Source organism: Brucella thiophenivorans (assembly GCF_002252445.1).
Classification (GTDB): Bacteria; Pseudomonadota; Alphaproteobacteria; order Rhizobiales; family Rhizobiaceae; genus Brucella; species Brucella thiophenivorans.
This window is the reverse complement of record NZ_NNRJ01000012.1, coordinates 110,732-220,407: the sequence shown is the minus strand read 5'-3', so window position 1 is coordinate 220,407 and position 109,676 is coordinate 110,732. Positions and strand designations below refer to the sequence as shown.

Sequence of the window (109,676 nt, the reverse complement as noted above, 5' to 3'; positions counted from 1 at the left end):
GGCGCTGTGATCTTCGCTCGAACGAAAACATCGTAGCGTGTGCTTTTACCCAAAATCTGATGCGAGGGTTTGCGTAGCCCTCCCATCGGTTCCGCCCGGAGCGGCCATTTGAGCACCACGCGATTTTCTGCACATTCCAGTGCAACTTGCATCAGCGTTTCTGAGTCAGCATCTATGCCGACAATCTCGCGGATCTGCCGCATCTCTTTTTTTACTAATGCTGAATTTCCTCGAGGCGGATGCATGGGATCGACGAGTACGACTTTGGGCTTCAATGCTGGCAAGAGTTGGCAGGAATCGCCATGCAGCAAGGTTATGCGTGCTACAGTTTCGGAATATTTGCCACCCTCCGCATCCGCCCGGGCAAGTCCTTCGCTGAGCAAGTCGTACATTTGTTTTGACCGCTCAATCATTGTGACCTTTGCACCTAACGAGGCGAGCAGAAAGGCATCACGCCCCAAGCCTGCTGTTGCATCAACAATGTCGGGCGTTACACCGCGGGAAAACCCTACAGCCTTGGGCAACGCTTGATCTCGCCCTTCGCCAGAACGGAATCGGTGACCCACCGCACCACCTACAAAATCAACGACAAGCTTTGATGTTTGCGATTTTTGCGACATGAGTGCTCTCAGAACGGGGACCGAACCGTGAATTGTACATTGCGCCCGTCTGGGTGCTGGAAGGCAATTTCTTCAGCATGTAATAGCAAGCGATCAGCGGCGGCAAGAGCTGCGCCATCGGCATAGAACTCATCGCCAAGGATTACATGTCCTAATGCTTTCATATGAACACGCAATTGGTGCGTTCGTCCGGTTAGCGGAAACAAGTTCATCCGCGTGGTCTTTTCACTACGCTCTAAAACTTGCCAGCGTGTTTGCGCTGGCTTGCCGTTTTGATAGTCCACGCGGTGACGTGGCTTTTTTTCCGGGTTTATCGCCAGCGGAAGATCAATCATACCCTCATCGTTTTCGACGTGTCCCCATACCTCTGCGACGTAGGATTTGCGGGTGGTGCGGGATTCAAACTGTGCCGCAATTGCTGCATGTGCTTTGCGATTGAGCGACATCAACACCAGACCAGATGTGTCCTTATCCAGACGGTTGATCATCAAAGCTTTTGGGAACTGTTCTTGTACGCGCGTGGCGAGGCTGTCTGACAAAGCAGGATGACGCCCTGGAACGGACAAAAGTCCGCTTGGCTTATCAAGCACAAGAATGTCCGCATCACGATGAATGATGGAAACATAGGGCTCCAGAGGCGGATTATAAATCGGAAAATCGACAGACAGCACACTCATAAGGGCCTTCTAGCATGGTTTAACGCGTCCAGAGAAGAGACAAGACATTGTAAACGACAATGCTTTTAAGGTGCAGTCGGATCGAAATAATTCGTTCGTTACGGACAAGTTCTCATAGCGTTAAAGCATAAATGGCTGAGAGAGTATTTTTAACCCACAGAAGAGCTCGCCTCGCTCCGCGTATCTAATTCTTGGCTCAAATAAATAGGGTGTCATGAAATTTTGTAGCGCTGCCAAGAATTCGACAGCGCTACTGATATCAGAGTGCGTTTCGATCTGATTGGATCAGATCGGCGCTCTAATCATTGGTTTTAGCGCGCATCATTTCCGAAAGCCGTTTCATACCTTTCAGGATGCGCTTTCATTATTATTTGAGTTGATCTTGAACTTTGCTGATCGCTGTAATAGCGCAGGCTTCATCGAATTGTCCGCCTGGAGCCCCACCTACACCGATTGCACCAATGGTTACATCGCCAACCTTAACTGGCACGCCACCGGCCAGAACGAGGAAACCATCGATAGATGCCAATTCAGCGGCTGCCGGGTTTTTCGTGATGTTTTCAGCCATGGCACTTGTTGGCATACGCGAAGAAGATGATGTGTAAGCTTTTTGGCGGGCGGCTTCCGGTGTGTGCGATCCTGCATTGTCCGCACGTAAAAGAGCACGAAGCACGCCGGCACGATCAACAACTGCTGCAGCAACATTGTAGCCATCAGCCGCACATGCAGCGACTGCTTCGCGAGCGATTGTGTTGGCCAACTCCATTGGCATGTTTTTTTCTTCAAGGATCTGTGCGGATGCGGCAGTCGTCATGAGGGCAGCGGCAGTAGCGGCTAGAAAAATGCGCTTCATAGTCATATCTCCTTTTGAACTATTCATTGAAAGTCTTCACTTTCTGATCACAGTTCTAAAGGTCGATGATCCTGTACGGAATCCGCGACGGCACGGGGCTGGCTAGGTAGTTTTACTGAGAGGCTGCGACGGTAAGGCGAACAAATTCGGCTACAGAGCTGGTTTTGAGTTTCTCAGCAATATTGGCGCGATGTGCATCGATGGTCCGCGCAGAAATATCGAGCGCACCAGCGATGTCTTTGCTGGCGAAGCCTTGGCAAACAAGATCAAACACTTGCCGCTCCCGACTTGTCAGGCGGGCAAGGAGATCGACGGCCTCCTGCTTTTCCATGCGCGTCTGCAATAATTTCTGTGCTGCATGAATCGCATCGAGCAGCACATCTTCGTCAATCGGTTTACCGAGAAAATCGGATATACCTGCCTTGAATGCACGGCGGCATGCGTTCACATCGCCGTGTCCGGTGATCATCACGATTGGCCAATTGATACCTCGTTCGGTCAGTTTTTGCTGTACTTGCAATCCGCTTATCAATGGCATGCGTAAATCGAGCAATAATATTCCGGGGCGTTTCTCGTCGATATGAGCGAGAAAATTGGTGGGATCCGCGAAAGTTTCGACCATCATGCCATAGGTGGAAAGCAACATTGAAAGCCCATCACGCACGGCTTCGTCGTCGTCAACCAGATAGATGCTTGTCCCGGTCACGTGCTGCGTTCCTTACCTTGAATGGGTAATGTGACTATAAAATAAGCGCCGCCATCTTTATGATTACCGGCATCAATATGCCCGCCGACGCGTTCAACCAAAGTCGAGCAAAGGGCTAATCCCAATCCCATGCCGTCTTTTTTCGTCGTGAAAAATGGCTCAAACAGACGCGGTCGCAAATTCGCAGCAATACCCGGCCCATTATCGGAAATCTCGATTTTGATATGATCGCTTTCTCTCAACGTTGAGACTGTGATCTGTCCTTTTGCAATACTTGCCTCTTGCAGGCTGTCGGCGGCATTGCGGATCAAATTATTGAAAACCTGTTCCAGCTCAACCGGATCGGCCATCAGCACCGGCAGGTCTGGTGCGAGCGCCAGATTGATCGCGACACCACGCTGCTCAAGGTCGTTATTGAGAAGTTCTACAGTGTCATGAATGATGCTGTTGATCGCAATAGCAACAGGCTTTGGCGGGCGATTGCTTATATAGTCACGCATACGTTTGAGCATGTCACCGGCACGTCTTGCCTCGCGAACGTTGGCAGCCATTGCTTTTTTCAAAAGAGCGTTGTCGATGCCTGACTGTTCGATAAGACGTTCAGCAGCGCGGCTCTGGCTCATCAGTGCCGTCAAGGGCTGTGCCAGTTCATGTGCAATTCCGGACGCCAGTTCACCCATTGAATTAACTCTTTCCGCATGTGCCAAGCGCGTTTCACGCGCGAGCGTTATGCTGCGTTGTTCGGCCATATCTGCTGAGCTTCTTAAGCGCCGGACCTCGCGTCTGTGTTGCAAGCTATATCCGAGCAGCAAAAGAACAACGAGACTGACGACTGATACAATGACAAGCAAAATACTATCGATAAGTTCTGCAAGTGAGACAGGCCGCTCCATGATGAGTTGAAGCGGTTGTGACTGGCTGTCGATCATGCGGCTAAACTGCGGTGACGAGAGCCAGTCTGATGTCTGCTGCACTGCTTTTTGTTCCATGATGACTGAACCGTCAAGCAGCAGTTTGAGGCTTGCCCAGTCAGGCAGTTCGTCCATATCCATCAGCCGATTTGGATTAATCTGCATAACGAGCGCCAAAGCGGGATTGGTATCCTTGAGTTTCTTGGCAAGCAGGTATTCCAGCTTTGAAAATGAATTCAAATAGCTTTTGACTTCGCCCGCTCTCTGCACAAAAATGTCTCTACCAAGGGATTGGTAATTCGGCGTTGGTGCATCGGGCGGCGTTGACAAAATCTGCCGGACATCTGTTGTGGCGGAAGGTTCACGCCATGTTATCTCGATTTCCTGAATGGCTTTTATGCGCGGGTAGAAAAGCATGATGCTATCGCTGACTTGTGAGAGTAGCTCTGGCTGCATGCGTTCATCCGCGAGAATGAGCGAGGCCAACGTCGTCATATGTGCATCATGTTGTGCGACGTGTTGCGAAATTGTACGGTGAAGAAGAAAGCCAGCTTCGTTCAGTTCGCTGGCCGCATGTCTTAAAGACGCATGAATTGACAGCGCCAGATAAATTACGATGCATGTAAGCCAGATAGCGAGAACACCAGCCACCCATTTTATTCGGGAGTGCGTGTCCCCTGCCAATCTTACGTCCCCTTACTTGCCTCAATGTTGCCAGTATAGGGCATAAAGCCAGTCGTTCATCAAGTGCTTGCTGCTTTGCGGATATTCGGAAGTTTCATGGTAGAAAGCGCGGCTTTTCAGGAATTTAATAAATTAGCAGCTATGATTATATATAGTTTCAATTGAAACAAGCAGTGGGACTTTTTTATGCCGGAACAGCTTCAAGAAGAAATTGAGCGTTTACGACGAAAATTGGCTGAAAAAGAGCAGATCATCGAAGAACAGGCTCAAACGCTCTCACACTTCAAAAAAATATACGGCCAGTCCTCTATTGTCGCACAAATAGGTATCTGGGAGTGCGCTCTACCATCTGAGGAGCTAACTTGGTCCGACTATATTTATGATATTTTTGAGTTGCCGCGCGGAGTTCCACTTGATCGGGCTCAAACACTGACGTGTTACACTGAGGCCTCCCGGCTTGAGCTTCAGAAGCGGCGTTCAGATGCGATTGCTGCTCGTAGCGGGTTCACATTGGAAGCCGAAATAACAACTTTTGGAGGCAAGAAGCGTTGGATACGTATTACGGCTTCAATTGAATGTCAGGATGATAACCCTGTTCGGATTTTTGGTATGAAACAGGATATTACCGATCAGAAATTGTCATTTGATCGTGTGATGCATCTTGCTGAATATGATCAGATGACCGGATTGGCGAACAAAAGCCAGTTCCTTTTGAAACTATCATCCGCTCTCCAAAGGGAGCAGTCCAGCAACGCATATGGTTGTCTTTTGGTGATTGATTTGGACGGCTTTAAAGCTATCAATGATGAGTACGGCCACATTGCTGGTGATGAATGCCTGAAAAAAATCAGCAATCGACTAAGATCAGTTAATCACCCCGATAACGGTATCTTTAGAATTGGCGGAGATGAGTTTGCCATTATAACCACTGATCATCACGATGTTGAAGCTGCTCAGAACCTTGCACATCTGATTATTGATTGTTTGTGCGAGCCAATTCTTTTTGGCAAGAGCCAACTGAAATTGGGAGCTTCTATCGGTATTGCGACAATTGTTGGCGATTCTATATCGGATGTGTTTGTGAACGCTGATACCGCATTGTATGCAGCTAAAGCTTCTGGAAAAGCCACCTTTCGTTGTTACAATCCGCATATGGCTCGGTGCGCATTGAGAATAGCAGTGTGACCTTGTTTCTCAAACGCTGTTACATTTGCTTGCGCCTGCTGGTTTGATCGATAAAGTTCGATCAAATGGACCGAGAAAATTATGGCATCGAAGACAACACTGAATTCGAAGAACCTTGAAGCCTTGGGTGCTGAGCGACTTGCTGAGCTATTGATTGAGATCAGCACTGGCAATGCCAATCACAAGCGGTTGCTTCGGATGGAACTCGTGGGTAACTCGAGTGGAGTTGAGCTGGCGAGAGAAGTCCGCAAGCGTTTGGGCAGTATCGCTCGCTCTAGAAGCTGGATTAACTGGCAGAAGGTCAAGTCCGTGAAGGCTGACCTGGAGGCGCAACGCAAATCTATTATCGAGAAAATTGCGCCGAATGATCCGCATGATGCCTTTGAGCTGATCTGGCAGTTTCTCTCGCTAGCAGATTCAGTTTTCGAGCGTTCTCACGACGGTAGTGGCGTATTGATTGAGAGCTTCCATACAGCATGCGAAGACGCTGGGCGGATCGCGACTTTGGCAAAACTTCCAGCTGAAAGCGTGGTCGAGAAAATCTTCTCTGTCTTGCAGGACAATGGATATGGCCAATATGATGAGCTTATAGGGGCAATGGCACCATCTCTTCGTGAAGATGGGTTGCGGATGCTTCAGAAGAAATTTGAAGAATGGGCGGAAGAGACCAGACCGAAAGTTTCAAAGAAGAACAAAGATGTGGTTGGCTGGGGTAGCAATGGAGCTGTTTATCGTGATGAGCTTTATAGCAGCGGGAAAGCAATCAAAGTCAAAGTCGTACTTCAGCAAATCGCTGATGCGTTAGGCGACGTTGAACTTTATATTGATCAGCAATCCGGAAAATCACGGGTTTTTGCAACAGTCTCGATTGATATTGCACGGAGGCTTTTTGCGGCCGGTCGAACCGAGGAAGCACTGAATGCACTCGATAAGACCGAATTCGACAGCCGTCGAGAAATCCCTTTAGAGTGGCAGGCTTTGCGGGCGGAGCTTCTCGAAGCCCTTGGGCGCTCGGAAGAGGCGCAACAGTTTCGATGGAAGAGCTTTGAGCAGACGCTCAATCATGAGCTACTGCGCGAATATGTGAAACGGCTTGCTGATTTTGATGACATTGAAGCTGAAGAAAAAGCGTTCGCTTATGCTCAGACATTTCCCGATGCAAACCTGGCGCTGCAATTTCTCCTTCAGTATCCATCACTCTCAGAAGCTTTTAAACTGATAATCAGTCGAGCCCGTGAAATGAACGGTGATCGTTATGAACTGATGTCGGTGGCCGCAGAGAAACTGTCTGCAAAATTTCCTCTGGCGGCATCCATTGTTTTGCGTTCGATGATTGACTTCACCCTTAAGAGTGGCCGGTCGAGCCGCTATAAGCACGCTGCACATCATCTGCTTGAGTGCGGTGCTTTGGCTCGTAATATCCCAGACTACCGCATATTTGCGCCGCACGAAGCTTATCTGGTTGATCTGCGAAAGGTTCACGGCAGAAAGCATGGCTTCTGGTCGCTTGTTGATAGTTAAAGAGTGCGTGTTCATAAAGTTCGAACACTCGAACTCATTGGAGGTTGTCGCATCTATTTTTTGACTTAGTTTGTTTCTGAGAAAATTATAGTTTTTTGCCGGGTTAGAGCACGTTTCTATCTGATATTATCAGATCTGCGCTTCAACCATTTATTTTAACGCGCATCATTTCCGACGACCGTTTTACACTTTTCGGGATGCGCTCTGAATGAGGAAACTGTAATGACGAAAGTGAATGTCGCTGTTCTTGTCGGTAGCCTGAGAAAAGATTCATTCAACCGTAAGGTGGCGGTTGGTTTGAACGCGATAACGCCGGATGATATGGCCCTGACGCTTGTTGAGGTTGGTGATTTGCCACTTTATAATCCAGATCTCGATACGGATACACCACCCGCAGCATGGACGCGGTTTCGTTCAGAGCTGGCAAAAGCCAACGCGGTTTTGTTTGTGACGCCCGAATATAACCGGTCTGTTCCTGCTGCTCTCAAAAACGCGCTGGATGTCGGTTCACGTCCATATGGCGAGAGCGTCTGGAGTGGGAAGCCTGCTGCGATCATCAGCGGTTCACCGGGCAATATTTCGGCCTTCGGCGCTAATCATCACCTGCGTCAATCGCTTGTTTTTCTTGATATGCCAACTCTGCAACAGCCTGAGGCTTATCTTGCACATGTTGACAAGCTGGTGGATGAAAGCGGCAAGCTGGTGCCCGACACTGCCAAGTTCCTTAGCGATTTCCTGAAGGCATTCGATCAGTTTGCTAAGAAGAACCTTTGATGTTTGGATACCCTGATGAAGGTAGCTTGATCGCGCTGCAAATGTGGCCATCTGTTAAAAAATGCGAGGGCTCTATAGGCGCTAAGACAAGGATAGGAAATCTTCTACTCAAATTACAGGTTCAGTTAATGAAAATGGCGGAGAGGGTGGGATTCGAACCCACGGTGGAGTTACCCCCACGCCGCATTTCGAGTGCGGGGTCTTGGATCAGTTAGTTGCCTCCACTCAGGCGTATGACGGGTTAGCTAGCACTATAATTTAGTGATAATGCACCATTAACATCTGCGCACCAGACAACTATTATGTGACGGCACGTGGAATGTGGCTTACACGTGCCGTTGGTGATCTCACTTACGTGCATCAACTAGATTAAATAATCTGCCGCAATCGCGCTGGTATAGAGGGATTCGGCACTGGTCGCGGCCTCAATTGCGAGGCGCACCTTCTCGTCTGTCATGTCAAGAACGCGGTAGCTCCCAGCTCTAGTCTTGTTAACCGCTTCAATCCTACGATAGATAGATAGGTTTTCTGCAGCATACCGCGCCAGTCCTTTCAACTTGGGCAAGGAGTCAGCCAGGTAGTCACCATGCGGATCAATAAGGTCTGCTCCGACACTTCCATCTTCCAGCCGCACAAAGAAGATGAAGTCAGGACGTAATATCCTGGTCTCATTAGCATATTCATATGTAATACCAAGTGAATCCTGGCCGGAGCGAGCAGGGTTTCTATACCAACCGATCGCGTCATCGCGCGTCAGTTCCGCTTTCAAAACGATGGGCTCCCAGCTCGAAGTGAATTCCTGCGGGAAGAGCAGATTTTCATCACAAAGTAGGTGGCGCGTATAGCGATTTAGATCAACATCCTTGCCATTTTCGCGAGCAGTCGTCATCTGCAACCACATATGTGGGCGGATCATTTCGACAGGCATCGGTTCCGCGCTCATTTCTTTTATCTGACCGTATACGTCCTGTCTCTCGTCTTTAAGTTTATAGATCTGATGTTGATACTGAGCTAGCCAAACCTGTGCCAGTTCTTCAGCGTAAGCTTCAAGATCAGTCTTGATCGCCGGAATAAGCCCCAGCGCGGCAATGACCGTGTGTGCATCTATAAGTGCTTCTTCTTCATCCTCGATATCATCCCTATAAGTTGCTATATGCTCAGCATACGTCAGCGCAAGATCAGGACTAATCGCTCGTGCGGCCCGCTTATATGCGTCCTCAATCACGGCATAGTCAGCAATCTCAACGAAATCGTTGAACGTCATCGTTTGCGTCTTGACGTCTGCAAGCACGCTCTTGCCCTCGACAGTTAAGATCGCTGCCTTCGCAACTTCGATTCCCTCCTTATGGATTTCCGCTAACGTGTCGAGATATTCGTGCATCTTTCGGTGCGCGATTTTACCCGCATCCTTTAACAGATCATCCGCCGCCAATTCATGTGCCAGCGCTGTCAACCGCTTGATCGGTCGTGCCTGCTTCTTAGGCAACGTGTTCGATGGCAAAGAGACTAGCTTCTCCCATACCTCCTCCGGAATATCTGGATTAGGCATCATTTCGCGCGGATTGATAAGGATGCGCCGCCCTGGTAATTCGCCTCCACCGTCGCCGCCTGTCATAAGTTCCGTGACAACCGCCTCTACCGTATCCTTGTTGAAATATGGCAGAAGGCAATCTACGGAATTGAGTCGGTCATTACCCGCGATTCTTCGGGCTAGAGGCGTGCGCACCATTCGCCCCAATAGCTGCGTGATATGGGTTTTGTCGGTGGCAGCGCGGAAGGAAACCATTACCTCCGCGCGAGGGCAATCCCAACCTGTGCTGATGGCGTCCTTTGCGATCAGTATGCGAACAGATATATCCTGCTGCACCCGTTGCGGCTCGATATAAGCCACTTCGTGTTTTCCAAATCTCTCAGTCCTATGTTCGCCAAAGACATTCGCGACGCTGTTGGCGGGCAGATTCGGCCAGCGCGCAAAGATTGTATCGAGCCATTCGCCGATCTCATTGTGATCCGGCGAATTCGGCACTTGTAGCACCATTAGTGGCATTACCTTGCTGCCATCGCCTTGATCTTCAGCGTAACCAGCCCAAGCATCAGTTATTTCCCGCAGCTTGTCGGTCCCTCGGCGAAGAAGAACCGTAGCAAAGTCTCCAGTCTCATCGGGAACGTCAAGCGCAATAGTATCCTTTAGCAAGCCTGATGCCTGCACCAACGCAGGACTAACTTCCACATGCGGCATGATCGTGCGATTCTGCATTCCGGCCATCGCGTCATTGAACCGCTGCACGGTCGCCGAGATACCCAATACGATGGGAATGCCGGGCGTGCTACCTGATCCGTTAATAAGCTGCTTGACGATAGTGGGCCTTCCGGTAGCACTGGTGATGCCGCCGTCCTTCATACCACGATGCGCTTCATCCAGCACAAGATAGAGTGTCAGATCAGGATCTTCGATTGTGTTTCGGATAATGTCCCAGATCGTATAGGCACGCATGTCAGGCATAATCTTCTGCCCGTCTGTCGTTTCGATTGCTGGGTCATCCGCATCATGCCCGCGTGTCAGAAGACTTGTTTTAGATAGCTTCTGCGTGTTGAGAAAATAGACTTTGCCTGCCTCTAGCCGTTCCGAGCTGAATGTGTTGCCGACAGTCACAAGGTCGGATACGGTCAGTTTGTCGGATGCTTCATTCAAGCGCCATTTCGACTGTTCGTTCAGAGATGGATCATCGCTGAACCAGATTACGACCGCGCCGGGATCCGGCTCAAATTCGTATTCGTCGTTACCAAAAATCAGCGCCTCGAAGACTGCCCCTGCCATAACGGTCTTACCGGCACCGGTAGTGGCCGATAGTGAGAAGGCATTTTTGTCACTGTCCTCGTGCCAACGTTTACGAGCTTTGCGTAAGTTCTCCAAAACCTTCGCAACGGCATCACTTTGATAATCCTTGAGCGTGAATTTCATGTCTCATCGCCCCATCGAAAAGCGGAAGTTGGTCAAATAAGATTCGTAAAGCCGCACTGCTTCTATTCCGTCTGGCAATTGTTGAGCGACGGCTTGAAAGCGGCGCTCGTCATCGGTGACTATATAAGCCATGCGGATACAGGTGCCCCTTTCGATGATCGCAGCACAGAAGGGCGATGCTTGGTCCAGATCTGTCAATAGCCCATAACTGTCAGCGACGTCCCATCCGGTATCGGGTAAACCCTCAATTCGTCGTCCTCGGCTCCCCGCTCGCATCCAAAGCAGCGGTGCGATCCGCGTGAAAGCGCGGTTATGGCTTACGGCAACCGGGGTTTCGTAGGTTAGCGTAAAAAACTCAGTATTGGCCGCAAAGCCCTGTGCCATTGGAAACTCGTCGGTAAATTTGTAGTCGCCCACGATAGGTTGGCCCTCGGGCGTCGTGCCGGTGATTGCGGCCGCAATGCGCGGCTTAGTAACGAAGTCACAAATGCCCCACTTTTCCCAATTTGGATCTCCAGGTCGCAACTTTTCCTTGCGAAGGCTGACATGTTCATCCGCAGCGACTTCGTTATTTGTGACGGAGATGCATTGACGTTGGCCATCATCTTGTCGATTAAGGCGCATAGTGGCGTGAGCAGTAGTTCCTGATCCGGCAAAAAAATCGAGGATTATTGCATTGGGATTGTCGGCAACCACGAAGCGCAGCGCATCTTCTACTGCATATAGAGACTTAGGGAATGGAAATCGGCGACCTGGGATCAGTGCCGTCAGTAGGTTTGTTCCGCCTGTTTCCGCGTTGTGAGACCTCATATTCCAGACGCGTTTAGGTGAGGTTCCAAGATTGGCACCTTCCGCAACATGTCCTTGCACAGAGCCGTCAGTAGCGTGGCCAGTAATTACTATCTCACCACACTTAATTCGTTTAATTACTCCTGTTTGTAAATACTGTATTGAGCCAGTAAGTTTTTGCGGCTTCCAATTGTTCACCCGCACATAGCCCTCGGCCCAATTCCTTCTCAGAACATCCGGTGTCAGTCCCCAAAGCATCTCGGTTCCATCAGGTTTGATCGGCCACATTGCGAATGTTCCATTGGGAGTCTCGACAGTTTTTCTGTCGATCCCAGGAGGGATTGGGTCACCGATAGAATGAATATGGCCGTCCGAAATGCGGATAAAAATCGGATAAAATTGATTAGGGCGTGCATTTCGAACGCTTGTCGGCTCACGACGTCTCAAAAGTAACCACTCAATAGGAGCAAGTTCGCTGTTCGATCGTCTCTTATCTTCGTCGCCCGCTGATGGCAGCATGTTGCTTGTCCACCACTTAACTTTTGCTTGCCCTATGAAGACAAAGAAAATGTGTTCTTCTACCCTTGAAAATCGGCCCGGACGAACGGCACCCTTGGCGCTAATTACACTGGTTATCATAACAACTTCAGCTTCAGGGAAAACTTGCTCTAATAACAAGCCCAATCTTAAGAATTCTTTTTCGTCAATCGAAACGATAAGACAACTTGCTTCAGAGTTGAGCAGCTCCTTTGCAACTTTTAGACGCCTTTCTATCATTGCCAGCCATTTAGAATGACGGTAGATGTCTTCCGCTTCAACATAGTCGTTGTTGTATTTCCAGTCCCGAGCACCAGTATTATATGGTGGATCTATATAAATAGCATCGATCCGGCCACGATGTGTATAGGTTAGTGCTTCTAGCGCATGAAAATTCTCACTATTGATGACGGTGTGAAACGGCTTGTCGCCACCACGAGTAATTTTGCTTGTGCTGACAAGGCCAGGGTAAATGTAATCCTTGAATTCTGCGACAACGATCAGATCATCCACCGTGACAGTTTGTGCCTCTTCCTCGGCCCCGTTGATCGTCACCAGATCGGCTAGCCGCTTGCTTCCATCGCGCTGAATTGCCTGAACTATCCAAAGCTGCTGATTGCCCTTTTTCATTTCTCCTCGCGGAGGCAGGACGCGCACCTTATCGCCTTTGCGAATTGGACGACCCGGCAAGTCGACACTTTCAGGGCGGTGCCGTTCAAAGTTCAGCCCGAATGAACGGCGGTTCGCTAGCACGCGAAACTCACGTTCTAGTTCCGTCCCGAGATTGGCGTCCTTAGCCTTAGCCTGAGCAATCAAATCGGTAAGTCGCGACACATTCCATTCCTTCTGTCTGACCTGCTGTCGTCCGCGCGACAAGTGATGCTGTGGGCCAAACAAGCCACCTGACGCGCGGTGCAATAGATGATTCGGGCTATGCCAGAGATCGTTGGCAAATTGTCAGATGGGCCGCGGCAATTAAAGCCCCGATTACATGTCAGATGCCAAAGAATGCTTTCGTGAGGATAAATTGGAGAATCTTGCTATTGGGTAATCCGCTTTTGAGAGCCGGACTTTGATCCCTGAACTATGGCTCCGCAAGCTTACCCACCTCGTCCGAGGAGAAGTCATCCGACTTGGACAGTTGTTTCTGATCCAGACCGAACACCCAAGGTCTCAATAGTGCTTATCGCTAAATGGTAATAATTATGGTCGACTCACAGATGGTCACAGGACGGCTTTTCGCATTCTCACATTGCACAACAGCATCGGGCATGCCAAACGCACCAGCGAGTCTTATCGAGCTTTCACTAAACACCAGAGCCCAAATATCAGAATGTCAAAGAAGACGGTGCGTGACAATGAGTATTACGAAGACCGCTTGAAGCGGGATCATCCAACGATCTTCGCTGATCTCAAGGCCGGTAAATACTCAACGGTCACTGATGCATTGTTGGCCGCTGGACTAAAGACCAAACGCACACGACTGCATGAAATGAAGAACGCTTGGGGTAAAGCTAGTCGAGATGAACAGCGCGAGTTTCTGAGATGGCTGCATGCCGATATTAAGGCCAAGCGTCCAGTAACTCCTTCATCAATGCCTATTGCACATGATCGCAAGCTTCTGCCCGATGCGATTGCTCGCGTTAAAGACATAATGTCAAAGCGACGTCTCAGACTTGGAAGCGTCATGGATGAGATGGGCTTTATCCGGTTGGATGCATCTCTGGGGATGGCGCTTAGGCAAAAGACGCGACTCCGACCGGAAATGATCGCAGCACTGGAAAAGTGGCTGGTAGCTAATTCTTCTATTTAAAGGCGCGTGCTTTTGATGAGGTTTGGCGGGCAGTACGTATACACACAACAACGATTAGAGGCTGTTTGGATTTGGGTCGATCAATACCGCTCTCGTTAACGGGATCATATTGAGGGGGACGTGGCCGCCACAGTAATTTATAGTTCTGCCTTCTGTCTCTCAATAATGGCACGCAATCTGCCATACCATTGATCCATGTCTCGAATTAAGTGATTAGCCGTTTGCATATCCGCGCCCGGTGCCGGTATGTCCATGAAGAATATCTCGCAAACCGGGTCGATTATATTCGTAGTGTAGATTTTGAGAGAGAGGCGGCACACTTTGGTTTTTTCCCGCCGTGAACCGGATAACCCGCCAAGTAACATGCCAGCCGGCCCTAATAGTATGCCGCCGACAGCTGCGCCTTTTAACTGACTACCGCGGTTAAATTTGGTAAGTGACGCGTTATCGCGGACAACTTCGACAGCAATTATTTCATGAAATTCGATAATCGCTGGCTGTGTAGTGAATTTTTTAACACGAACTATATCCTCAATGATCGCAACTTTTTGCCGCTGAACATCAATGGCGATCGCGTTTTTGCACATGGATGTGACATGAGACACATTCGGTTCAAAATCCGGGATTGCTGCCAGTCGTTTTCCCAATTCTTCAGCCACAGCATTACCGCGCATTACTACGAAAATGAGCACGAGCACTGTGCCTACGATGGTAAATGTTGTTATGAAAGCAAAGGCGTTCATATCATCTCTTGCGAAGCTGGACTGCACGAAAGGGAACCTTTCTGACATGAAATATCCAGCAATTTCGCCATCACTGTAAGCTGCTGATATCCTTCAGTCGGCTCTCCGTGGTCAACAGAAAACCCGCTCTGCATAAAAAGGTTCCTTTAAATCAATCCCTTACCGGGTATATTCGCTGCAAGATCCCGGAAGAGTAAGGCTTGGCGCACGATGCGAAACTTTGGATATGCTCGCGTAAGCACAACGGAACAGAATCTTGATTTGCAGCTGTGTGCACTCCGAGTTGCCGGTTGTCATGATGTGCTGACAGACGAGGGTATATCTGGATCCGAGTTTACTCGCCCAGGACTTTCGAAATTGCTCAAGCGATTGCGGGCCGGTGATACGTTGACCGTTTGGCGGTTGGATCGGTTGGGAAGGTCTTTATTCAATCTGATTAAGCTCGTCAGGGAGCTAGAGGAGCGCGGTATTCAATTCCGCTCATTGAGCGAAAGCATTGATACTGGATCGTCAGGTGGACGCTTGCTCTTTCATCTGCTTGCCGCAATGGCTGAATTTGAACGGTCATTGGTGAGCGAGCGCACGCGTGCTGGTATGGCGGCTGCCAAAGCGCGTGGTAGCCGTATAGGACGTAAACGAGCTATGACACCAGACCAGCTGGATGTTGCACGGTCTGCCATATCAGTTGGCGGAGCAACTATGGCTGAAATTGCGGTTAGCCATCATATACACCCTCGAACGCTCACTCGGTTGCTTAAGAACGGCTATGCTTGAACGCTAAACATCCGTTGGAGCCACCCCAGAAGTGGCCGTGGAATTTTTTCCGATCCTCTTCCTAATGGTTGCAATTTCTTCCTTCTTCGACATGCTTTTCTTCGCGGCGCGTTTACTCTCTTTATAAGTCTTCACATCCATTTTGAGCCTCGCCGCCTCAAGTGCTTCCTTCAAAGAATATTTTTCGTCGCGCACGCGTTTCTTAGAACGCGCAATAGCTGTGGCGGCAAACATCCTGATAAGTGATAATCGTCGTGCTCTGCTGTGGCGGCGATTGAAAGCTTCTGGAGCCTCTTGGTCGGAAACATAGCCTGCAAAAGATGCTTCTTTTAAGCCAGGAATCTCAATCCCATACTCTTTTTTGTAGCTACGCTGTAGTTTGGCAAGAAAGAGAGACGCCTCACTCAAAGGCATGGAAAGCAAAGTCTGTATAAGTTCTTCGATCTCCGTATCGCTGAGATGACCTTTTGCTGCTTTTTCTTCTGCTTGTTTCCGACGTTGCTTTTTCTTTCTTAGGTTGGCGCCGTTGGTGATGTGATTCGCATATTCGTCCGGCGTCATATTTAGTTTTGGTCTACCCATGAGGTTGCTCTTCAAATTTATTGCTATACCTTTATTATAGCGAAGTGCTGACGAGAATGCACAACAAGACAAATTTTATTTAGCGTGACCGGAAAAGCGTCGCGTATACTAATATAATATATATAAGAATAATAATAATAGCCGAGACGTTTATTCTGTCACGTTTTATCAGTGACACTCCTACCTCGCCGCTTACGCGGCTCGCCTGCGCGCCCCAAGGGGCTTGCGGCCGCCTTCGGCGTCCACGCTGTATTTTCTCTGGACCGGAAGTGTGAGAAGGGTGGGTAAGCAGTAAATACCTTCCGGTTAAGCCAGTAGATGTTCCGGCTGCACTCTCTTTGACTCGAGGATCGCCACAGGCGCGCTCCGTGATGTCGATTGCTGACGTTTGTGCTCCCCGGTCGCAAACACTCGCCAGTGAGTCGCTGTGGCGGTTTTTCTGATAAGGGAGGCTCCAGTCTTGGGAGCTCGGTGGCGCCATAAGGCATCCCCATCGGCACCCTTGCTTCCTTCTAGGACTTCGACATGTGCGTCGCAGCTGGTTGGATCTGCGGCAGCTTCAATGAGGAGGTTCTATTCCACCGACGTGGAAGAAAGATCAACGCGTCGCGTCTCCAGCAATCGTCCAGGCACGATGGCAGAATTTGCTGATCGTCCGCCGCGCATCATCCGGTAGTGTGATTTTGATCTGTCGTATTCGTTCGGCTCGAAGATCTTCGACAGCATTCCGATCACGTCATGTCGTTGAGCGAATATGTTTTCGGCACTGCACCACAAGGGATATATGCGGGCAGTGCTTGGGATGTGTGAGATGTAAAAGTGTAGATTTATCTACATTCGCTTCCGATCGGTCACGGCGCGAGCTTTTGGCGTAGTAACGCGATGCGCCGTCAGCATTTCAATGTTGTCAGATTCCCAAAATCATCGAAATCGGCTCATTGTGACAACATAGCGTAAACGTTTGACAACATTGCGCAACGAAAATGGACGTTTTCAACGGTTTCAAAGTCGACTATGTTGCATCGAACTGGCTGTTTTGATCGATTTTGGACGGCAATGTTGTCACATAGTAATGCTTTCCGGGTTGAATGTAAACGTCATGGATCAATCTTAGGTTGTATTAACCAAGGCGACTAACAAGATTTTCGGCGTTCAAGTGCGTGTAGCGCTTCAGCATCGACAACTCCTTGTGACCGGAGATTGTGCTGACTTCCATGATATTCAAACCCAGCTCAAAGAAACGGCTGACGGCTTCGTGGCGTAGGTCGTGGAACTTCAGGTCCACAATGCCTGTGCGCTTAATCACGCGCTTCCACGTCTGATCAAATGCCGAGATAGTCATACCAAACGGGGTAGATTGATCTACGCTATCGCACTGCTTCAATGTCATCAGAGTTTCATAGGCTCGTTTTGACAGCGGAACCTCTCGGCTGGTTCCGTTCTTGGTCATCGCCAATGAGATCACCCGGCGATTGTGCGAGATGTCGCTCCATTTGAGTCCCAGAAGCTCACCACGGCGCATTCCGGTCTCAATGGCTACAATGACCAGCGCACGGAAGCATTCGACTCTACCGTCGTCACAGGCGGTTAGTAAGCGCTGCTCTTCGGAAGTAGTGAGACGGCGTGAGCGTGCATTGTTAATGGTCGGTCGCCGGATCATCTTCACGACGTTCTGGGCGAGGGGATAGCCCCAATCACGCATGGCGACGTCCAGCACGTGGCTGAGGATAGCAAGCTCACGAACGGCGGTGGCTGGCTTGACCGTCTTCAGGCGCTCGTCCCTGAACGATGCAATGTCTTGCTGAGACAGCCCGACCAGCGTTCGGTAAGCAAGTTCATTACGCTGAAGCACGCCGAGGCGCTGTATCTCTTGCGTAGCGCCGCGCTTGGCTGGTGATACTTCTTCGGCGTATCGTTTCATCAGTGCGCCGAGTGTTGTGCTTTCAAGAATGCGCGTGTCTGGTGCAGCGCCGAACTTGTCGACCTGGCTTTCCAACTCACGCGCCCACTTCTCGGCTTCGGTCTTGCTGTCGAATGATTTGCAGCGTGGTTTCATTCCACGTCTGCGGACCTGCGCTTGCCAGCGTCCTCTGAGCTTCCGTATCGTTGCCATGTAATCTCCAATAGATATTGAAGATTACGCGTAGGACGCCCCGGAGGGGGAGCCAAGGATCCAAATTCATTTATTCATATTATTGTAAATATAAGTATGGTCTAAGTCCCTCTTGTCAAAAAGGGAGAAAACATATGATTCGTAAATTGTTGTTCACATCAGTATTTCTTTTGCCAGTGAGTGCTATAGCTCAAGAATTACCGACATCGCCTTATTTGCCAATCGAATTAGCCGTGAAGTCAGCACAGGCTGCGCTTGAGGCGTGTGGTGCGAAAGGCAGCAATGTTAGTGTTGCTATCGTAGGGCGTGACGGCAGCACTAAGACACTACTAAAAGCTGACAACTCTGGCCCTCACACCGGCTCAAGTGCTGAAGGTAAGGCGTTTACTTCTGCTGCACTAGGACGCGATACAGCTGGACTAGCAGGGTTTATCGCAGCAGAGCAGGCAAATGCTGGAATGCGCGATATGGATCCGCGTATGGTCATTCAGGCTGGCGGACTCCCGATCAAGATCGGTGATGCTCTGGTTGGTGGTATTGGCGTGGGTGGTGCTCCTACAGGCGCAATTGACGCCGAATGCGCGGTTTCTGGGCTTAAAGCCATTGGTGCAACTGTTCCCGAGTGATCTTAAAGATGCTTACTTAGCAATCCGCTATCCAGCGGGTTGCTTTCATAGCGGCATGTGAATTTTCAAAACGATAAGGCACCATGCTGTTCTTGCATACCATAGCAAGTGCTCGCATCGCTGGCTGGTGCGCTTGCCGCGATGTAGATCGATCGGCCAATTTGCGGTCTCGGCGCTGATTTCGGAGTGCTCTCAGTGGCTTTCATGCGTCGTCTGCAAACCTGGCGTTGCTCTTAGCTTTCGTATCGTAGCCATATTGATCTCCGGTAATGTTTGAAGATCACGCGTAGGACGCCCCGGGCGGGGAGCCGAGTATTATCCCGACCGCCGACAACGGAAGTCCAATTGGAAGGTGATTTTGCTTGATCCAGATGTGGACCTAAATTCCCAACACGGGGCTATCGTTCCATAGCGTTGATCAGCTCGATATCATTTCGCGCATCTACCACCTTGATATCGCTCTCGCGAAACAGTTCTATCGCTTCCAAGAAGGCCTGTTTACGTTTTGAGGAATCTTTTGGCCCTTCGACTGCAACGACCACGTCCGGTGGGAGCTTGTCCTTCAATCGATTAATGGTGAACAGCCATTTATTACCGTGGTCAAGAATACGTGTTGGTTCATCCTGGCCGAGATAAATAGGCTTCAAAACCCTAAGAGGCGTATTTTGGACAATTTCCACAAACGGGAATTTCGCTGAGTAAACTCCATCTGAGAACGCCATAGGCTTGAAATGGCGACCAATGTCTTGCAGTTTCAGAATTCCTCGGACGTGCTTTTCCAATAAACCTTCACGATAAATAGAGCCAGCAAAAGTCCTTCTGACATAATAGTTGAATAGCTCGTCGAGCTTAGCTGTAGGATTTTCAGTTATCGCAAAACGGACGTCGCTGAATCGGATCACCCCTTCGCGATCCTTTGTCAGCGCATGAAAAAGATGCTCGGCGTTGTCGCTTGGCTCGAACTCAAAGCGACCTTGCCCGCTCCCTGTATGACCGGCGAGATCTCTTATCCGCTTAAGTTCTACATAGTAGCTCTTTAGGACGCCGCGAATAGTCGCTGCCTCAACGCTATCGAAGAAGCTTGTCAGCCTGCTAAGGCGTCTAGTCTCTATTCTAAAGTCCAGATAGCCCATTCTCGGCGCGACGAGCACTATACCGATGTTAGCGAATTCTTCCGTTTCGATGTGTGGCTGGAAACGGATTATCGCATAGCTTACAGCATGCTTTCTCATGTTCGTTCCCAAAACGCTGGCTTCCGATGTCGCTTCAGTGTGCTCTCAATACGGTCTAGCGACAAGTTAATATCGACCGTGCATGCGTCGTCTACATAGTGCCACCGCTCTGGGATGTCACCAAGGATCTGGGGTAAATCTATCAAAGCTTCTTCAAACCTTGCATTATGACGGTCCTGCAGATCCTTGTGGTCGCAAATTTCAAACAGTGAACTACGAAATATATGGCTTTGAAGTTGTGAATGAAGCGTTACTTCTTCGTCGAAGGCCAAATTATGATCGATTACAACAAGTCGGTGTGTTGTCTCCGACCAAAGGAGATTAGGATTTCCGCCTGAGTCGGTCAGCGTGCGGTCTCCGTTTTGAATCCACCAATCGAACGCAGCGATCTCGAGTTTCAACTCTGCCGGAGCCTGATGGATGTTGACGAAAGACATTTCATTAGCGCTCTCGACATTCTCGGAGCCGAAAAGTAAACCGAATCCAAGGTCCCGCAAGGCTCCAATACGGCCAGCTTCATACAGCTCCTGCGGAACTGTGACGATACAAAAACGCGGAACAGGCAAACCGAGGCGTAAAGCAAGTTGGCCCGCAACCCACTCTTTAACTAGTGAGTCGTAACCGGCCCCTTTTCCCTTAACAAAATAGAGTTTTCCATCCGAGCCACGGCAGATGTAAGGCTCGGTTGCCCCCTGCTCAGAACGCCTCAGCACTTCATTGATCTCGATCGGCATTGGTCCCCACGCACGCCATACAATAGCAAGCGTTTAGATCACATAGTAACGAGAAGTCCAAGAGGAAGAGTGTGCCTTGAGCGTGGCCCTTGATTGGAGACAAACGCTGATCCGCGCAGGGATATCCCAACGAGTAAGTCGAATTTCTTGTAAGTATTTGATTTAACAGATTAAAATGGCGGAGAGGGTGGGATTCGAACCCACGGTGGAGTTACCCCCACGCCGCATTTCGAGTGCGGTACTTTCGACCACTCAGCCACCTCTCCGCATGGTGCACTACGGTAAAAACGATCAAAAAATCGTACCGTTTGTAAGCATCTAAAGCGAATGCTAAGTGTGTAGCGGCTCAATAACGGGCTAAGCAGAATTAGACAAGAGCTAATTTGCATTCCGGCACGAAAATTCTTGACTTTTCCGCTGCCTCATACCTATAAGCACCTGACTTTATGCGTGGACCATTCCGCGTCTATTGTTTTGATTGGAGATTTTCGGTTTTCCGGGCTCTGATCAGGAGGCCAGGCGGCCTCCAAATCAACCGACTGATAAAAAGACGGCCCGTGCCCAGGGCGCTTGCGTTAAAGGGTATGAGAGCTGGACCGAACGACCCGAAAGGAAAACAAATGTTCGCAGTCATTAAGACTGGTGGCAAGCAGTACCGCGTTGCCGCAAATGACCTGATCAAGGTCGAAAAAGTTGCTGGTGAAGCCGGTGACATCGTAGAATTTGCAGAAGTTCTGATGGTTGGTTCGACCATTGGTGCGCCAGTTGTTGCAGGCGCTCTGGTAACGGCAGAAGTCGTTGAACAGGGTCGTGCTCGCAAGGTTATCGCGTTCAAGAAGCGTCGTCGTCAGAACTCCAAGCGTACCCGCGGTCATCGTCAGGAACTGACGACCATCCGTATCTCGGAGATCCTCACCGATGGTGCGAAGCCTTCCAAGAAGGCAGAAGCCAAGAAGTCCGCTCCGAAGGCAGACGCCGCTCAAGGCGAAGCCGCAAAGCCAAAGAAGGCAGCGCCTAAGAAGGCTGCAGCCAAGGCCGAGTCGGCTGAGTAAGTAGAAGAGATAAAGGAGAAATCCAATGGCACACAAAAAAGCTGGTGGTTCGTCGCGTAACGGTCGCGATTCAGAGTCGAAGCGCCTTGGCGTGAAGAAGTTTGGTGGCGAAGCTGTTGTTTCTGGCAACATCATCGTGCGTCAGCGCGGCACCAAGTGGCATCCGGGCGCCAATGTTGGCCTCGGAAAAGACCATACTATTTTTGCAACCGTAGAAGGTTCTGTTGCTTTCCGTAAGAAAGCCAACGGCCGTACCTACGTGTCGGTTAACCCGATCGCGGAAGCAGCAGAGTAAGCCGGACCTCTATAAAGTACCGGCGTCCCATGGACCCGGTACATATGGCGACCTGCCAGAAGATCGAAGGGAAGATGGGACAACCATCTTCCCTTTTTTCATCTGGAGGACAGACCAATGGTCATAGACGTTTTAGAAGAAGATTCTTACGAGAGCTGTAGTGAGCGGGAGGCCAGTTATGCTGATCTCTCGCCCGGTTTAGATTGCCCCGTTCTCGTCACCGAACGGCTGGTGCTTCGCCCGCCGCATACCGAAGACGTGGATGCAATTTCCTATCTTGCCAATAACACTCGCGTCTCCGCTATGCTCGCCCGTATGCCACACCCATACACCCGCGAAAATGCCGTGGAGTTTGTCGAGCGCGTGCGAAAAGGCGAGATGGGCAATTGCATATACGCCATCACCCAAGCCGAAACCGGCATATTTATGGGCTGTTGCGGCATTCATGCGCATAAACACGGTGACGGACTGGAGATCGGCTACTGGCTGGGCGAACCCTATTGGGGGCACGGCTTTGCCACCGAAGGCGCGCATGCGCTGATTGATCTGGCTTTTCGTGCAACACCTATTGAGAGGCTGCATGTCTCGTGCCGCGTCAGCAATGACGGCTCGCGCCGTGTCATCCATAAATGCGGTTTCCAGTTCAGCAGCATGGGCATGGCGGATTCGCTTGCGGTCGGCAATGTTCCGGTTGAACGCTATGTCCTGGATCGCCGGACATGGATCGGCCTGAGAAGCTGGCAGTCGTAAATATAATAAGAGGCCCTGTGGTTATAGCCACAGGGCTAATCATGGGGAATAAAATGACTGACACTGATACGCTCAACCGTGACCGGATCACGTTGCGCGCGCTCGACAAGGGTGATCTGCATCGTTTTCGCGCAATCAGGCTTTCGGCTCTGCAGCTTGCGCCGCAGGCGTTCGGATCAAGTTTTGAGGAAGAAAATGCATATTCCGACAGTGTTTTTGCGCGACGTCTGGAACAGGTAAACGGCAATGTGATTTTTGGTGCCTTTGATGGCGAGAACCTGCTGGGTATTGCAGGCCATCACCGGCATGAACGCAAATCCGAACGGCACCGGGGCACCTTGGTCAGTGTTTATGTAACACCGGAAGCGCGCGGCTTTAACCTCGGCAAGGCGCTCGTTCAGGAAGTGATTGAACATGCGGCGGCGCATGTTGTGATACTGGATGCGAAAGTCGTTGCTTCCAATGATCCTGCCAAGCGGATTTATCATGCGCTTGGTTTCAAGACTTATGGCGTGGAAGTGAAGTCGCTTTTCGTTCAAGGGCAGTATCTTGATCAGGAACTTCTCTATATCGATTTCAGCGATCCGGCATGGAATCTCGTTTTAGGCTGAAAACCTTATGTTTCTGCTGTTTGCAGGACAACGGTTTTGCTGTAATTGCAATGCGAATTGCGCTGGATTTGGCGCGGTTCCAAAGTTTAAGGCGCAAGTTGCGTCACAAGAGGTAAGTTCAATGAAATTTCTCGATCAGGCCAAGATCTATATCTGCTCCGGCAATGGCGGAGCGGGGGCTGTATCGTTTCGCCGCGAGAAGTTTCTTGAATTCGGCGGTCCTGATGGTGGCGATGGCGGCCGAGGCGGCGATGTCTGGGTAGAAGCCGTTAATGGTCTCAACACCCTGATTGATTATCGCTATCAGCAGCATTTCCGCGCCAAAACCGGTATGCATGGCATGGGCCGCAATATGACCGGCGGCAAGGGTGATGACGTCATTCTTAAAGTGCCGGTCGGCACGCAGATTTTTGAAGATGATGATGAGACGCTGATCTGCGACATCACTGAAGTCGGCCAGCGCTATCGTTTGGCCAAGGGTGGCAATGGTGGTTTTGGCAATCTGCATTTCACCACGTCCAGAAACCGTGCCCCCCGTCGTGCCAATCCTGGACAAGAAGGTATCGAACGCATCATTCGGCTGCGACTGAAACTGATTGCTGATGCGGGTCTGGTTGGATTGCCAAATGCTGGCAAGTCCACATTTCTTGCCAGCGTGACAGCTGCTAAGCCAAAGATTGCCGATTATCCCTTCACCACGCTGCATCCGAACCTTGGTGTGGCGCGCGTCGATGCGCGTGAATTTGTAATCGCCGATATTCCGGGTTTGATCGAGGGTGCCAGCGAAGGAATCGGACTTGGTGACCGTTTCCTTGGGCATGTTGAGCGTACGCGTGTGCTGCTGCATCTGGTGTCGGCGCAGGAAGAAGATGTGGCGAAGGCTTACACCGTCATTCGTGGAGAGCTTGAAGCCTATGAGCATGGCCTAGCTGAAAAGACGGAAATCGTAGCGCTCTCGCAGATCGATACGCTTGATCCCGAGGCACGCAAAGCCAAGATAAAAGCGCTGAAAAAGGCTTGCGGACGTGATCCTCTGCTGCTGTCTGCTGTCAGTCATGAAGGTCTGAACGACACGTTGCGTCAGCTTGCAGCCGTTATTGATCAAAGCCGTGCAGCGGAAGCAGGCGCTGTCGAAGAAGAATAACAGGTGAAGATGCGGCGCAGGAACTCAATACATGCTGAAACAACTCAAAGACTATCGCCGCATCGTTATTAAAATTGGGTCTGCGCTTCTCGTGGATCGTGCAACTGGCCTCAAACAGAGCTGGCTTGAAAGCCTTGGGCAGGACATCGCCAACCTTTCGCGTGCGGGTGTTGAAGTGCTGGTTGTTTCCTCCGGTGCTATTGCGTTGGGACGCACGGTTTTAGGTCTGCCGAAAAAATCTTTGAAGCTTGAGGAAAGTCAGGCTGCTGCGGCGGCTGGTCAGATCGCATTGGCCAAAGCATATGCCGATGTGCTTGGCGGCCATGGCGTGAAGTCGGGCCAGATTCTACTGACCCTGTCGGACACAGAAGAGCGCCGCCGTTATCTCAATGCGCGTGCGACCATCGAAACGCTGTTGAAGCTTGGCGCAGTGCCGATCATCAACGAGAATGATACGGTCGCAACAACCGAAATCCGCTATGGCGATAATGATCGTCTGGCAGCGCGTGTTGCCACCATGATGGGCGCTGATCTTCTCATTCTTTTGTCGGACATTGACGGGCTTTATACGGCGCCGCCACATAAAGACCCGAACGCGCAGTTCATCCCGCTTGTTGCATCCATTACTCCGCAGATAGAAGCCATGGCGGGTGCTGCTGCATCAGAGCTGTCGCGCGGTGGCATGAAGACCAAGCTTGATGCAGGCAAGATTGCCAATGCAGCCGGTACGGCGATGATCATTACCTCTGGCACGCGTATGGCACCGCTTTCCGCGATCGATCGCGGCGAACGTGCGACTTTGTTCGAGCCTTCTAACGCGCCGGTCAACGCCTGGAAAACATGGATTTCCGGCAATCTAGAACCCGCTGGCCGTTTGACAGTTGACGCGGGAGCTGCCAAGGCACTGAAATCTGGCAAGTCGCTGTTGCCTGCCGGTTTGAAGGAAATCGAAGGTCAGTTCGAGCGCGGTGACACGGTTGCTGTCTTGAATGAGGATGGTCGTGAAATCGCACGCGGTCTGATTGCTTATGATGCGGATGATGCGCGCAAGATTGCCGGGCATAAAAGCGATGAGATCAGTGCCATTCTTGGTTATGATGCGCGCAGCGCCATGATCCATCGCAATGATCTTGTGGTGCGCGGCGTGAATGCGCTGAAGACTGAAGAAGTTTAAGGGGGGAGAGGATGCTGACATACGTGGATGCCGGGAAAGACATTGCAACCATCATGGCAGAGGTAGGTCGCAAGGCCAAAGCTGCAGCAACCCCTCTTTCCATAGCAAGCGAAGATCAGAAGAACAAAGCGCTTCTCGCCAGCGCCGATGCTGTACTTGCAAGTCGCGATGACATTCTTGCAGCCAACAAGCTCGATCTTGCCAATGCCGCCCAAAGCGGAATGGCTGCTTCTTTCGTCGACCGTCTAAAGCTTGATGACAGCCGTATTCAGGCAATTGCCGATGGTATCCGTGCCATCGCGGCTTTGCCTGATCCTGTGGGCGAAGTCATTGCCGAATGGGATCGTCCTAATGGTTTGCATATTGAGCGTGTTCGCACGCCGCTTGGCGTGATTGGCGTGATTTATGAAAGCCGCCCCAATGTGACGGCAGATGCGGGTGCCTTGTGCCTTAAGGCTGGCAATGCAGTGATCCTGCGTGGCGGTTCGGATTCTGCGCATTCATCGGCGGCAATCCACAAGGCGCTTGTGAGCGGGCTTGAAGCGGGCGGACTGCCTGCGGATGCCATCCAGATTGTACCGGTGACAGATCGTGCAGCGGTTGGCGAAATGCTCAAAGGTCTGAATGGTGCGATTGATGTGATCGTACCACGCGGCGGCAAAAGCCTTGTTGCGCGGGTGCAGTCGGAAGCACGTGTACCGGTCTTCGCGCATTTGGAAGGCATCTGCCATCTCTATATCGATAAGTCTGCTGATCTTGATATGGCGCGGGCGATTGCGCTCAACTCCAAAATGCGTCGCACTGGAATTTGCGGTTCTGCTGAAACGCTGCTGGTAGACCGTGGAGTGGCCAGCACTCATCTAGTGCCGATTTTGCAAGATCTAGCTGCTAAGGGCTGTGAAATTCGCGCTAGCGATGAGGTGCTCGAACTTTATGCAGATGGAAAACCAGCGACAGAACAAGATTGGTCGACCGAATACCTTGATGCGATTATTTCCGTGAAACTGGTTGATGGCGTCTCAGATGCAATTGCGCATATCGGGCAATATTCATCGCATCACACCGAAGCGGTTATCACTGAGGATGCAGAGGTTGTCGCCCGTTTCTTCAACGAGATCGACTCGGCCATTCTTTTGCACAATGCGTCGACGCAATTTGCGGATGGTGGCGAGTTTGGCATGGGCGCGGAAATCGGCATTGCTACCGGAAAAATGCACGCGCGTGGTCCGGTCGGTGTCGAACAGCTAACCTCATTTAAATATCGTGTTCATGGCAATGGTCAGGTTCGGGGCGGATGAAATTCGGCTTTGGCCTGCACGCTTTAAAAGCCAGATACCCAGACGTTGATGCGCATTATCTGCGCATGCCACATGTCGAAAAGGGTATGACGGTTGGCCTGTTCGGTGGCTCGTTCAATCCGCCGCATGGTGGACATGAACTGGTCGCAGAAATTGCGATAAGGCGGCTGAAACTGGATCAGCTATGGTGGATGGTCTCACCCGGCAATCCGTTGAAAGACAGTCGGGAACTGGCAGCGCTTTCCGAACGGCTTAAGCTTAGCGACGACGTGGCAAGTGATCCGCGCATTAAGGTGAGCGCGCTGGAGGCGGCATTCAATGTGCGCTATACAGCCGATACTTTGGCACTGATCCAGAAAGCCAATCCCGGCGTGCATTTTATCTGGGTGATGGGCGCGGATAATCTCGCATCGTTTCATCGCTGGCAGCGTTGGCGTGAAATTGCGCAAAATTTCCCTATCGCTGTGATTGACCGTCCGGGCTCAACGCTTGCCTATTTGTCGTCACGGATGGCGCAGACCTTTTCGTCCAGTCGCGTCGATGAGCACTATGCGCCATTGCTTGCGCGTCGCGCGCCGCCAGCATGGACCTTTATCCATGGGCCGCGCTCGACATTGTCTTCAAGCGCGCTGCGTAAACAAAAATCGAAAAAGTGAACAGGTTCATCAAGCCAAAACTCTTGAAAGAATGCAGGGACTCTGCCTATCTTACGTATGTACGGTGCTTATCACTGCCGTACTTCGTTGTTCTTGTTGAAAGGAAATACACTGAGAACAGCACTTGAGAAGAAGGCTCACCACGCGCCTTCACCGGTCGGGATGAACGAAACAGCTTTCGTGTCCCAGACCTTCGACGCGGCTTTGGCCAGTCTCGAAAACTCCAAAGCAGAATCCATCATCCCCATCGACATTCGCGGAAGATCTTCGATCGGCGATTTTATGATCGTCGCCTCTGGTCGTTCGCATCGCCATGTGGCGGCTGTCGCTGATCATCTTTTACAGGCTCTTCGTGAAATGGGCTGCAAAGATATTCATGTCGAAGGACTTGAGGGCGGTGATTGGGTTCTCATCGATACAGGCGATATTGTCGTCCACATCTTCCGTCCGGAAATCCGTGATTTCTACAATCTGGAAAAGATCTGGATCAACGACGATATTGAAGATCAGCGCGCATCGGGAACGGTGCACTGATCAAGTCGTAAAGAGGACGTGATGCGTGTGAGTGTATTTGCCGTGGGCCGGATGAAAGCCGGCCCCGAGCGGGAGTTGGTCGAGCGTTATTTTGACCGCTTTTCCAAGGCCGGGCCACCATTGGGGCTCGAATTTGCGGGTGTGAATGAGATACCCGAAAGCCGTGGACAGACGGTGGAATTGCGTAAGGCTGAGGAAGCGCAGCGCATTCACGAGGCTCTCGATCATGGAGCAGCGCTTATTCTTATGGATGAGCGCGGCAAGGCGCTTGGCTCAGAAAAATTTGCCGAGCGCATTGGCCGTATGCGCGATGACGGCAAGCGGCAGTTGATTGTCGCGATTGGCGGACCAGACGGGCACGATCCAGCTTTGCGCTCGCGTGCCGATCTGGTTCTGGCGCTGGGTGAACTCACATGGCCGCATCAGATCGCACGTATTTTGATTGCTGAGCAATTATATCGGGCCGCAACAATTCTTGCAGGCCACCCGTATCATCGGTCCTAGTCTTATCATGTTTTTTCAATAGGTGGTGCATCAGGCCGCGCTTTGGCCTGATCTCGTAACTGCCTCGTTTGTCGCCTTTAGAAATTCATGACGGACATAAATCCTACTGAGAATCCACCCCAAATCGCTTTCGTGACAGATCGCGGTTTTTTGAAACCAACCCTTGTCGCGATGTGGGGCGTGTTACGTCACCTGTCGGTGCCGGGGATTATTCATTTCTGGGGCGATGGGCTGAGTGATCAGGATTGGGAAGCCGTCAAGCGCGTTGCGATGACAAACCCTTCCGTAAGTTTACGTTGTCTCATGCTCAGCGCTGATGATCTCGATGGTGCAAAAGGCCCGACCGAACATATTTCAGCGGCGTCCATGGGGCGGCTGCATATTCCTACCCACATTTCGGGGCGTGTTCTTTATATCGATGGCGATACGCAGGTGGTCGGCGACGTCGCACCGCTTTTCTCACTTGATCTCAATAGTTGTCCGATTGGTGCGGTGCGAGATTGTGTGGTGGCAAAGTGGTCGGTACGTAGTCTGAAAGTCCGCGAGAAATCCATGTCCCGTGTCCGTGAGCTGCAAGGGCTGATGGCGCAAAGCGATATATCTCGCTATTTTAATTCCGGTGTTCTGCTGCTCGATACGGATGCTATACGGGCAGAGCCGGAACTGCATCAGGCCATGCATGATCTTGTTCGTGCATCTGCTTGCCCGTTGGGTGATCAGGACCATCTCAACAATGTGTTTCGCGGTCGAGTTCATTTGCTTAACCCGGCTTATAATTCGTCATGGAGACAGTCCGGCAGGCAGCGCCGACATATAGCCCGGCTTGGCGGTGAGGTTGAGGAACGAAAGCCTGTCCCTGATATTATCATTCACTTCCACGGCGCAGAAAAGCCATGGAAAAACCCGCGTCGCGATCTTTGGAAGCGGCGTGCGCGTGCAGTCTGGCACTATCGCCGCGAGATGCAGGAATATGTGAGGGCCTATCCTGATTTAGCGCCCTAACGATTTTGGCTAATAAGTCCAGTTCCGCTGGTAGATCGCGCCCTTGAGCGTAAAGCGATTACCGGTCTGCGGATTGAGAACGCTCACACCATTTGCAACTTGCGCCACGACTTCAAGCCCAAGCTCTTCGAGTGCAGACAGAATAGCTTTTTGATCAGGCACTGCGGAGGCTGCGATTTTTTCGCATATATAAGTGTGAACGTAGCTGCGTCCCTGACGCCAGTCGGAAGCAATTGCGCAAAGTTCTGGTGTCATTAATTTAGCCCCCGTTGCCTTGTTTTCCTTACAGAGAGATTTGTCACATATCCAGCCTTGGCCGAAAATTCCTGACAGTGTCACTATGGCTAACAATTCCTTAATGCTCTGCGGCTAGTTTTGGCCTTGTTTCTTCCTGATATAGCGCACCATGAATTCTGTTCGCCCTTTCACAACGCCCAATCTCCCTGCTTTTTTGCGGGTTGGCTTTGTTGCGGCCAGTTTTCTGGTTTCAGGTCAGCAGGCTTTTGCGCAGGAAGTGCTTCAGCAGCAGCGCGAACAGGCTGCAAGTGAATATGAGCAGCTAACCACCGAGTTGTCGGTTACCGGCGACAAGCTCAAACAGCTTGAAGGTGAGGTGGCAAACCTCAAGAAAGATCAAACGACGATTACGGCTGCATTGATACAGTCCGCCAAGACGGACAAGAAATTGCAGCAGGATATTGCCGAGAGTGCCGACAAGCTTGAATCCCTTCGGGAACAGGAAGACGGCATTCGGAGTTCGCTGCGCGCGCGTCGCGGTGTTCTGGCCGAAGTTCTGGCAGCGCTCCAGCGCATGGGGTTGAACCCGCCGCCTGCGATCCTCGTACGGCCTGATGATGCGCTGGCATCTGTGCGCAGTGCAGTGCTTCTGGGGGCGGTCGTGCCGGAAATGCGCGAGCAGGTGGAAGAGCTGACCAGCGATCTTCACGACATGCAGCGCGTTACTGCCTCCATCACGCAGGAGCAGGAAAAGCTGAAAGAGACGCGCACAGCACAGGCCGAAGAACAAAAGCGTCAATCACTTCTTCTTGAAGAAAAGAAGAAACTGCAATCTCAATCCGAGCAGGAAATCGAAGCGCAACGCATGCGTTCACAAGAACTGGCAGCGAAAGCCGGCAGTCTCAAAGAGCTGATCGACGGGCTTGATAAGCAGATGGCAGGCGTGCGCGATGCAGCCGATGCTGCACGTCACGCAGAGGCTGAACGGCTTGCAAAAGCACAGGAAAAGGCTGGAGAAGCAACGCCAGACGTGAACCGTTTGCAGTCGCAGCTTGATTTTGCGTCGCTGCAAGGACGGCTTGCATTGCCTGCTGCGGGCAAGACAATCCGCCATTTTGCTGAAAAAGACGGCGTTGGTGGCAACATGATGGGGCAGGTGATCGAAACCTTGCCCGCTGCCACGATTACGTCACCTTCCGATGGCGTTGTACTCTACGCAGGTATATTCAGATCTTATGGACAACTCTTGATCCTTGATGCTGGCAATGGCTATCATATCGTGATGGCAGGCATGGGTCGAATCGACGTAGCACAAGGTCAGTTTGTGCTTGGCGGAGAGCCGGTGGGTGCAATGGGCGAAAAACTTCTCGCAAGTCTTGCGCCTATAGAGGTGGGCAATGGTGCGCCATTGCTTTACATTGAGTTTCGAAAAGATGGAAAACCCGTTGATCCGGCCCCATGGTGGTCCGAGCGGCTTTCTGGAAGGACACAAAATGATACGTAAACTGTCGCTGCTGTTCGCCGGAGCCCTTATGGGGGCGTCAGCCATGGTGATGGTTCAGGGCGCACCTGCTTCCACGGCCTTTGCGGCAGCGGGTAAAGACAGCGATGTCTATAAGGACCTGGCTCTCTTCGGTGATATTTTCGAGCGTGTGCGTCAGCAATATGTGACGCCGCCTGATGACAAGAAGCTGACCGAAAGCGCGATCAACGGCATGTTGACGTCGCTTGATCCGCATTCCTCCTATCTCAACCCGGAAGCCGCGCAAGATATGCGCGTGCAGACCAAGGGCGAGTTTGGCGGTCTTGGCATTGAAGTAACGATGGACAACGATCTTGTGAAGGTCATTGCGCCAATTGATGATACGCCAGCCTCGAAGGCCGGTGTTCTTGCAGGCGATTTGATCAGCAAGATCGACGGTCAGGAAGTTCGCGGCCTTAGTCTCGCCGATGCCGTTGAAAAGATGCGCGGTGAAGTCGGCTCGCCGATCGAACTCACCCTTATTCGTCAGGGCGCTGACAAGCCAATCGTGCTTAAGATTGATCGCGCTGTCATCAAGGTTAAGGCGGTTCGTTCGCGCGTCGAGAATGATGTCGGCTATCTGCGTGTGATCTCCTTCACTGAACAGACTTCGGAAGATCTTAAGAAGGCGATCAAGGACATTCAGGAAAAGCTTCCGGGCGATAAGCTTAAGGGCTATGTGCTTGACCTTCGCCTCAATCCGGGTGGTCTGCTTGACCAGGCGGTCGCTGTTTCAGATACGTTCCTTGACAAGGGCGAAATCGTCTCGACCCGTGGCCGTGACCCGCAGGATGTAACCCGCTTTGACGCACGCAAGGGTGACCTTGTCGATGGCAAGCCGGTGATCGTGCTGATCAATGGCGGTTCGGCCAGTGCGTCGGAAATCGTTGCCGGTGCATTGCAGGATCATCGCCGTGCAACCGTGCTTGGCACGCAGTCTTTCGGTAAGGGTTCTGTGCAGACGATCATTCCGCTTGGTGAAAATGGATCGCTGCGTTTGACGACAGCGCTCTATTACACGCCGTCCGGCAAGTCTATTCAGGGCAAGGGCATTACGCCTGACATCAAGGTCGAACAGCCATTGCCGCCAGAAATGCTGGGCGAAGATGTGGTGCGCGGTGAGTCTGAGCTTAAGGGCCATATCAAGGGCAATGCCGAAGACGATCAGGGCTCGGGTTCCGCAGCCTATGTTCCGCTTGAAGCCAAGGATGACGTTCAGCTGAATGAAGCACTGAAGCTTCTGCGCGGTGAAGTGGCCAATGCTGCGTTCCCGCCAGACCCGAAAAAAGCTGTTCTGAACTGATCAGCAAGCAAGCTTGAATAAGACAATTAACGCGGGAGTTACGACTTCCGCGTTTTGTTTTTGTCGCATATCTATGGTTTGAAATAGAGCGTTTCCGATATTGATTGAATTGGGAGAAGTGCTCTATCCATTTTTAGCATTATCCCACGCAAAACCGTTTTGCACTTTTGCTGGAAATGCTCAGATTATACGGAGAATAGGATGTCAAAGCGTAAAGGTCTGGTCGATCCTGAAAGCCTGCCTTACCGACGCTGTGTCGGCTTGATGGTGCTTAACAAGGCCGGTCTGGTATGGGCCGGGCGGCGTATTGTCATTCCGGGTGACGAGATGGATGGGGCGACGCAGCTCTGGCAGATGCCGCAGGGCGGTATCGACAAGGGCGAAGACCCCGCAGTCGCATCCTTGCGTGAGCTCTACGAGGAAACCGGCATGAAGTCGGTGTCGCTGCTTGAAGAAGCCCCCAACTGGATCAATTACGATCTGCCGCCACATCTGGTCGGTCAGGCGCTTAAGGGCAAATATCGCGGTCAGACGCAAAAATGGTTTGCCTATCGCTTTGAAGGAGACGAGGACGAAATCGCAATCAACCCGCCGCCCGGAGGTCATACGGCGGAATTTGAAGAATGGGCGTGGAAGCCGATGCAGGAACTTCCCGATCTGATCGTGCCTTTTAAGCGTAAGGTTTACGAAGAAGTCGTGAGCGCTTTCCGGCATCTGGCACCGTAAAAACCAAGGCCACTTGCCTCCTAGGCCGACTCATTGTCAACTGATCTCAGATGCGTCGGGGACGCGTTGTGAGAGGGAGAGTTGCTTATGGACGGTATGAGTCTTCTCGTATTTCTTTTCGTTGGTCTTGTTGCCGGTTGGCTTGCAGGCAAGATCGTGCAGGGTGGCGGTTTCGGCCTTATCGGTAATATCATCGTCGGTGTGATCGGCGCTTTTTTTGCAGGTTGGCTGTTGCCGCGTCTCGGCTTTTCGGTTGGTGGTGGTATTATCGCTGCAATCGTGAACGCATTTATTGGTGCGGCCATACTTTTGATTATTCTGCGCATCGTTAAACGTGTTTGATGAAGCGCTTTAGAGCGCGTATCAATCTGATTGGATCAGATCGGCGCTCTAATCATTTGTTTGTACGCGCATCTTTGTCCGAAAGCCGTTTCACACTTTTCGGGATGCGCTTTCATCAATATGCTGGCCCGGTCATCCCAGACCGGGCTACCTCTTTTCAGTGCTTGGAAAAATGACACCGAAATCACAACTTTCTCTGGGGCTGGCGCTGACGGCTTGCGCAGGGTTTATTGATGCAATCGCCTTCCTCGAATTGGGTGGCTTCTTTGCGTCCTTCATGAGCGGCAACACCACACAGCTTGGTATTGCAATAGCCGGGCAGCCAGACGTGATGGGCAACGTCATCATATGGCTACCGGCTGCATTGATTGCGCTGTTTTTTGGCGGCGGATTTTTTGGAACACTGGCTGTTCGTGCCTATGGCAAAGCGGGCAGTGTGGCCGTGATGGCCACTGTTGCGGCGGTGCTTATCGTGATCTGTATCTTGCGGCACGAAGGACTGACGCTGATCTATCCGGTGCTGATGCTGGCTGCTGCAATGGGTGCGCAAAATGCCGCCGTGCAGCCGATTGGTTCAGCGCGCCTTGGTGTCACTTACGTAACAGGGACACTGTTTAACTCTTCAGCCGATCTTGCAGGCGCACTGCGGGGCGAGGTTCCACGCTGGCGCTGGTTGCAGCATTTTGCTGTCTGGTTTTCACTGATGATCGGCGCTATCTGCGGAGGCATGGGCCACTATTTCGTGGGCCTAGATGCGTTGTTGATGCCAACAGTTTTGATTGTTGTTGTGATGACGATTTACTGGCGCTCGAACTAAATAAAGAGCGATTTCTCATTTTCCACCAGCTCGGAAATAAGCGCTGACACCGCCGTAACGCGCCGCAGTGTTCGGGCGGATTCATGATAGGTCAGCCAATATGACCGGCGAATAAAGCGATCTTCGAGGACTGGCACAAGATCTGGATCGGCGCGCGCAATAAACGAATGCAATATGCCTATACCAGCACCGGCGCGGACGGCTTCCACCTGTCCAAGAGCGCTGGAAACTTCAAAGCCCGGCTTCCAGTCGCGGCTGATTTCCGGCGCATAGGCCAATGATGGGTTGATGACCAGATCTTCCACATAACCGATAAGCCGATGCTGGTTGAGGTCTTCGATGCTTTGTGGTGTGCCGTTTTCTTCCAGATAGGTGCGATGGGCAAAAAGGCCGAGCGTATAATCCACCAGCCTGCGCGCAATCAGCCTCCCCTGTTCAGGTCGTTCGACAGTGATGGCAATATCTGCTTCGCGGCGCGATAACGAAAATGAGCGCGGGACCGGCACAAGCTGAATGGTCAGATCGGGATATTGCTGTGTCAGCCGGGCAAGACGTGGTGCGAGAAACGTCACGCCAAAACCATCGGGCGCGCCAATGCGCACCGTGCCCGACACGGCAACATCGGCATTGCCAACCTGTGAGCGTGCCGACAACATTTCCGCTTCCATACGTTCTGCGGCAAGCAGGAATTCCTCACCCGCATGGGTCAGAGTTGAACCATTGGTGCGGCGGGTGAGCAGTGTCGTGGATAGGGCCGTTTCAAGCGCTGTCAGGCGGCGAGCAACCGTCGTGTGGTTGAGGCCAAGCCGTTTTGCGGCACCCAGAATCTGACCTGAACGCGCAACAGCCAGAAAAATGCGAATGTCATCCCAATTCATGGTGCTTTTGTCTCCGTATGATCCCGAAAACTGCTTCACAGTTTTCGGGATCATACGCGCTTGTACTATAAAAAATGCACAACGGATACGCTTTTCAGCGCCTTGCAATTGTGAATTTGCAGAGTCAGGATGGTGGCAACAACAGCAGATAAGAATCTGCTCAAGGAAACGGAACTCAGGGAGGTCTTTCCAATGCGCACTGTAGGACATTTTATCGGCGGCAAGCACGTTGCCGGAAAAAGCGGACGCACCACAGATATTTATCAGCCGCTTGACGGTTCGGTGCAGGGCACCGTTGCGCTTGCGACCAAGGATGAAGTCCGTGCAGCTGTTGAAAATGCCAAGGCTGCACAGCCAGCCTGGGCTGCAACCAATCCGCAGCGTCGCGTGCGTATTTTGCGCAAGTTCCTTGAACTGGTTGAAGCAGAATATGACAGCCTCGCTGAATTGCTGGCTCGCGAGCATGGGAAAACCATTGCTGACGCCAAGGGCGACATTCAGCGCGGTCTTGAAGTGGTAGAAGTGTGCCTCGGTTCTGCACATATGCTCAAAGGCGAGTTCACCGACAATGCCGGAACGGGTATCGATACCTATTCCATGCGTCAGGCGCTGGGCGTTGTTGCCGGTATCACGCCGTTCAACTTCCCGGCCATGATCCCGCTTTGGAAGGCTGGTCCAGCCATTGCTTGCGGTAATGCTTTCATTCTCAAGCCTTCGGAACGTGATCCAGGCGTACCAATGCGCTTGGCTGAATTGTTCATGGAAGCAGGTCTTCCAGCAGGCATTTTCAACGTCGTCAATGGTGACAAGGATGCAGTTGACGCACTTCTTGATGATCCAGACGTACAAGCTATCGGCTTTGTCGGCTCTACGCCAATTGCACAATATATTTATGGTCGCGGCTGCTCGAACGGCAAGCGCGTCCAGTGCTTTGGTGGTGCGAAGAACCACATGCTGATTATGCCGGATGCCGACATGGATCAGACGGTCGATGCGCTGATCGGTGCAGGTTACGGTTCGGCTGGCGAACGCTGCATGGCGATTTCGGTTGCAGTTCCTGTTGGTGAAGACACTGCAAATCGCCTGATGGAAAAGCTTATCCCACGCGTTGAAGCGCTGAAGATCGGTACTTCGACTGATAATTCTGCTGATTACGGCCCGCTGGTCTCCAAAGCAGCCCTTGATCGCGTGCGTGGTTATGTTGATCTCGGTGTTGAAGAAGGCGCAAAGCTCGTCGTCGATGGCCGTGGCTTCAAGATGCAGGGCTATGAAGACGGCTTCTATATGGGCGGCTGTCTGTTCGATAACGTAACGTCAGACATGCGTATCTATAAGGAAGAAATTTTCGGCCCGGTTCTCTCGGTGGTTCGCGCCAAGACCTATGAGGAAGCGCTCGCGCTGCCAAATGAACATGAATATGGCAATGGCGTTGCGATCTTCACCCGCGATGGCGATGCAGCACGTGATTTTGCAAGCCGCGTTCAGGTTGGCATGGTCGGCATCAATGTGCCAATCCCGGTTCCAATCGCTTACTACACCTTTGGCGGCTGGAAGGCTTCGGGTTTTGGCGATCTCAACCAGCACGGCCCGGATGCATTCCGCTTCTATACCAAAACCAAGACCGTCACCTCGCGCTGGCCGTCTGGTGTTAAGGATGGCGCGGAGTTCGTTATCCCAACCATGGCATAAGCCAAACAATTGTTATGTTGCGCGTCTTCGCTCTGCTGTGGACGCGCGCATCAATATCCTCCTCCAAGTAAGAAACCCTGCCGATGGTGCCCCCGCCATGTGGCGGGGTTTTCTTTTTATTGAGCGCTCGTTTGTGAAAAGACATCTACTTTTCGCTTTTGCGCGCTATGTAGAGGGTAGTCTTATAGCGATTATCAGGAGTGAGATTTATGAGCGGAAAAACCAACCATCGTATCGTTCTTGCATCGCGTCCCGAAGGTCGGCCAACGGCGGAAAACTTTCGGCTCGAAACAGGAACGATTCCTGAGTTGGGCGAAGGTCAGGTTCTGCTTAAAATCCGCTATCTCTCGCTTGATCCCTATATGCGCGGACGGATGAGTGCTGCAAAATCCTACGCCGCACCTGTCGAAATTGGCGATGTGATGGAAGGTGGCACGGTCGGCGAAGTTGTTGAAAGCAAAAGCGCTGGCTTTCTGCCTGGCGATTTTGTGCTCTCTTATTCTGGCTGGCAGAGCTATGCGGTTGCCGATGCGTCATCGTTGCGTAAGCTTGATCCAAAGCAGGTCTCCGTCACAACGGCGCTCGGCGTGATGGGCATGCCGGGCTTTACGGCGTATGCTGGCTTGTTGACCATCGGTCAGCCCAAGGAAGGCGAAACCGTTGCTGTGGCTGCGGCAACGGGTCCGGTTGGTTCTGCCGTGGGACAGATTGCGAAGCTTAAAGGTGCGCGGGCCGTAGGTATTGCCGGTGGGCCTGACAAGTGCAAAGCGCTCATTGACGAGTTCGGCTTTGATGAAGCACTTGATCATCGCAGTGAAAATTTTGCGCAGGAATTGGCGCTGGCCTGTCCGAAAGGCATTGATGTCTATTTTGAAAATGTTGGCGGCAAGGTTTTCGATGCGGTTTTGCCTTTGCTTAATCCGTTTGCACGTGTGCCGATCTGCGGCCTGATTGCGCAATATAACCAGAAGGGTGCTTTCGACGGGCCAGATCGCATGCCGCTTCTGATGCGTGATATTCTGACCAAGAGCCTGACCATTCGCGGGTTCATTCAGCGTGATTTTGCAGATCAGGCTCCGGCCTTTTATCATGACATGGCAAAATGGATTGCCGATGGTCATGTACGCTATCGTGAAGACATCGTTGAGGGCTTGAAGAATGCGCCGAAAGCTTTCATTTCGATGCTTGAAGGTGGCAATTTCGGCAAGCTCATTGTGAAGGTTGCGTGACTGAACGATGATTCCGCTTGCAGAATGGCGCTCCGGGCGTGATGCTGTGTCAGGGTTAGCAAACATTGGCAGGTAGGCAGATCATGGGTGAGCGCCAGCAGGCGGGGATAGGTGGCGGCAGTGAAGGTCCGGGGCAGGAGCGACAGCAGGAAGCGCGCCGTATTCTGGATAGGCTCGAACGCGAGCAGACCGGAGCCCAGGGCATTGTCAAGCGAAGCTTGTCGCGCACCGCCGATCATCTTTCCGCACGCGATGCCGATGAAAACGATTCTATCGAGATATGGGCCACGCGCGTGGGCCGGGGGCTTGGCCTTCTCATAACACTCGCAATCATTGTCTGGCTTATCACTTACCTTATGAATATCTAGGACTACCATGACATCTCAAGCGCCTTCGGATGCGACGACCGTTATTGTGATCTCCAGCCATGTCGTGCGTGGTTCCGTCGGAAACCGAGCTGCGGTTTTTGCACTGGAAACGCTCGGCTTTCCGGTTTGGGCTGTGCCGACAGTGGTGCTTCCGTGGCATCCGGGCCATGGTCCTGCGGGACGCATCGTGCCACCGCCGAACGAATTTGCAACGCTGATGCAGGATCTCGAACGCGCACCATGGCTTGGCGAAGTTGGTGCGATTCTCACAGGCTATCTTGGTCATCCAGAACAGGCAGAAGCCGTGGCGGGCCTTGTTAAAGCTGTGAAAGAACGCAATCCCAATGCGCTCTATCTCTGTGATCCGGTGATCGGCGACCTCAAGGGGCTTTATGTGCCGGAAGCGACCGCTATCGGCATTCGCGATCATCTGCTGCCGCTTGCCGATATTTCCACACCGAACCGTTTTGAACTCTCATGGCTGACGGGTGTTGAGCTTGAGGACAACAAGGCATTGATGGAAGCAGCGCTTGATACCGGACCTGCGACGATGCTTGTTACGTCTGCATTTCCGCTGATGACGGGAAGCATCGGTAATATTCTGCTCACACCGACGTCTGCATTGATGGCCGAGCATCGCTGCGTTGATGGGCCGACCAATGGTCTTGGTGATTTGACATCTGCGGTTTTTCTGGCGCGCAGGCTGGCCGGTTTCTCCGAGGAAAAATCATTGCAAAGCACCACGGCTGCGGTATTTGAAATTATGGCGCGTTCAGCGAAGCGCGGAGCCGATGAGCTGATGCTGGAAGCGGATGCATCAAGTTTGGCCACGCCAATGGCGATGGTGCAGACGAGGCGGTTGGTTCATCCGACCAAAGGCTTGCGTGCATAGGACTCTTGTGAGCGGCAACGGGTCGCAAGGATTGCGGCCTGATGTTTTTTGATTGCTCTCGTTTTTCGATAGGGATAATGGAAAGTCATGGCTGATATTCCAGATTCACTTCTCGCCGGTTACCAAACCTTTATGAGCGAGCATTTCGCCGGTGAAACCGCGCGTTACAAGGAACTTGCAGAAAAAGGTCAGACACCAGAAACTCTGGTGATTGCCTGCTGCGATTCCCGCGCTGCTCCCGAAACAATCTTCAACGTGGCTCCGGGCGAAATCTTCGTCCTGCGCAATGTTGCCAACCTTATTCCACCTTATGAGCCGGACGGTGAATATCACGCAGCATCTGCTGCGCTTGAGTTTGCAGTCCAGAGCCTCAAGGTAAAGAATATTGTTGTCATGGGCCATGGTCGATGCGGCGGCATCAAAGCGGCACTTGACACGCAATTTGCGCCGCTCTCACCCAGCGATTTCATCGGTAAATGGATGAGCCTCATTGCGCCTGCGGCAGAAACTGTCAACGGCAATGAACTGATGACGCCGACCGAGCGCCAGACAGCGCTTGAACGTATTTCGATCCGCTATTCGCTCAACAATCTGCGCACGTTCCCATGTGTCGATATTCTTGAGAAGAAGGGCAAACTCACTCTTTATGGCGCATGGTTCGATATTTCGACCGGCGAATTGTGGGTGATGGATCAGCAGACCGGCGACTTCAAACGACCGGATTCCCGTGAGCCAGCTTCAACGTCCGAAACTGCTGCATGAAATGAAAAAAAGCCCGGGAAACCGGGCTTTTTTATTGGTTTTTATGATTTACTTACCGTCGATTGCTTTGCCCATTTCAGCAATGGCACGCTGGTAAACGGTTGCAGCATTCCAGCCCTGGATCGCGCCATAATTCGGCTCTCCCGGCTGATAACCCGCACCACGACGCCAGCCATGACCGACGAGGAAATTGGCGGTCGAGTAAAGTGCGTCAGCCTTCGAGCGCGCCATGTCAATATGACCGCTGCCATCACCATCAACGCCATATTTCAGAACGTTAGCTGGCAGGAACTGGGTCTGGCCAATTTCGCCGTGCATTGCGCCGACAGCATTTGGATCGAGATCTTCGTTGTCGATCAGCTTAAGCGCTGAATAAAGCTGATTGGTGAAGAAATCACTGCGGCGGCAGTCGTAAGCAAGCGTTGCTACAGCGGAAAGCGTGTGCTGTTTGCCAAGATAAGCGCCGAAGCCTGTTTCCATGCCCCAGATAGCGACCAATGGACCAGCAGGAACACCATAACGCTTTTCGATTGCTGCGAAGAGTGCTGCATTCTGCTTCTTGATCGACTTGCCACGCTGAATGATGGTGTTGGCACCGCGCTTCTGCATGAACTGCTCAAAAGTAAGCTTGAAGCTTTTCTGATTGCGGTCGGCATTGATTGTAGCCTGCGCATATTTGGTGTTTTTCAGAGCGTTGATGGCGCGATTGCCAATGCCGCGCGATTGCGCTTCCTTGACTGTCTGCTGGAGCCAGGCATTATAGCCAGCTCCATTGTTGCCACATTGGGCTGCTTCGACGATGCTTGTACCAGCCATCATGCTCACTGCAAGAACTGCTGCTGCCGTCCATGTCCGGCCCTTGGCAAACAATGCCATTCGTTTCTCCTTTGGAGTTGATTCTACCTCGGCGCGAATTTGCCATTCTTTACACCGAATGTCATGTCGCAATGAGGCTGAAAGCCTTCAAAGCGGCGCTGCGCTTATAGTCCTTGTCTCATGCATTGTTCAAGTTTTGGTAAATCCAATCGCCGTCACTGTGTTTTATAGGCAAAGATGACGCATTCTGGACTTCCGTTTCCGGGCTTTTGCTTGACATTACGGACTCTCCACCTTAAAGACTCAACCAATCTATCCGCGATCTTCAGAACGCGAGCCACCGACCGGGACCCATTTGGTATAAAACGATCCCGGAGGTCCACATCCGACAGCGCGATGCGCCCTCGGGTGATGTATCGCTTTGGTTGGTTCTTGAACTGGTTTGGTCAAAGAACGATCTATCCCGGTGAAGCACTGAGCCTCCTCGCGGATTAAAAGGAAATTAGATGTTTGAATCACTTCAGGAGCGTCTTGGCTCTATTCTGAACGGCCTGACCGGACGCGGCGCTCTCTCTGAAAGCGACGTGGCGGCTGCGCTGCGCGAAGTGCGTCGTGCGCTGATCGAAGCCGACGTTTCGCTGGAAGTGGTTCGTTCTTTCACCGACCGTGTTCGTGAGAAGGCTGTCGGCGCTGAAATTCTCAAAAGCATCAAGCCCGGCCAGATGGTCGTCAAGATCGTCCATGACGAACTTATCGAAATGCTTGGCACCGAAGGTGTCTCGGTTGATCTGAACGCGCCAGCACCTGTCGTTATTATGATGGTTGGTTTGCAGGGTTCGGGTAAGACCACCACCACCGGTAAGCTTTCCAAGCGTTTGACGGAACGTCAGCGTAAAAAAGTGCTGATGGCGTCGCTTGATACGCGTCGCCCGGCAGCACAGGAACAGCTTCGTCAGCTCGGCATCCAGACTTCTGTCGATACATTGCCGATCATCGCTGGACAGACGCCAGTTGAAATCGCCAAGCGCGCCGTTCAGGCTGCAAAGCTCGGCGGTCATGATGTGGTGATCCTTGATACCGCTGGTCGTACGCATATCGACGAGCCGTTGATGGTGGAAATGGCGGATATCCGCAAAGCCGCCAATCCGCATGAAATTCTGCTCGTTGCCGACAGTCTGACTGGTCAGGACGCCGTTAACCTCGCGCGCAACTTTGATGAGCGCGTTGGCATTACTGGTATCGTTCTCACCCGTATGGATGGCGATGGCCGTGGTGGTGCAGCACTTTCGATGCGTGCCATTACCGGCAAGCCGATCAAGCTAATCGCGACCGGCGAAAAGATGGATGCGCTTGAGGAGTTTTATCCCAAGCGTATTGCCGACCGTATTCTCGGCATGGGCGACATTGTTTCGCTGGTCGAAAAAGCTGCTGAAAACATCGATGCGGAAAAAGCCGCAGCGATGGCCAAGAAGATGCAGTCGGGCAAGTTTGATCTCAATGATCTTGCTGATCAGCTTGGCCAGATGAAGAAGCTCGGCGGTATGGGCAGCATCATGGGTATGATGCCCGGCATGGGTGGAATGAAGGACAAGGCTGCAGCAGCGGGTCTTGATGACAAGGTTTTTGATCGTCAGATCGCTATAATCGGTTCGATGACCAAAGCCGAGCGTGCCAATCCTGATCTTCTCAAGCATAGTCGCAAGCAGCGTATTGCCAAAGGCTCCGGCACCAATGCTGCCGACATCAATAAGCTTCTCAAGATGCACCGCCAGATGGCTGACATGATGAAAGTCATGGGCAAGGGCAAGGGCGGAATGATGAAGCAGATGATGGGTGGTCTTGCTGGCAAGATGGGCCTTGGGGGTCTTGGTGGTGGCATGAGTGGAATGGGCGGTATGCCTGATCTCTCCAAGATGGACCCCAAGCAGCTTGAAGCCCTTGCCAAGCAGGCAGAAGCGGCTGGTCTGACCAAGGGTGGCGGAATGCCAGGCCTTCCCGGTGGTGGCCTTCCGGGATTGGGCGGACCAAAGCTTCCCGGTTTGGGTGGCGGCTTTCCCGGCCTGCCTAAAAAGAAGTGAGTAAGATGGCTGACGAAAACAACACCGTACCCGCTGAACTTCTCTCCTTGCGTGCATCCATCGATAATATTGATACTGCACTTATCCATATGCTTGCGGAGCGCTTTCGCTGCACCAAGGCTGTGGGCGTTTTGAAAGCCGAGCGCGGTCTTGCGGCTGCTGATCCAACCCGTGAGAAGCGTCAGGTTGAGCGTCTTCGTGGTCTCGCCATTGACGCGCATCTCGATCCAGATTTTGCCGAAAAATTCCTGAACTTCATCGTGAAGGAAGTCATTCGGCACCATGAGCATGCCGCTGCAAACCACAGCGGAAACTGAACAACCGAACTGTTTTAACAAATTGCCCGACAGGGCAGGATAATTGACTAAGGAAAGAAAAAATGGCTCTTAAGATCCGTCTCGCCCGCGCTGGCTCCAAGAAGCGTCCTTACTACCACGTTGTTGTTGCTGACGCTCGCAGCCCACGCGATGGCCGTTTCATCGAAACCGTTGGTGCATGGAACCCAATGCTTGCTAAAGACGCAGAACGCGTAAAGCTCGACGCTGACCGCATTCAGCATTGGATTGCACAGGGCGCGCAGCCAACCGACCGCGTTCTTCGCTTCCTCGACCAGGCTGGTATTGCTAAGCGTGAAGAACGCAGCAACCTGACCAAGGGTCTGCCGGGCAAGAAGGCTCAGGAACGTATCGCTCTTGCAAAGCAGGCAGAAGAAGATGCAGCTGCAAAGGTTGCTGCTGAAGCAGAAGCCGCTGCTGCCGCAGCTGCTGCTCCAGCTGAAGAAGCTGCAAGCGAATAATCTTTCGCACATTGCGATCAGAAAAGCGGCAGAGCAATCTGTCGCTTTTTTTGTTTCAATTTTGCACTTAAATTAAACGACTGGAAAACGTTCAGATTTCGTCTATCCTATTGATTTGACGGCTCGCATTTTCGCAGATGTGCATATGCGAGCATAGAGTTTTACAGCGCTGAAAAAGCGCCCTGTTCAGGAGAATACCATGTCGGCTGTAACGGCTATTGGTGCGTTTTCATTCCGTCGCATTTTCGTCATTTTGGGTCTGGCTGTTCTTGTGCCGCTGCTCTCAGCCTGTGGTTTCAACACCATTCCGACCAATGATGAGAAGGCCAAGGCAGCTTGGAGTGAAGTGCAGAACCAGTATCAGCGCCGCGCCGATCTTGTTCCCAATCTGGTGGAAACTGTTAAGGGCTATGCTGCGCACGAACGTGAAACGCTGGAAGCCGTGATCGAAGCGCGTGCCAAGGCAACGCAGGTGCAGATCACGCCTGAAACGCTCAACAATCCTGAACTCTTCAAGCAGTTTCAGGACAATCAGGCAAACCTCACCAGCGCGCTTTCGCGCCTGATGGTGGTAGTGGAGCGTTATCCGGATCTCAAAGCCAATCAGAATTTCCTTGCGCTGCAATCGCAGCTTGAAGGTACGGAAAACCGTATTGCCGTGGCGCGTCGTGATTATATTGAGGCAGTGCGCGTTTATAATACGTCGATCCGCACGATGCCGACGATGATCTGGACATGGATCTGGTATCGTGATGCCGCACCCATGCAGACATTCAGTGCCGATGCATCGAGCCAGAGCGCGCCTCAGGTCAACTTCAACAATTGATCGGGCTTTTTGTGGTGGCTTTGCTTACCCTTCGTAACGTTTTTCGTGGTCTGAATGGGCCACGATTGCTTGCAGCAATTTTCCTGTTTCTATTTGCAAGCCTTGTTGCGGTGAGTGCGCAAGGGACGGCAGCACCCGCGCAGGCGCTAACGGGGCGGGTGGTAGATGCAGCAGGGATTATCGATCAGGCTGCACGACAACAACTCACGCAAAAGCTTGCGGATTTTGAAGCGAAATCCTCCGATCAGGTGGTGGTGGTGACAGTTCCGAGCCTGAATGGTGAGGATATTGAAAGCTATTCCAATCGTTTGTTCCGTGCCTGGGCACTGGGCCAGAAGCAGGAAGACAACGGCATCCTGCTGGTGGTCGCACCCAATGACCGCAAGGTGCGCATCGAAGTCGGTTACGGTCTTGAAGGTACGATGACCGATGCGCTTTCAAGCGTCATCGTCAATGGCACGATCATACCGGCTTTTCGCACTGGTGATTATTCGGGCGGGGTGGTGCAGGGTGTCGACGGCATCTTGTCGGTTCTTTCAGGTGATGCAGCCGAGCTTGAAGCGCGTGCTAAACGCAATGCAGAAACAAGCGCGGGTTCTGATGATATTGACTGGGTTTTCGTCGTTTTCATCACCTTCTGGGCGCTGATTTTCTTCGGTGGTTTCGGTATGGCGATCCTGACGCCAATTTTTGGGCAAAAGATCGGCCCCGGAAAATATCGCTGGCTTGGTATGGTTATCGACATGAATTCGCGTGGCGGCTCAGGCGGTGGCGGATTTTCAGGTCGTGGCGGCGGTTGGTCATCAGGCAGCAGTGGTGGTGGCGGCTTTTCCGGCGGCGGTGGATCGTCGGGTGGCGGCGGCGCGTCCGGTAGCTGGTAAGGGAGAAGTCTGTGCGAGATAAAAACCTTATTGGCGAGCAGGATCATAAGCGTATTGCGACTGCGATCCGGGATGCAGAAGCCAATACAAGCGGCGAAATCTATGCGGTGCTTGCACGCTCAAGCGATGATTATTTCTTTGCGGCGGGCTTTGTTGCCACCTGTGGTGTTTTGATTGCTTCGGTGATCGCTGCGTTTCTGGCGCATTGGTACTGGTTCGATATTCGCCTGCCGATGTTTGGTCTGGCTGTCCTTGCGGCTTTCATTACCGCCATGCTGGTGTTGCGGTTTCTGCCCTCAATTCGCTTGTTGCTGGTGCCGCGCCGTATTCGCTATAAGCGTGCGCACTTGAATGCCTTGCAACAGTTTCTGGCACGCAATGTGCACATCACAGAAAATCGTACCGGCATTCTTCTGTTTGTTTCCATGGCTGAGCATTATGCCGAGGTGATTGCCGATGCGGGCATTCATGCGCGTGTCGAGCAGGAAGAATGGAACGGGATTGTTGCAACGCTTACCCATCATGCATCGCGTGCGGAAGTCGCCGAAGGCTTCGTGTTGGCGATTGACCAAGCCGGCTTATTACTGGAAAAGCACTTTCCGGCAGGTGCGCATGACATCAATGAACTTGATGATCATCTGATCGAGCTTTGAGCAGATTCGCTACTGATTTGTGGCGAAATCTGGCTTTTATGACGCTTACGTAAACCTCGTGTGTCATTTCCGTACAGGACAAACAGCATATTTAGAAATTTCGTGGAGTATTTTCGAAGTTTTGTTCCAAATTAAATGGATTAGATGCAAATTTTCTGGCGTTCACGGATTTTTTTGGTTGTTTTCAACGATTTGTCATCGAAACGCATGCCCGATCTGCTAGTTTGGCGCGCATTGCCATCATGACAGGAGTATCCGACGTGACTGCAAAGCAGGATCGGTCGAGCAAGGTTAAGAGTTTCAAGGCAGGCAAGGAGGAAAAGAAGGGAGGAAAGTCGAAGGCGCTGACCGCCTTTTCGCAGCTTCTCTTCGAATGGGCACCGCCCGAAGATCTTGCGGCCTATGATGCAGCAGCGCTCGATAAATCGGCCCAATTTGGCTTTGAAGCGCTCGAAACTTCCCGCAAGGGCAAGAGCACGATCAGCATCGATAATGGCATCGAACGTCATGGTCGTCCCGTCAGTGTCATAACTATTGTTAATGACAATATGCCGTTTCTGCTCGACTCGATCATGGGTGAGTTGAACGATCACGTCAGCCAGATTTTTATGGTCGTGCACCCGGTTCTCGATATTGAGCGGGAAAAAGATGGTGTCACAATTTTAGGCGAAGCATCGCAGCTTGCACCCGCCAAGGGCGTTGAGCGCGTCAGCCTTGTGCAGATTCATCTCCCGCTTCTCGATAAGCAAGCCAAAGCTGGTCTGACCGATGCCATCAAGCGTGTGCTTGGGCAGGTTCGTGCAGCGGTCAGCGACTGGAAGCCGATGATGAAGCGTCTTGACGACGCAATTGCTGATTATAAGCGCGTTCAGGAACTGACCCTTGATCCGGCTATGCCGGAGGCAATCGCCTTCCTCGAATGGCTGCGTGATAATCGCTTTATTTTCCTTGGTATGCGCGAGCTGATCTTCAAGGGGAAGGGCGACAAGCGCGAACTCGTTCCTGTTAAGGAAACGCTCGGCATTCTCAATGATGGCGAAGTTCGGGTTCTGCGCAAGGATGACGACGACAAGGCCACTCCGCGCGAGATCACCGACTTCCTCGACGGCAATGAACCGCTGATCGTCACCAAAGCAAATTCGCTTTCGCTGGTGCATCGCCGTTCTTATCTTGATTATGTCGGCGTGAAGATTTTTGGGACGAATGGCGAAGCGATTGGCGAATTGCGTCTCGTTGGTTTGTTCACGTCCGTTGCCTATACAAGCTCTGTCGCAGGCATTCCGTTTATTCGCTCAAAGGCCGACGCGGTCATCAAGCATCTGGGCTTTAACCGCGAAGATCATTCGGGCAAGGCACTGATCAATGTGCTGGAAGAATATCCGCGTGATGAGCTTTTCCAGATCGATACGGAAAGCCTGACCGAAAATGCCGAACTTATTCTGGCATTGGGCGAGCGTCCACGTGTGCGTGCGGTCCCGCGTCTTGACCGCTTTGGTCGCTTCGCCACCGTGCTCGTTTACATTCCGCGTGACCGTTATGACTCGGTCGTGCGCGAAAAGATTGGCCGTTATCTCGTCGATGTTTATAGCGGCGACAGCTTTGAATTCCACCCGGTATTCCTGCAAAACGGCCTGACGCGTGTGCAGTTTGTCATTCGCCGTCATGAGCGTTCGACGCCGCATGTCGACCGCGATGCTTTGGAAGCAGAAGTACGCGCTATCGTACGCACATGGGAAGATGCGGTGCGCGAAAGCTCCGATAGCGCCGATGCCAAGACTGTGGCATTGGCTGCAAGCTTCCCGCAATCCTATCGCGAAATCTTCACCGCACCCGAAGCGCTGGTCGATGCTCAACGCATTGCGGGCTTGAGTGCGGAGCAGCCGCTATTTGTTGATTTCTATCGCTATCGCACCGATGGACCGGATGCAGTTTCGTTAAAAATTTATCATCATGGGGCGCCGGTTGTGCTGTCGCAACGTGTGCCGCTTCTTGAAAATATGGGCTTCCGCGTTGTCAGCGAGCAGACCATCGATCTGCCACAGGCTGGTAAAGATGGTGCTGCGGTCTACGTTCACGACATGCAGCTTGTGAATGCCTATGGTGCGCCGGTTGATCTGTCTGACGATGGAGAGATGCTGGAGGATGTATTCCGCACTGTCTGGGACGGTTTGGCCGACAATGACGGCTATAATGCACTGGTGCAGACAGCACGTCTCACGGCACGCCAGATCATGATCCTGCGTTCCTATGGCCGTTATCTGCAACAGGCAGGGATCGCCTATTCGCAGGGCTTTATCGCCGCTGCCTTGAACCGTTACCCGGAAATTGCCAGCGACCTTTATTCGCTGTTCGATCTGCGTTTCAACCCATCGCCCAAGCGTCGGGACGCTGCTGAAAAGAAGCTGATTGACGGCATCGAGACGGCACTTCTTGGTGTGCCAAGCATTGATGACGATCAAATTCTGCGTCGTTTCCGCAATCTGATTGAAGCAACCTTACGCACCAATGCCTATCAACTGGATGGCGACGGCAAGCCGCGCGTGACCTTTGCCTACAAGTTAAATCCCCGGCTTGTCGATGGTCTCCCAGACCCGCGTCCCTATCGCGAGATATTCGTCTATGGACCGGAAGTGGAAGGCGTGCATCTGCGCTTCGGCGCTGTTGCGCGTGGTGGTCTGCGCTGGTCGGACCGCGCGCAGGATTACCGCACAGAAGTGCTGGGTCTCGTAAAAGCACAGCAGGTCAAGAATGCGGTGATCGTGCCGGTTGGTGCCAAGGGTGGCTTTTATCCGAAGCGTCTGCCAGTGGGCGGTGATCGCAATGCGGTGTTTGAAGCTGGTCGCGATGCTTACAAGGTATTCATCTCCACGCTGCTGTCGGTCACCGACAATATCCATGACAATGATGTCGTGCCGCCATTAGATGTGGTGCGTCATGACAAGGATGATCCCTATTTCGTCGTCGCCGCCGACAAGGGCACGGCGACATTCTCCGATACGGCCAATGCAATCAGTCAGGCCCATGATTTCTGGCTTGATGATGCTTTCGCATCGGGTGGCTCTGCTGGTTACGATCACAAGGGCATGGGCATCACCGCGCGCGGCGGCTGGGAGGCAGTGAAGCGGCATTTCCGTGAGTTCGACACGGATATTCAGACCGAACCGTTCACGGTTGCTGGTGTGGGGGATATGTCGGGCGACGTGTTCGGCAATGGTATGCTATTGTCCGAGCAGATCAGGCTGGTTGCAGCGTTTGACCATCGCGACATCTTCATCGATCCTGAGCCTGTTCCGGCAGACGGTTTTGCCGAGCGCAAGCGTCTGTTTGAACTGCCGCGTTCAAGCTGGCAGGATTATGATCGCTCGAAGCTATCCGCAGGCGGTGGTGTTTATAGCCGAAGCCAGAAAACTATTACGCTGTCGTCAGAGGCTGCAAAGGCTATCGGCCTTGGCAAGACCACTGCTTCGCCACAGGAAATCATGACGACGATCCTGAAGGCGCAGGTCGATCTGCTGTGGTTTGGTGGTATTGGCACTTATATTCGCTCAACCGCTGAAACGGATGCGCAGGTTGGTGATCGTGCCAATGATGCAATCCGTATCACCGGCTCCGACGTGCGGGCTAAGGTCATCGGCGAGGGTGCCAATCTTGGTGTCACGCAGCGGGGACGCATTGAATATGCGCTCAATGGCGGACGCAGCAACACGGACGCTATCGATAATTCAGCGGGCGTGAATTGCTCCGACGTTGAAGTGAACATCAAGATCGCTCTGGCAGCAGCGATGCGTTCGGGCAAATTGAAGCGTCCGGCGCGTGACAAGCTGCTTGTGAGCATGACCGACGATGTGTCGGAACTGGTGCTGCGCAACAACTATCTGCAACCGCTCGCCCTTTCTTTGAGCGAGCGTCAGGGGCTTGTTGAGCTGCCTTATCAGGCACGTTTCATGGATGAGCTGGAAGCACGTAAGCTTCTTGATCGCAAGGTGGAGTATCTGCCTTCTGACGCGTTGCTCAATGAACGCCAGAAGTCTGGCCAGCCACTGACACGCCCGGAACTTGCGGTTCTGCTTGCCTATGCCAAGCTGTCGCTGTCGGACGATCTGGTCGCAAGCAAGCTGCCGGATGAGCCTTATTTCGAACAGTTGTTGTTTGGTTATTTCCCGAAGCGCATGGTTAAAACCTATGCTGAGGAAATTTCCAACCATCGTCTGAAGCGCGAAATTGTCGCTACTTTGCTGGCTAATGATATTATCAATCGCGGCGGTATCACTTTCATCAGTCGTCTGGCGGACACGACTGGTAAGTCGCCAGCCGATATTGTTCGAGCCTATGTGGCGGTGCGTGATGGTTTCGAGATCAATGCGATCTATGATGCTATCGATGCGCTCGACAACAAGGTGACCGGCGATGTGCAGAACCAGTTCTATCATCTGGTTGGCGAAATGCTGCTGTCGACCACGGCATGGGTGTTGCGCAATGATACGACACGGGCGAACCTCACGGAACTGGTGAATACCATTACCACGGCACGTGCGGCCCTTGAGCCGCGCTTTGAGGGCCTGATGCCGGATTACCTCATCGAGGCGGTACAGGCAGATAAGGCAGCCTTCGTCGATAAGGGTGCGCCGGAGCAACTGGCACAGCGTCTTGCCAATCTGCAGCTTGCGGGCATCATGCCGGATATTGCGCTGATTGCGCATCTGGCGTCTGCCGATCTGGTGGCAACGGCCAAGGCCTATTTTGGTGTTTCCGAAGCCTTCCGCATTGGTCGTATCGAGGAAGCAGCACGTACCATTCCGGTTACGGATTACTATGACGGTCTGGCGCTGTCGCGTGCAAGCGATACGATCACGCAGGCAGCGCGCGGCATTACGATTGCGGCGCTGAAAAAATATAGCAAGGATAAAGACCCGGCGGCGGCATGGTTTGCGGAAGATGCGGCCCGTATTGATCAGGTTAGAAACCGTATGCTGGCACTAACCGAAAGCGGTGATCTGACAGTGTCGCGTCTGGCTGTTGCGGCGGGACTGATGTCAGATCTGACACAATAACGGCACTCATCTTTTGAGAATAAAAAAGGGCGGCTTTGGTCGCCCTTTTTGCTTTGTTGTGAACTGTCTACCCGCAGTGTAAGGTCCCCACACTCGGGATGGGGCGAGACAGATGACGGATCATGTAATGGCACAAGACGGCTATTCTTCACGCCGCGGCGTGTGGGGCTGGATATTTTTTGACTGGGCGGCGCAGCCGTTTTTCACAGTCGTTACGACCTTCATTTTCGGGCCGTATTTTATTTCCCGCATGGCAGAGAGCCCGGAAGCAGGTCAGGTCGCATGGGGCTATGGTTTTGCTGCCGCAGGGCTGGCAGTTGCAATCCTCTCGCCCATATTGGGTGCGGTTTCAGACCGAACCGGCCCGCGCAAGCCATGGATCGCTTTCTTTGCGATTATCAAGATTGTCTGTCTCTCGCTGCTGTGGTTTGCTGTGCCGGGAGCCAATATCTATTGGGTGCTGCTGGCCTTTGCTCTGGCCATGGTTGCTGCTGAATTTTCCATCGTCTTCAACGACTCCATGATGCCGCGTCTTATCCCGCGTGATGATATTGGAAGAGTGTCGAATATTGCCTGGGGGCTGGGCTATCTCGGGGGCATGACGGTGCTGATCTTCATCGTGTTCTGCCTTGCGGCATCGCCTGAAACCGGAAAGACTATCATCGGTATAGATCCACTCTTCGGGCTTGATCCGAAGCAGGGCGAAGACGGACGTATCGCCGGGCCGATTGCAGCGCTATGGTATTTCATCTTCATCATGCCGATGTTTTTCTTCACGCCAGATGTGGCCAAAGGCGAGCCGCTTGGTCGCGCCTTGCGTTCTGGATTGTCGGAACTCAAGACCACATTGCGCGAGGTTGGCAAACGTCCGGGACTTGTGCGTTTCTTGATTGCCCGCATGGTCTATCAGGATGGTGTCAATGCGATGCTGGCGCTTGGTGCCGGATATGCTGCGGTGCTGTTTGGCTGGTCGATCACGGAGATTGGCCTGTTTGGCATGATCCTCAATGTGATGGCGATTTTTAGCTGTCTGGTAGCAAGTAAGCTCGACACGCGCCTTGGTTCGAAAGCGGTGGTGCTCGGTTCGATCGTGCTGTTGTTGATAGCGTCTATCGGTATCGTTTCGACGGGACATGATTACACGCTTTTTGGCTTGTTTTCGTTCGCTCATACGGAAGTTGGAGGACTGTTTGCAACCTCTGCTGAGCACGCCTATCTCGTCTATGGTTTGATGATCGGTGCAGCGTTTGGGCCGGTGCAGGCGTCGTCACGGTCGTGGTTTGCGCGCAGCATCAAGCCGCAGGAGTCTGGCCGCTATTTCGGTATCTATGCGCTTGCAGGTCGGGCTACCAGTTTTATTGGACCGTTTCTGGTGGCGACAGTGACCGTGATTACAGGCTCGGCGGCTGTTGGAATGTCGGTGCTTGTGGTGCTGTTTGCGGCAGGCCTGTTGCTTGCAAAAGCTGCGCCTTATCCTGCTGAGAGTAACTAGAATTTAAGGCGCAGCGGTGAAGCTGCGCCGTATTTGGTTTTATATCATGCCCGCCGCTTTTGCGCAGGCAACGGCGATAAGGCCGCCTGTGATAGGGGCTGCAACGGGTATCCACGCATAGGCCCAATCTGATTTGCCTTTGCCTGGAATCGGCAGAAGAGCGTGTGCGATACGTGGACCAAGATCACGTGCCGGATTGATTGCATAACCGGTGGGGCCACCCAGCGATACGCCAACTGCCCATACGAGAAGGCCGACCATCAATGGCCCCAGAACGTCCGTCGCGCCCACAGTTTTAGCGCCGATAGCGATGACCACGAAGACCAGCACGAAAGTGCCGATAATTTCGGTCAGGCAGTTGGCCGGGATATTACGGATGGCAGGTCCAGTGCAAAAGACACCCAGCTTGAGGCTTTGGTCTTCAGTTGGTTTCCAGTGGGCCAGATAAGCGAGATAGACGAGAATCGCACCGGTGAAAGCGCCAGACATTTGCGCTGCTATGTAAGGCACGACGTCTGCCGCTGGAAAACTTCCAGCGGCATAAAAGGCAAGTGTCACAGCCGGATTAAGATGGCCTGCACTGCCAGCAGCCACCGCAACTATAACGCCACAGAGGACCGCAAAGCCCCAGCCCACTGTAATCACAATCCAGCCGGAATTCTGTCCTTTGGACTTAGCCAGGAGAACGTTCGCGACGACGCCATCGCCCAGCAGGACAAGTATCATCGTGCCGAGAAACTCGCCAATAAAACCGTTATGCATTATTTGCTCCGATAAATAATATAGGTGCTGAAATTCTTTCCGGCAGATAAGATTCACTGCCGGTGTGTTAAAAATAATAAATTGTTTCAAGCTTCAGCTTGTTTTGCCAAAGCGAAAGAAAACGGCCTATTCGACCCAGTTGAGTGAGCGCTGAACTGCCTTCTCCCATGCATTGAACAGGCTTGTGCGTTCCTTCGCTGTCATCTTTGGATGCCAGCGATGACCAACCTGCCAGTTCTCGATAATGTCGTTTGTCGACTTCCAGTAGCCAACAGCAAGACCAGCTGAATAGGCGGCGCCAAGAGCGGTGGTCTCGATAATTTTGGGGCGAACCACTGGTACATCGAGAATGTCGGACTGGAACTGCATCAGCAGCTCATTGATGGTCATGCCGCCATCAGAGCGCAATTCGGTGATTTCGACACCAGAATCCTTAACCATGGCTTCCAGCACTTCGCGTACCTGATAGGCGCTGGCTTCAAGGGCTGCGCGTGCAATATGTCCTCTATTTGCAAAGCGGGTGAGGCCAGCAATAATGCCGCGCGCGGAATCTTCCCAGTGTGGCGCGTAAAGGCCTGAGAAGGCGGGAACAAAATAAACATCACCATTGTCTTCAACCGTACGCGCGAGTGTTTCAATATCGCCACTGGTTTTGATGATGCCGAGATTATCGCGCAGCCATTGCACCAATGCGCCGGTGATGGCAATGGAACCTTCCAACGCATAGACTGGCTTGTTCTCGCCAAGCTGATAGGCAACCGTGGTGAGCAGTCCGTAGCTGGATGGCACCAGCTTCTCGCCGGTGTTCATCAGCATGAAGCAGCCGGTGCCATAGGTGTTCTTGGCTTCGCCCGGTTCGAGACATGCCTGACCGAACAGCGCTGCTTGTTGATCACCCAGAATGCCTGCAAGCTTAACGCCCTGGAGCGACGAGAGCGAAATATCGCCATAGACTTCGCTGGACGAACGAATTTCCGGTAGGCAAGCTTTCGGAATATCGAACAGGCGCAGAATCTCCTCGTCCCATTTGAGGGTTGCAAGGTTCATAAGTTGCGTGCGCGAAGCATTGGTTACATCGGTGATATGAATGCCACCGGCAACTCCACCGGTCAGGTTCCAGGCTAGCCATGTATCCATCGTGCCGAACAGCGCGTCGCCTGCCTCAGCCTTTTTGCGTGCACCGGGAACATTATCCAGTATCCAACGCAGTTTGAGGCCTGAGAAGTAAGTTGAGATCGGCAGCCCTGTTTTATCACGGAGACGATCTGCACCGCCATCTTTCATAAACTCATCGACCAATGCGTCGGTGCGTGTATCCATCCAAACGATGGCGTTGAAGAGGGGAACGCCGGTGTTTTTGTCCCAAAGAAGCGTTGTTTCACGCTGGTTGGTGATACCAACAGACGCAATATCAGAAGCCTTGAGTTTGGCTTTCTTCAAGGTGGCGGCGATAACATGCTGTGTGTTACGCCAGATCTCACCGGCGCTGTGTTCCACCCAACCAGCCTTTGGATAAATCTGTTCGTGTTCTCGCTGGTCCATGGCGATAATGTCGCCCTGCTTATCAAATATAATAAAGCGCGAACTCGTGGTCCCCTGATCAATGGAACCGATAAATTGAGTCATGTGCTTTTGCTCCTCCCATTCGGGTGCTTATTGCAGGCAGAGCGCAGAATCGTGCGAACCGCTTGCTGCTTAAATCAACTTAATACAGGATGACGTCTCAGGCATTCCCAATCGCTTTATGTCGCCCGGTATGTTTTCCCAATTTATTTAAAAATGCTCAATACGAAATAATATGAACTTAAAACGAAAATAATATGAATTAAAATTTGCGGAAATAACGCAAACTTGATGAGAATATGCAGCTGAAAATGAGCGTGTTCTCGTTTCCAAGTATCAACAATCGCCGTCAATCTATCCGAATATCTATCGCTTCACAGCCGAACGATTTGGTTATGAAAAAGGCACCGGAAGCACTTATCCCAAGTCGTATTTTTCGAGCGCTCGGTATGCTTTCTGGAGTGTATAAAGGACGTTGCAGTTGTTCAATTTAAACATCGGCCCAAAAATCAATTTGGATTTTTGGGCCGATGTTGGAGTTGTCGGTCAGCTTGTCAAAAGCAAACTTAGTGGCGGAAGTGGCGCATGCCGGTCATGACCATGGCGATGCCATGTTCGTCGGCCGCTGCAATCACTTCGTCGTCGCGCATTGAGCCGCCCGGCTGGATGACGGCGGTTGCGCCCGCCTGAACCGCAGACAGCAGACCATCCGCAAACGGGAAGAAGGCGTCGGAAGCAACTACACATCCCTTGGTCAGTGGCTCGGCAAGACCGGCAGCTTCTGCTGCATCTTCCGCTTTGCGCGCTGCGATACGGGCAGAATCAACGCGGCTCATCTGGCCAGCGCCGATGCCAACCGTTGCGCCGTCCTTGACGTAGACGATTGCGTTCGACTTCACATGCTTGCCAACGCGGAAGGCAAACTTCATATCGTTGAGCTCGGCTTCGCTTGGAGCGCGCTTGGTCACGACCTTGAGATCAAGATCATCGACATTGCCATTGTCGCGTGACTGAACCAGAACGCCACCGGCAACCGTCTTGGCGGCAATGCCTTTGGAGCGTGGATCAGGCAGACCACCTGTTACCAGCAGACGAAGGTTCTTCTTGGCGGCAACGATGGCCTGCGCGCCTTCGGTTGCGTCCGGTGCAATAATGACTTCGGTGAAGGTTTTGACGATTTCTTCAGCCGCGGCTTCATCAAGTGTCTTGTTGAGCGCAACAATGCCACCAAAAGCCGAAACAGGATCGCAGGCCAGCGCCTTGAGATAAGCTTCGGTGATGGTTGCAGCTTCTGCAACGCCACACGGATTGGCGTGCTTGATGATGGCAACGGCTGCGGTGCGGGCTGGGTCAAACTCGGCAACGAGTTCGAAAGCTGCATCGGTGTCGTTGATGTTGTTATAGGAAAGCTGCTTGCCCTGAAGCTGCGTTGCGGTTGCAACGCCCGGACGCTGTTCGCCAGTCAGATAAAAGCCAGCCGTCTGATGCGGGTTTTCACCATAGCGCATGACAGAGTGCAGCTTGCCAGCGACCGAGCGGAAGACAGGCGTTTCGTCATTGATGGCTTCGGCAAACCAGTTGGAAATGGCTGCATCATAAGCAGCCGTGCGCGAGAATGCTTTGGCAGCGAGCTTCTTGCGGAAAGAAATCGGTAGCGAGCCTTCGTTCTTTTCAAGCTCGGCAACGACGTCTGCATAGTCGGCGGGATCAACAACCGTTGCGACATAAGCATGGTTCTTTGCCGAAGCGCGGATCATTGCCGGGCCGCCAATGTCGATGTTTTCGACGGTGGTGTCGTAATCGCCGCCCTTGAAGCGAACTTCTTCAAACGGATAGAGATTGATGACGGCCAGATCAATGCCGCCAATACCATGCGCTTCCATAGCTGCAACATGTTCAGGATCGTTGCGCACTGCGAGAAGACCGCCATGAACCGATGGATGCAGGGTCTTCACGCGTCCGTCCATGATTTCTGGAAAGCCGGTAACTTCGGATACATCCTTTACGGGAATGCCTTCGGCGGCAATCGATTTGGCGGTACCACCGGTCGAAAGGATTTCAACGCCATGGGCATGAAGCGCCTTGGCAAAATCGATGAGGCCGGTCTTGTCGGAAACGGAAAGAAGGGCGCGGCGCACCCGATGAAGATCGGGAGCGGGAATATGCTTGGAGCTGACAGCCATAGGAAATGGTCTCTTCGTTGCTGAAGCGTTTTGCGTTCAGGAAGGGTGGGACGGTTTGCCAGCTAGCACAGGCGAGACACGAATCATACCTTAAAACGCCGAAAGACCGAGGCTTTGTGAATTAGGCGTAGCTGCCGATTGCTACACGGCTGAATTGCCAGTTCACCTCCGGCAATTCGGATGCCGGGAAAGACAGCACGATTTGCTTTGACGTGACAGGGCCACGGAAGCCGGCAAAGAAGATGCTGTCTTCAATCTGCGGGGCCACTTCGAAGCATGAGAAAGCCCATGTGTCATCATGCGGGGCGCTCAAATTAATGAGGCCATTTTCATCAAGCGAGATCTCGACGGATGGATGGATATGAAAACGCACAGCAATATTATCACGGCCATTGGCTTTTAAGGCCTTGGCATCGCCGCGATAAAAGCGGTCAGCACCCTGTATGACGCTGCCCTGATGTGACAGCACCACACGGCGTTCGTGAAAAATACCGAACAGGCGCACATAGCCATCATGATTTGCGACGAAGCCCTGTCGCCCCTGATCTTCAACGCGGTCGCGCTGTACGCGGGTTGGACCAGCAATAATCGGTGTACCAATCATGCTGGAAAGACCAGAATTCAAGCTGAAACGACAGGACGAAGTGTCGTTGATGGTGACGGTCGAGTGTGCTGCAGTCGAACGCCCCAATGGACGAAATTCCGGCGGGCCATAACGGTCGACACCGGAATTGACGATATAACGCTGGCGCCCCGAAGACATTTCAAAGGCAAGGCAACCTGCGTGGGCATCACGCGAAGCGGTTACGGGCGGGGGAAGGCCGGTATCGGCGATGATCGTGGTCGCACCCATCGACAGGCGTTCATAGCCGGAATAGGGCGCATGGGTCAGCGGCGAGCCTGCAGTTTCGTCATGGCGCAACACCGAAATGATGCGTTCGGACAATGTCGGTCCAACGCCATTGAAAAGTGCTAAACTGCCATCCTGATGCCGGAAAAAACGCAGTGCCGGCAACATACGCTCGACCGCTTCGATCAGCGCCTTTGGTGGCGATTCGGTGCCATTGGCATAGGTTTGACGCAGTGGCAGAAGATCAGCCAGTAATTCAAGGATCGTTACCGGATTGCGCGATATATGCCCGCCATCGGGCAGGATCTGGCGCTTTAGTTCATATTCCAGATTGCGCCGGGCAGCGCGTGCTGTTGGGGGTGAAACCGGCAATGCAAGGGCTGCGAAAGCGAGCGCAATGCGCGCACGAAGCCTTTCTTCACCATCATCCATGGCTGAAGCGACAGTGCGCAAGTAACGCACTTGCATGGCAAGTGAGCGCATGAATTTGCGATAAGCGGGGAGTTCAGCGCCGGACAGGATCAGATTGGAATGCTGCAACCACGCGATGATGCGTTGTGCTGTGACTTCCGGTGACCAGGCAAGGCCACCGATGCGCTTGCCATAGAGGCGCATCCAGTCATCGACAAGAGCACGCGCATTGGCGGTGGCAAGTTCGCTGTTGGCACCTTTGAGATGGCGCAGCCAACCAAAACCTTGGAGGGCCGCTTCCCATTCGGGTGTTGGTGGTTCGACAGCGAAAGGCGACATGCCGCCGGTCTCGACAAGGCGACCGGCCAGTGCGAAACGACCGTGATAGAATTCCTGCGCTAGCTGGGGATCTGCAACACGGAGATCTGGCGGAGCAATGAGAATGCGTTCGGGTGTGAAGCCAGTGAAACGCCAGCGAAAAAGCGGCCCCATGCGCAGACGGCGGCTGAACCTGCGCCAAGCCTGTGCAACAGCCAGTCCCCAAAGATGCGGGGTTTCGCTCAACGCGACTGCCACCCTTTCATTCTCCATATTCAAATTCATTCTTGTTGGACCTGATAAGGTAGGTCCGTCCTTTCATGGCATGATTCACTCGAACGCTCGTTTCCACGTATGGGAATCATGCACTCATACAATCGTCGATAATGGTGAATCGAGTGTTAACCATAACGGGCACAATACACCCGTTATGGTTATTTAACTGGCTTTATCAGGACTTACGCTTGAAACGGGCGGCGAAGAAACCATCCATGCCTGCCATATGCGGATTGCCATCGAAATTTTCAGCGGGCAGATCGGCAGGGGTCGACCGCAGGAAGCCTTCTTTGGTGATCAAACCTTCAAGGCCGGGGCAGTCTTCAAGCGTGATCGGGTAGGCTTCAATGGCCGGATTTTTGAGTGCATTGCGGGCCACATCCTCGCCTTCCTGCGGATGCAGCGAGCAATTCGAGAACAGCACCGTTCCGCCGGGTTTCACAAGCGTGATGGCCTGATCAAGCATTTTGGCCTGAAGGGTCGCAAGCTTCTTGATATCCTGCGGAGTCTTGGTCCATGGCACATCCGGATGACGGCGGACAGTTCCAGTGGATGAGCAGGGCGCATCAAGCAACACGGCATCAAACAATGTATCTGGCTTAAAGTCCATCATATTGCTTGGAACCGTGCGGGCTTTAAGGCCCAGACGTTCCAGATTACCCTCAAGCCGCTTTAGGCGGTTCTCGGACATATCAAGGGCTGTCACATCGGCACCCTGAATCACAAGCTGTGCAGTCTTTCCACCGGGAGCTGCACAAAGATCGGCCACACGCTTGCCTTTAATGTCGCCCATCAGGCGCGCTGGCAAGCTTGCGGCGGCATCCTGCACCCACCAGTCACCCTCGGCAAAACCGGGCAGGTCGGTGAGGTTGCCCTCGACTGTCCCAAGACGCACAGAACCGTTTGGCAAGGCTACGCCGCCGAGCTTCTCTGCCCATTCCTTCGGATCACCTTTCACGGTGAAATCGATTGGTGGCTCGTAACCATGCATAGTCAAAATAGCTTCGGTTTTTTTCGGGCCATAGGAATCGGTAAGGCTTCTTGAAAACCATTCCGGTACATTTTTTTCAGGCTGTAATGTGTGTTCGAGCGCACGCTCTTTGTTGCGTGACAGACGGCGCAGAAGAGCGTTTACCAGGCCTGCAAATTTACGATTGCGCGGATCGGAATTGGCGGCTTCAACAGCCAGATCAACTGCGGAATGATCGGGCAGGTTGAGGTAGAAAATTTGAGCGACCGCAATATGCAACAAATGCTTGAGCGCGTGGGCGTTTTCCGGCAATGGCCGGTCAAGGCGTTTGTTGATGGCACGATCAATACTGCCGCGATTGCGCAGCGCCGAACCCAAAATAGCACGAACCAGTGCGCGGTCGCGTGGTTCAAGTGCGAGATATTGCGGGTGTCCATGGCTGTTATCGGTCAAGCCGTCGAGCGATGTGTTCTTTTCGATCACCGCACCAAGCAGACGCGCCGCGCACAAACGTGCTGCCAGGCCGGGCCGCTGGTCGGCATGATCGGCGGCATAGTTGTGGGATTGCGGCTTGTGGTTTCCACGCTCTGGCGCAGGATTTCTATCGTTCACGCTGTTCTACTTTATCTGACGCGCATCGCATTTTTGGGACGCGCTTTTAGGACCAAGGGCCCCGGAAGCCAGAATTGGACCCGGAACCGCTTTTGTTGTTATCGTCTGCATTACCACTAGTTTGTCCCCAAGGGCCACTTTTTTGTGAAGGTGCAGCGTTGCGCTGCGCCATTGCACTCGGACGAATACCCATTTGAGCGGCCATTTGTTCCAGCGCCTGAATGCGATTGTCGGTATCAGGGTGGGTTGAGAACAGATTGTCTGCGCCGCGTCCGCTCAACGGATTGATGATAAACATATGCGCGGTTGCAGGGTTATGCTCAGCTTCTTCATTGACCACGGATTTAGCGCCACGCGCGATTTTGCCAAGTGCCGAGGACAGCCAGAGCGGGTTGCCACAGATTTCTGCACCCCTCCGGTCGGCTGCATATTCACGCGTTCGGCTGACAGCCATCTGCACAATCATCGCGGCAAAGGGTGCTACAATCATCGCAAGGATCGTGCCGATCACGCCCATGATGCCATTGCCATTTTCGCGGTTGCCGCCCATGAAGAAGGCAAAATTGCCGAGCATGGAGATAGCACCGGCAAGCGTTGCCGTGATCGTCATGGTCAGCGTATCGCGGTTTTGAACATGCGCCAGCTCATGCGCCATCACGCCTGCAACTTCTTCTGGCGTCAGGCGATTGAGAAGGCCGGTTGTGGCGGCAACTGCAGCATTTTCCGGGTTTCGGCCTGTTGCAAAGGCATTGGGCTGGTCTTCATGGATGATATAGACCTTTGGCATCGGAAGGCCTGCATTGGCGGCAAGTCCGCTGACCATCCGGTAATAGTCGGGCGCTGAGCGCTCATCGACTTGCTGCGCATTATACATGCGCAGCACCATCTTGTCGGAATTCCAGTAGCCAAACAGGTTCATGGCGACAGCAATAACAAGCGCGATCATCATACCGCCGCCGCCACCCAGCAAATAGCCGATGCTCATGAACATGACTGTCATGAGAGCAATCAGCATGGCAGTTTTGGTCATATTCATTCGTAAAAGTCTCCGCTCCAGCGAAAGTTGATCTCAAACAGGGTTTTGCTTACCCGCCAAGTTTAACTATATGATGGGTATGAACAGCTTGAGCTTCAATAATGGATTTGCCGCGCATGACCGATAAATTCAACGAAACCGACATCAACGATAATGTTGCACCGCGAAAATTTGACGATTTGCCGCCAGCAGCCCAGCGCGCGCTGAAGGAAGCCGAAGAACGCCGCGCCGTTGAAAAGGCTGCAAAGCCCCCACGTGAAATCGGTGGTCGTGGCGGCAAAGACCCGGCGCGTTTTGGCGACTGGGAAATCAAGGGTAGGACTATTGATTTTTAAGTTTGGGATATTTCCATTCCTGCGGCCTGCAAATCGTGTTCTTCTCCGCTTCCGGTGATCGAAGACTACGATTTTCGACATGCAGGAACGAAAATCTCACCAAACTTAGGCGCCTTTTTAGGCAGCGTACTTTAATAAAAAGCCCCGATTTCCCGGGGCTTTTTATTATTTCTTGTTCTGACGGTTTTCGATCAAATCGTCCACGACACCCGGATCGGCAAGAGTTGATGTGTCACCCAGTGCGCTGAACTCGTCCTCTGCGATCTTGCGGAGAATACGGCGCATGATCTTGCCGGAACGGGTTTTTGGCAGGCCGGGCGAGAACTGAATCTTGTCCGGGGTTGCAATCGGACCGATTTCCTTGCGGACATGGAGTGTGAGTTCCTTGCGCAGCTCGTCGGCATCCTGTGCATCTGCGCCGGTCATCAGCGTGACATAGCAGTAAATGCCCTGTCCCTTGATCGGGTGCGGATAGCCGACAACGGCTGCTTCTGAAACCGAGTGATGCGAAACAAGTGCCGATTCGATTTCGGCAGTACCGAGACGGTGGCCGGAAATGTTCAGCACGTCATCGACGCGACCGGTGATCCAGTAATAGCCGTCGGCATCGCGGCGGCAGCCGTCACCGGTGAAATACTTGCCCTTATAGGTGGAAAAGTAAGCTTCTATGAAACGCTTATGATCGCCATAAAGCGTACGCATCTGGCCGGGCCAGCTATCGATGATACAGAGATTGCCATCGACAGCCCCCTCCACAACGGCACCTTCATTATCCACAAGCTCGGGCTTGATGCCAAAGAATGGGCGCGTGGCGGAGCCGGGCTTAAGGTCAGTTGCGCCGGGGAGCGGTGTGATCAGAATGCCACCGGTTTCCGTCTGCCACCATGTATCAACGATTGGAGACTGCTGGTCGCCGACAACATTGTAATACCATTCCCATGCTTCCGGGTTGATCGGCTCACCGACCGAACCGAGCAGGCGCAGGGACGAACGCGATGAACGGGTGACGAACTCGTCGCCTGCGCCCATCAGTGCACGGATAGCCGTTGGTGCGGTGTAGAAAATATTGACGTGATGTTTGTCGATGACTTCCCAGAAACGTCCCTGATCAGGGAAGTTCGGAACACCTTCAAACATCAGTGTGGTCGCGCCATTCGCAAGCGGACCATAGACAATATAGGAGTGGCCGGTAACCCAGCCCACATCCGCCGTACACCAGTAAACATCGCCGTCGTGATAATCGAAGACATATTGATGGGTCATTGAGGCATAGACAAGATAGCCTCCCGTGGTGTGCAGCACACCCTTCGGCTTGCCGGTTGAACCGGATGTGTAAAGGATGAACAGCGGATCTTCCGCATTCATGGGTTCGGGTTCACAGGTTGGCTCGACGCCTGCGACTTCCTGATGATACCAAATATCGCGGCCCGGACCCCAGCTGACCTTACCGCCCGTGCGGCGCACGACCAAAACCTTGTTGACCATAACATATTGCTTGGCAGCAATGTCGATAGCGGTATCAGTATTTTCCTTGAGAGAGACGGGCTTGCCGCCGCGCACACCCTCATCCGCTGTGATGACGAAGGTTGATTCGCAATCAACAATACGACCGGCCAAAGCTTCCGGTGAGAAACCAGCAAAGACCACCGAATGCACAGCGCCGATGCGCGCGCAGGCGAGCATGGCATAGGTCGCTTCCGGGATCATAGGCAGATAGATGGTGACGCGGTCGCCTTTTTTGACGCCGTGCTTTTTGAGCACATTGGAGAGGCGGCAGACATTTTCATGCAGTTCGCGATAGGTGATCTTCTTGTCGATATAGGGATTGTCGCCTTCCCAGATGATCGCAACCTTGTCGCCACGGCTTTTCAGATGGCGGTCGATACAGTTGTAGGACACGTTGGTGACGCCGTCCTCATACCACTTGATCGATACGTCGCCGTTAAAATCCGTGTTTTTAACTTTTGTGAAGGGCTTGAACCAGTCAATACGTCGGCCATGCTTGGCCCAGAATCCATCCGGGTCAGTCACGCTCTCATTGTACCATTCGAGATATTTCTCGTTGTCGATGAGCGTATTTCTCTTTGCTCCCGGCAGAACAGGGTAAAGCTTTTCCGACATATTCTTCCTCCATATTTATCCGGCGATCCTCCCGCCGAAATCAATAGCTCGCATCCGCGCGAAACTATCGCCAGACTCATCTACATTCCGTCGCGCCCAAGGTAAATTAGACATTGGGATCGACTATGGTCCACAATGACGCAGCATAAAAATATGAAAAGTGTAGCAGCACTCATTGCATCATACTGCTAACATATTGTTTTTACTATTTAAAAATAATTTCAGGCGATTATAATTCCTGTGGGAGCCAATATGCGCTCCATATAAAAAGGGGAAATCGCCATGACGACATCCGCTTTTATTTCAAAGTCTGCCTTTGATTTGCAGCTAACCGGTTACGGTTTGACCACGGCAAAGATTTTCTATCATCTGCCCGATCACCCACATTTCCTCCAGCTTTATGTCTGGCAGGATTATGATCTGGCCCCGGATTTTCCGGTGCTCAATCATTTCATTGAGTTCTGGAAAGAGAAAATTGAAGGCCCACTGCATTCAGTCCTCTATGCCCATCACCGGTTGCTGGGGCCGTCAGACTGGAAGAATATTCAGGGGGAGATGCTTTTGCATTGAAAATGCGATTAGGCGGGTGGCGCATAGCTGCGTCCGCCGAAAATTGCTGAACCCACACGCACTGAAGTTGCGCCAAAGCCAACAGCGGTCTCGTAATCGCCGGACATTCCCATGGAGAGCTTTTCAACGCCTGCTTGGCGTGCAAGCTTTTCCAGCAAGGCGAAATGCGGCCCCGGATTTTCATCGGCTGGCGGAATGCACATTAAGCCTTCGATTGTGAGGCCATGTTCATTGCGGCAGCGCTCGACAAAGGCGACCGCCTCTTTTGGCGCTATGCCAGCCTTTTGCTCTTCAAGTCCGGTATTGACCTGAACATAAAGCTTTGGATTTTTGACCTGCTTTTTGATCTCGACCGCAAGCGCTGCTGCAATTTTTTCGCGGTCGACGGTTTCGATCACATCGAACAAAGCTACAGCATCGGCTGCCTTATTGGATTGCAGCGGCCCGATGAGATGGAGTTCAATCCCGGAATAGGCTTCACGAAGTTGTGGCCATTTGCCTTGCGCTTCCTGCACGCGGTTTTCGCCAAACACACGCTGACCGGCATCAAGGGCAGGGCGGATTTCGTCTGCTTCGAATGTTTTGGACACGGCAACGAGCGTGACAGAACCCTTGTCGCGGTTTGCCTCTTCTTCGGCATTGGCAATCACAGCCTTGACCTTGTTCAGGTTCGCACCAATATCTGACATGAAACTCTCGCTTTCAGGCTTTTCATCCGCAAAAGGTTGACGCTTTCGCCAATACGTGGTGAAGGTCGCCATTAAATATCGACTCTCCTTATTGCATCACCTTCGTACGAGTAAATACGCTCATGGCATCCGAACGTTATAATCCGCGTGTGGCGGAAGCACATTGGCAGAAAATCTGGGAAGAAAACCAGACTTTTGAAACCGACAATAGTGATCCCCGCGAGAAATATTACGTGCTCGAAATGTTCCCCTATCCGTCGGGGCGCATTCACATGGGCCATGTGCGCAATTATGCGATGGGTGACGTGGTCGCTCGCTATAAGCGCGCCAAGGGTTTCAACGTGCTGCATCCAATGGGATGGGATGCGTTTGGCATGCCTGCGGAAAACGCTGCCATGCAGAACAAGGTCCATCCGAAAGAATGGACCTATCAGAACATTGCAACCATGAAGCGTCAGCTCAAATCCATGGGGCTGTCGCTTGACTGGACGCGTGAATTTGCGACCTGCGATGTGGAATATTATCATCGTCAGCAGATGCTGTTCATCGACCTGTTTGAAAAAGGTCTGGTGACGCGCAAGACGTCTAAGGTCAACTGGGACCCGGTCGACAACACCGTGCTTGCCAATGAGCAGGTGGTGGATGGGCGCGGCTGGCGTTCGGGTGCGCTGGTCGAACAGCGCGAACTGACGCAGTGGTTCTTCAAGATCACCGATTTCAGCGAAGAGTTGCTGGCAGGTCTCGATACGCTTGACCAGTGGCCGGAAAAAGTTCGCGTCATGCAGAAGAACTGGATCGGTAAGTCGGAAGGCTTGCAAGTTCGTTTTGCACTTAATGCATCGACCGCTCCTGCTGGCTTCTCAGAAGTTGAAGTTTATACGACCCGTCCGGACACGCTGTTTGGTGCGTCCTTTGTGGCGATTGCTGCCGATCATCCGCTGGCGAAGAAGCTTGCTGAAACCAATGCCGATCTGGCTGAGTTTGCAGATGAATGCCGCCGCACGGGAACTTCTGTTGCAGCGCTTGAAACCGCTGAAAAGAAGGGGTTCGACACCGGCGTCAAGGTCAGGCATCCGTTCGATGATAACTGGGAACTGCCGGTCTATGTCGCAAACTTCGTGCTGATGGAATATGGCACGGGTGCAATTTTTGGTTGCCCCGGCCATGATCAGCGCGATCTGGATTTTGCCAATAAATACGGCCTCAAGGTTACGCCTGTCGTCCTGCCAAAGGGTGAAGATGCGGCTAATTTTGTTATCGGTAAGACGGCCTTCACCGAAGAGGGCGTGATGGTAAACTCACGCTTCCTCGACGGGATGACGCCGGAAGCAGCCTTTAACGAAGTTGCCGGTCGTCTGGAAAAGACCGAGCTTGATGGTCGTGCACAGGCCGCGCGTAAAGTGCAGTTCCGCCTTCGCGACTGGGGTATTTCGCGTCAGCGCTATTGGGGCTGCCCGATCCCGATGGTTCATTGCGAGACCTGTGGCGTTAATCCGGTGCCGCGTGCTGATTTGCCGGTTAAGCTGCCTGATGATGTCGAGTTTGACCGTCCGGGCAATCCGCTCGACCGTCATGCGACCTGGCGTCATGTCAAATGTCCGAAATGCGGTGGCGAAGCACGCCGTGAAACCGACACGATGGATACGTTCGTCGATTCGTCGTGGTATTATGCGCGCTTTACAGCCCCTTGGGAAAACGAGCCGACCGATCGTGCGATTGCCGATCATTGGTTGCCTGTTGATCAGTATATTGGCGGCGTTGAGCATGCGATCCTGCATCTGCTTTACTCGCGCTTCTTTACCCGCGCCATGAAAGTGGCTGGTCATGTCGGCATTGACGAGCCTTTCAAAGGTCTGTTCACGCAGGGCATGGTGGTGCACGAAACTTATAAGGCTGATGGCCAGTGGGTAGCACCTGCCGATATTCGTATTGAAGAATCAGACGGTAAGCGCACAGCGACTATGCTGGATAGTGGTGCTCCGGTTGAAATCGGCTCGATTGAAAAAATGTCGAAGTCGAAGAAGAACGTCGTTGATCCTGACGACATTATCTCGTCTTACGGTGCCGATACTGCACGCTGGTTCATGTTGTCTGATTCACCGCCAGAACGCGATGTGATCTGGACGGAAGCTGGTGCGGAAGGTGCACATCGGTTTGTGCAGCGCGTCTGGCGTCTGGTTTCGGAAGCGGCACCTGTCTTGAGAGATGTTGTTTCGAAGTCTGGTGCCGAAGGCGATGCGCTCATCGTTTCGAAAGCCGCCCATAAAACCGTGCAGGCTGTCGGCGATGACATCGAAAAGCTCGCCTTCAACCGTGCCGTTGCCCGTCTTTATGAGCTGGTTAATACGCTCGCAGCACCCTTGCAGCTCATTGCATCCGGTAAGGCGGAAGATCAGTTGAAGGGCGCTGTGCGCGAAGCCACCGAAATGCTGGTTTTGATGTTGGCACCGATGATGCCGCATCTGGCTGAACAATGCGTAAGCGAACTGGGTGGTAAGATTGCAGGCGCGGAAACTATTGCCGCAACCGCGCCATGGCCAAAATTTGATGCAGCGATGATCGTGGAAAACGAGATTGTTCTCCCGGTTCAGATCAACGGTAAGAAGCGTGGGGATTTGACAATCGCACGCGACGCTGATCAAGCTACAATCCAGCAGGCGGTGCTCGAACTTGACTTCGTCAAGGCCGCGCTCGAAGGAAGCACGCCGAAAAAGATTATCGTGGTGCCGCAAAGGATCGTCAATGTTGTTGCCTGATCGCTTCATTTCCGCATTCAAGAATCTTCGCGTTGTGCTTTTGGCGCTCGGTGCTGCTGTGCTTCTCGCAGGCTGCACCGTGCAGCCGCTCTATTCGGGCGCTAGCAGTTCAGGCCGCACCATCGGCGGCAGTGTAACGCCGGATATGCGTTCGAAGCTCGCTTCGATTTCGGTTGATCCTGAAAGCAGTGTCTACGGTGTTCAGGTTCGCAATCAGCTCATCTTCCTGCTTTCAGGTGGTGCTGGTCAGCCGTCCAATCCGGTCTACAAGCTGCGTCTTGGCCTGAGCAAATCGGTTACATCCTTTGTCAGCGTCGATATTGGCGATCAGACGGACCGCACAGGCCGTCCTTCGGCTGGTACGGTCAATGCGACGTCGAATTTCGTGTTGTTCGACAAGGATGGCAAAGCGCTCAAATCAGGCACCCGCACGGTTGGTGCATCGTTTGATCGTCCTCGTCAGGAATTTGCCAATCTGCGTGCCGAACGCGATGCAACCAAGCGTGCGGCAGAAGAACTGGCAGAGCAAATTTATCTGGCGATCGCCATGCAGATGTCGAAGCTCTGAGCTTGTTAGTTTGCTGAATTTTGAAAGGCGGCGCATTTTGTGTCGCCTTTTGTTTATCTAACAGAGGAACACATGCGTCTCGTTTCGTTCCAGGCAAAAGGCTATCGTTCTTTGCGATCAGTCCGGTTTAATCTTGGACAGGTCACAGTGTTTGTTGGTGAAAACGGCGCCGGAAAATCCAACCTCTACCGCGCTCTGCAACTGGTGAAGGCGGCTGCTAAAGGAACGCTCTCAACCGAGATCGTACGCGAAGGCGGTATGCAATCGGCTATGTGGAGTGGCATTCGGCGCAAGCAGGAGCCTGCGCGAATCATTCTGGAAGCCGAATTTGAGGACGAGCGCCTCGCTTCGCGCCTGTCTTATCGGGTTGAGGCAGGCTTACCGCCCCCAGTATCAGGTGCCTTTCCTTTTGAACCACAAATCAAGGAAGAGCAGCTCAATCTCGATACCGGGCGCCGTCCCGTTGATCTCATGGATCGTAAGGGACCGGCTGTCTTTGCACGTGATGCAGAGGGAAGGCGGATCGAACATCCGACACGCCTTCTGAGTTCCGAAAGCGGGCTCGCTGTTTTGGGGCAGTCCGGCCATTATCCGGAGATTGGCGATTTAGCGTCCCAGATGCGTGGCTGGCGTTTTTATCATGGCTTTAGAAGCGACCGCGATGCACCTGTGCGTCAGCCATCAATCGCCGCAACCGCTGCAATGCTTGACGAGGACGGTAGTAATCTGGCTTCCGTCTTTGCGACGCTTGCACATATACGGCAGGATACGGTCGATCTTGATCAGCTGATTGCAGATGCGCTCGAAGGCGCAAAGCTGGTGATTCCGTTCCCGGAAGAAACAGCGACATTCGGGCTGAATTTCCCGGCTTTTCCGCCGCGTGTGTTCAGGCCCGGTGAATTGTCCGATGGACAGATCAGATTGCTGGCTCTGGCTGGGGCGCTTTTATCCTATCGATTACCGCCGCTGATTGCTCTGAACGAGCCGGAGGCAAGTCTGCATCCTGATATGATTCCGTCACTTGCAAAGATGATTGCGCAAGCCTCTGAGCGCAGTCAGATATGGGTGGTGACGCATTCGGCCCGGCTTGCTGAAGCCATCACAGCGCATTGCGGCAGCAGACCAATCCATGTTGCTAAGCATGACGGTGAAACTGAGCTTGAATAAATAAAAACGGCGGATCATTGATCCGCCGTTTTGTCTCAATCAAAAGGTTGATTAAGCAATCTTCTGGCCAGTCTTCGCCCAATCGGCGAGGAATGTTTCAAGGCCCTTGTCGGTGAGCGGATGCTTGACGAGTGCCTTGAGCGTTGCCGGAGGTGCAGTAACAACGTCGGCGCCGATAAGGGCTGCTTCCTTGACGTGGTTTACCGTGCGAACCGAAGCTGCAAGGATTTCAGTGCGGAAATCATAATTGTCGAAAATGGTGCGGATTTCAGCAATCAGTTCCATGCCGTTGACGCCCATGTCGTCAATACGACCGATGAACGGCGAAACGAATGTTGCGCCAGCCTTAGCAGCGAGAAGAGCCTGATTGGCCGAGAAGCAGAGCGTCACGTTGGTCTTGTGACCATCGGATGTTAGTGCCTTACAAGCCTTGAGGCCATCGAGCGTCAATGGAAGCTTGATGCAGATATTGTCTGCGATCTTGGCGATAACAGCCGCTTCTTTCATGATCTGCTCGTATTCTGTTCCAGCAACTTCAGCCGAAACAGGACCCTTGACGAAGGAACAGATTTCTTTAGTGACTTCGAGAATATCACGGCCCGATTTGAGGATCAGCGATGGATTGGTGGTCACGCCATCGACAAGCCCAAGATCGTTGAGTTCGCGGATTTCCTTGACGTCTGCAGTGTCGACGAAAAACTTCATAACAGCGTTCCTCCATAATGAGCGCGGGTGTTTTAGGGAATTAAAACCATTTAAGTCCCGGAAGGTGGCTTTTCTTTAGCGCAAACCCACGTCAAGGTCACGCCATCATGTCGAAAGATTCGCACGATATTTTGAGCCTTTTCGCGGAACCCGCTTTGCGCGTGGTGCCGGTGCTTGTCCCTATGCCTGCGGAACGGCCTTATTCTTATATGGTGCCTGAAGGCATGAAGGTCCAGCCCGGTTCAATCGTTCGTGTGCCATTAGGCCCGCGGGAGGTTGCGGGAATCGTCTGCGAGGGTGGCTCGGATGCGGTGGATGCAAAAAAGCTGCGTTCCATTACGGAAGTTTTCGATTGTCCGCCTGTGGACGCACAAATGCTGCGCTTTATGCGCTGGGCTGCCGATTACACGCTGTCGCCGCCCGGAATGGTCGCACGCATGGTGTTGCGTGCACCCGCTGCCTTTGACCCTGAACCGAAAATTCCGGGGCTTCGTTACAAGGGTAGCGAGCCGGAACGCATGACCGATGCACGCGCTCGCGTGATGGAACTGGCACGCGATGGACTTGCTTGGACCCGTTCGGGGCTAGCACACGCTGCCGGTGTCTCGCAGACAGTTGTGGATGGGCTTAAAACGCAAGGTGTGTTTGAAGAAGTCATGCTTCCTCCGCCTGCAGTGGTGGCCACGCCTGACACGAGTTATGCGCGGGCGACGCTGTCAGAGGATCAGCAGGCAGCTGCCGAAATGCTGGCCGAATCGGTTGAGGCGAATACTTTTTCAGTCTCACTTCTTGATGGTGTCACCGGCTCGGGCAAGACGGAAGTTTATTTTGAAGCGGTGGCAAAAGCGCTCGATCAGGGCAAGCAGGTGCTGATTCTGCTGCCGGAAATTGCGCTGACACAACAGTTTCTCGACCGTTTTCATGATCGTTTTGGTGCAAAGCCTGCCGAATGGCATTCTGATCTGGCACCCCGCACCCGTGAACGCGTCTGGCGACAGGCCATGGAAGGCACCGTGCGCGTCGTTGCCGGTGCGCGTTCGGCACTGTTTTTGCCATTCATGGAACTGGGACTGATCGTGGTCGATGAAGAACATGATCCCGCTTACAAGCAGGAAGATCGCGTTTTCTATAATGCCCGCGATATGGCTGTCGTTCGCGGCCATATTGGCGGTTTTCCGGTGGTGCTGGCATCAGCCACACCATCGATTGAAAGTCAGGTCAATGCGGAGCAGGGGCGTTACAAGCGAATCAAGCTTTATGGTCGTTATGCAGAAGCAGCTTTGCCGACGCTTAAAACCATCGATATGCGGCGTTCGCCGCCGCCGCCGGGACGTTTTTTGTCACCAGCACTGACAGAAGCTGTGGGTAAAACTGTGGAACGTGGCCAACAGGCGCTGCTGTTTCTCAACCGGCGCGGTTATGCGCCGCTCACACTTTGCCGTGTTTGTGGGCATCGTTTTCAATGTCCGCAATGTTCAAGCTGGCTGGTCGAGCATCGCTTTCGTAAGCAGTTAATGTGCCATCAGTGCGGCTATCACGAACCCGTGCCGGAAGCCTGCCCCGAATGTGGCACGCTTGATCATCTGGTCGCTTGTGGTCCGGGTGTTGAACGCATTGCCGAGGAAGTGGCAGCGACTTTTCCGGAAGCGCGAATCATCGTGCTTTCGTCAGATATGGCGGGTGGTGTGAAGCGCCTGCGGCTTGAATTGGATGCAATTGCCAAAGGCGAAGCCGATATTGTTATCGGCACGCAGCTTGTCGCCAAGGGGCATAATTTTCCGAATATGACGCTTGTAGGCGTGGTGGATGCGGATCTTGGGCTTGCTAATGGTGACCCGCGTGCTGCCGAACGCACATTCCAGCTGCTCAATCAGGTGACAGGTCGCGCAGGGCGAACAGGCCTCAAAAGTCTGGGGCTTTTGCAGACTTACCAGCCGGATCATCCGGTGATGAAAGCCATTATCAGTGGCGATTCGGATGCGTTTTACGCACGCGAGATCGAGGAGCGGGAACGCAGTGTTCTGCCGCCGTTCGGTCGTCTTGCGGCATTGATCATATCGGCTGATAATCGGCCTGATGCGGAAAATCATGCGCGTGCGCTGCGTCGTGCAGCGCCTTCTTCGCCGGAGATTTCAGTGCTGGGACCAGCCGAAGCACCGCTTGCTGTGGTGCGCGGGCGTCATCGTTTTCGTATCCTCGTTCACGGAACAAAAAAGGCCGATATTCAAGGTTTTATCCGAGCATTACTGGGCGCCGCACCAAAGGAACGCGGTTCGATCCGCGTGAATATAGACATTGATCCGCAGAGCTTCCTTTAGGCAGCAGAATCAAAATCTGCGCTACCTAAGCGTCACAAAGAGCAAGCATGACAGCAGGCCTGTTTTTCGGCTATAGGGCATGAAATCGATACGAGGGTGAAACGCAATGGAATTCTATCTTCCCAACACCACCGGCGAATGGTTTGCTTGGAGTACCGCTGTGATTACAGCCTTGGCCGGTGTCATTATGTTGTTTGCACCCGGCATCACCATGCGGCTTTTGCGGTTGCAACCGATCAATGCGCGCCCGGAGGCGTATAGCTCTATTCGTGCCGTGCTTGCTGGTCCTTATCTGGGGATAGGTCTTGGCTGTCTGATTTTTGCACAGCCATTTTTGTGGGTGGTTTTGGGAGCCGTTTGGGGATTTGCACTGTTCGGACGCTTCATTTCGATGATGTCTGATAAAGGGGCAACTTTCTACAATATCGTCGCTGCCGTCATCGAATTTGCGCTGGCTGCCGGGCCGTTGCTTTATGCTTTTGGCTTTATCGTCTGAAGTCAGATTGCGGCGCTAAAATGCATGGCGCTGTATTAGTGAGCTTTGTCCGGCCTTTTTTAACCTAAAATTGCGGCAAAACTTACACAAAAGTGCGGGATTCGCGTGTTGCGAGTCCGGTTCGTCTATGCTAGACGGCAATCACATTTCGGTGTTGTCGCGCTTGCGCGTCAGGGGTTCCCCGGAAACATTCAATAAAATCATCTGCTTGGGCCTTTTGGCCCTGCTGAACTCCCAAAAAGATGGTTTCAACGTAGAGAGCAGGTTGTTCGTGGCAGAAACGTCTTCGCTCATTTCAGGTGTCGCACAGCGCTACGCCGGATCGTTGTTTGAGCTTGCGCTCAATGCGAATTCCGTTGCTGCTGTGGAAAAAGATCTTGGTCGTTTCGAGGCGCTTCTGAGCGGAAGCGAAGACCTGAAGCGTCTGATTTCCAGCCCGGTCTTCTCCGCTGAAGACCAGCTTCACGCGATTGGCGCGGTTGCTGATAAGGCTGGCATCACTGGTCTGGTCGGCAATTTCCTGCGTGTTGTGGCGCAAAACCGTCGCCTTTTTGCGCTGCCGGGCATTATCGCCGCTTTCCGTGAGATTGCAGCTGAGCATCGCGGTGAAGTTTCCGCTGATGTACTTTCTGCGCATGAATTAACTGCTGCACAGCAGAACGAATTGAAGGCAACGCTGAAGGGTGTTGCCGGCAAGGACGTGACGATCAATGTCACCGTCGATCCTTCGATCCTCGGCGGACTTGTCGTCAAAATGGGTTCGCGTCAGATCGACACGTCCCTTCGCACAAAACTTTCTTCTCTCAAGCTTGCACTGAAAGAGGTCGGCTGATGGACATCCGCGCCGCGGAAATTTCCGCTATCCTGAAAGAGCAAATCAAGAACTTCGGCAAGGAGGCTGAGGTCTCCGAAGTCGGTCAGGTTCTGTCCGTTGGCGACGGTATCGCCCGCGTTTACGGTCTGGACAATGTTCAGGCTGGCGAAATGGTCGAATTCCCTGGTGGTATTCGCGGCATGGCGCTTAACCTCGAAACCGACAATGTCGGTGTGGTTATTTTCGGCGCCGACCGTGACATCAAGGAAGGCGACGTCGTCAAGCGTACCGGCGCGATCGTTGACGTTCCAGTTGGTCCAGGCCTGCTCGGACGCGTTGTCGATGCTCTCGGCAATCCAATCGACGGCAAAGGCCCAATCGTTGCAACAGAACGTCGCCGCGTCGACGTTAAGGCACCGGGCATCATTCCGCGTAAGTCGGTTCATGAGCCAATGTCGACCGGCCTCAAGGCTGTTGACGCTCTGATCCCTGTTGGCCGTGGTCAGCGCGAGCTGGTCATCGGTGACCGTCAGACCGGTAAAACCGCGATTATTCTCGATACCTTCCTTAACCAGAAGCCAATCCACGACAATGGTCCTGACAAAGAAAAGCTTTATTGCGTCTATGTCGCTATCGGCCAGAAGCGTTCGACTGTTGCTCAGTTCGTTAAGGTTCTCGAAGAACGCGGCGCTCTCGAATATTCCGTCGTGATCGCGGCTACCGCTTCCGATCCGGCTCCGATGCAGTACCTTGCACCATTCGCAGGCTGCGCTATCGGCGAATATTTCCGTGACAATGGTCAGCATGCCCTGATCGGCTATGACGATCTTTCCAAGCAGGCTGTTGCTTACCGTCAGATGTCGCTTCTGCTTCGTCGTCCTCCGGGCCGTGAAGCTTACCCAGGCGACGTTTTCTATCTGCACTCGCGTCTTCTTGAGCGCGCTGCGAAGCTCAACGACGAAAACGGCGCTGGTTCGCTGACGGCTCTGCCAGTCATCGAAACTCAGGGTAACGACGTTTCCGCGTTCATTCCGACCAATGTGATCTCGATCACTGACGGTCAGATCTTCCTCGAAACCAACCTGTTCTATCAGGGTATCCGTCCGGCTGTTAACGTCGGTCTGTCGGTTTCGCGCGTTGGTTCGTCCGCTCAGATCAAGGCCATGAAGCAAGTTGCTGGTTCGATTAAGGGTGAACTCGCCCAGTATCGTGAAATGGCAGCGTTTGCTCAGTTTGGTTCGGATCTTGATGCTTCGACACAGCGTCTGCTTAACCGCGGTGCCCGCCTGACCGAACTTCTCAAACAGCCACAGTTCTCGCCGCTCAAAACGGAAGAACAGGTTGCCGTGATTTACGCTGGCGTGAATGGTTATCTCGATAAGATCGCCGTCAACCAGGTTGGCAAGTTCGAAGCAGGCCTTCTTTCTTCGCTGCGCACCGAGCACAAAGATGTTCTCGACGCGATCCGCGACGAAAAGGCACTTACCGACAACATCAAAGCAAAGCTCAAGGCAGCGGTCGACGCGTTCGCCAAGTCTTTCGCTTGAACTTTGTGACGGGATGAACGGATGCCTTCACTAAAGGATCTGAGAAACCGTATCGCCTCGGTCAAGGCGACGCAGAAAATCACCAAGGCGATGCAGATGGTCGCCGCGGCGAAGCTGCGCCGTGCCCAGGAAGCTGCGGAGGCCGCAAGGCCTTATTCGCAGCGCATGGGCGCCGTTCTCGCTAACATCGCGCAGAACGTGAGCGGTGAAGATGCACCGGCTTTGATGGCTGGTACAGGTAAGGACGACGTGCATTTGCTCGTCGTCGCTACTGCAGAACGTGGCCTTTGCGGCGGTTTCAACTCGCAGATTGCGCGTTATGCGCGTGATCATGCCCGCAAGCTCCTCGCTGAAGGCAAGACAGTCAAGATTCTGACGATCGGCAAAAAAGGTGCGGATATTCTGCGTCGCGAATTTGCTTCGTTGATTGTTGATCATGTCAATCTGCGTGAAGTCAAACAGCTTGCTTTTGTGCATGCCGACCAGATTGGCCACAAGATCATCGAGCTGTTTGAACAGGGCGCATTTGACGTCTGCACACTGTTCTATTCCGAGTTCAAATCGGTGATTGCACAGATCCCAACTGCACAGCAGCTCATTCCGGCTTCGGCTGGCGCTACTGAGCAGCCAGGAACTGCAGGCGATGCGATTTATGAGTACGAACCTGATCCTGCGGAGATCCTGAGCACCCTGATCCCGCGCAATATTTCGGTCCAGATTTTCCGCGCTCTGCTGGAAAATGTGGCGGGCGAAATGGGCGCGAAGATGAGCGCAATGGACAATGCGACGCGTAATGCCGGTGACATGATCAACAAGTTGTCGATCACGTATAACCGTCAGCGTCAGGCTCAGATCACCAAGGAACTGATCGAAATCATTTCGGGCGCGGAAGCGCTTTAGAGTTAAGGTTCATCGCATGATTTCTCCCGAAAAGTCTGCAACTTTTCGGGATCATGCTAACGGAAGGTAAAGGATCGATGGCAAAAGCAGCGACCCCGAAAACTACCGCCGCGGCCGAAGCGAAGCCAGCAGCGGCAAAAGCTCCAGCCAAGCGGGCTCCAGCGAAGACTGCTGCCGCTAAGTCTGATGCAGCTCCAAAGGCTGCAACGACGGGCGCAGTCGGCAAGATCACACAGGTTATCGGCGCTGTTGTCGACGTACAGTTCGAAGACGGTCAGCTTCCGCTGATCCTCAACGCTCTCGAAACCGACAATCTGGGCAACCGTCTGGTTCTCGAAGTTGCACAGCATCTGGGCGAAAACACTGTTCGCACGATTGCTATGGACTCGACCGAAGGTCTGGTTCGCGGTCACGAAGTGCGCGACACCGGCAACCCAATCATGGTTCCGGTTGGCGAAGAAACGCTCGGCCGCATCATGAACGTTATTGGTGAGCCAGTTGACGAAGCAGGTCCGATCAAGACCACTGCGCGTCGCTCTATCCACCAGGAGGCGCCAGAATATATCGAACAGTCGACCGAAGCTGAAATCCTCGTAACGGGCATTAAGGTTGTTGACCTTCTCGCTCCTTATGCAAAGGGTGGTAAGATTGGTCTGTTCGGCGGTGCGGGCGTTGGCAAGACCGTTCTCATCATGGAACTGATCAACAACGTTGCTAAGGCGCACGGCGGTTACTCTGTATTCGCAGGCGTTGGTGAACGTACACGTGAAGGTAACGATCTTTACCACGAAATGATCGAATCGGGCGTTAACAAGCTCGGTGGCGGTGAAGGCTCCAAGGCCGCACTCGTTTACGGTCAGATGAATGAGCCTCCGGGTGCGCGCGCTCGTGTTGCTCTGTCGGGTCTGACGGTTGCTGAAAACTTCCGTGACAAGGGCCAGGACGTTCTGTTCTTCGTGGACAACATCTTCCGCTTCACGCAGGCAGGCTCCGAGCTTTCGGCTCTTCTCGGTCGTATTCCTTCGGCTGTTGGCTATCAGCCAACGCTTGCAACTGACATGGGTCAGATGCAGGAACGCATCACCACGACGACCAAAGGTTCGATTACTTCGGTTCAGGCAATTTACGTTCCTGCCGACGATTTGACCGATCCGGCTCCTGCAACGTCGTTCGCTCACTTGGATGCGACCACAACGCTGAACCGTTCGATCGCTGAAAAGGGTATTTACCCGGCTGTGGATCCTCTTGAATCGACATCGCGTATGCTCGATCCAATGATCGTTGGTGAAGAACACTACGCAGTTGCTCGTCAGGTTCAGTCGATCCTACAGCGCTACAAGTCGCTTCAGGACATCATCGCCATCCTCGGCATGGACGAATTGTCGGAAGAAGATAAGCTGACTGTTGCGCGCGCTCGTAAGATCGAACGCTTCCTGTCGCAGCCGTTCTTCGTGGCTGAAGTGTTTACCGGTTCGCCGGGCAAGCTCGTCGACCTCGCTGACACCATCAAGGGCTTCAAGGGTCTTTGCGCGGGTGAATACGATCATCTTCCAGAACCAGCCTTCTACATGGTTGGCTCGATTGAAGAAGCGGTCGAAAAGGCGAAGAAGCTGGCTGCCGAAGCTGCGTAATGAATTAAGTTTGCGGCGGGCTTTCATGCCCGCCGCAAATGCCTGTTCATTTGTTTGAGTATGATCTTTTGATTTTTGAGATCAGGCTCTGGAAATTTAAGTGAGAACCATGGCTCAAGCTTTCCAATTCGAACTCGTGTCGCCAGAACGCCTCCTGCTTTCGGCTGAGGTGACGGAAGTCGTCATTCCGGGCAGTGAAGGCTATTTGACGGCTCTTGCCGGCCACTCGCCGTTGATGACGACGATCATGCCGGGTGTTGTTTCGGTGAAGCTTGCCGAGGGCAAGTCTGATTCCTATGTGGTCTTTGGTGGCTTTGCGGACATCACTCCGAAGGGCTGCACTATCTTGGCCGAATCTGCCACGCATGTTGACGATGTTGATCCTGCCGACATTCAGAAGCGCATCGACATTGCGCGCAAGCACCTTGAAGATGCATCGACGAACGAACATCGCACCAAGGCGGAAATTTTCCTGCATCAGTTGATGACATTGCAGGGAACTGTCCTTCCGGCTTGAAAAGGGCAGGCTTCGGCTTCCCAGTAGAGCGAAATCAGATCGAAACACGCTCTAAGAGAGTTTCAGAGAAGCGGGCCTCGGCCCGCTTTTTTGTATTTTCAGGCTTCTGAGCAAATGGGTCTGTTTATACAATCACGCTTGCGTGAACCGCTTAAGATCGCTTGAAAATATTGTGCCTACAATTTATTTATCAGATGATTGTTAGTTTGCTAATATAAGGCGATCGCCATGAACCGAGCTGATCTCAGTGCAGAAATGATTGAAGCGATGGCCAAAGTCAATCGCAAGCTTCGTACTGTTTTTGATGCTCGTGTGAAGGAACACGGCCTTACTTTGGCACGTGCGCGCACGCTGCTGACACTTATCGAAGAGGAAGGTCTTTATCAGAAGGAACTGGCAGAAGTTCTGGAGATTGAGAATGCAACGATGGTTCGTCTGATTGATGGGCTTGAGCGACAGGCCTTTGTTGAACGTCAGGCCGTTGAGGGAGATCGTCGGGCTAAACGGATTGTAATGACTGCAAAAGGCAAAAAGCTTGCCGAGAAAGTTGTCAGTCTCGCTGCCGATGTGCGTTCTGATTTGCTGGAAAGCGTTACCGATGAAGAGCTGAACACGGCCCTGAACGTGATGCGCAAAATGGCCGAGTCGATGAATAGAAAGAGCTGACGCTGATCGCGGTTTTGTGAATTCTCACCATGAAAATCGGTGATATTTGCCATCTTTCTGACATGAGCAAGCGCTTAATTTCTACTCGTTAAAATTCTAGACGGAGCTTCTGAGATGCGTCATTCGTCGCAGATCATTTTGGGCCTTGTGGCCATAGTTTCGATCATGTCAGTTCAGACCATGGATATGAGCCATGGCCATCGGCATTTTTATACTCAAGCTGTCAACGACATCAGCACGGATGATGGTTTGATATTTGATGCAAAAACCACAACAGCTGTGGGCGTGCAGACAATTGCCCAGATGCGGAATGCATTCAGTGCTGCCTGAAAACAACAAATCTTACGGCGCAAGCGTGCGCAGATAGGCCATCAATTCGCTGGCCGTATCGCTGGCGCGTTCCGGTTCGCGCGATATGATGGCTTCGATCAGTGTAGCATGCGCGTGGGCAGAACCGGAGATACCGGTTGATGGGCGCAGTCTGAACCAGAACCTGCGGCTATGCGTTTGCAAAGGTGCGGCGAGGCGGGTCGCATAGGAGTTACCAGCGGCGGTGCCGAGCACGATATCAAACGCCTTGTCGGCATCTAGAAACAGCGAAACATTTTCTGACGGTATTGCTTCGCGCATGGCATTCGCCGCAGCTTTCAAGCGCTCGTAATCGCGTGCGCTGCCAAAGCGTGCAGCATCGCGTGCCAGCACACGCTCCACACCTTCGCGGGCATCGAGAACCTTGTTGAAGTCTTTGGGGTCAATCGCTGCGATCGCAATGCCCGAACGCGGACGGACCTCCACCAGGCCCTCCCACGCGAGCCGCTGGATTGCTTCGCGTATTGGGGTGCGGCCCATGCCGGTCAATTCTATCAATCCACGCTCATTGACGACTGAGCCTGGTTCCAGCTCAAGGGTAACGATCAAACGTTCCAGAACGCGGTAGGCCTGTTCAGCGAGGCTTTCACTGCCCCAGCTGTCGACGAGGGCTATGCTGCTCTTCGCTGTTTTCTCGTTGACGTTTGCATGTTCCATGCAGTTTTGAGCCTTATATTGATAGCAATTGACAGAATAAAACCCTACAGATATATCTGTAATATATCAAAACCATTGCTGCACAATAACCAGAAAACAGCTACTGAGCGATTATCATCGATAACGGGCTTTTTGCATGGTGTCATTCTGAAAAATATGACCAAAAAAAATCTAATGAATGCAATTGCTGTCGCTGTCGAAAAATTATGTCAGAGTTGTAAGCTGGGTTGAATAAGAGTGGATCGGTCGGGAGCCGTTTATTTATGAAATCTGATCCAAGCGAGCAGCACGATATCGTCATTATCGGCGGTGGGATCGTTGGTGTTGCAACAGCTGCATTGCTGGCCGAAAATGGGCGTGATGTGCTGGTGATAGACCGAAGCGGCATTTGCGAAGAAACCAGTTCCGGTAATGCTGCAGCGCTCGCTTTCTCCGATATTCTTCCGATGGCTTCCAAAGGTGTCATGCGCAAGGTTCCGGGCTGGCTGATGGACCCACTGGGGCCATTCACGATCCGCGCGTCTTATTTTCCCAAAATGATCCCCTGGCTTTATCGCTTCTGGCGCGCGAGTTCTGCAAGCGCACTTGAAAAGACGACGGTTGCACAGGGTAATATGATGCGTGTTGCCGAAAGTGAGATGCTGGCGCTGATTGATCGTGCAGGCTTGCGCGACCGTTTGCAGGAAGATGGCAACCTTGAGCTTTATGAAAGCGAAGCAGAGCTGAAAGCATCTCAGCCCGGGTGGGATGCAAAAGCGAAGGCCGGTATCGCTTATGAGCATGTTCGTGGCGAGCGTTTGAAAGCATTGCAGCCGGGTCTTGATCCACGGTTTGTCGCTGGAACTTTTGTTCCGGGTTGGAAAAATGTCAGTGATCCAAAGCTGTTTGGTCAGGCCATATGGGCCTACGCGCAAAGCAAGGGCGCGCGTTTTCTCAAAGCCAGTGTTGTAAGTGCGCAGTCTAAAAATGGTGGCGCGACTGTTTGTCTGGAAGGCCGCGCGCATATAGAAGCAGCACATCTCGTTCTTATGTCAGGCGCATGGTCGAAAGATCTGGCCAAGGGCTTTGGTGATGTTGTTCCGCTCGATACCGAGCGTGGCTATAACACGACGCTGCCGGTGGGAAGTTTTGATGTGAAGCGTCAGTTGACGTTTCCCGGTCACGGCTTTGTCGTAACGCCGATGGCAACGGGCCTGCGTGTTGGCGGGGCCGTGGAGTTTGGCGGTCTGGAGTTGGCCCCCAATTACGCTCGCTCAAGCGCAATGCTGAAAAAAGCATCGACGTTTCTGCCGGGCTTGAAAACCCAAGGTGGTAAGCAATGGATGGGCTATCGCCCGTCGCTGCCTGATTCCATGCCGGTTATCGGTCGCGCATCGGCCGGCGGCAATATTTATTATGGCTTCGGCCATGGCCACCTGGGCCTCACCCAATCGGCAGCGACAGCGCGGATTATTCATGACCTGATCACAGGTTCTGCACTGCCAATCGATATTGAACCATTCAAGCCCCAACGTTTTCGGAACTGACCATCATGGCAAGACATTCCTTTTTCTGCGTCGACGGACATACATGCGGCAATCCAGTGCGGCTGGTTGCAGGTGGTGGCCCAAATCTTGTTGGCTCCAACATGATGGAAAAGCGCGCACATTTCTTGCGCGAATATGATTGGATCAGAACCGGTCTGATGTTCGAGCCACGTGGCCATGACATGATGTCTGGCTCAATCCTCTATCCACCAACACGCGACGACTGCGATGTCGCAGTGCTGTTTATCGAAACATCTGGCTGTCTGCCGATGTGCGGTCACGGCACCATTGGCACTGTCACCATGGCGATTGAGCAGGGGCTTATAACGCCAAAAGTTCCGGGTAAGATCAATCTCGAAACCCCTGCCGGTCTGGTTGCAATCGAATATGAGCAGAACGGTCAATATGTTGATCGTGTGCGCCTGACCAATGTTCCCGCCTTCCTTTATGCGGAAGCGATGGAAGTAGAATGCCCTGATCTGGGAACACTTAAGGTCGATGTCGCTTATGGTGGAAACTTCTATGCGATTGTCGAACCGCAAGAAAATTACACCGACATGCAAGATTATTCCGCGCTGCAATTGATTGCGTGGAGTCCGGTGCTGCGCGAACGCCTGAATGAGAAATATAAATTCCAGCATCCTGAATTTCCCGACATTAATCGCCTGACCCATATTCTTTGGACAGGCAAGCCAACGCATCCAGAAGCGCATGCACGCAATGCGGTGTTCTATGGTGATAAGGCAATCGACCGTTCGCCCTGTGGAACCGGCACTTCAGCGCGTATGGCGCAGCTTGCAGCCAAAGGAAAGCTAAAGCCGGGCGATGATTTCGTGCATGAATCCATCATAGGATCGCTGTTTCATGGTCGCGTTGAGCGGGCTGTGGAAGTGGCTGGTGGAAGTGGAATCATCCCGTCAATCGCGGGTTGGGCACGTATGACGGGCTATAATACGATCTTCATTGATGACCGTGATCCGTTTGCGCACGGATTCACTGTTGCGTAAAACGGGTACGGTAGGCAAAAATAGGGAGTAGATCCCTATTTTTTGTCTGAGACGTATCGGGAAAAGTGTGGAATACTAAGCCCTCAATAGGAGAAAAAAATATATACAGGGCGCTTTATAGGGGACATAACTAGTTTGTGGAGGAGTTAAGTCATTAGCCTTTTGTCTGAGACAAAAGGGGCTTGCATTCCTTTATACAGCCGTTAGGTGTAATTATCCGGGAAAAAAATGAAGGCGCACGAAATAATGATGCGTCAATAAAATCCCGGCAGAGTTAAATGGGTGGCTTCTCGATGGAATATTTCTTCCAGCAAGTGATCAACGGGCTTGCGCTCGGATCGATTTATGGCCTGATCGCTATCGGTTACACGATGGTCTATGGCATTATCGGCATGATTAACTTTGCTCATGGCGATGTCTTTATGCTCGGCGCCTTTATGGCGCTGATTGTTTTTCTAATCATCACAACATTCATCGGAGCGCTGCCAATAGCGCTCATGCTGCTCCTGATGATGGTTGTAGCAATGGTTCTCACGGGTCTGTGGAGCTGGACGATCGAACGGGCCGCTTACCGGCCTTTGCGTGGATCTTTCCGTCTCGCGCCGTTGATTACTGCAATCGGTATGTCCATTGCATTGTCCAACTTCGTCCAGGTGACCCAGGGGCCGCGCAATAAGCCAGTGCCGCAGTTGCTGAACGGTTCTTATAGCATTTTCGGAACGGATGTTACGATCTCGCTCAAGCAGATCGTGGTCATTGTGGTCACTGCGGTGCTGTTGACGATCTTCTGGTATATCGTCAACCGTACATCGCTTGGTCGTGCACAGCGTGCTTGTGAGCAGGACCGCAAGATGGCTGCACTCTTGGGCATCAATGTTGATCGCGTGATTTCGCTGACCTTCGTGATGGGTGCCATGCTGGCTGCGGTTGCCGGTACGCTTTATCTCTCCTTCTACGGCGTGATTTCCTTTGCTGATGGGTTTATTCCCGGCGTCAAGGCGTTCACGGCTGCGGTTCTGGGTGGGATTGGATCGCTTCCAGGGGCGGTTGTCGGTGGCTTGCTGATTGGGCTCATTGAGGCTTTGTGGTCAGCTTATTTCTCGATCGATTATAAAGACGTTGCCGCGTTCTCGATCCTTGCTATCGTGCTGATCTTCATGCCGTCCGGCATCCTTGGCCGCCCTGAAGTCGAAAAGGTGTAATCATGGCCGTACAATCAGGTTCACGCCCGGATTCCCTTTTTGGCCGGGCACTTCGTGAAGGTTTCTTAGCCGGTATTTTGGCGCTGGGACTTTTCTGCTTAATCATCGGATTTAAGACCGAGCAGAATATCAGTAATGAACTGGTGCTGACTGAGCGCTGGGGCGCACTGGCGGTGTTTGTTGCGCTGGCAGCTGTCGGGCGGTTCATCTTCATCGCTTTCGTGCAGCCATGGAATGAACAGCGTAAGCTCGCGAAAAGCAGCCATCCGGTTGGCGTTGTGGAAAATCAGTCATTTTTCCGGGCGCATTTTTCCAAGATCGGCATTGCCTTCCTTTTTGTCTACCCAATCCTGATTGTCGCCCTCGTCGGTTGGCAGGGATCACTCAAATGGGTCGACAATTTCGGCGTGCAGATTCTCATTTATGTCATGTTGGCATGGGGTCTTAATATCGTTGTTGGCCTCGCGGGTCTTCTTGATCTGGGCTATGTCGCTTTCTATGCTGTTGGCGCTTATTCCTATGCCATTCTATCGGCTTATTTTGGCTGGTCGTTCTGGGTGCTGCTGCCGATTGCCGGTCTTCTCGCGGCAACATGGGGCGTCATTCTTGGTTTCCCGGTTCTGCGTCTGCGCGGTGACTATCTCGCCATCGTGACGCTGGCTTTTGGTGAAATCATCAGACTTGTGCTGATAAACTGGACGGAACTAACCAAAGGCACGTTCGGTATTTCGGGTATTGCCAAAGCGACGTTCTTTGGTCTTCAGTTCAATGCCAGCAAAGACGGTTTTGCTGCCTATTACGGCCTGACCTTCTCGGCGGCGCACTACAAGTTCTTCCTTTACTATATCATTCTTGTACTGGCGCTGATCACCGCACTTGTGACGATCCGTCTGCGCCGTATGCCGGTTGGTCGCGCATGGGAAGCGCTGCGTGAAGACGAAATCGCCTGCCGTTCGCTCGGTATAAACACCACGACGACGAAGCTTACCGCTTTTGCAACGGGTGCGATGTTTGGTGGTTTTGCGGGTTCGTTCTTTGCGGCACGTCAGGGCTTTGTCAGCCCCGAATCCTTCGTATTCCTTGAATCTGCAGTCATTCTGGCCATCGTTGTTTTGGGTGGTATGGGCTCGCTTGTTGGCATCGCCATCGCTGCGATTGCGATGATCGGCGGCACGGAAATCCTACGTGAAATGGGCTTCCTGAAAGCTATTTTCGGTCCAAACTTCACGCCTGAACTCTACCGCATGTTGATCTTCGGTCTCGCCATGGTGGTCGTCATGGTCTGGAAACCGCGTGGATTTGTTGGAAGTCGAGAACCAAGCGCGTTCCTTAATCAGAAGAAGATGGTGTCGGGTGCCTTTACCAAGGAAGGGCACGGCTGATGGCGGAGACAAAAATTATGGCTGGCAATGGTTCGAAAGACACCATTCTTACAGTTGAGCATCTGTCGATGCGCTTTGGTGGTCTCGTCGCGATCAACGATCTGAGCTTCGATGTGAAGCGCGGCGACATCACGGCGATCATCGGTCCGAATGGTGCAGGCAAGACAACCGTCTTCAATTGCATCACCGGCTTTTACAAGCCGACCGGTGGCATGCTGACGATGAACCGGAATACGGGCGAGAAATTCCTTCTAGAACGTTTGCCTGATTTCAAGATCACGCAGGATGCGCGTGTTGCGCGTACTTTCCAGAATATTCGCCTGTTCTCGGGTCTGACGGTTCTCGAAAACTTGCTCGTTGCACAGCATAATACGCTGATGCGCTCGTCGGGTTACACGATCCTCGGTCTCCTTGGTTTTCCGACCTATCGGAAGGCTGCCAAGGACGCGGTTGAAAAGGCGCGTTACTGGATAGAAAAGATCAATCTGCTTGATCGTGCTGACGATCCGGCTGGTGATCTGCCTTATGGCGATCAGCGTCGTCTGGAGATCGCACGCGCCATGTGCACGGATCCAGAAATTCTTTGCCTTGATGAGCCTGCTGCTGGTCTTAATCCGCGAGAATCGGCGGAGTTGAACAAGCTGCTGCTCGATATTCGCAAGGAAACCGGCACTTCGATCCTGCTGATCGAACACGACATGTCGGTGGTTATGGAGATTTCCGACCACGTCATCGTGCTTGAATATGGCACCAAGATTTCTGATGGTCCGCCTGAACAGGTCAAGAATGATCCACGCGTTATCGCTGCCTATCTGGGTGTCGATGACGATGAAATTGCCGAGTTGATTGAAGAAGCCGATAAGCCGGGTACCGGCGACCCGGCTGATTTCATCGCAGCTCAACTTGCTCAGGAAGCCATTCAGGAAGAAAAAGCCGAAGAAGCCGTGCGCTTTGCAGGTGGATTGGCCGTGGCACGAGACGGCAAGCCGGACAATCTGACGCTGATCAAAGGCATAGGCGAGGTCAACGAGAAGAATCTCAACCAGCACGGTATCTATCATTTTGATCAGATTGCTGCTTGGACGCAAGCTGACATCGTGCAGGCAGAAACCTATCTGGAATTTGACGGTCGTATCGCCCGTGAAGACTGGGTTGGGCAGGCGGCTCAGCTTGCCTCAGGTGAAGCAACCGCGTTTTCAACACGTGTTGAAGCGGGCAATGTTCCGACAAGTCATAAGACTGCTCCCGCAAAGGCAACCCGCGCGCCCAAAGGCACAAAGAGCGCAAAAGCTCCGGCAAAGCCTAAGAAGGGAAGCGAATAATGACGGCTGAAACCATGCAGACCAAACAACCGCTTCTGGCCGTAGAAAAGGTCGAAACTTATTACGGCAATATCCGCGCGCTCAAAGGCATTGATCTGACCGTTAATGAGGGTGAAATCGTAGCACTTATCGGTGCGAATGGCGCTGGTAAATCCACGCTGATGATGACCATCTTCGGCTCGCCACGCGCGCGTACGGGGCGTATTTTATTTGGCGGCAAAGACATCACGTCGATGCCGCCTCATGAGATTGCCAAACTGCGTATTGCGCAATCGCCGGAAGGTCGTCGTATTTTCCCGCGCATGACGGTTCTTGAAAATCTTCAGATGGGCGCAAGCCTCGATAATCAGCAATATTTTGAAGAAGATGTTGCGCTGATGTTCGAGCTTTTCCCGCGTCTGAAAGAGCGTGTAACACAGCGTGGCGGCACCCTTTCAGGTGGCGAACAGCAGATGCTGGCCATTGCACGTGCACTGATGGCGCGTCCAAAGCTTTTGCTTTTGGATGAACCGTCGCTGGGCCTTGCGCCGTTGATCGTCAAGCAGATTTTTGAAGCAATCAAGGAACTGAACCGCACGCAGGGGCTGACTGTGTTCCTCGTTGAGCAGAATGCGTTTGGTGCGCTCAAGCTTGCGGATCGCGGTTATGTTATGGTCAATGGATCAATCACCATGAGCGGTGCAGGCCGCGAACTGCTGGCTGACCCGGAAGTGCGCGCTGCCTATCTCGAAGGCGGAAGGCATTAAGGAGCAAAAACATGCAGGGAATTCTCTACGAAGAACCGTCATTCTGGCTGTTTTTTCTCATCACTTGCCTTCTGGGTGGCTGGGCAGCGTGGATGACAGGACGTGCCTGTGCACAAACATGGCGGACTTATCCGCAACTGCTGCTCTATCTCATCCCATTGGGTGCAGCAGTGCGGTTTATTCACTACGCCTTGTTTGAAGGCACGTTGCTTTCGCTGCACTATTATCTGGTTGATGTGATTGTGCTGATGATTATTGGCACGATCGGGTATCGCTTTACCCGCACAAAGCAGATGGTGCGCCAGTATAACTGGCTTTATGAAAAAGCTTCGCCTTTGAGCTGGAAGGCAAAATAATACAAAGCTTCGCCGTGGGACAAAAAGAAAAAACTGAAAATGCTCTGGCGGCGGAGTTTTTAAAAAAGATCACGTTGAACAGATAGAATTCAGCGTAGATATTGCTGGGTAATCAGCAAGAAAAATAAGCGATGCAAAAACATCGTTCGGGGTAACTATAATCGGGAGTTCAAGGTATGAAGAAATCGCTTTTCTCTGGCGTTGCTCTTGCAGCAGTGATGGCTTTCAGTGGCTCGGCTTGGGCAGATGTGCTTTTGGGCATCGGTGCACCACTCACCGGTCCTAATGCGGTTTATGGCGCTCAGATTCAAAAGGGCACAGAAGCAGCCATCAAGGAAATTAACGATGCCGGTGGCATCAATGGCGAGAAGATCACGATCACACTCGGCGACGATGTGTCGGATCCGAAGCAGGGTATTTCCGTTGCAAACAAGTTTGCTGCTGACGGCGTGAAATACGTTATCGGTCACTTCAACTCCGGCGTTTCGATCCCGGCTTCTGAAGTCTATGCTGAAAACGGCATTCTCGAAATCTCGCCAGCCGCTACCAACCCGGTCTATACCGAGCGTGATCTGTGGAACACGTTCCGTACTTGTGGTCGTGATGACCAGCAGGGCATTGTGGCCGGTCAGTACATCTTCGACAACTTCAAGGATGGCAAAGTCGCCGTCATTCACGACAAGACCCCTTATGGTCAGGGCCTTGCCGATGAAACCAAGAAGAAGCTGAACGAACTGGGCGTGAAAGAAACCGTCTATGAAGGCGTGAATGTTGGCGAGAAGGATTTCTCGGCACTGATCGCCAAGCTCAAGCAGCAGGGTGTTACCGTTCTGTATTGGGGTGGTTTGCACGCTGAAGCCGGTCTCATCATCCGCCAGCTCGCCGATCAGGGTCTGAAGGTACAGTTCATTTCGGGCGATGGTATCGTTTCGAACGAGCTGGCTTCGATAGCAGGGGATGCAGTCGCCGGAACGCTCAACACGTTCGGTCCAGACCCACGCAATGCTCCTGCCAATGCTGAACTCGTCAAGAAGTTCCGCGATTCAGGCTTTGAACCAGAAGCCTACACGCTCTACGCCTATGCGGCTGTTCAATCCCTGGCAGGTGCCGCAAAGGCTGCCGGTAGCAATGACCCACAGGAAATTGCTAAAGCTCTGAAGGAAAAAGGTCCGTTCCCAACCGTGCTTGGCGATCTGTCCTATGACGAGAAGGGCGATCCGAAACTCCCAGGTTACGTAATGTATAAGTGGGAAAAGGGTGCCGACGGGAAATATACTTACATTCAGCAGTAAGTTTTTTGCAGAAATATTTCGTTTAATGAAAGAACGCCCGGCTATTTGTCGGGCGTTTTTATTTTACAATATACTAAATGAATGACATCATGCGTAAATAGAATGATTTATAGATTAAAATGAACTGGACAATCAAAAAATAAGATAATCTAACTAGTTCAACGACTTTGTCTGGCGTTTATCGCGGTGAATAATTCGTTCCCCTGAGGAGGGGTGGATTGGCTAGAGCACATCCCGAAAAGTGTGAAACGGTTTTCGGACAAAGATGCGCGTTAAAACAATGGATGAGTGCGCCGACCTGATCCAACCAGATTGAAGCGCACTCTAGGGAGTAGTTGAATTGAAGAAATCCTTATTCTGCGGCGTATGCCTTTCTGCACTGGTTGCGATGGGCGGAGCGTCTTTTGCTGATGTTGTGCTGGGCGTTGGTGCGCCATTGACTGGTGGTCAGGCCGCCTATGGCGATCAGATCAAGCGCGGCGTTGAAGCAGCTGTTGCAGAGGCCAATGCCAAGGGTGGCATGAATGGCGAACAGATCTCTATCGTTTATGGCGATGATGCCGCTGATCCGCGTCAGGGTATTTCGGTTGCCAATAAATTCGTTGGTGATGGCGTACAGTTCGTTATTGGTCACTTCAATTCCGGCGTCAGTATTCCAACGTCCGATATTTACGCTGAAAATGGCGTGCTGATGATTGCTCCGGGCACGACGAACCCGACCTTCACCGAGCGTGATTTGTGGAACACTTTCCGCACCTGTCGTCGTGATGACCAGCAGGGCATCGTTGCCGGCAAATATATTGCTGACAATTACAAGGACGGCAAAGTTGCTATCCTGCACGACAAGACCCCTTATGGTCAGGGCCTTGCCGATGAAACCAAGAAGTCGCTCAATGCCAATGGCAAGGAAGAGACCCTTTACGAAGGCATCAATCAGGGTGACAAGGATTTCTCGGCGCTGATTTCCAAGATGAAGGCTGCGGGCATCACTGCTGTTTATTGGGGTGGTATGCACCCGGAAGCCGGCCTGATCATTCGCCAGATGGCTGATCAGGGTTTGAAGGCGCAGTTCATTTCAGGCGATGGTATTGTGTCGAACGAACTGGCTTCGATCGCGGGCGATGCGGTTGGCGGCGTTCTCAACACCTTCGGTCCAGACCCGCGTGATGATGCAGCCAATGCCGATCTGATCAAGGCATTCCGCGACAAGGGCTTTGAGCCGGAAGCTTACACCTTCTACGCTTATGCCGGTGTTCAGTCGCTGGTAGATGCGGCTAATGCTGCCGGTAACAATGATCCGCAGGAAGTCGCGGCAGCTTTGAAGGGCAAAGGTCCGTTCAAGACCGTGCTTGGCGATCTCTCCTACGATGCAAAGGGCGATCCAAGCCTTTCGCCTTACGTGATGTTTGAATGGCGCAAGGGCGATGATGGCAAGTATAATTACTTCCAGAAGAAGTAAGGTCATTAAGGCAGACTCATCTGGCAAAATAGATTGTTGAACAATTTTTAGCCAGATGACTGCGTGATTACTCCCGCAATATCGTGCAATATGCCTCATATATTAGCATATTTTGCTTTAAATTTTGGCAGAATGCCCGGCTTTTAGTCGGGCGTTTTGTTTTTATCTCTCAACTGCACAGTTCGTTTGCGCTTGCTTACATTGCAGGCTAATCAAAGTCATACCTATCATTGCAGTCTGGGAGTCCTGCCTTGCCCATTAGAAAAATTCTGGTCGCCAACCGTTCAGAAATTGCTATCCGCGTGTTCCGTGCAGCCAATGAACTTGGCATTAAAACGGTCGCTATATGGGCAGAGGAAGACAAACTCTCATTGCATCGCTTTAAAGCAGATGAAAGCTATCAGGTCGGTCGTGGGCCGCATCTGGCGCGTGATCTGGGGCCGATTGAAAGCTATCTGTCGATTGAAGAAGTCATTCGCGTGGCCAAGCTTTCAGGCGCGGATGCCATTCATCCGGGCTATGGCCTTTTGTCGGAAAGCCCTGAATTTGCGGATGCTTGTGCGCAGAATGGCATCATTTTCATTGGCCCTAAGCCTGAAACTATGCGTCGTCTTGGCAACAAGGTTGCAGCACGTAATCTTGCCATTGAGATCGGTGTGCCGGTGGTGCCTGCGACTGATCCGCTGCCCGACGATATTGAAGAAGTTAAAAAGCTTGCTGCCAAGATCGGCTATCCGTTGATGCTCAAAGCCTCATGGGGCGGTGGTGGTCGCGGTATGCGTGCCATCCGTGAGGAAGTGGACCTTGATCGCGAAGTGGTTGAAGCCAAGCGCGAAGCCAAAGCCGCTTTCGGCAAGGACGAAGTCTATCTTGAAAAGCTTGTCGAGCGTGCGCGTCACGTCGAAGTGCAGATTTTGGGTGATACGCATGGCAATGCCGTTCATCTTTATGAGCGCGATTGCTCGATCCAGCGCCGCAATCAGAAAGTTGTTGAGCGTGCGCCTGCGCCTTACCTTAACGATGCACAGCGTCAGGAACTGGCGGGCTATGGCCTGAAGATCGCACATGCCACCGATTATATCGGTGCAGGCACCGTCGAATTCCTGATGGATGCTGATACCGGCGCGTTTTACTTCATCGAAGTAAACCCGCGCATTCAGGTGGAGCATACCGTCACTGAAGAAGTGACAGGTATCGACATCGTCAAGGCGCAGATTCATATTCTGGAAGGCTATGCGATCGGAACGCCAGAATCGGGCGTGCCGGAGCAGAAGGATATTCGCCTCAACGGTCATGCGTTGCAGTGCCGTATCACGACCGAAGACCCGGAACAGAATTTTGTACCTGACTATGGTCGCATTCAGGCCTATCGCTCGGCATCGGGCTTTGGGATTCGTCTTGATGGCGGCACGGCCTATTCGGGCGCGGTCATCACACGCTATTATGATCCGCTGCTGGTGAAGGTCACCGCATCAGGTTCAACGCCGATTGAAGCCATTCGCCGTATGGACCGCGCGCTTCGCGAGTTCCGTATTCGCGGTGTTGCCACCAACCTGACTTTTGTTGAAGCGATCATCAATCATCCGAAGTTCCAGTCGAATGATTACACGACGCGCTTTATCGACACGACGCCAGAACTCTTCACACACATGAGGCGTCAGGACCGTGCGACCAAGCTTTTGACCTATGTTGCTGATGTCACCGTCAATGGTCATCCTGAGACCAAGGGACGTGCGCTGCCATCGCAAGATGCTGCAAAGCCCGTTGTGCCGTGGTTTGGTGATAAGCCTGTTACCGACGGTACAAAGCAGTTGCTTGATAAGCTTGGACCGAAAAAGTTTGCCGAATGGATGCGTAATGAAAAGCGCGTTCTGTTGACCGATACGACTATGCGTGACGGTCATCAGTCACTGCTGGCAACCCGCGTGCGTACCTATGATATTGTACGCGTGGCAAATGCCTATGCACAGGCGCTGCCGAACCTGTTTTCGCTTGAATGCTGGGGCGGTGCGACCTTTGACGTGTCGATGCGCTTCTTGACGGAAGATCCGTGGGAACGCCTTGCGATGGTGCGTGAAGGCGCGCCGAATATCCTGCTGCAAATGCTGCTGCGCGGCGCCAATGGTGTCGGCTACAAGTCCTATCCGGACAATGTGGTAAAATATTTCGTGCGTGAAGCAGCGCGTGGCGGCATGGACCTCTTCCGTGTGTTCGACAGCCTTAACTGGGTTGAGAACATGCGCGTGTCGATGGATGCGGTGCTGGAAGAGGACAAGCTCTGTGAGGCAGCGATTTGCTATACGGGCGATATTCTCAATCCTGAACGCGCCAAATATGACCTTAAATATTATGTTGATCTGGCCAAGCAGGTTGAAAAAGCTGGCGCGCATATCATTGCTGTCAAAGACATGGCGGGCTTGTTGAAGCCTGCGGCGGCACGTGTGCTGTTTAAGACGCTACGCGAGGAAACCGATCTGCCGATCCATTTCCATACCCATGATACATCGGGCATTTCTGCGGCGACTGTGCTTGCAGCGGTTGATGCGGGCGTGGATGCGGTGGATGCGGCTATGGATGCCTTCTCAGGCAATACATCTCAGCCTTGTCTTGGTTCGATTGTTGAAGCACTACATGGATCAGAACGTGATCCGGGTCTTGATACGGAAACAATCCGCCGCATTTCTTTCTATTGGGAAGCGGTGCGCAACCAGTATGCGGCCTTCGAAAGCGATCTCAAGGGACCGGCTTCCGAAGTATACCTGCATGAAATGCCGGGCGGTCAGTTTACAAACCTGAAAGAACAGGCGCGTTCGCTGGGACTGGAAACTCGCTGGCATGAAGTGGCGCAGGCCTATGCAGATGTGAACCGCATGTTTGGCGATATTGTTAAGGTCACGCCGTCCTCAAAGGTGGTGGGCGACATGGCGCTTATGATGGTCTCTCAGGATTTGACTGTCGCCGACGTTGAAAACCCGGACAAAGATATTGCTTTCCCGGATTCGGTTGTGTCGATGATGCGTGGTGATCTTGGTCAGCCGCCATCGGGTTGGCCTGAATCTCTTCAGAAGAAGGTGCTGAAAGACGAAAAGCCATTCACGGATCGTCCGGGTTCACTGCTGCCTGCCGCTGATCTCGCTGCAGAGCGTAAATCCACTGAAGAAACACTTGGCCGCGAAATCACGGATCAGGAGTTTGCTTCATACCTGATGTATCCGAAAGTCTTCACCGATTATGCGGCAGCGCAGGAAAATTATGGCCCGACCAGTGTTCTGCCAACGCCAGTTTATTTCTATGGTCTGAAGCCGGAAGAAGAAGTCTTCGTTGATCTCGAACGCGGCAAGACGCTTGTGATCGTCAATCAGGCAATGTCTGAGACTGACGAGAAGGGCATGGTCACGGTGTTCTTCGAACTCAACGGTCAGCCGCGCCGCGTCAAGGTGCCAAACCGTGCCAAGGGTGCGTCGGGTGGTGTTAAGCGCAAGGCAGAACTTGGCAATGACCGCCAGGTCGGCGCGCCGATGCCGGGTGTCGTGTCCACTGTCGCGGTCTCGCAAGGCCAGACTGTGAAAGCTGGCGATGTACTGCTGTCCATTGAAGCGATGAAGATGGAAACGGCTCTGCGTGCCGAACGCGATGGTTCGATTGCCGAAGTGCTTGTGCGCCCCGGCGAGCAGATTGACGCGAAGGATCTTTTGATCGTCTTTGGCGAGTAATTCCTTTTCTACAAATCTTGGAAACGCCGCGCCCAGAAAATGGGTGCGGCGTTTTCTTTTGCTTGCTCCTCGGCGAAAATCTGATATGCACGATTGTACCGACTTATGCGTGTTTGTGCATGATGAAAGGAAACGTCTATGACAGAGCTTTTATTGCACGAAAGACAAGTACGCATTCAGGAGCTGCTTGAGCAATCCGGGCGCGTGCTGGCCAATGAGCTCGCCGAATCTTTTGGGGTGTCAGAAGATACGATCCGTCGCGATCTTCGCGAGATGGCCGCAGCGGGCCTTTGCAAGCGTGTTTATGGCGGTGCGCTGAAGGCTGCACCGTCTTATGCGCCGCTTGTTGAACGCGACACGGAAAGACCGGAAGCAAAAACAGTACTTGCCGAAACGCTGGCTGGTTTGATCGAACCGAATATGACGGTGTTTCTGGATTCGTCCTCGACCAATCTAGCGCTGGCGCGGCTGCTGGTTGATCGGGGTGATGTGCTGAGCATTGTGACCAACACGCCGTCTATTGCTGCTATCGCTCTGCAATCAGACAAGATTGACGTTGTGATGATTGGCGGTCCGATTGATCGCCGTGTCAGTGCGGCGGTCGGTGCGCGGGCTTTGCGCGATGCTGAATTGGTGCGGCCTGATCTTTGTATGCTTGGCGTTTGCGGCTTTTCTGCCGAGACAGGTATTACGGCACTTCATCTGGAAGATGCGGAATTCAAGCGGGTTATTGCCGGGCGCAGTCGCAAGGTGGTTCTGGCAATTACCAGTGACAAGCTCGGCACTGTTGCGGCACACGATGTCATACCCATTGAGGCGGTCAATGTTATGGCTGTCGAACAGGATGCAAATGAAGATGTGCTTACGCCCTATCGGGCATCGGGCATCACGATTATACACGCCGTAGAAGGGCGTGGCTGAGGAAATGATGGAACAGACTGTCGGACAAAACGATGCGCTGAATGATCGAGCGCCGATCGTGACCAGAGAGCGCATTGCGGTAGCACTGCTGTTTCTCATGAATGGTTATATTTTTGGCGGCTGGGCGCCAAAAATTCCAGAATTTGCCGGGCGTCTTGGTCTTGACACCAGTGGCATGGGATTAATGATCCTCGTTTTTGGTATCGGTTCGCTTTCGATGATGCCCGTTGCGGGAGCCTTGTCGGCACATCGCGGCTCAGGTCTCGTGGTTAAGCTTTTTGCGATTGGTCTTATCCCCGCCTTGCTGATTATCGCGCTTGTGCCGAATATCGTCACAGCCGTGATTGTTATGTTCTATTTTGGCGGCATGATCGGTGCGATGGATGTTGCGATGAATGCCAATGCGGTTGCCGTTGAAAAGAAAATGCGCCGCGCAATTATGTCATCCTGCCATGCCTTCTGGAGTCTGGGCGGTCTGATTGGCGCGGCAACGGGCGGCTTTCTCATTTCGCAAGTTGGCTCGACCGTTCATGCGCTGATTGCAACTATTGTTGCCGCAGGATTGGTTCTCTTCGCCTGGCCTAAGATTGTCGCTGATAAATTTCACCATCCAAGCGGCGAGAAGCAGAAGCTGGTGCTGCCACGCAACGCGCTGCCATGGCTTGTTGGTATCATCGCTTTGTTTTCAATGATCCCGGAAGGTGCAATTCTCGATTGGGGCGCTTACTTCCTACGCGATGAACTGGGCGCGTCGGTGACAGTTGCCGGTTTTGGCTTTGCGGCCTTTTCGTTGACCATGGCGATCATGCGCTTTGCGGGCGACATCGTGCGGGATCGCTTTGGAGCAATCAATACGCTGCGTATCTGTACCTCAATTGCGATTGTGGGCATGGTGATTGTCGGCCTATCGAGCCATCCCTATGCGGTGATTTTTGGCTTTGCGATTTGCGGCATCGGCATTTCCAATATGGTGCCGATAGCCTTCTCAATCGGCGGTAATTTGCCGGGCATCAATCCTAGTGTTGGCCTGTCGATTGCCACCACCATGGGCTATTCGGGCATGCTGGTTGCGCCTTCTTTGATTGGCTTTGTCGCCAAGCATAGCGGTTTCAGCGTGGTGTTTCTGTCCCTGCCCGTCCTTTTGTTGGTTGTGCTCGCCTTCTCAGGACTGGCGAAATATGCGGACCAGTCTCACTAACATTATTCAGCCGTCCAGCCACCATCTACCGGCAGGGCGGCACCGTTGATTTGTGCCGCGGCATCCATTGCAAGGAAGGCCGCAAGTGCGCCGATTTGGGCAGTGGTCACGAATTCCTTCGTCGGCTGTTTATCGAGCATGACGTCGCGGATTACTGTTTCCCGGTCCATGTTATGGGCTTTCATCTGATCGGGGATTTGCGCTTCGACAAGCGGGGTCAGCACATAACCGGGGCAGATGGCATTTGCTGTGATTTTGGCTGTTGCAAGTTCAAGTGCCAGCGTCTTAGTGAAGCCGACAATGCCATGCTTTGCCGCCACATAGGCCGACTTGAATGGTGACGCGACCAGTCCATGTGCCGACGCGATGTTGATGATACGACCCCAGCCAGCTTTTTTCATATGTGGGATCGCTGCTGCTGAGGTGTGAAAAGCCGATGTCAGGTTGATCGCGATAATCCGGTCCCATTGATCGGTGGGAAACTCTTCGACTGGTGCCACATGCTGGATGCCAGCATTATTGACGATAATGTCTGCGCTGCCAAAGGCATCGACGCTTTTTGTAATCAATGCGCGGCAATCGTCTGCCTTCGACATATCGGCACCAATATAGATCACGCTCACGCCATGTTCTTTGGCAATTGATTTAGCCAAATCGTGGTCTTCGCTGCGATCTGTGAAGGAGTTGATCACAACATTGTGCCCGGAGCCCGCAAGCGCGTGGGCAATGCCAAGCCCGATGCCTGAATTGGAACCGGTGATAATCGCGGTTTTGCGGGCATTCGCATTTGGCATTTTTTATCTCCTCCTCTGGAATCATCCCATAATGAGGAGGCGACAAGGCGTCGGCAAGTGATTATATAACAACAAAACGATGCGGGCAGGCGTTGACAATTGCGCCTACCTACGCCACCTGAAAACAGGCCCGTACCAACAGCAGTTTCCGACCGTGGAATAGAGGTCCCATCGGCAATTGCAGCAGGACAAAAGAACAGAGCACAATGTCTTCCGAGACCGTCAGCTATTTTTCGCATCCATTTCCCCGTCGCCAATCCGTTGGCGTGAGCGTTGGCGGAGTGATCGTTGGCGGCAGCGAGCCCGTTGTTGTCCAGTCGATGACCAATACCGATACGGCGGATATTGATGGCACTGTTGCGCAGGTTGCAGCTTTGCATCGCGCGGGTTCCGAGATTGTGCGCATTACGGTGGATCGGGACGAATCGGCTGCGGCTGTGCCGAAAATCCGTGAGCGTCTTGAGCGTCTCGGCATGAATGTGCCGCTGGTTGGCGATTTTCATTATATCGGCCACAAGCTGCTCGCCGATCATCCGGCCTGTGCGGAAGCGCTTGCGAAATATCGCATCAATCCGGGCAATGTCGGTTTCAAGGACAAAAAAGACAAACAGTTCGCTGACATCGTCGAAATGGCGATCCGTTACGACAAGCCAGTGCGCATCGGTGTGAACTGGGGTTCGCTTGATCAGGAACTTTTGACTACGCTGATGGATCGCAATCAGGCGGAAGGTGCGCCGTTAAGTGCACAGCAAGTTATGCGCGAAGCTATTGTGCAGTCGGCACTGATTTCTGCAAATCTCGCAGAAGAGATCGGCCTCAGTCGCGATAAGATCATTCTTTCGGCCAAGGTCAGTCAGGTGCAGGATCTGATCGCCGTTTACACGATGCTTGCAAAGCGCTCCGATCATGCGCTGCATCTGGGTCTCACCGAAGCGGGCATGGGCACCAAGGGTGTTGTCGCTTCTTCGGCTGCGATGGGTATTCTGCTTCAGCAGGGCATTGGCGATACGATCCGTATTTCGCTGACACCGGAACCTGGCGGCGATCGCACGCGCGAAGTTCAGGTGTCGCAGGAATTGTTGCAGACCATGGGCTTCCGTCAGTTCATTCCGATTGTTGCAGCCTGTCCGGGTTGTGGACGCACGACGTCAACGGTGTTTCAGGAACTCGCACAGAATATTCAGGACGATATTCGTCGCAGCATGCCGGTCTGGCGTGAGAAGTATCCGGGCGTGGAAGCGCTTACGGTCGCGGTCATGGGCTGTATCGTCAATGGCCCGGGCGAATCAAAACATGCCGACATTGGCATTTCGCTTCCCGGAACAGGTGAAACGCCGTCTGCGCCGGTTTTTGTCGATGGCAAGAAGGTTACAACGCTGCGCGGACCTGAAATTGCTGCTGATTTCCAGAAGATGGTTGCCGAATACATCGAGAACCGTTTCGGGCTTGGTCAAAAAGTCGCTTCTTAAATTTTAGTTTTGCCGTTCTGCGATAAAGCGAGCGGCTTGCTTGAGAATCGTTGCATCTTCACCAAATGGCTCAAGAAGGCTCTCTGCCTGTTCAACAAGGCCTGTGAGCTGCTTGCGGGTCCAGTCTATGCCATGAAGTGACACGAGCGTGGCTTTTCCTGCGGCCGCATCCTTGCCGGTTGCCTTGCCCATCATGGCCGCATCCGCAGTCACGTCCAGAAGATCGTCGGCAAGCTGGAACGCAAGACCAATGGCTGAGCCGAACTCGGCCATGCGTTCGCGATCTTCGCGTGATGCTCCTGCAATGATCGCACCGGCTTCACAGGCAAAGCGGATCAGCGCCCCTGTTTTCATAGCTTGAAGGGTAATAATTCCCGCTTCATCAGGCTTATTATCTTCCGCCATCAGGTCAAGCGCCTGACCACCCGCCATACCACCAACACCGGATGCACGCGCAAGGGCTGATACGAGCTGGATGCGGATGCTTGCGGGCAGATCGGTATCGTCTGATGCGACAATGTCAAAAGCATAGGTGAGAAGGCTATCGCCTGCGAGGATGGCTGCGGCTTCATCGAAAGCCTTGTGCACAGTCGGCTGGCCGCGCCGTATGTCATCATTGTCCATCGCAGGCAGATCGTCATGGACGAGCGAATAGCAGTGAATGCATTCGAGTGCGGATGCCACGCGCAGCACCGCATCGCCGTGTTTGCCGAAGAGTGCTGCACTTTCGATAACGAGGAAAGGGCGCAGGCGTTTGCCCCCGTTGAGTACGCCATGGCGCATGGCTGCAAGCAGCCGTTCAGGGCGCGCAACTTCTCCGGTGCGCAAACGAAGATCCAGAAGCCCGACCAACATCGTCTCGACTTCGAGCGCGCGCAGGTTCAGGGATTGAGCAAAATCGATAGACACGTTTTCCATATCCAAGGGGATGGACGAAGTTGTGGATTTGGTCAACTGGGCGCAACGATCAGCACAGGCTTTTTCATCAAGCGGTCATCAAACAGTTTGTTTCTTGTCAGATGCATTATGGAATCGGGTTCATTATTGTTAAGGAATAGTTTATGTCGCTTGATATGGAATAACAGGCGGTGGATGTGGCAAAAATCATTCTCAGGAGCAAAGATGGTCGCAATTACTTGGCTGATCCCGTTTGGGGTGGCAGAATTGCTCTTATGCTCAAGATTTTGTTCGGTCTCGCGGTTCTGCCACTTTTTCTAATTCTGCTCTATTCGGTGCCTTTCGTGCGCCCCATATCAACTTTGATGGTTAAGGATTATGTCCTGTTTCAGGATGTTGACCGTCAATGGGTCAGTATTGAGGATGTTGCGCCGGTGCTGGTGAATTCTGTTATGATGGCCGAGGATGGACAGTTCTGTAGTCATGGTGGCGTGGACTGGCACCAGCTCAGTCTTGTGCTTGACAGCTCTGGCGATGGTGGTCCGAGCCGTGGAGCATCGACCATCACCATGCAGACAGTGAAGAACCTTTTCCTCTGGAATGGGCGCTCCTATGTGCGCAAGGGGCTGGAGTTTCCTTTGGCGCTGGCTGCCGACGCCGTATTGTCAAAGCGACGCATTATGGAGATCTATCTCAATATTGCTGAGTGGGGGCCGGGTATCTACGGTATTGAGGCGGCTGCTCAGCATTACTTCAAACGGCCTGCATCGCGGCTGAATGCGCAGCAATCCGCGTTGCTTGCTGTAACACTTCCCAATCCAACGCTTCGCAATCCAGCCAAAGCTACGCGCAACATGCAGCGCATTTCACGTATTGTTGCCGGACGTGCTTCACGCGCTGGTCCTTATGTGACTTGCGTGCAATAGCTGGAAAAAAGATAAGACTCCGCTGGTCAAATGCTGCGAGAGCGTGTATAGGCACGTGACTTTCCGGAATTTTGTCCGATGTGACAGGCTCCTCGGGGCCGTACCGGACGTTTATTGATCGATCAGTGGAGCTGAATCCATGGCAGTACCTAAACGCAAAACGTCTCCGTCGAAGCGCGGCATGCGCCGTTCGGCAGACGCACTCAAGGCCCCGACTTACGTCGAGGACAAGAACTCGGGCGAACTTCGCCGTCCACATCATATCGACCTTAAGAGCGGTATGTATCGTGGCCGTCAGGTCCTCGAAGCTAAGGAATAGTCTTAAGCTGCTTTGCAGCTGAAGGATGATTTTTCAAAAACGCCGTTTCCGGTAACCGGAAGCGGCGTTTTCTTTTGTTGATATTCTTGGAATGTGAAGACCTGAGATTACAGACAGTCTTTTGGTTCCACGCAGAGGATATTAGCCAGCGTCTGCTTCGAAACCTGCAGCTTGAATGCCAGCGATAGCGGTAAGTTCATCATTATCCGATGTGTCGCCGGAAATGCCGACAGCCCCTATAATTTCATTTTCGGCATTTTTGATGAGCACGCCGCCGGGAACGGGAACGATTCTTCCTCCTGAAACATTGGACAGACCTTCGAGAAAATGCGGACGTTCTTTTGCCTGATTGTGTAGCCAACGTGATCCGGCGCCCACGGACAGCGCGCCAAAGGCCTTGCCGGATGCGATTTCGAAACGAAGAATCGACGTCCCATCCTGCCGCTGGAAGGCTTTAAGGTGTCCACCCGCATCTAAAACAGAGACAGCGATTGGTTTGAGTCGTAGCTCAGCTGCTTTGGAAAAAGCTGCGGCAATAATGGAATTGACCTTGTCAAGTGTTAGTGATGGCATGTCGATCTCCTCTGTTTGCATAAAGCCAATCTAACGACTGTCAGACATTATGCCCGATCAAAAATGCCTGCTTTGAGACGAAACAGATTATCGATTTGAATGAAGGTCGCTTTTCATTATCGCAAGCAAGGGAACTTGCAAAAGAAACCATTTTGGTCTTTCTCTGTGGTCAATTTTTCAAGGAGGAAAGAATGACTTCCACCACCAATCCCAAGGCCATCATTATTGCCAGTGCGGCCCGTACCGCAGTGGGAGCCTTCAATGGTGCGTTCGCCAATGTACCCGCGCATGAACTCGGAGCGGCTGCAATTAAGGCGGCACTTGAGCGGGCCGATGTCGATGCGGCAGACGTGGATGAAGTTATTTTAGGACAGGTGTTGACGGCAGGTGAGGGGCAGAATCCTGCCCGTCAGTCCGCCATGGCTGCTGGTTGTCCGATCGAGACGACAGCCTTTTCGATCAACCAGCTTTGCGGTTCTGGTCTGCGTGCAGTAGCACTTGGCATGCAGCAAATTCTTGCGGGTGATGCCAAGATCATTGTGGCTGGCGGACAGGAATCCATGTCGATGGCTCCGCATTGCGCACATTTGCGCAATGGCGTGAAGATGGGCGACTTCAAGATGGTCGATACGATGCTCAAGGACGGCCTGACCGATGCTTTCCACGGTTATCATATGGGTATCACCGCCGAAAACATTGCAAAGCAATGGCATCTGAGCCGGGATGATCAGGATTGTTTTGCGCTCGCTTCGCAGAACAAGGCGGAGGCCGCGCAAAAGGCCGGACACTTCGATGATGAGATCGTTCCGTTTACTGTCAAAAGCCGTAAGGGTGAAACGGTTGTATCTGCTGACGAATATATTCGTGCAGGAACGACCATCGAAGCACTGACCAAGCTGAAGCCTGCTTTTGATAAAGAAGGCACTGTGACGGCTGGCAATGCGTCCGGCATTAATGACGGCGCTGCGGTGGTTGTTCTTATGGGTGCGGATGAGGCAGCAAAACGTGGGGTTGAGCCGCTCGCACGCATTGTTTCCTGGGCAACGGCGGGTGTCGATCCATCCATCATGGGAACAGGACCAATTCCTGCGACCCGAAAGGCACTTGAAAAGGCAGGTTGGATAGTTGGTGATCTCGATCTGGTCGAGGCCAATGAGGCCTTTGCAGCGCAATCCTGCGCGGTAGTCCGCGATCTGGGCCTGAACCCGGAGATCGTCAACGTCAATGGCGGGGCAATTGCTATTGGTCATCCGATTGGCGCGTCGGGCGCACGCGTGCTGACAACGCTGCTTTATGAGATGAAGCGACGCGATGCGAAACGGGGTCTGGCAACGCTGTGTATTGGCGGCGGCATGGGCGTTGCTATGTGTGTCGAGCGCCCTTAAACACTCAAAAGTTAACGCTTATTTCGCGTGAATTTGAAATAGAGCGGCAAATGAGTGCCGCTCTATGGTCACAGACGCGCAAAAACTACCATATGTGGTGAGAACAAAGCGAGAAAGAAATTGAATCAACGATTCGTCGCCGATTCGTTCTGCCTTTGACCTGAAGATTAATGAAAATGAGATTTTAGGCTCTGAAATTTTAACTAACTATAAGGAACAATTGATAATTTATGAATGCACGCCGTTCGTATGTTCGTTATTTGCGGGTCCGAAAAGCAAAGGTTAACGAAGCCGGCAATTTGCGCTTCTGCTAGCCTAAAACTTAACACAGATGATTCATCATATGGTTGAATTGCGAGGCTCAACCACTAAATGTTGCCGTGAACAAAAAGTGAAAACTACCTTATCATCGATTCGTCGCCGATTCGTTCCAGAGTCGTTCCATTTATTAAAACAAGTGTTTGTTAACGTGCAGAGACGGCCATAACTTATATCGAATCTGGGGTTTCGAGATTATCCGTCATTTGAAAGCCGTTTTGTTCTTTTTCAGATGCCGATCAAAGAAACTGCTTTTACGGTCTAAAAACACAGATCGAAACTTAACAGGAGCGCTTTCGGCTCAAGTCATATAGTGCTATCGCATTGTCCTAACTATGGCTTGTGTTCCGGGAATTCTATTATTGGCATGAATCAACTCCCTGCCCATGATCTGCCGCTGACCTTGAGCGGCCGCGGTGTTACAGCGGTGCTGGGACCGACAAATACCGGCAAGACGCATCTCGCCATTGAGCGTATGCTATCGCATGGCAGCGGCATGATTGGTCTTCCGCTGCGCCTGCTTGCACGTGAAGTCTATAATCGTGTGGTTGAAAAGGTCGGGGCTGCCAACGTATCGCTGATCACCGGCGAAGAAAAAATCACGCCGCCTACCTCGCGTTATTCTGTTTGCACCGTTGAGGCCATGCCGCGCCGCACAGATATGCCGTTTGTGGCGATCGACGAAGTGCAGCTCGCGGGTGATCTCGAACGCGGACATATTTTTACAGACCGTATTTTGCATCTGCGCGGGAAACAGGAAACGCTGCTGCTGGGTGCTGGCACCATGCGCGGCATTCTGGAAAAGCTCTTGCGTGGCATTACTGTTGTGACGCGTCCGCGCCTGTCGCACCTCAGCTATGCGGGTTCAAAGAAGATTATCCGCCTGCCTAACCGTTCGGCCATTGTCGCTTTCTCGGCTGATGAAGTTTATGCAATTGCAGAGTTGATCCGCCGTCAGCGCGGTGGCGCGGCGGTTGTCATGGGTGCATTGAGCCCACGTACGCGCAATGCGCAGGTCGAACTGTATCAGTCGGGGGATGTCGATTTTCTGGTTGCGACCGATGCCATTGGTATGGGGCTTAATCTGGATGTCGATCATGTTGCTTTTGCGCAGAAACGTAAATTTGACGGTTATCAGTACCGCGATCTGACGCCCGCCGAGGTGGGACAGATTGCTGGTCGCGCTGGTCGTCATCTGCGCGATGGCACTTTTGGCGTGACTGGACAGGTTCAGCCACTCGATGATGAGTTGGTAGAACGGGTGGAAGCCCATGATTTTGACCCGGTAAAAGTTTTGCAATGGCGAACTGGCCGTTTTGACTTCTCAACGCTCAATAATTTGCGTTATTCTCTGGAAACGCCGACGCCGATTGTCGGCCTGACCAAAGCTTTGCCTGCTGTTGATCAACAGGCGCTTGAAAATTTGTCGAAAGACGAAGACATTGTGCGGCTTGCTACAACGCCTGCGCGTATCGAACTATTGTGGGATACCTGTGCGCTCCCCGATTATCGTAAGATTGCGCCGGCACAACATGCCGATATCATAGCAACCATTTATCAGGATCTGATCCGCCGAGGGAGCGTTGATGAAGATTATATGAGCGAACAAGTGCGCCGCGCCGACAGTACAGAGGGGGAAATCGACACTCTGTCTCACCGCGTGGCGCAAATCCGCACCTGGACTTTTGTGTCGCATAGGCCGGGATGGCTTGCCGATCCGACACACTGGCAGGAAAAGACGCGCGAAATTGAGGACAGATTGTCCGATGCGCTGCATGAAAGATTGACGAAACGCTTTGTAGACCGCAGGACAAGCGTGCTTATGAGGCGCCTAAGAGAGAATGCCATGCTAGAAGCAGATATCAGCCCGGCCGGTGACGTTATTGTCGAGGGCCACAATGTTGGGCAACTGGAAGGTTTCCGGTTCACTGCCGATGTTCAGGCAGAAGGCCCGGATGCAAAAGCCGTGAAAACGGCAGCACAAAAGGCGCTTGCCGCCGAGTTTGAACGTCGTGCAGAGCGGTTTTCTGCGGCACCCAATGGCGATTTTGCGCTTGGGTCAGATGGCGTATTGCGCTGGGTTGGCGCAACGGTTGCAACGCTGGTTGCCGCCGATCATGTGCTCAAGCCACGTGCGATCATCTTAGCGGATGAGCAGTTGACTGGCCCAGCGCGTGACAAGGTTGCGGCCCGAATCGAGCGTTTTGTTGCGCATCACATCGAAACCGTATTGAAGCCTTTGACCGATCTGAGTGCTGCGGATGCCCTGACCGGCATGACGCGCGGTCTGGCGTTCCGTATTGTCGAAAGCCTTGGTATTCTTCAGCGCCGCGATGTGGCTGAAGAAGTGCGTGGTCTTGATCAGGATTCACGTGCAGCGCTTCGTCGTCTGGGTGTACGCTTTGGCGCTTATCACGTTTTCATGCCGATGTTGCTCAAGCCCGCTCCGGCTGGACTTATTACGTTGCTATGGGCATTGAAAAACGATGGTCGTGAAGCCGTAGGCTATGGCGATGTGGTCAATGTGCTGGCTGCTGGTCGTACATCTGTTGTCGTCGATCCGTCGTTCAATCAACAGTTCTATGTTCTTGCAGGCTATCGCGTGCTGGGTCGTCGTGCTGTGCGTATCGATATTCTGGAACGGCTTGCCGATCTTATTCGTCCGGCACTGGCGTGGCGTCCGGGGTCGGGCATGCGTCCGGAAGGCGCATATGATGGCGGACGTTTCATCGTAACGCCGGCTATGATGTCCATTCTTGGTGCAACCACCGAAGATATGGAAGAGATCCTGAAGAGCCTTGGCTATCGTCAGGACCCCATGGATGCGGCGGCGGTCACTGCAAAGCTTGCCGAACTTGATGCATTTGCGGCAGCTTCTGCTGCGCAAGCTGAGACAGTTGTTGAAGATACTGTCTTCAAGCCAGCCGTCTCGGCTACTGTATCAGTTAGCGAAGCTAAGCCTGCGATTCCCGCAGCAGAGCCTGTTCCTGCACCAGTTTCGTCAGCCGTTGAAGCCGTTGCCGAAACAGCAGCAGCACCGGTGGAAGAGCCGAAACCAGTTCTGCTGTGGCGTCAGGGTCGCTTTGAAGGGCGCAATCGCAATCAGGATCAGAACCGTCAGCGCAACAATCGCCCGCAACAGGGTGGTCAAGCGCAAGAAGGAGCGGGTCCGAATGTTTCCGGCGAAGCTCGCAAGTCGGACACTGGCGAAGAACAGGGCGCACGTGAAAACCGTGGTGGCGGTAAAAGGTTCGACAAACCGCGTCGCAGCCGTGATGGTGAAGGCCAGGATCGCGGTCAGAACAACAAGCGTGAAGGCTTTAAGGGTAAGCCGCGTGATGGTGATCGCAATCGCCCGCCAAAGCGCGACCACGCTGCTCCACAGGGCAACAAGCGCGTCGAGCAGGAGCGTCCGGTTCGCGTTGACCCCGATTCGCCCTTTGCCAAGCTTCTTGCTCTTAAGGAGCAGATGAAGAAGTAAGATGGTGACTGAAGCGATTGCAAGACAGCGCATTGATAAGTGGCTGTTCTTTGCACGCGTGGTTAAATCAAGATCGCTGGCGGCGAAACTCGCCGCTGGCGGTAAAGTCCGGGTTAACAGCGGAAAGATCGATCAGGCTGCTTATCAGTTGAAGATTGGCGATGTTCTGACTATTACGCTTGATCGGCATATTTTGGTCTACAAGGTTTTGGCCCCTGGAGAACGGCGTGGCCCAGCCCCCGAAGCGCAGCTTCTTTATGAAGATATGACGCCCAAACCAACGCAACAATCCAACGATATAGAAGCGGTGAAGCCACAGCGCGAAAGCGGTGCAGGGCGACCGACAAAGAAAGAACGTCGCGAAACGGACCGTTTGCGCGGTCAATGATGCGGACGCGATGCCGCAGGACAGCCATTCGGCGCGACATAAATTGCGTATTAAAGCCTTAAATTGAAAGCTATTTTCGTCTTTCTCGTTATAAATGGAATGTCGTTTCAGATGTTCGTGACATGTTGATATTGCGTCGTTTCGACCCTTGTCATGGGGCGATAAAGTCGTTACCTCACCGTTGGCGATTGCAAGGGCATGAGCTGGCAAGCAAGCCACACGCCGTAACACCATATGCGTGACACATATGTCGTGAGCGGAGCGAAGCCATTCAGATGTTCGATCTGATTGGCTAGAAGCCAGTTCATTATAGATAAGCTGCCTCTTGAAATGAGAGAGTGGCAACAGGAGCTGGACAATGACTTATGTCGTGACCGATAATTGCATTCGTTGCAAATATACGGACTGCGTCGAGGTTTGTCCGGTCGATTGCTTCTATGAGGGCGAGAACATGCTCGTCATCAATCCAGACGAATGCATCGATTGTGGCGTTTGTGAACCGGAATGCCCTGCAGAAGCCATCAGCCCCGATACTGAGCCTGGCCTCGACAAGTGGCTTGAGCTGAATGCTGAATATTCAACGAAGTGGCCAAATCTGACTGCAAAGAAGGATGAGCTTCCGGAAGCCAAGGAAATGGATGGCGTTTCAGGCAAGCTTGAACAGTTCTTCTCGGCAGAACCCGGTTCCGGCGATTAGTAATCGTGCTGCGGGTGAATTATCCTGCTGCAATAAGATCTTAAAGCCAGTTTGTTGGGCTTAAAAAGTTGCCAAAATGACTCTATTTGGCGATTTGTTGATTCTTGCGCAAGATTGTGTTAACTTGCACAGATAATTTCGGTGACTGGACGTCAACACGTGGCGCAAACGCGTTAATCTCTGAAAGGGCTATATTTTTTACTGGGCTGTATGGCGCCGGAATGGATTATCGCGATTTCAGCATCCGTTCCTCACCAAGCTTTCCAGGTTAATTATTTTGCGCCTGAGAGACGCTTTCAGCTCAAGACCGTAATAACTTCCGTGCCTCTCCCAGGAGGCGCGGTCGAAATCATGTGTAAGCCGGTGAGTTTCGCCGGGCACAACAGGGAGTATGAGAGCGTATGTCATCCCAGCAGAAGAAAATTCCGGCTCGCCAGGGTTTCAAGATCGGCGAGTCTATCGTTTACCCAGCTCATGGCGTTGGTGCGATCGTAGCGATCGAAGACCAGGAAGTGGCAGGCCATAAGCTTGAGCTTTTCGTTATCGATTTTGAAAAAGACAAGATGCGTCTTAAGGTGCCAGTCGCCAAGGCTGTCAGCATCGGTATGCGCAAGCTGTCGGAAACCGATTATGTCGAACGTGCTCTGAAAGTTGTACAGGGTCGTGCACGCGTCAAGCGCACTATGTGGTCGCGTCGTGCGCAGGAATATGATGCGAAGATCAATTCCGGCGATCTTATTATGATTTCTGAAGTTGTTCGCGATCTGCATCGTGCTGATAATCAGCCAGAGCAATCCTATTCCGAGCGCCAGCTCTATGAAGCAGCCCTTGATCGTATGGCGCGCGAAATCGCTGCTGTAAACAAGCTTTCCGACACGGAAGCTGTTCGCCTTATCGAAACAAATCTTGCGAAAAGCCCTAAACGTACCAAGGCTGATGCCGAAGGTGATGTTGAAGGTGATGAGGTTGAAGCAGCGTAATAAACGCTTGCATTCTTATCTAAAAAGCCCGGCTAAGCTGGGCTTTTTATTTGTCTGGGTGAGTGGTCGAATACTTGTCCAAACGACTTGCCTCTCTATTTTCTTGTAAAGTCAAATATTTATAGCACTCTGGATGGAACCGGAGTGCTCTTCTTGCGTTATTGAAGCAACACCAGCTCATAGCGGGTTTGTTTTGTGGCGTATGAGAGAATGTCTCCGAAAACTGGAACCGGCTTTTGGATCAAGACATGCAAAGTTAAAGCATGAAACGCTTTAATCTGGCCTCAGAGCAGATTTGTAAAAG

Annotated in this window: 96 protein-coding genes, 2 tRNA genes and 2 pseudogenes; 70 read left to right on the top strand and 30 right to left on the bottom strand. The window is 52.6% G+C overall.

Annotated elements, in window-relative coordinates:
- From CEV31_RS04080 to CEV31_RS04060, 5 genes are all read right to left on the bottom strand, one after another.
- On the bottom strand, positions 1-620 hold a 620-nt coding region (locus tag CEV31_RS04080), incomplete at its 3' end, for a class I SAM-dependent methyltransferase (RefSeq protein WP_094505594.1).
- 8 nt (positions 621-628) lie between these two features.
- Positions 629-1,297, bottom strand: a complete 669-nt coding sequence (locus tag CEV31_RS04075) for a pseudouridine synthase (RefSeq protein ID WP_094505593.1) — start codon at positions 1,295-1,297, stop codon at positions 629-631.
- 367 nt (positions 1,298-1,664) lie between these two features.
- Positions 1,665-2,150 (bottom strand): GlcG/HbpS family heme-binding protein, encoded by a 486-nt coding sequence (locus CEV31_RS04070; protein WP_094505592.1) that lies wholly within the window; start codon positions 2,148-2,150, stop codon positions 1,665-1,667.
- A gap of 112 nt (positions 2,151-2,262) precedes the next feature.
- Positions 2,263-2,856 carry a response regulator transcription factor gene (locus CEV31_RS04065; RefSeq protein WP_094505591.1) on the bottom strand — a complete coding sequence of 198 codons (594 nt, stop codon included), beginning with the start codon at positions 2,854-2,856 and terminating at the stop codon, positions 2,263-2,265.
- Entirely contained in the window at positions 2,853-4,451 is a 1,599-nt protein-coding gene (locus CEV31_RS04060; protein WP_143850899.1) for a sensor histidine kinase, read from the bottom strand. Before CEV31_RS04060 ends, CEV31_RS04065 begins: the two co-directional genes overlap by 4 nt.
- A gap of 186 nt (positions 4,452-4,637) precedes the next feature.
- On the opposite strand from CEV31_RS04060, the gene CEV31_RS04055 reads away from it, so the two are divergent.
- The 3 genes from CEV31_RS04055 (at position 4,638) to CEV31_RS04045 (ending at position 7,931) form a co-directional block, all read left to right on the top strand.
- Complete coding sequence (locus CEV31_RS04055) at positions 4,638-5,636, top strand: GGDEF domain-containing protein (RefSeq protein ID WP_094505589.1); 999 nt, start codon at positions 4,638-4,640, stop codon at positions 5,634-5,636.
- Positions 5,637-5,717: 81 nt separating this feature from the next.
- Entirely contained in the window at positions 5,718-7,157 is a 1,440-nt protein-coding gene (locus CEV31_RS04050) for a DUF6880 family protein (RefSeq protein WP_094505588.1), read from the top strand.
- 222 nt (positions 7,158-7,379) lie between these two features.
- Positions 7,380-7,931, top strand: a complete 552-nt coding sequence (locus tag CEV31_RS04045; RefSeq protein ID WP_094505587.1) for an NADPH-dependent FMN reductase — start codon at positions 7,380-7,382, stop codon at positions 7,929-7,931.
- A gap of 135 nt (positions 7,932-8,066) precedes the next feature.
- On the opposite strand, the gene CEV31_RS04040 is transcribed toward CEV31_RS04045, so the two are convergent.
- From CEV31_RS04040 to CEV31_RS04030, 3 genes are all read right to left on the bottom strand, one after another.
- Positions 8,067-8,154, bottom strand: a tRNA-Ser gene (locus CEV31_RS04040).
- Between the two features lie 141 nt (positions 8,155-8,295).
- On the bottom strand, positions 8,296-10,893 hold the full coding sequence (locus CEV31_RS04035) for a DEAD/DEAH box helicase (protein ID WP_094505586.1): 2,598 nt from the start codon (positions 10,891-10,893) through the stop codon (positions 8,296-8,298).
- A 3-nt stretch (positions 10,894-10,896) separates the two neighbouring features.
- On the bottom strand, positions 10,897-13,053 hold the full coding sequence (locus CEV31_RS04030) for a site-specific DNA-methyltransferase (RefSeq protein WP_094505628.1): 2,157 nt from the start codon (positions 13,051-13,053) through the stop codon (positions 10,897-10,899).
- Between the two features lie 499 nt (positions 13,054-13,552).
- Here CEV31_RS04030 and CEV31_RS04025 point away from each other — a divergent pair, with 499 nt between their 5' ends.
- Positions 13,553-14,032 carry a hypothetical protein gene (locus CEV31_RS04025; RefSeq protein ID WP_094505585.1) on the top strand — a complete coding sequence of 160 codons (480 nt, stop codon included), beginning with the start codon at positions 13,553-13,555 and terminating at the stop codon, positions 14,030-14,032.
- A gap of 137 nt (positions 14,033-14,169) precedes the next feature.
- Here the strand turns inward: CEV31_RS04025 and CEV31_RS04020 are convergent, their stop codons facing one another.
- Entirely contained in the window at positions 14,170-14,775 is a 606-nt protein-coding gene (locus CEV31_RS04020) for a hypothetical protein (RefSeq protein WP_143850898.1), read from the bottom strand.
- Between the two features lie 210 nt (positions 14,776-14,985).
- On the opposite strand from CEV31_RS04020, the gene CEV31_RS04015 reads away from it, so the two are divergent.
- Complete coding sequence (locus CEV31_RS04015; protein WP_094505583.1) at positions 14,986-15,549, top strand: recombinase family protein; 564 nt, start codon at positions 14,986-14,988, stop codon at positions 15,547-15,549.
- Positions 15,550-15,552: 3 nt separating this feature from the next.
- Here the strand turns inward: CEV31_RS04015 and CEV31_RS04010 are convergent, their stop codons facing one another.
- Both CEV31_RS04010 and CEV31_RS04005 read right to left on the bottom strand, forming a co-directional pair.
- A complete protein-coding gene (locus CEV31_RS04010; RefSeq protein ID WP_143850897.1) occupies positions 15,553-16,131 on the bottom strand; it encodes a hypothetical protein in 579 nt (192 codons plus the stop codon).
- A gap of 1,120 nt (positions 16,132-17,251) precedes the next feature.
- The gene (locus CEV31_RS04005) at positions 17,252-18,244 is read right to left on the bottom strand and encodes a site-specific integrase (protein WP_094505581.1); all 993 of its coding nucleotides are present in this window, start codon (positions 18,242-18,244) and stop codon (positions 17,252-17,254) included.
- A gap of 134 nt (positions 18,245-18,378) precedes the next feature.
- On the opposite strand from CEV31_RS04005, the gene CEV31_RS04000 reads away from it, so the two are divergent.
- Positions 18,379-18,870 carry a GlcG/HbpS family heme-binding protein gene (locus CEV31_RS04000; protein WP_094505580.1) on the top strand — a complete coding sequence of 164 codons (492 nt, stop codon included), beginning with the start codon at positions 18,379-18,381 and terminating at the stop codon, positions 18,868-18,870.
- A gap of 398 nt (positions 18,871-19,268) precedes the next feature.
- Here the strand turns inward: CEV31_RS04000 and CEV31_RS03995 are convergent, their stop codons facing one another.
- The 3 genes from CEV31_RS03995 to CEV31_RS03985 all read right to left on the bottom strand — a co-directional run bounded on the left by CEV31_RS03995 (position 19,269) and on the right by CEV31_RS03985 (position 21,102).
- A complete protein-coding gene (locus CEV31_RS03995) occupies positions 19,269-20,102 on the bottom strand; it encodes a DUF3037 domain-containing protein (RefSeq protein WP_094505579.1) in 834 nt (277 codons plus the stop codon).
- Positions 20,099-20,836, bottom strand: a complete 738-nt coding sequence (locus CEV31_RS03990; RefSeq protein ID WP_094505578.1) for a HipA family kinase — start codon at positions 20,834-20,836, stop codon at positions 20,099-20,101. The genes CEV31_RS03995 and CEV31_RS03990 overlap by 4 nt, the downstream gene beginning before the upstream one ends.
- Positions 20,837-21,012: 176 nt before the next feature.
- A tRNA-Ser gene (locus tag CEV31_RS03985) sits at positions 21,013-21,102 on the bottom strand.
- 354 nt (positions 21,103-21,456) lie between these two features.
- On the opposite strand from CEV31_RS03985, the gene rplU reads away from it, so the two are divergent.
- The 11 genes from rplU (at position 21,457) to CEV31_RS03930 (ending at position 29,856) form a co-directional block, all read left to right on the top strand.
- Positions 21,457-21,888: a 50S ribosomal protein L21 gene (gene rplU / locus CEV31_RS03980; protein ID WP_094505577.1), complete on the top strand. Its 432-nt coding sequence runs from the start codon at positions 21,457-21,459 to the stop codon at positions 21,886-21,888.
- Between the two features lie 25 nt (positions 21,889-21,913).
- Positions 21,914-22,183: a 50S ribosomal protein L27 gene (gene rpmA, locus CEV31_RS03975; RefSeq protein ID WP_094505576.1), complete on the top strand. Its 270-nt coding sequence runs from the start codon at positions 21,914-21,916 to the stop codon at positions 22,181-22,183.
- Positions 22,184-22,300: 117 nt separating this feature from the next.
- The gene (locus CEV31_RS03970; protein ID WP_094505575.1) at positions 22,301-22,933 is read left to right on the top strand and encodes a GNAT family N-acetyltransferase; all 633 of its coding nucleotides are present in this window, start codon (positions 22,301-22,303) and stop codon (positions 22,931-22,933) included.
- A gap of 53 nt (positions 22,934-22,986) precedes the next feature.
- Complete coding sequence (locus CEV31_RS03965) at positions 22,987-23,544, top strand: GNAT family N-acetyltransferase (RefSeq protein ID WP_094505574.1); 558 nt, start codon at positions 22,987-22,989, stop codon at positions 23,542-23,544.
- A 121-nt stretch (positions 23,545-23,665) separates the two neighbouring features.
- Positions 23,666-24,688 carry a GTPase ObgE gene (gene obgE / locus CEV31_RS03960; RefSeq protein WP_094505573.1) on the top strand — a complete coding sequence of 341 codons (1,023 nt, stop codon included), beginning with the start codon at positions 23,666-23,668 and terminating at the stop codon, positions 24,686-24,688.
- Positions 24,689-24,719: 31 nt separating this feature from the next.
- Positions 24,720-25,862, top strand: a complete 1,143-nt coding sequence (proB, locus tag CEV31_RS03955) for a glutamate 5-kinase (RefSeq protein ID WP_094505572.1) — start codon at positions 24,720-24,722, stop codon at positions 25,860-25,862.
- 11 nt (positions 25,863-25,873) lie between these two features.
- The gene (locus CEV31_RS03950; RefSeq protein ID WP_094505571.1) at positions 25,874-27,160 is read left to right on the top strand and encodes a glutamate-5-semialdehyde dehydrogenase; all 1,287 of its coding nucleotides are present in this window, start codon (positions 25,874-25,876) and stop codon (positions 27,158-27,160) included.
- A complete protein-coding gene (locus CEV31_RS03945) occupies positions 27,157-27,816 on the top strand; it encodes a nicotinate-nucleotide adenylyltransferase (RefSeq protein ID WP_094505570.1) in 660 nt (219 codons plus the stop codon). Before CEV31_RS03950 ends, CEV31_RS03945 begins: the two co-directional genes overlap by 4 nt.
- Positions 27,817-27,978: 162 nt before the next feature.
- Positions 27,979-28,350, top strand: coding sequence for a ribosome silencing factor (gene rsfS / locus CEV31_RS03940; protein ID WP_094505569.1), 372 nt, complete (start codon positions 27,979-27,981; stop codon positions 28,348-28,350).
- Positions 28,351-28,371: 21 nt separating this feature from the next.
- Entirely contained in the window at positions 28,372-28,854 is a 483-nt protein-coding gene (gene rlmH, locus CEV31_RS03935; RefSeq protein WP_094505568.1) for a 23S rRNA (pseudouridine(1915)-N(3))-methyltransferase RlmH, read from the top strand.
- A gap of 87 nt (positions 28,855-28,941) precedes the next feature.
- Complete coding sequence (locus CEV31_RS03930; protein WP_210190876.1) at positions 28,942-29,856, top strand: glycosyltransferase family 8 protein; 915 nt, start codon at positions 28,942-28,944, stop codon at positions 29,854-29,856.
- 9 nt (positions 29,857-29,865) lie between these two features.
- On the opposite strand, the gene CEV31_RS03925 is transcribed toward CEV31_RS03930, so the two are convergent.
- Entirely contained in the window at positions 29,866-30,111 is a 246-nt protein-coding gene (locus CEV31_RS03925) for a hypothetical protein (RefSeq protein WP_094505567.1), read from the bottom strand.
- Positions 30,112-30,262: 151 nt separating this feature from the next.
- Between CEV31_RS03925 and CEV31_RS03920 the strand changes: the two genes are divergently transcribed.
- The 5 genes from CEV31_RS03920 to CEV31_RS03900 all read left to right on the top strand — a co-directional run bounded on the left by CEV31_RS03920 (position 30,263) and on the right by CEV31_RS03900 (position 34,803).
- Positions 30,263-31,597 carry a murein hydrolase activator EnvC family protein gene (locus tag CEV31_RS03920; protein WP_094505566.1) on the top strand — a complete coding sequence of 445 codons (1,335 nt, stop codon included), beginning with the start codon at positions 30,263-30,265 and terminating at the stop codon, positions 31,595-31,597.
- Positions 31,587-32,918, top strand: a complete 1,332-nt coding sequence (locus CEV31_RS03915) for a S41 family peptidase (protein WP_094505565.1) — start codon at positions 31,587-31,589, stop codon at positions 32,916-32,918. Before CEV31_RS03920 ends, CEV31_RS03915 begins: the two co-directional genes overlap by 11 nt.
- A 201-nt stretch (positions 32,919-33,119) precedes the next feature.
- Positions 33,120-33,644, top strand: a complete 525-nt coding sequence (locus CEV31_RS03910; protein WP_094505564.1) for an RNA pyrophosphohydrolase — start codon at positions 33,120-33,122, stop codon at positions 33,642-33,644.
- Positions 33,645-33,731: 87 nt separating this feature from the next.
- Entirely contained in the window at positions 33,732-33,986 is a 255-nt protein-coding gene (locus CEV31_RS03905; RefSeq protein ID WP_094505563.1) for a GlsB/YeaQ/YmgE family stress response membrane protein, read from the top strand.
- A 172-nt stretch (positions 33,987-34,158) separates the two neighbouring features.
- On the top strand, positions 34,159-34,803 hold the full coding sequence (locus CEV31_RS03900) for a YoaK family protein (RefSeq protein WP_094505562.1): 645 nt from the start codon (positions 34,159-34,161) through the stop codon (positions 34,801-34,803).
- Here CEV31_RS03900 and CEV31_RS03895 read toward each other — a convergent pair.
- Entirely contained in the window at positions 34,800-35,681 is an 882-nt protein-coding gene (locus tag CEV31_RS03895) for a LysR family transcriptional regulator (RefSeq protein WP_094505626.1), read from the bottom strand. The genes CEV31_RS03900 and CEV31_RS03895 overlap by 4 nt on opposite strands.
- A 192-nt stretch (positions 35,682-35,873) precedes the next feature.
- Between CEV31_RS03895 and CEV31_RS03890 the strand changes: the two genes are divergently transcribed.
- The 5 genes from CEV31_RS03890 (at position 35,874) to CEV31_RS03870 (ending at position 40,621) form a co-directional block, all read left to right on the top strand.
- Positions 35,874-37,370: a CoA-acylating methylmalonate-semialdehyde dehydrogenase gene (locus tag CEV31_RS03890; protein ID WP_094505625.1), complete on the top strand. Its 1,497-nt coding sequence runs from the start codon at positions 35,874-35,876 to the stop codon at positions 37,368-37,370.
- Positions 37,371-37,579: 209 nt separating this feature from the next.
- Positions 37,580-38,599 (top strand): NADP-dependent oxidoreductase, encoded by a 1,020-nt coding sequence (locus CEV31_RS03885; protein WP_094505561.1) that lies wholly within the window; start codon positions 37,580-37,582, stop codon positions 38,597-38,599.
- A gap of 83 nt (positions 38,600-38,682) precedes the next feature.
- The gene (locus CEV31_RS03880; RefSeq protein ID WP_094505560.1) at positions 38,683-38,967 is read left to right on the top strand and encodes a hypothetical protein; all 285 of its coding nucleotides are present in this window, start codon (positions 38,683-38,685) and stop codon (positions 38,965-38,967) included.
- Positions 38,968-38,974: 7 nt separating this feature from the next.
- The gene (pdxY, locus tag CEV31_RS03875; RefSeq protein WP_094505559.1) at positions 38,975-39,859 is read left to right on the top strand and encodes a pyridoxal kinase PdxY; all 885 of its coding nucleotides are present in this window, start codon (positions 38,975-38,977) and stop codon (positions 39,857-39,859) included.
- Positions 39,860-39,946: 87 nt separating this feature from the next.
- Positions 39,947-40,621 (top strand): carbonic anhydrase, encoded by a 675-nt coding sequence (locus CEV31_RS03870; protein WP_094505558.1) that lies wholly within the window; start codon positions 39,947-39,949, stop codon positions 40,619-40,621.
- A 48-nt stretch (positions 40,622-40,669) separates the two neighbouring features.
- On the opposite strand, the gene CEV31_RS03865 is transcribed toward CEV31_RS03870, so the two are convergent.
- Positions 40,670-41,497, bottom strand: coding sequence for a lytic murein transglycosylase (locus CEV31_RS03865; protein ID WP_094505557.1), 828 nt, complete (start codon positions 41,495-41,497; stop codon positions 40,670-40,672).
- A gap of 446 nt (positions 41,498-41,943) precedes the next feature.
- Between CEV31_RS03865 and ffh the strand changes: the two genes are divergently transcribed.
- The 8 genes from ffh (at position 41,944) to CEV31_RS03825 (ending at position 53,214) form a co-directional block, all read left to right on the top strand.
- On the top strand, positions 41,944-43,515 hold the full coding sequence (gene ffh / locus CEV31_RS03860; protein ID WP_094505556.1) for a signal recognition particle protein: 1,572 nt from the start codon (positions 41,944-41,946) through the stop codon (positions 43,513-43,515).
- Positions 43,516-43,520: 5 nt separating this feature from the next.
- Complete coding sequence (locus CEV31_RS03855) at positions 43,521-43,832, top strand: chorismate mutase (protein ID WP_094505555.1); 312 nt, start codon at positions 43,521-43,523, stop codon at positions 43,830-43,832.
- A gap of 62 nt (positions 43,833-43,894) precedes the next feature.
- Positions 43,895-44,311: a 30S ribosomal protein S16 gene (rpsP, locus tag CEV31_RS03850; RefSeq protein ID WP_094505554.1), complete on the top strand. Its 417-nt coding sequence runs from the start codon at positions 43,895-43,897 to the stop codon at positions 44,309-44,311.
- Between the two features lie 199 nt (positions 44,312-44,510).
- Positions 44,511-45,137: a LemA family protein gene (locus CEV31_RS03845; protein ID WP_094505553.1), complete on the top strand. Its 627-nt coding sequence runs from the start codon at positions 44,511-44,513 to the stop codon at positions 45,135-45,137.
- Positions 45,138-45,202: 65 nt separating this feature from the next.
- On the top strand, positions 45,203-46,018 hold the full coding sequence (locus CEV31_RS03840) for a TPM domain-containing protein (RefSeq protein WP_407923142.1): 816 nt from the start codon (positions 45,203-45,205) through the stop codon (positions 46,016-46,018).
- A gap of 11 nt (positions 46,019-46,029) precedes the next feature.
- Positions 46,030-46,671, top strand: coding sequence for a TPM domain-containing protein (locus CEV31_RS03835; RefSeq protein WP_094505552.1), 642 nt, complete (start codon positions 46,030-46,032; stop codon positions 46,669-46,671).
- A 260-nt stretch (positions 46,672-46,931) separates the two neighbouring features.
- Positions 46,932-51,722 carry an NAD-glutamate dehydrogenase gene (locus tag CEV31_RS03830; protein WP_094505623.1) on the top strand — a complete coding sequence of 1,597 codons (4,791 nt, stop codon included), beginning with the start codon at positions 46,932-46,934 and terminating at the stop codon, positions 51,720-51,722.
- 112 nt (positions 51,723-51,834) lie between these two features.
- Positions 51,835-53,214: an MFS transporter gene (locus CEV31_RS03825; RefSeq protein WP_094505551.1), complete on the top strand. Its 1,380-nt coding sequence runs from the start codon at positions 51,835-51,837 to the stop codon at positions 53,212-53,214.
- A gap of 39 nt (positions 53,215-53,253) precedes the next feature.
- Here CEV31_RS03825 and CEV31_RS03820 read toward each other — a convergent pair whose 3' ends face one another.
- From CEV31_RS03820 to htpX, 6 genes are all read right to left on the bottom strand, one after another.
- Complete coding sequence (locus CEV31_RS03820) at positions 53,254-53,976, bottom strand: MIP/aquaporin family protein (protein WP_094505550.1); 723 nt, start codon at positions 53,974-53,976, stop codon at positions 53,254-53,256.
- Between the two features lie 126 nt (positions 53,977-54,102).
- Positions 54,103-55,602: a glycerol kinase GlpK gene (gene glpK / locus CEV31_RS03815; protein WP_094505549.1), complete on the bottom strand. Its 1,500-nt coding sequence runs from the start codon at positions 55,600-55,602 to the stop codon at positions 54,103-54,105.
- 503 nt (positions 55,603-56,105) lie between these two features.
- On the bottom strand, positions 56,106-57,722 hold the full coding sequence (gene purH, locus CEV31_RS03810; RefSeq protein ID WP_094505548.1) for a bifunctional phosphoribosylaminoimidazolecarboxamide formyltransferase/IMP cyclohydrolase: 1,617 nt from the start codon (positions 57,720-57,722) through the stop codon (positions 56,106-56,108).
- 121 nt (positions 57,723-57,843) lie between these two features.
- Positions 57,844-59,559, bottom strand: coding sequence for a heparinase II/III family protein (locus CEV31_RS03805; RefSeq protein ID WP_094505622.1), 1,716 nt, complete (start codon positions 59,557-59,559; stop codon positions 57,844-57,846).
- A 193-nt stretch (positions 59,560-59,752) separates the two neighbouring features.
- Positions 59,753-61,159 carry an RsmB/NOP family class I SAM-dependent RNA methyltransferase gene (locus CEV31_RS03800; protein ID WP_094505547.1) on the bottom strand — a complete coding sequence of 469 codons (1,407 nt, stop codon included), beginning with the start codon at positions 61,157-61,159 and terminating at the stop codon, positions 59,753-59,755.
- Between the two features lie 46 nt (positions 61,160-61,205).
- The gene (gene htpX / locus CEV31_RS03795) at positions 61,206-62,195 is read right to left on the bottom strand and encodes a zinc metalloprotease HtpX (protein WP_094505546.1); all 990 of its coding nucleotides are present in this window, start codon (positions 62,193-62,195) and stop codon (positions 61,206-61,208) included.
- 101 nt (positions 62,196-62,296) lie between these two features.
- On the opposite strand from htpX, the gene CEV31_RS03790 reads away from it, so the two are divergent.
- Complete coding sequence (locus CEV31_RS03790; protein ID WP_374847047.1) at positions 62,297-62,530, top strand: DUF1674 domain-containing protein; 234 nt, start codon at positions 62,297-62,299, stop codon at positions 62,528-62,530.
- Positions 62,531-62,695: 165 nt separating this feature from the next.
- Here the strand turns inward: CEV31_RS03790 and acs are convergent, their stop codons facing one another.
- Positions 62,696-64,651 carry an acetate--CoA ligase gene (gene acs, locus CEV31_RS03785; protein ID WP_094505545.1) on the bottom strand — a complete coding sequence of 652 codons (1,956 nt, stop codon included), beginning with the start codon at positions 64,649-64,651 and terminating at the stop codon, positions 62,696-62,698.
- A gap of 282 nt (positions 64,652-64,933) precedes the next feature.
- On the opposite strand from acs, the gene CEV31_RS03780 reads away from it, so the two are divergent.
- Positions 64,934-65,221: an usg protein gene (locus CEV31_RS03780; RefSeq protein WP_094505544.1), complete on the top strand. Its 288-nt coding sequence runs from the start codon at positions 64,934-64,936 to the stop codon at positions 65,219-65,221.
- Positions 65,222-65,229: 8 nt separating this feature from the next.
- Here the strand turns inward: CEV31_RS03780 and CEV31_RS03775 are convergent, their stop codons facing one another.
- Positions 65,230-65,910, bottom strand: a complete 681-nt coding sequence (locus CEV31_RS03775; RefSeq protein ID WP_094505620.1) for a YggS family pyridoxal phosphate-dependent enzyme — start codon at positions 65,908-65,910, stop codon at positions 65,230-65,232.
- Positions 65,911-66,032: 122 nt separating this feature from the next.
- Between CEV31_RS03775 and leuS the strand changes: the two genes are divergently transcribed.
- From leuS to CEV31_RS03760, 3 genes are all read left to right on the top strand, one after another.
- The gene (gene leuS, locus CEV31_RS03770; RefSeq protein WP_094505543.1) at positions 66,033-68,666 is read left to right on the top strand and encodes a leucine--tRNA ligase; all 2,634 of its coding nucleotides are present in this window, start codon (positions 66,033-66,035) and stop codon (positions 68,664-68,666) included.
- A complete protein-coding gene (lptE, locus tag CEV31_RS03765) occupies positions 68,653-69,234 on the top strand; it encodes an LPS assembly lipoprotein LptE (RefSeq protein ID WP_094505542.1) in 582 nt (193 codons plus the stop codon). The genes leuS and lptE overlap by 14 nt, the downstream gene beginning before the upstream one ends.
- Positions 69,235-69,306: 72 nt before the next feature.
- Positions 69,307-70,401, top strand: coding sequence for an AAA family ATPase (locus CEV31_RS03760; RefSeq protein WP_094505541.1), 1,095 nt, complete (start codon positions 69,307-69,309; stop codon positions 70,399-70,401).
- A 51-nt stretch (positions 70,402-70,452) separates the two neighbouring features.
- On the opposite strand, the gene fsa is transcribed toward CEV31_RS03760, so the two are convergent.
- Entirely contained in the window at positions 70,453-71,106 is a 654-nt protein-coding gene (gene fsa / locus CEV31_RS03755; RefSeq protein WP_007876832.1) for a fructose-6-phosphate aldolase, read from the bottom strand.
- A gap of 107 nt (positions 71,107-71,213) precedes the next feature.
- On the opposite strand from fsa, the gene CEV31_RS03750 reads away from it, so the two are divergent.
- From CEV31_RS03750 to CEV31_RS03710, 9 genes are all read left to right on the top strand, one after another.
- Complete coding sequence (locus CEV31_RS03750) at positions 71,214-73,424, top strand: primosomal protein N' (RefSeq protein ID WP_094505540.1); 2,211 nt, start codon at positions 71,214-71,216, stop codon at positions 73,422-73,424.
- A 106-nt stretch (positions 73,425-73,530) separates the two neighbouring features.
- Positions 73,531-73,920 (top strand): AGROH133_08824 family phage infection protein, encoded by a 390-nt coding sequence (locus CEV31_RS03745; RefSeq protein ID WP_094505539.1) that lies wholly within the window; start codon positions 73,531-73,533, stop codon positions 73,918-73,920.
- A gap of 271 nt (positions 73,921-74,191) precedes the next feature.
- Complete coding sequence (locus CEV31_RS03740; protein ID WP_094505619.1) at positions 74,192-74,752, top strand: F0F1 ATP synthase subunit delta; 561 nt, start codon at positions 74,192-74,194, stop codon at positions 74,750-74,752.
- Entirely contained in the window at positions 74,752-76,281 is a 1,530-nt protein-coding gene (atpA, locus tag CEV31_RS03735) for a F0F1 ATP synthase subunit alpha (RefSeq protein WP_024895799.1), read from the top strand. The genes CEV31_RS03740 and atpA overlap by 1 nt, the downstream gene beginning before the upstream one ends.
- 21 nt (positions 76,282-76,302) lie before the next feature.
- Entirely contained in the window at positions 76,303-77,181 is an 879-nt protein-coding gene (locus CEV31_RS03730; protein ID WP_094505538.1) for a F0F1 ATP synthase subunit gamma, read from the top strand.
- Positions 77,182-77,258: 77 nt separating this feature from the next.
- Positions 77,259-78,812, top strand: a complete 1,554-nt coding sequence (atpD, locus tag CEV31_RS03725; protein ID WP_094505618.1) for a F0F1 ATP synthase subunit beta — start codon at positions 77,259-77,261, stop codon at positions 78,810-78,812.
- A gap of 109 nt (positions 78,813-78,921) precedes the next feature.
- On the top strand, positions 78,922-79,329 hold the full coding sequence (locus CEV31_RS03720; protein WP_094505537.1) for a F0F1 ATP synthase subunit epsilon: 408 nt from the start codon (positions 78,922-78,924) through the stop codon (positions 79,327-79,329).
- Positions 79,330-79,557: 228 nt separating this feature from the next.
- Positions 79,558-79,995 (top strand): MarR family winged helix-turn-helix transcriptional regulator, encoded by a 438-nt coding sequence (locus CEV31_RS03715; RefSeq protein WP_094505536.1) that lies wholly within the window; start codon positions 79,558-79,560, stop codon positions 79,993-79,995.
- 114 nt (positions 79,996-80,109) lie between these two features.
- Positions 80,110-80,325, top strand: a complete 216-nt coding sequence (locus CEV31_RS03710; RefSeq protein ID WP_094505535.1) for a hypothetical protein — start codon at positions 80,110-80,112, stop codon at positions 80,323-80,325.
- 12 nt (positions 80,326-80,337) lie between these two features.
- Here the strand turns inward: CEV31_RS03710 and CEV31_RS03705 are convergent, their stop codons facing one another.
- Positions 80,338-81,021 carry a GntR family transcriptional regulator gene (locus tag CEV31_RS03705; RefSeq protein ID WP_094505534.1) on the bottom strand — a complete coding sequence of 228 codons (684 nt, stop codon included), beginning with the start codon at positions 81,019-81,021 and terminating at the stop codon, positions 80,338-80,340.
- Positions 81,022-81,284: 263 nt separating this feature from the next.
- Here CEV31_RS03705 and CEV31_RS03695 point away from each other — a divergent pair, with 263 nt between their 5' ends.
- The 12 genes from CEV31_RS03695 (at position 81,285) to CEV31_RS03640 (ending at position 97,145) form a co-directional block, all read left to right on the top strand.
- Entirely contained in the window at positions 81,285-82,547 is a 1,263-nt protein-coding gene (locus CEV31_RS03695) for an NAD(P)/FAD-dependent oxidoreductase (protein ID WP_094505532.1), read from the top strand.
- A 5-nt stretch (positions 82,548-82,552) separates the two neighbouring features.
- Positions 82,553-83,554, top strand: coding sequence for a 4-hydroxyproline epimerase (locus CEV31_RS03690; protein ID WP_094505531.1), 1,002 nt, complete (start codon positions 82,553-82,555; stop codon positions 83,552-83,554).
- A gap of 293 nt (positions 83,555-83,847) precedes the next feature.
- Positions 83,848-84,756, top strand: a complete 909-nt coding sequence (locus CEV31_RS03685) for a branched-chain amino acid ABC transporter permease (RefSeq protein WP_094505617.1) — start codon at positions 83,848-83,850, stop codon at positions 84,754-84,756.
- Positions 84,757-84,758: 2 nt separating this feature from the next.
- Positions 84,759-86,138 (top strand): high-affinity branched-chain amino acid ABC transporter permease LivM, encoded by a 1,380-nt coding sequence (gene livM / locus CEV31_RS03680; protein ID WP_094505530.1) that lies wholly within the window; start codon positions 84,759-84,761, stop codon positions 86,136-86,138.
- Between the two features lie 17 nt (positions 86,139-86,155).
- Entirely contained in the window at positions 86,156-87,460 is a 1,305-nt protein-coding gene (locus CEV31_RS03675) for an ATP-binding cassette domain-containing protein (RefSeq protein ID WP_094505616.1), read from the top strand.
- Positions 87,460-88,206 (top strand): ABC transporter ATP-binding protein, encoded by a 747-nt coding sequence (locus tag CEV31_RS03670; protein WP_094505529.1) that lies wholly within the window; start codon positions 87,460-87,462, stop codon positions 88,204-88,206. Before CEV31_RS03675 ends, CEV31_RS03670 begins: the two co-directional genes overlap by 1 nt.
- Positions 88,207-88,217: 11 nt before the next feature.
- On the top strand, positions 88,218-88,562 hold the full coding sequence (locus CEV31_RS03665) for a DUF6867 family protein (RefSeq protein WP_094505528.1): 345 nt from the start codon (positions 88,218-88,220) through the stop codon (positions 88,560-88,562).
- Between the two features lie 176 nt (positions 88,563-88,738).
- Entirely contained in the window at positions 88,739-89,854 is a 1,116-nt protein-coding gene (locus CEV31_RS03660; RefSeq protein WP_094505527.1) for a branched-chain amino acid ABC transporter substrate-binding protein, read from the top strand.
- Between the two features lie 340 nt (positions 89,855-90,194).
- Positions 90,195-91,313 carry a branched-chain amino acid ABC transporter substrate-binding protein gene (locus CEV31_RS03655; protein WP_094505526.1) on the top strand — a complete coding sequence of 373 codons (1,119 nt, stop codon included), beginning with the start codon at positions 90,195-90,197 and terminating at the stop codon, positions 91,311-91,313.
- A gap of 251 nt (positions 91,314-91,564) precedes the next feature.
- Entirely contained in the window at positions 91,565-95,026 is a 3,462-nt protein-coding gene (gene pyc, locus CEV31_RS03650; RefSeq protein ID WP_094505525.1) for a pyruvate carboxylase, read from the top strand.
- 138 nt (positions 95,027-95,164) lie between these two features.
- Positions 95,165-95,947, top strand: a complete 783-nt coding sequence (locus CEV31_RS03645; RefSeq protein ID WP_094505524.1) for a DeoR/GlpR family DNA-binding transcription regulator — start codon at positions 95,165-95,167, stop codon at positions 95,945-95,947.
- Between the two features lie 7 nt (positions 95,948-95,954).
- A complete protein-coding gene (locus CEV31_RS03640) occupies positions 95,955-97,145 on the top strand; it encodes an MFS transporter (protein WP_094505523.1) in 1,191 nt (396 codons plus the stop codon).
- Between the two features lie 2 nt (positions 97,146-97,147).
- On the opposite strand, the gene CEV31_RS03635 is transcribed toward CEV31_RS03640, so the two are convergent.
- On the bottom strand, positions 97,148-97,939 hold the full coding sequence (locus CEV31_RS03635; RefSeq protein WP_094505522.1) for a 3-hydroxybutyrate dehydrogenase: 792 nt from the start codon (positions 97,937-97,939) through the stop codon (positions 97,148-97,150).
- 206 nt (positions 97,940-98,145) lie between these two features.
- Between CEV31_RS03635 and ispG the strand changes: the two genes are divergently transcribed.
- Complete coding sequence (gene ispG, locus CEV31_RS03630) at positions 98,146-99,408, top strand: flavodoxin-dependent (E)-4-hydroxy-3-methylbut-2-enyl-diphosphate synthase (RefSeq protein ID WP_094505521.1); 1,263 nt, start codon at positions 98,146-98,148, stop codon at positions 99,406-99,408.
- A gap of 3 nt (positions 99,409-99,411) precedes the next feature.
- Here ispG and CEV31_RS03625 read toward each other — a convergent pair whose 3' ends face one another.
- The gene (locus CEV31_RS03625) at positions 99,412-100,326 is read right to left on the bottom strand and encodes a polyprenyl synthetase family protein (RefSeq protein WP_094505520.1); all 915 of its coding nucleotides are present in this window, start codon (positions 100,324-100,326) and stop codon (positions 99,412-99,414) included.
- A 176-nt stretch (positions 100,327-100,502) separates the two neighbouring features.
- Here CEV31_RS03625 and mtgA point away from each other — a divergent pair, with 176 nt between their 5' ends.
- Positions 100,503-101,231, top strand: a complete 729-nt coding sequence (mtgA, locus tag CEV31_RS03620) for a monofunctional biosynthetic peptidoglycan transglycosylase (RefSeq protein ID WP_210190875.1) — start codon at positions 100,503-100,505, stop codon at positions 101,229-101,231.
- A gap of 139 nt (positions 101,232-101,370) precedes the next feature.
- Positions 101,371-101,550, top strand: a complete 180-nt coding sequence (gene rpmF, locus CEV31_RS03615; protein WP_006467787.1) for a 50S ribosomal protein L32 — start codon at positions 101,371-101,373, stop codon at positions 101,548-101,550.
- A 141-nt stretch (positions 101,551-101,691) separates the two neighbouring features.
- On the opposite strand, the gene CEV31_RS03610 is transcribed toward rpmF, so the two are convergent.
- On the bottom strand, positions 101,692-102,123 hold the full coding sequence (locus CEV31_RS03610; RefSeq protein WP_094505615.1) for a GlcG/HbpS family heme-binding protein: 432 nt from the start codon (positions 102,121-102,123) through the stop codon (positions 101,692-101,694).
- Positions 102,124-102,314: 191 nt separating this feature from the next.
- Here CEV31_RS03610 and CEV31_RS03605 point away from each other — a divergent pair, with 191 nt between their 5' ends.
- From CEV31_RS03605 to CEV31_RS03585, 6 genes and pseudogenes are all read left to right on the top strand, one after another.
- Positions 102,315-103,508 carry an acetyl-CoA C-acetyltransferase gene (locus CEV31_RS03605; protein ID WP_094505614.1) on the top strand — a complete coding sequence of 398 codons (1,194 nt, stop codon included), beginning with the start codon at positions 102,315-102,317 and terminating at the stop codon, positions 103,506-103,508.
- A gap of 685 nt (positions 103,509-104,193) precedes the next feature.
- Positions 104,194-106,702: pseudogene (locus CEV31_RS03600) on the top strand (helicase-related protein); the annotation flags it as partial.
- Between the two features lie 74 nt (positions 106,703-106,776).
- Positions 106,777-107,307 (top strand): annotated as a pseudogene (locus CEV31_RS21530) (helicase); the annotation flags it as partial.
- Between the two features lies 1 nt (position 107,308).
- Positions 107,309-107,695: an RNA-binding S4 domain-containing protein gene (locus CEV31_RS03595; protein WP_094505517.1), complete on the top strand. Its 387-nt coding sequence runs from the start codon at positions 107,309-107,311 to the stop codon at positions 107,693-107,695.
- Between the two features lie 358 nt (positions 107,696-108,053).
- Positions 108,054-108,392 (top strand): ferredoxin FdxA, encoded by a 339-nt coding sequence (fdxA, locus tag CEV31_RS03590; RefSeq protein WP_094505516.1) that lies wholly within the window; start codon positions 108,054-108,056, stop codon positions 108,390-108,392.
- Positions 108,393-108,793: 401 nt separating this feature from the next.
- Positions 108,794-109,372, top strand: coding sequence for a CarD family transcriptional regulator (locus CEV31_RS03585; protein WP_094505515.1), 579 nt, complete (start codon positions 108,794-108,796; stop codon positions 109,370-109,372).
- The last annotated feature ends 304 nt before the right edge of the window (positions 109,373-109,676 follow it).

Bases quoted from the DNA above. Each gene is read 5' to 3' on its own strand.
- CEV31_RS04075 (WP_094505593.1), bottom strand. From the start codon at position 1,297: ATGAGTGTGCTGTCTGTCGATTTTCCGATTTATAATCCGCCTCTGGAG.
- CEV31_RS04070 (WP_094505592.1), bottom strand. From the start codon at position 2,150: ATGAAGCGCATTTTTCTAGCCGCTACTGCCGCTGCCCTCATGACGACT.
- CEV31_RS04055 (WP_094505589.1), top strand. From the start codon at position 4,638: ATGCCGGAACAGCTTCAAGAAGAAATTGAGCGTTTACGACGAAAATTG.
- CEV31_RS04050 (WP_094505588.1), top strand. From the start codon at position 5,718: ATGGCATCGAAGACAACACTGAATTCGAAGAACCTTGAAGCCTTGGGT.
- CEV31_RS04045 (WP_094505587.1), top strand. From the start codon at position 7,380: ATGACGAAAGTGAATGTCGCTGTTCTTGTCGGTAGCCTGAGAAAAGAT.
- CEV31_RS04035 (WP_094505586.1), bottom strand. From the start codon at position 10,893: ATGAAATTCACGCTCAAGGATTATCAAAGTGATGCCGTTGCGAAGGTT.
- CEV31_RS04025 (WP_094505585.1), top strand. From the start codon at position 13,553: ATGTCAAAGAAGACGGTGCGTGACAATGAGTATTACGAAGACCGCTTG.
- CEV31_RS04020 (WP_143850898.1), bottom strand. From the start codon at position 14,775: ATGAACGCCTTTGCTTTCATAACAACATTTACCATCGTAGGCACAGTG.
- CEV31_RS04015 (WP_094505583.1), top strand. From the start codon at position 14,986: ATGCGAAACTTTGGATATGCTCGCGTAAGCACAACGGAACAGAATCTT.
- CEV31_RS04010 (WP_143850897.1), bottom strand. From the start codon at position 16,131: ATGGGTAGACCAAAACTAAATATGACGCCGGACGAATATGCGAATCAC.
- CEV31_RS04005 (WP_094505581.1), bottom strand. From the start codon at position 18,244: ATGGCAACGATACGGAAGCTCAGAGGACGCTGGCAAGCGCAGGTCCGC.
- CEV31_RS04000 (WP_094505580.1), top strand. From the start codon at position 18,379: ATGATTCGTAAATTGTTGTTCACATCAGTATTTCTTTTGCCAGTGAGT.
- CEV31_RS03995 (WP_094505579.1), bottom strand. From the start codon at position 20,102: ATGAGAAAGCATGCTGTAAGCTATGCGATAATCCGTTTCCAGCCACAC.
- CEV31_RS03990 (WP_094505578.1), bottom strand. From the start codon at position 20,836: ATGCCGATCGAGATCAATGAAGTGCTGAGGCGTTCTGAGCAGGGGGCA.
- rplU (WP_094505577.1), top strand. From the start codon at position 21,457: ATGTTCGCAGTCATTAAGACTGGTGGCAAGCAGTACCGCGTTGCCGCA.
- rpmA (WP_094505576.1), top strand. From the start codon at position 21,914: ATGGCACACAAAAAAGCTGGTGGTTCGTCGCGTAACGGTCGCGATTCA.
- CEV31_RS03970 (WP_094505575.1), top strand. From the start codon at position 22,301: ATGGTCATAGACGTTTTAGAAGAAGATTCTTACGAGAGCTGTAGTGAG.
- CEV31_RS03965 (WP_094505574.1), top strand. From the start codon at position 22,987: ATGACTGACACTGATACGCTCAACCGTGACCGGATCACGTTGCGCGCG.
- obgE (WP_094505573.1), top strand. From the start codon at position 23,666: ATGAAATTTCTCGATCAGGCCAAGATCTATATCTGCTCCGGCAATGGC.
- proB (WP_094505572.1), top strand. From the start codon at position 24,720: ATGCTGAAACAACTCAAAGACTATCGCCGCATCGTTATTAAAATTGGG.
- CEV31_RS03950 (WP_094505571.1), top strand. From the start codon at position 25,874: ATGCTGACATACGTGGATGCCGGGAAAGACATTGCAACCATCATGGCA.
- CEV31_RS03945 (WP_094505570.1), top strand. From the start codon at position 27,157: ATGAAATTCGGCTTTGGCCTGCACGCTTTAAAAGCCAGATACCCAGAC.
- rsfS (WP_094505569.1), top strand. From the start codon at position 27,979: ATGAACGAAACAGCTTTCGTGTCCCAGACCTTCGACGCGGCTTTGGCC.
- rlmH (WP_094505568.1), top strand. From the start codon at position 28,372: ATGCGTGTGAGTGTATTTGCCGTGGGCCGGATGAAAGCCGGCCCCGAG.
- CEV31_RS03930 (WP_210190876.1), top strand. From the start codon at position 28,942: ATGACGGACATAAATCCTACTGAGAATCCACCCCAAATCGCTTTCGTG.
- CEV31_RS03925 (WP_094505567.1), bottom strand. From the start codon at position 30,111: ATGACACCAGAACTTTGCGCAATTGCTTCCGACTGGCGTCAGGGACGC.
- CEV31_RS03920 (WP_094505566.1), top strand. From the start codon at position 30,263: ATGAATTCTGTTCGCCCTTTCACAACGCCCAATCTCCCTGCTTTTTTG.
- CEV31_RS03915 (WP_094505565.1), top strand. From the start codon at position 31,587: ATGATACGTAAACTGTCGCTGCTGTTCGCCGGAGCCCTTATGGGGGCG.
- CEV31_RS03910 (WP_094505564.1), top strand. From the start codon at position 33,120: ATGTCAAAGCGTAAAGGTCTGGTCGATCCTGAAAGCCTGCCTTACCGA.
- CEV31_RS03905 (WP_094505563.1), top strand. From the start codon at position 33,732: ATGGACGGTATGAGTCTTCTCGTATTTCTTTTCGTTGGTCTTGTTGCC.
- CEV31_RS03900 (WP_094505562.1), top strand. From the start codon at position 34,159: ATGACACCGAAATCACAACTTTCTCTGGGGCTGGCGCTGACGGCTTGC.
- CEV31_RS03895 (WP_094505626.1), bottom strand. From the start codon at position 35,681: ATGAATTGGGATGACATTCGCATTTTTCTGGCTGTTGCGCGTTCAGGT.
- CEV31_RS03890 (WP_094505625.1), top strand. From the start codon at position 35,874: ATGCGCACTGTAGGACATTTTATCGGCGGCAAGCACGTTGCCGGAAAA.
- CEV31_RS03885 (WP_094505561.1), top strand. From the start codon at position 37,580: ATGAGCGGAAAAACCAACCATCGTATCGTTCTTGCATCGCGTCCCGAA.
- CEV31_RS03880 (WP_094505560.1), top strand. From the start codon at position 38,683: ATGGGTGAGCGCCAGCAGGCGGGGATAGGTGGCGGCAGTGAAGGTCCG.
- pdxY (WP_094505559.1), top strand. From the start codon at position 38,975: ATGACATCTCAAGCGCCTTCGGATGCGACGACCGTTATTGTGATCTCC.
- CEV31_RS03870 (WP_094505558.1), top strand. From the start codon at position 39,947: ATGGCTGATATTCCAGATTCACTTCTCGCCGGTTACCAAACCTTTATG.
- CEV31_RS03865 (WP_094505557.1), bottom strand. From the start codon at position 41,497: ATGGCATTGTTTGCCAAGGGCCGGACATGGACGGCAGCAGCAGTTCTT.
- ffh (WP_094505556.1), top strand. From the start codon at position 41,944: ATGTTTGAATCACTTCAGGAGCGTCTTGGCTCTATTCTGAACGGCCTG.
- CEV31_RS03855 (WP_094505555.1), top strand. From the start codon at position 43,521: ATGGCTGACGAAAACAACACCGTACCCGCTGAACTTCTCTCCTTGCGT.
- rpsP (WP_094505554.1), top strand. From the start codon at position 43,895: ATGGCTCTTAAGATCCGTCTCGCCCGCGCTGGCTCCAAGAAGCGTCCT.
- CEV31_RS03845 (WP_094505553.1), top strand. From the start codon at position 44,511: ATGTCGGCTGTAACGGCTATTGGTGCGTTTTCATTCCGTCGCATTTTC.
- CEV31_RS03825 (WP_094505551.1), top strand. From the start codon at position 51,835: ATGACGGATCATGTAATGGCACAAGACGGCTATTCTTCACGCCGCGGC.
- CEV31_RS03820 (WP_094505550.1), bottom strand. From the start codon at position 53,976: ATGCATAACGGTTTTATTGGCGAGTTTCTCGGCACGATGATACTTGTC.
- glpK (WP_094505549.1), bottom strand. From the start codon at position 55,602: ATGACTCAATTTATCGGTTCCATTGATCAGGGGACCACGAGTTCGCGC.
- purH (WP_094505548.1), bottom strand. From the start codon at position 57,722: ATGGCTGTCAGCTCCAAGCATATTCCCGCTCCCGATCTTCATCGGGTG.
- htpX (WP_094505546.1), bottom strand. From the start codon at position 62,195: ATGAATATGACCAAAACTGCCATGCTGATTGCTCTCATGACAGTCATG.
- CEV31_RS03790 (WP_374847047.1), top strand. From the start codon at position 62,297: ATGGATTTGCCGCGCATGACCGATAAATTCAACGAAACCGACATCAAC.
- acs (WP_094505545.1), bottom strand. From the start codon at position 64,651: ATGTCGGAAAAGCTTTACCCTGTTCTGCCGGGAGCAAAGAGAAATACG.
- CEV31_RS03780 (WP_094505544.1), top strand. From the start codon at position 64,934: ATGACGACATCCGCTTTTATTTCAAAGTCTGCCTTTGATTTGCAGCTA.
- CEV31_RS03775 (WP_094505620.1), bottom strand. From the start codon at position 65,910: ATGTCAGATATTGGTGCGAACCTGAACAAGGTCAAGGCTGTGATTGCC.
- leuS (WP_094505543.1), top strand. From the start codon at position 66,033: ATGGCATCCGAACGTTATAATCCGCGTGTGGCGGAAGCACATTGGCAG.
- lptE (WP_094505542.1), top strand. From the start codon at position 68,653: ATGTTGTTGCCTGATCGCTTCATTTCCGCATTCAAGAATCTTCGCGTT.
- CEV31_RS03760 (WP_094505541.1), top strand. From the start codon at position 69,307: ATGCGTCTCGTTTCGTTCCAGGCAAAAGGCTATCGTTCTTTGCGATCA.
- fsa (WP_007876832.1), bottom strand. From the start codon at position 71,106: ATGAAGTTTTTCGTCGACACTGCAGACGTCAAGGAAATCCGCGAACTC.
- CEV31_RS03750 (WP_094505540.1), top strand. From the start codon at position 71,214: ATGTCGAAAGATTCGCACGATATTTTGAGCCTTTTCGCGGAACCCGCT.
- CEV31_RS03745 (WP_094505539.1), top strand. From the start codon at position 73,531: ATGGAATTCTATCTTCCCAACACCACCGGCGAATGGTTTGCTTGGAGT.
- atpA (WP_024895799.1), top strand. From the start codon at position 74,752: ATGGACATCCGCGCCGCGGAAATTTCCGCTATCCTGAAAGAGCAAATC.
- CEV31_RS03730 (WP_094505538.1), top strand. From the start codon at position 76,303: ATGCCTTCACTAAAGGATCTGAGAAACCGTATCGCCTCGGTCAAGGCG.
- atpD (WP_094505618.1), top strand. From the start codon at position 77,259: ATGGCAAAAGCAGCGACCCCGAAAACTACCGCCGCGGCCGAAGCGAAG.
- CEV31_RS03720 (WP_094505537.1), top strand. From the start codon at position 78,922: ATGGCTCAAGCTTTCCAATTCGAACTCGTGTCGCCAGAACGCCTCCTG.
- CEV31_RS03715 (WP_094505536.1), top strand. From the start codon at position 79,558: ATGAACCGAGCTGATCTCAGTGCAGAAATGATTGAAGCGATGGCCAAA.
- CEV31_RS03710 (WP_094505535.1), top strand. From the start codon at position 80,110: ATGCGTCATTCGTCGCAGATCATTTTGGGCCTTGTGGCCATAGTTTCG.
- CEV31_RS03705 (WP_094505534.1), bottom strand. From the start codon at position 81,021: ATGGAACATGCAAACGTCAACGAGAAAACAGCGAAGAGCAGCATAGCC.
- CEV31_RS03695 (WP_094505532.1), top strand. From the start codon at position 81,285: ATGAAATCTGATCCAAGCGAGCAGCACGATATCGTCATTATCGGCGGT.
- CEV31_RS03690 (WP_094505531.1), top strand. From the start codon at position 82,553: ATGGCAAGACATTCCTTTTTCTGCGTCGACGGACATACATGCGGCAAT.
- CEV31_RS03685 (WP_094505617.1), top strand. From the start codon at position 83,848: ATGGAATATTTCTTCCAGCAAGTGATCAACGGGCTTGCGCTCGGATCG.
- livM (WP_094505530.1), top strand. From the start codon at position 84,759: ATGGCCGTACAATCAGGTTCACGCCCGGATTCCCTTTTTGGCCGGGCA.
- CEV31_RS03675 (WP_094505616.1), top strand. From the start codon at position 86,156: ATGGCTGGCAATGGTTCGAAAGACACCATTCTTACAGTTGAGCATCTG.
- CEV31_RS03670 (WP_094505529.1), top strand. From the start codon at position 87,460: ATGACGGCTGAAACCATGCAGACCAAACAACCGCTTCTGGCCGTAGAA.
- CEV31_RS03665 (WP_094505528.1), top strand. From the start codon at position 88,218: ATGCAGGGAATTCTCTACGAAGAACCGTCATTCTGGCTGTTTTTTCTC.
- CEV31_RS03660 (WP_094505527.1), top strand. From the start codon at position 88,739: ATGAAGAAATCGCTTTTCTCTGGCGTTGCTCTTGCAGCAGTGATGGCT.
- CEV31_RS03645 (WP_094505524.1), top strand. From the start codon at position 95,165: ATGACAGAGCTTTTATTGCACGAAAGACAAGTACGCATTCAGGAGCTG.
- CEV31_RS03640 (WP_094505523.1), top strand. From the start codon at position 95,955: ATGGAACAGACTGTCGGACAAAACGATGCGCTGAATGATCGAGCGCCG.
- CEV31_RS03635 (WP_094505522.1), bottom strand. From the start codon at position 97,939: ATGCCAAATGCGAATGCCCGCAAAACCGCGATTATCACCGGTTCCAAT.
- ispG (WP_094505521.1), top strand. From the start codon at position 98,146: ATGTCTTCCGAGACCGTCAGCTATTTTTCGCATCCATTTCCCCGTCGC.
- CEV31_RS03625 (WP_094505520.1), bottom strand. From the start codon at position 100,326: ATGGAAAACGTGTCTATCGATTTTGCTCAATCCCTGAACCTGCGCGCG.
- rpmF (WP_006467787.1), top strand. From the start codon at position 101,371: ATGGCAGTACCTAAACGCAAAACGTCTCCGTCGAAGCGCGGCATGCGC.
- CEV31_RS03610 (WP_094505615.1), bottom strand. From the start codon at position 102,123: ATGCCATCACTAACACTTGACAAGGTCAATTCCATTATTGCCGCAGCT.
- CEV31_RS03605 (WP_094505614.1), top strand. From the start codon at position 102,315: ATGACTTCCACCACCAATCCCAAGGCCATCATTATTGCCAGTGCGGCC.
- CEV31_RS03595 (WP_094505517.1), top strand. From the start codon at position 107,309: ATGGTGACTGAAGCGATTGCAAGACAGCGCATTGATAAGTGGCTGTTC.
- fdxA (WP_094505516.1), top strand. From the start codon at position 108,054: ATGACTTATGTCGTGACCGATAATTGCATTCGTTGCAAATATACGGAC.
- CEV31_RS03585 (WP_094505515.1), top strand. From the start codon at position 108,794: ATGTCATCCCAGCAGAAGAAAATTCCGGCTCGCCAGGGTTTCAAGATC.